The 115343-nt window shown below is 66.7% G+C and carries 99 protein-coding genes, 1 tRNA gene, 1 other RNA gene and 2 pseudogenes (1 of these 103 running past the window's edge); 37 read left to right on the top strand and 66 right to left on the bottom strand.

The genetic code is table 11. The annotated features are described in order from the left end of the window. From uvrA to WEG36_04430, 42 genes and pseudogenes are all read right to left on the bottom strand, one after another. The coding region (gene uvrA, locus WEG36_04225) for an excinuclease ABC subunit UvrA (protein MEX1256807.1) at window positions 1–2845 on the bottom strand (2845 nt) is incomplete at its 3' end. 54 nt (window positions 2846–2899) lie between these two features. Next, window positions 2900–3751 carry a zinc metalloprotease HtpX gene (locus WEG36_04230; GenBank protein MEX1256808.1) on the bottom strand — a complete coding sequence of 284 codons (852 nt, stop codon included), beginning with the start codon at window positions 3749–3751 and terminating at the stop codon, window positions 2900–2902. Window positions 3752–3876: 125 nt separating this feature from the next. Then, complete coding sequence (locus tag WEG36_04235; GenBank protein MEX1256809.1) at window positions 3877–8388, bottom strand: translocation/assembly module TamB; 4512 nt, start codon at window positions 8386–8388, stop codon at window positions 3877–3879. 8 nt (window positions 8389–8396) lie between these two features. Beyond that, entirely contained in the window at window positions 8397–10712 is a 2316-nt protein-coding gene (locus WEG36_04240) for a BamA/TamA family outer membrane protein (GenBank protein MEX1256810.1), read from the bottom strand. Beyond that, window positions 10709–11620 carry a metallophosphoesterase family protein gene (locus WEG36_04245; protein MEX1256811.1) on the bottom strand — a complete coding sequence of 304 codons (912 nt, stop codon included), beginning with the start codon at window positions 11618–11620 and terminating at the stop codon, window positions 10709–10711. Before WEG36_04245 ends, WEG36_04240 begins: the two co-directional genes overlap by 4 nt. Window positions 11621–11626: 6 nt before the next feature. Continuing rightward, the gene (gene tsaD, locus WEG36_04250; protein ID MEX1256812.1) at window positions 11627–12667 is read right to left on the bottom strand and encodes a tRNA (adenosine(37)-N6)-threonylcarbamoyltransferase complex transferase subunit TsaD; all 1041 of its coding nucleotides are present in this window, start codon (window positions 12665–12667) and stop codon (window positions 11627–11629) included. Further along, on the bottom strand, window positions 12664–13626 hold the full coding sequence (locus WEG36_04255) for a hypothetical protein (GenBank protein ID MEX1256813.1): 963 nt from the start codon (window positions 13624–13626) through the stop codon (window positions 12664–12666). The genes tsaD and WEG36_04255 overlap by 4 nt, the downstream gene beginning before the upstream one ends. 4 nt (window positions 13627–13630) lie before the next feature. Next, window positions 13631–14200 (bottom strand): TlpA disulfide reductase family protein, encoded by a 570-nt coding sequence (locus tag WEG36_04260; protein ID MEX1256814.1) that lies wholly within the window; start codon window positions 14198–14200, stop codon window positions 13631–13633. Between the two features lie 92 nt (window positions 14201–14292). After that, window positions 14293–15108, bottom strand: coding sequence for a PASTA domain-containing protein (locus tag WEG36_04265; protein MEX1256815.1), 816 nt, complete (start codon window positions 15106–15108; stop codon window positions 14293–14295). Beyond that, on the bottom strand, window positions 15105–16361 hold the full coding sequence (locus WEG36_04270; GenBank protein ID MEX1256816.1) for a transcription antitermination factor NusB: 1257 nt from the start codon (window positions 16359–16361) through the stop codon (window positions 15105–15107). The genes WEG36_04265 and WEG36_04270 overlap by 4 nt, the downstream gene beginning before the upstream one ends. Next, on the bottom strand, window positions 16358–17164 hold the full coding sequence (locus tag WEG36_04275) for a thiazole synthase (protein ID MEX1256817.1): 807 nt from the start codon (window positions 17162–17164) through the stop codon (window positions 16358–16360). The genes WEG36_04270 and WEG36_04275 overlap by 4 nt, the downstream gene beginning before the upstream one ends. Further along, window positions 17161–17403, bottom strand: coding sequence for a sulfur carrier protein ThiS (gene thiS / locus WEG36_04280; GenBank protein ID MEX1256818.1), 243 nt, complete (start codon window positions 17401–17403; stop codon window positions 17161–17163). Before thiS ends, WEG36_04275 begins: the two co-directional genes overlap by 4 nt. Then, complete coding sequence (locus WEG36_04285) at window positions 17400–18032, bottom strand: thiamine phosphate synthase (GenBank protein MEX1256819.1); 633 nt, start codon at window positions 18030–18032, stop codon at window positions 17400–17402. The genes thiS and WEG36_04285 overlap by 4 nt, the downstream gene beginning before the upstream one ends. A 17-nt stretch (window positions 18033–18049) precedes the next feature. Beyond that, the gene (gene fmt, locus WEG36_04290) at window positions 18050–18982 is read right to left on the bottom strand and encodes a methionyl-tRNA formyltransferase (GenBank protein ID MEX1256820.1); all 933 of its coding nucleotides are present in this window, start codon (window positions 18980–18982) and stop codon (window positions 18050–18052) included. Next, window positions 18979–19497, bottom strand: coding sequence for a peptide deformylase (def, locus tag WEG36_04295; protein ID MEX1256821.1), 519 nt, complete (start codon window positions 19495–19497; stop codon window positions 18979–18981). The genes fmt and def overlap by 4 nt, the downstream gene beginning before the upstream one ends. 49 nt (window positions 19498–19546) lie before the next feature. Beyond that, complete coding sequence (yajC, locus tag WEG36_04300) at window positions 19547–19813, bottom strand: preprotein translocase subunit YajC (protein MEX1256822.1); 267 nt, start codon at window positions 19811–19813, stop codon at window positions 19547–19549. Window positions 19814–19913: 100 nt separating this feature from the next. Continuing rightward, window positions 19914–21065 carry a tRNA guanosine(34) transglycosylase Tgt gene (gene tgt, locus WEG36_04305; protein MEX1256823.1) on the bottom strand — a complete coding sequence of 384 codons (1152 nt, stop codon included), beginning with the start codon at window positions 21063–21065 and terminating at the stop codon, window positions 19914–19916. Further along, entirely contained in the window at window positions 21062–22213 is a 1152-nt protein-coding gene (queA, locus tag WEG36_04310; protein ID MEX1256824.1) for a tRNA preQ1(34) S-adenosylmethionine ribosyltransferase-isomerase QueA, read from the bottom strand. The genes tgt and queA overlap by 4 nt, the downstream gene beginning before the upstream one ends. Then, complete coding sequence (gene ruvB / locus WEG36_04315; protein ID MEX1256825.1) at window positions 22210–23247, bottom strand: Holliday junction branch migration DNA helicase RuvB; 1038 nt, start codon at window positions 23245–23247, stop codon at window positions 22210–22212. Before ruvB ends, queA begins: the two co-directional genes overlap by 4 nt. Beyond that, window positions 23244–23828, bottom strand: coding sequence for a Holliday junction branch migration protein RuvA (gene ruvA / locus WEG36_04320; protein ID MEX1256826.1), 585 nt, complete (start codon window positions 23826–23828; stop codon window positions 23244–23246). The genes ruvB and ruvA overlap by 4 nt, the downstream gene beginning before the upstream one ends. Beyond that, window positions 23825–24403, bottom strand: coding sequence for a crossover junction endodeoxyribonuclease RuvC (ruvC, locus tag WEG36_04325; protein MEX1256827.1), 579 nt, complete (start codon window positions 24401–24403; stop codon window positions 23825–23827). The genes ruvA and ruvC overlap by 4 nt, the downstream gene beginning before the upstream one ends. Window positions 24404–24413: 10 nt before the next feature. After that, complete coding sequence (locus tag WEG36_04330) at window positions 24414–25163, bottom strand: YebC/PmpR family DNA-binding transcriptional regulator (protein MEX1256828.1); 750 nt, start codon at window positions 25161–25163, stop codon at window positions 24414–24416. A gap of 188 nt (window positions 25164–25351) precedes the next feature. Continuing rightward, entirely contained in the window at window positions 25352–26197 is an 846-nt protein-coding gene (locus WEG36_04335) for a rhomboid family intramembrane serine protease (GenBank protein MEX1256829.1), read from the bottom strand. Window positions 26198–26273: 76 nt separating this feature from the next. Next, on the bottom strand, window positions 26274–27356 hold the full coding sequence (locus WEG36_04340) for a D-alanine--D-alanine ligase (protein ID MEX1256830.1): 1083 nt from the start codon (window positions 27354–27356) through the stop codon (window positions 26274–26276). 13 nt (window positions 27357–27369) lie between these two features. After that, the gene (locus WEG36_04345) at window positions 27370–27753 is read right to left on the bottom strand and encodes an energy transducer TonB (protein ID MEX1256831.1); all 384 of its coding nucleotides are present in this window, start codon (window positions 27751–27753) and stop codon (window positions 27370–27372) included. Then, complete coding sequence (gene mutS, locus WEG36_04350; protein MEX1256832.1) at window positions 27750–30413, bottom strand: DNA mismatch repair protein MutS; 2664 nt, start codon at window positions 30411–30413, stop codon at window positions 27750–27752. The genes WEG36_04345 and mutS overlap by 4 nt, the downstream gene beginning before the upstream one ends. Window positions 30414–30460: 47 nt before the next feature. Further along, complete coding sequence (locus WEG36_04355) at window positions 30461–31768, bottom strand: dipeptidase (GenBank protein ID MEX1256833.1); 1308 nt, start codon at window positions 31766–31768, stop codon at window positions 30461–30463. Continuing rightward, window positions 31768–31941 (bottom strand): annotated as a pseudogene (locus WEG36_04360) (heavy metal translocating P-type ATPase). The gene WEG36_04355 and the pseudogene WEG36_04360 overlap by 1 nt, the downstream one beginning before the upstream one ends. 182 nt (window positions 31942–32123) lie before the next feature. Next, window positions 32124–32960 (bottom strand): SPOR domain-containing protein, encoded by an 837-nt coding sequence (locus tag WEG36_04365; protein MEX1256834.1) that lies wholly within the window; start codon window positions 32958–32960, stop codon window positions 32124–32126. Next, complete coding sequence (holA, locus tag WEG36_04370) at window positions 32957–33958, bottom strand: DNA polymerase III subunit delta (GenBank protein ID MEX1256835.1); 1002 nt, start codon at window positions 33956–33958, stop codon at window positions 32957–32959. The genes WEG36_04365 and holA overlap by 4 nt, the downstream gene beginning before the upstream one ends. Window positions 33959–33970: 12 nt before the next feature. After that, a complete protein-coding gene (locus tag WEG36_04375; GenBank protein ID MEX1256836.1) occupies window positions 33971–34519 on the bottom strand; it encodes a zf-HC2 domain-containing protein in 549 nt (182 codons plus the stop codon). A 229-nt stretch (window positions 34520–34748) separates the two neighbouring features. Further along, window positions 34749–35399 (bottom strand): sigma-70 family RNA polymerase sigma factor, encoded by a 651-nt coding sequence (locus tag WEG36_04380; protein MEX1256837.1) that lies wholly within the window; start codon window positions 35397–35399, stop codon window positions 34749–34751. Window positions 35400–35708: 309 nt separating this feature from the next. Continuing rightward, entirely contained in the window at window positions 35709–36311 is a 603-nt protein-coding gene (locus WEG36_04385; GenBank protein MEX1256838.1) for an NUDIX hydrolase, read from the bottom strand. Further along, the gene (locus WEG36_04390; GenBank protein ID MEX1256839.1) at window positions 36308–37663 is read right to left on the bottom strand and encodes a pitrilysin family protein; all 1356 of its coding nucleotides are present in this window, start codon (window positions 37661–37663) and stop codon (window positions 36308–36310) included. The genes WEG36_04385 and WEG36_04390 overlap by 4 nt, the downstream gene beginning before the upstream one ends. Further along, window positions 37660–38931 carry a pitrilysin family protein gene (locus tag WEG36_04395; GenBank protein MEX1256840.1) on the bottom strand — a complete coding sequence of 424 codons (1272 nt, stop codon included), beginning with the start codon at window positions 38929–38931 and terminating at the stop codon, window positions 37660–37662. Before WEG36_04395 ends, WEG36_04390 begins: the two co-directional genes overlap by 4 nt. A gap of 36 nt (window positions 38932–38967) precedes the next feature. Further along, entirely contained in the window at window positions 38968–39831 is an 864-nt protein-coding gene (locus WEG36_04400) for a tetratricopeptide repeat protein (GenBank protein MEX1256841.1), read from the bottom strand. A gap of 4 nt (window positions 39832–39835) precedes the next feature. Beyond that, the gene (locus WEG36_04405) at window positions 39836–41044 is read right to left on the bottom strand and encodes a 2,3-bisphosphoglycerate-independent phosphoglycerate mutase (protein ID MEX1256842.1); all 1209 of its coding nucleotides are present in this window, start codon (window positions 41042–41044) and stop codon (window positions 39836–39838) included. A gap of 148 nt (window positions 41045–41192) precedes the next feature. Next, the gene (locus WEG36_04410) at window positions 41193–42281 is read right to left on the bottom strand and encodes an HD domain-containing phosphohydrolase (protein ID MEX1256843.1); all 1089 of its coding nucleotides are present in this window, start codon (window positions 42279–42281) and stop codon (window positions 41193–41195) included. A 16-nt stretch (window positions 42282–42297) separates the two neighbouring features. After that, window positions 42298–42852, bottom strand: a complete 555-nt coding sequence (locus tag WEG36_04415) for a hypothetical protein (protein ID MEX1256844.1) — start codon at window positions 42850–42852, stop codon at window positions 42298–42300. A 47-nt stretch (window positions 42853–42899) separates the two neighbouring features. Continuing rightward, a complete protein-coding gene (gene argJ, locus WEG36_04420; protein ID MEX1256845.1) occupies window positions 42900–44072 on the bottom strand; it encodes a bifunctional glutamate N-acetyltransferase/amino-acid acetyltransferase ArgJ in 1173 nt (390 codons plus the stop codon). Between the two features lie 108 nt (window positions 44073–44180). After that, window positions 44181–44333 carry a hypothetical protein gene (locus WEG36_04425; protein ID MEX1256846.1) on the bottom strand — a complete coding sequence of 51 codons (153 nt, stop codon included), beginning with the start codon at window positions 44331–44333 and terminating at the stop codon, window positions 44181–44183. Between the two features lie 122 nt (window positions 44334–44455). Further along, window positions 44456–45118, bottom strand: coding sequence for a hypothetical protein (locus WEG36_04430; protein ID MEX1256847.1), 663 nt, complete (start codon window positions 45116–45118; stop codon window positions 44456–44458). A 174-nt stretch (window positions 45119–45292) separates the two neighbouring features. Between WEG36_04430 and WEG36_04435 the strand changes: the two genes are divergently transcribed. Beyond that, window positions 45293–47254 (top strand): pyrroloquinoline quinone-dependent dehydrogenase, encoded by a 1962-nt coding sequence (locus WEG36_04435; GenBank protein MEX1256848.1) that lies wholly within the window; start codon window positions 45293–45295, stop codon window positions 47252–47254. Window positions 47255–47319: 65 nt separating this feature from the next. On the opposite strand, the gene WEG36_04440 is transcribed toward WEG36_04435, so the two are convergent. Both WEG36_04440 and WEG36_04445 read right to left on the bottom strand, forming a co-directional pair. Further along, on the bottom strand, window positions 47320–48984 hold the full coding sequence (locus WEG36_04440; GenBank protein ID MEX1256849.1) for an FAD-dependent oxidoreductase: 1665 nt from the start codon (window positions 48982–48984) through the stop codon (window positions 47320–47322). Next, window positions 48981–50546, bottom strand: coding sequence for an ATP-binding protein (locus WEG36_04445; GenBank protein ID MEX1256850.1), 1566 nt, complete (start codon window positions 50544–50546; stop codon window positions 48981–48983). The genes WEG36_04440 and WEG36_04445 overlap by 4 nt, the downstream gene beginning before the upstream one ends. 148 nt (window positions 50547–50694) lie before the next feature. On the opposite strand from WEG36_04445, the gene WEG36_04450 reads away from it, so the two are divergent. From WEG36_04450 to WEG36_04460, 3 genes are read left to right on the top strand one after another with little or no spacing between them, the layout of a single operon-like run. Continuing rightward, the gene (locus WEG36_04450) at window positions 50695–51198 is read left to right on the top strand and encodes a hypothetical protein (GenBank protein ID MEX1256851.1); all 504 of its coding nucleotides are present in this window, start codon (window positions 50695–50697) and stop codon (window positions 51196–51198) included. Between the two features lie 8 nt (window positions 51199–51206). Then, entirely contained in the window at window positions 51207–51761 is a 555-nt protein-coding gene (locus WEG36_04455; protein MEX1256852.1) for a DUF6644 family protein, read from the top strand. A 3-nt stretch (window positions 51762–51764) separates the two neighbouring features. After that, window positions 51765–52247 carry a DUF6644 family protein gene (locus tag WEG36_04460; GenBank protein MEX1256853.1) on the top strand — a complete coding sequence of 161 codons (483 nt, stop codon included), beginning with the start codon at window positions 51765–51767 and terminating at the stop codon, window positions 52245–52247. Here WEG36_04460 and WEG36_04465 read toward each other — a convergent pair. The 8 genes from WEG36_04465 to WEG36_04500 form a co-directional block, all read right to left on the bottom strand. Continuing rightward, on the bottom strand, window positions 52244–53587 hold the full coding sequence (locus WEG36_04465) for an HD domain-containing phosphohydrolase (GenBank protein ID MEX1256854.1): 1344 nt from the start codon (window positions 53585–53587) through the stop codon (window positions 52244–52246). The two genes, WEG36_04460 and WEG36_04465, sit on opposite strands and share 4 nt — an antisense overlap. Before the next feature lie 32 nt (window positions 53588–53619). Beyond that, window positions 53620–55968: a HEAT repeat domain-containing protein gene (locus tag WEG36_04470; GenBank protein ID MEX1256855.1), complete on the bottom strand. Its 2349-nt coding sequence runs from the start codon at window positions 55966–55968 to the stop codon at window positions 53620–53622. Window positions 55969–55975: 7 nt separating this feature from the next. Continuing rightward, on the bottom strand, window positions 55976–56746 hold the full coding sequence (locus WEG36_04475; protein MEX1256856.1) for a J domain-containing protein: 771 nt from the start codon (window positions 56744–56746) through the stop codon (window positions 55976–55978). Further along, the gene (locus WEG36_04480) at window positions 56743–58638 is read right to left on the bottom strand and encodes a GspE/PulE family protein (protein MEX1256857.1); all 1896 of its coding nucleotides are present in this window, start codon (window positions 58636–58638) and stop codon (window positions 56743–56745) included. The genes WEG36_04475 and WEG36_04480 overlap by 4 nt, the downstream gene beginning before the upstream one ends. Before the next feature lie 152 nt (window positions 58639–58790). Beyond that, on the bottom strand, window positions 58791–59243 hold the full coding sequence (locus WEG36_04485) for a DUF6152 family protein (GenBank protein MEX1256858.1): 453 nt from the start codon (window positions 59241–59243) through the stop codon (window positions 58791–58793). A 5-nt stretch (window positions 59244–59248) separates the two neighbouring features. Then, the gene (locus WEG36_04490) at window positions 59249–60310 is read right to left on the bottom strand and encodes a hypothetical protein (protein ID MEX1256859.1); all 1062 of its coding nucleotides are present in this window, start codon (window positions 60308–60310) and stop codon (window positions 59249–59251) included. Continuing rightward, window positions 60307–61191 (bottom strand): hypothetical protein, encoded by an 885-nt coding sequence (locus WEG36_04495; protein MEX1256860.1) that lies wholly within the window; start codon window positions 61189–61191, stop codon window positions 60307–60309. The genes WEG36_04490 and WEG36_04495 overlap by 4 nt, the downstream gene beginning before the upstream one ends. A gap of 190 nt (window positions 61192–61381) precedes the next feature. Continuing rightward, window positions 61382–61834, bottom strand: coding sequence for a hypothetical protein (locus WEG36_04500; GenBank protein MEX1256861.1), 453 nt, complete (start codon window positions 61832–61834; stop codon window positions 61382–61384). Window positions 61835–61990: 156 nt separating this feature from the next. Between WEG36_04500 and WEG36_04505 the strand changes: the two genes are divergently transcribed. Beyond that, entirely contained in the window at window positions 61991–62185 is a 195-nt protein-coding gene (locus WEG36_04505) for an Rdx family protein (protein MEX1256862.1), read from the top strand. A gap of 106 nt (window positions 62186–62291) precedes the next feature. After that, complete coding sequence (locus tag WEG36_04510) at window positions 62292–63518, top strand: cytochrome c peroxidase (GenBank protein ID MEX1256863.1); 1227 nt, start codon at window positions 62292–62294, stop codon at window positions 63516–63518. A gap of 73 nt (window positions 63519–63591) precedes the next feature. Here WEG36_04510 and WEG36_04515 read toward each other — a convergent pair whose 3' ends face one another. Continuing rightward, window positions 63592–65565 carry a von Willebrand factor type A domain-containing protein gene (locus tag WEG36_04515; protein MEX1256864.1) on the bottom strand — a complete coding sequence of 658 codons (1974 nt, stop codon included), beginning with the start codon at window positions 65563–65565 and terminating at the stop codon, window positions 63592–63594. 197 nt (window positions 65566–65762) lie between these two features. Here WEG36_04515 and WEG36_04520 point away from each other — a divergent pair, with 197 nt between their 5' ends. Both WEG36_04520 and WEG36_04525 read left to right on the top strand, forming a co-directional pair. Beyond that, window positions 65763–66272 (top strand): sigma-70 family RNA polymerase sigma factor, encoded by a 510-nt coding sequence (locus tag WEG36_04520; GenBank protein MEX1256865.1) that lies wholly within the window; start codon window positions 65763–65765, stop codon window positions 66270–66272. Further along, entirely contained in the window at window positions 66256–67686 is a 1431-nt protein-coding gene (locus WEG36_04525) for a carboxypeptidase-like regulatory domain-containing protein (protein ID MEX1256866.1), read from the top strand. The genes WEG36_04520 and WEG36_04525 overlap by 17 nt, the downstream gene beginning before the upstream one ends. 22 nt (window positions 67687–67708) lie before the next feature. On the opposite strand, the gene WEG36_04530 is transcribed toward WEG36_04525, so the two are convergent. Together WEG36_04530 and WEG36_04535 are read right to left on the bottom strand one after the other, a co-directional pair. Continuing rightward, window positions 67709–68383, bottom strand: coding sequence for a hypothetical protein (locus WEG36_04530; protein MEX1256867.1), 675 nt, complete (start codon window positions 68381–68383; stop codon window positions 67709–67711). 7 nt (window positions 68384–68390) lie between these two features. After that, complete coding sequence (locus tag WEG36_04535) at window positions 68391–69101, bottom strand: HupE/UreJ family protein (protein ID MEX1256868.1); 711 nt, start codon at window positions 69099–69101, stop codon at window positions 68391–68393. 248 nt (window positions 69102–69349) lie between these two features. On the opposite strand from WEG36_04535, the gene WEG36_04540 reads away from it, so the two are divergent. The 12 genes from WEG36_04540 (at window position 69350) to WEG36_04595 (ending at window position 79898) form a co-directional block, all read left to right on the top strand. Then, on the top strand, window positions 69350–70741 hold the full coding sequence (locus WEG36_04540; GenBank protein MEX1256869.1) for a hypothetical protein: 1392 nt from the start codon (window positions 69350–69352) through the stop codon (window positions 70739–70741). Between the two features lie 224 nt (window positions 70742–70965). Continuing rightward, window positions 70966–71109, top strand: coding sequence for a hypothetical protein (locus tag WEG36_04545; protein MEX1256870.1), 144 nt, complete (start codon window positions 70966–70968; stop codon window positions 71107–71109). A 62-nt stretch (window positions 71110–71171) separates the two neighbouring features. Continuing rightward, entirely contained in the window at window positions 71172–71594 is a 423-nt protein-coding gene (locus WEG36_04550; protein ID MEX1256871.1) for a PGPGW domain-containing protein, read from the top strand. Window positions 71595–71787: 193 nt separating this feature from the next. Continuing rightward, window positions 71788–72969 carry a serine hydrolase domain-containing protein gene (locus WEG36_04555; GenBank protein MEX1256872.1) on the top strand — a complete coding sequence of 394 codons (1182 nt, stop codon included), beginning with the start codon at window positions 71788–71790 and terminating at the stop codon, window positions 72967–72969. A gap of 297 nt (window positions 72970–73266) precedes the next feature. Beyond that, window positions 73267–73440 carry a hypothetical protein gene (locus WEG36_04560; GenBank protein MEX1256873.1) on the top strand — a complete coding sequence of 58 codons (174 nt, stop codon included), beginning with the start codon at window positions 73267–73269 and terminating at the stop codon, window positions 73438–73440. Further along, window positions 73433–74515 (top strand): HTTM domain-containing protein, encoded by a 1083-nt coding sequence (locus tag WEG36_04565; GenBank protein MEX1256874.1) that lies wholly within the window; start codon window positions 73433–73435, stop codon window positions 74513–74515. Before WEG36_04560 ends, WEG36_04565 begins: the two co-directional genes overlap by 8 nt. Window positions 74516–74679: 164 nt before the next feature. Then, window positions 74680–75345 carry a hypothetical protein gene (locus WEG36_04570; protein MEX1256875.1) on the top strand — a complete coding sequence of 222 codons (666 nt, stop codon included), beginning with the start codon at window positions 74680–74682 and terminating at the stop codon, window positions 75343–75345. Between the two features lie 115 nt (window positions 75346–75460). After that, window positions 75461–75904, top strand: a complete 444-nt coding sequence (locus WEG36_04575) for a hypothetical protein (protein ID MEX1256876.1) — start codon at window positions 75461–75463, stop codon at window positions 75902–75904. Window positions 75905–75938: 34 nt separating this feature from the next. Beyond that, window positions 75939–76157 (top strand): hypothetical protein, encoded by a 219-nt coding sequence (locus WEG36_04580; protein ID MEX1256877.1) that lies wholly within the window; start codon window positions 75939–75941, stop codon window positions 76155–76157. A gap of 172 nt (window positions 76158–76329) precedes the next feature. Continuing rightward, complete coding sequence (locus WEG36_04585) at window positions 76330–77334, top strand: hypothetical protein (protein MEX1256878.1); 1005 nt, start codon at window positions 76330–76332, stop codon at window positions 77332–77334. Window positions 77335–77338: 4 nt separating this feature from the next. Continuing rightward, entirely contained in the window at window positions 77339–78415 is a 1077-nt protein-coding gene (locus WEG36_04590; GenBank protein MEX1256879.1) for an alpha/beta hydrolase-fold protein, read from the top strand. A 43-nt stretch (window positions 78416–78458) separates the two neighbouring features. Continuing rightward, on the top strand, window positions 78459–79898 hold the full coding sequence (locus tag WEG36_04595) for an MATE family efflux transporter (GenBank protein ID MEX1256880.1): 1440 nt from the start codon (window positions 78459–78461) through the stop codon (window positions 79896–79898). 60 nt (window positions 79899–79958) lie between these two features. Here WEG36_04595 and WEG36_04600 read toward each other — a convergent pair whose 3' ends face one another. From WEG36_04600 to WEG36_04610, 3 genes are all read right to left on the bottom strand, one after another. Continuing rightward, window positions 79959–80981, bottom strand: a complete 1023-nt coding sequence (locus WEG36_04600) for an MBL fold metallo-hydrolase (GenBank protein ID MEX1256881.1) — start codon at window positions 80979–80981, stop codon at window positions 79959–79961. Between the two features lie 302 nt (window positions 80982–81283). Continuing rightward, window positions 81284–82411 (bottom strand): DNA alkylation repair protein, encoded by a 1128-nt coding sequence (locus tag WEG36_04605; GenBank protein MEX1256882.1) that lies wholly within the window; start codon window positions 82409–82411, stop codon window positions 81284–81286. A gap of 2 nt (window positions 82412–82413) precedes the next feature. Beyond that, entirely contained in the window at window positions 82414–83679 is a 1266-nt protein-coding gene (locus WEG36_04610) for an aminoacetone oxidase family FAD-binding enzyme (GenBank protein MEX1256883.1), read from the bottom strand. Window positions 83680–83874: 195 nt separating this feature from the next. Here WEG36_04610 and WEG36_04615 point away from each other — a divergent pair, with 195 nt between their 5' ends. Both WEG36_04615 and WEG36_04620 read left to right on the top strand, forming a co-directional pair. Next, the gene (locus tag WEG36_04615) at window positions 83875–84156 is read left to right on the top strand and encodes a hypothetical protein (protein MEX1256884.1); all 282 of its coding nucleotides are present in this window, start codon (window positions 83875–83877) and stop codon (window positions 84154–84156) included. Window positions 84157–84198: 42 nt separating this feature from the next. Then, window positions 84199–85494, top strand: coding sequence for an FAD-dependent oxidoreductase (locus WEG36_04620; protein MEX1256885.1), 1296 nt, complete (start codon window positions 84199–84201; stop codon window positions 85492–85494). Here the strand turns inward: WEG36_04620 and WEG36_04625 are convergent. Then, the gene (locus tag WEG36_04625; GenBank protein MEX1256886.1) at window positions 85488–86327 is read right to left on the bottom strand and encodes a DUF5715 family protein; all 840 of its coding nucleotides are present in this window, start codon (window positions 86325–86327) and stop codon (window positions 85488–85490) included. The genes WEG36_04620 and WEG36_04625 overlap by 7 nt on opposite strands. 374 nt (window positions 86328–86701) lie before the next feature. Here WEG36_04625 and WEG36_04630 point away from each other — a divergent pair, with 374 nt between their 5' ends. Both WEG36_04630 and WEG36_04635 read left to right on the top strand, forming a co-directional pair. Then, entirely contained in the window at window positions 86702–89254 is a 2553-nt protein-coding gene (locus WEG36_04630; protein MEX1256887.1) for a DUF5916 domain-containing protein, read from the top strand. Window positions 89255–89277: 23 nt separating this feature from the next. Then, window positions 89278–90588 (top strand): amino acid permease, encoded by a 1311-nt coding sequence (locus tag WEG36_04635; protein MEX1256888.1) that lies wholly within the window; start codon window positions 89278–89280, stop codon window positions 90586–90588. Window positions 90589–90604: 16 nt separating this feature from the next. Here WEG36_04635 and WEG36_04640 read toward each other — a convergent pair whose 3' ends face one another. Next, window positions 90605–93352, bottom strand: coding sequence for an ABC transporter permease (locus tag WEG36_04640; GenBank protein ID MEX1256889.1), 2748 nt, complete (start codon window positions 93350–93352; stop codon window positions 90605–90607). Then, complete coding sequence (locus WEG36_04645; protein MEX1256890.1) at window positions 93349–93687, bottom strand: PadR family transcriptional regulator; 339 nt, start codon at window positions 93685–93687, stop codon at window positions 93349–93351. The genes WEG36_04640 and WEG36_04645 overlap by 4 nt, the downstream gene beginning before the upstream one ends. Before the next feature lie 333 nt (window positions 93688–94020). On the opposite strand from WEG36_04645, the gene WEG36_04650 reads away from it, so the two are divergent. The 7 genes from WEG36_04650 to WEG36_04680 all read left to right on the top strand — a co-directional run bounded on the left by WEG36_04650 (window position 94021) and on the right by WEG36_04680 (window position 103840). Next, the gene (locus tag WEG36_04650) at window positions 94021–95274 is read left to right on the top strand and encodes a dienelactone hydrolase (GenBank protein MEX1256891.1); all 1254 of its coding nucleotides are present in this window, start codon (window positions 94021–94023) and stop codon (window positions 95272–95274) included. Window positions 95275–95303: 29 nt separating this feature from the next. Continuing rightward, window positions 95304–97565: a penicillin acylase family protein gene (locus tag WEG36_04655; GenBank protein MEX1256892.1), complete on the top strand. Its 2262-nt coding sequence runs from the start codon at window positions 95304–95306 to the stop codon at window positions 97563–97565. Further along, window positions 97565–99142 carry a D-aminoacylase gene (locus tag WEG36_04660; protein ID MEX1256893.1) on the top strand — a complete coding sequence of 526 codons (1578 nt, stop codon included), beginning with the start codon at window positions 97565–97567 and terminating at the stop codon, window positions 99140–99142. The genes WEG36_04655 and WEG36_04660 overlap by 1 nt, the downstream gene beginning before the upstream one ends. A gap of 165 nt (window positions 99143–99307) precedes the next feature. Further along, a complete protein-coding gene (locus tag WEG36_04665) occupies window positions 99308–99640 on the top strand; it encodes a PadR family transcriptional regulator (protein ID MEX1256894.1) in 333 nt (110 codons plus the stop codon). A gap of 7 nt (window positions 99641–99647) precedes the next feature. After that, complete coding sequence (locus WEG36_04670; protein ID MEX1256895.1) at window positions 99648–102377, top strand: ABC transporter permease; 2730 nt, start codon at window positions 99648–99650, stop codon at window positions 102375–102377. A 154-nt stretch (window positions 102378–102531) separates the two neighbouring features. After that, on the top strand, window positions 102532–103128 hold the full coding sequence (locus WEG36_04675) for a signal peptidase II (GenBank protein MEX1256896.1): 597 nt from the start codon (window positions 102532–102534) through the stop codon (window positions 103126–103128). A 151-nt stretch (window positions 103129–103279) separates the two neighbouring features. Continuing rightward, window positions 103280–103840 carry an SRPBCC family protein gene (locus WEG36_04680; protein MEX1256897.1) on the top strand — a complete coding sequence of 187 codons (561 nt, stop codon included), beginning with the start codon at window positions 103280–103282 and terminating at the stop codon, window positions 103838–103840. Between the two features lie 486 nt (window positions 103841–104326). On the opposite strand, the gene WEG36_04685 is transcribed toward WEG36_04680, so the two are convergent. From WEG36_04685 to rnpB, 5 genes are all read right to left on the bottom strand, one after another. After that, window positions 104327–106777, bottom strand: coding sequence for a DEAD/DEAH box helicase family protein (locus WEG36_04685; GenBank protein ID MEX1256898.1), 2451 nt, complete (start codon window positions 106775–106777; stop codon window positions 104327–104329). Window positions 106778–106796: 19 nt separating this feature from the next. Next, complete coding sequence (locus WEG36_04690) at window positions 106797–107423, bottom strand: PIN domain-containing protein (GenBank protein MEX1256899.1); 627 nt, start codon at window positions 107421–107423, stop codon at window positions 106797–106799. Then, complete coding sequence (locus tag WEG36_04695; protein ID MEX1256900.1) at window positions 107380–107841, bottom strand: excisionase family DNA-binding protein; 462 nt, start codon at window positions 107839–107841, stop codon at window positions 107380–107382. Before WEG36_04695 ends, WEG36_04690 begins: the two co-directional genes overlap by 44 nt. Before the next feature lie 264 nt (window positions 107842–108105). Further along, window positions 108106–108179, bottom strand: a tRNA-Arg gene (locus WEG36_04700). Window positions 108180–108212: 33 nt separating this feature from the next. Next, window positions 108213–108586: RNase P RNA component class A (rnpB, locus tag WEG36_04705), an RNA gene on the bottom strand. Between the two features lie 204 nt (window positions 108587–108790). On the opposite strand from rnpB, the pseudogene WEG36_04710 reads away from it, so the two are divergent. The 6 genes and pseudogenes from WEG36_04710 to WEG36_04735 all read left to right on the top strand — a co-directional run. After that, window positions 108791–109033, top strand: a pseudogene (locus WEG36_04710) (radical SAM protein). 273 nt (window positions 109034–109306) lie between these two features. Continuing rightward, window positions 109307–110317: a PA0069 family radical SAM protein gene (locus tag WEG36_04715; protein ID MEX1256901.1), complete on the top strand. Its 1011-nt coding sequence runs from the start codon at window positions 109307–109309 to the stop codon at window positions 110315–110317. A gap of 133 nt (window positions 110318–110450) precedes the next feature. Then, window positions 110451–112328 carry a cation-translocating P-type ATPase gene (locus WEG36_04720; GenBank protein MEX1256902.1) on the top strand — a complete coding sequence of 626 codons (1878 nt, stop codon included), beginning with the start codon at window positions 110451–110453 and terminating at the stop codon, window positions 112326–112328. A 62-nt stretch (window positions 112329–112390) separates the two neighbouring features. Beyond that, window positions 112391–113458 carry an integron integrase gene (locus WEG36_04725; GenBank protein MEX1256903.1) on the top strand — a complete coding sequence of 356 codons (1068 nt, stop codon included), beginning with the start codon at window positions 112391–112393 and terminating at the stop codon, window positions 113456–113458. 254 nt (window positions 113459–113712) lie between these two features. Beyond that, the gene (locus WEG36_04730) at window positions 113713–114732 is read left to right on the top strand and encodes a HEAT repeat domain-containing protein (GenBank protein MEX1256904.1); all 1020 of its coding nucleotides are present in this window, start codon (window positions 113713–113715) and stop codon (window positions 114730–114732) included. 392 nt (window positions 114733–115124) lie between these two features. After that, window positions 115125–115343, top strand: partial view of a hypothetical protein gene (locus tag WEG36_04735; protein MEX1256905.1) — the 5' portion only. Its footprint extends 15 nt past the window's final position; the window shows 219 of its 234 coding nt (coding positions 1–219); it begins with the start codon at window positions 115125–115127; its stop codon lies off the right edge, out of view.

Here is a 115343-nt window from a genome sequence, read left to right on the forward strand (position 1 = left end):
CCACTCCACCGAGCACCTTCGCCAGATAATGTCCGGTCAGCGACTCCGCCGTGACGGCCACTTCCTCGGGCGTCCCCGCCGCGACGATCCGCCCGCCCCCTCCCCCTCCCTCCGGCCCCAGGTCCAGGATCCAGTCCGCCGTCTTCACGACTTCGAGGTTGTGCTCGATCACGACGACGGTATTCCCCAGGTCCACGAGCTTGTGCAGGACTTCGAGGAGGACTTTCACGTCCTGGAAGTGCAGCCCGGTCGTCGGCTCGTCGAGGATGTAGACCGTTTTCCCGGTGGCCCGCTTGGAGAGCTCGGCCGAAAGCTTGACCCGCTGGGCCTCTCCTCCGGAAAGCGTCGTCGCCGACTGCCCCAGGTGTACGTACCCGAGCCCGACGTCCGACAGCGTCTGAAGCTTCTCCCGGATCTTCGGAACCGGCCCGAAGAGCTCGAGCGCTTCGTCCACGGTCATCGCAAGGACATCGGCGATGCTCCGGCCACGATAAAGCACGTCGAGCGTCTCGCGGTTGTACCGCTTCCCGCGGCAAACGTCGCACGGAACGTAGACGTCGGGGAGAAAGTGCATCTCGATCTTCACGACTCCGTCCCCCGCGCACGCCTCGCAGCGCCCCCCTTTCACATTAAAGGAGAACCGCCCCTGGTCGTATCCGCGCATCTGGGACTCCGGCAACTCGGCGAAAAGCTGGCGGATGGGTGTGAAGACTCCGGTATAGGTCGCCGGATTCGAGCGCGGGGTTCGGCCAATCGGGGACTGATCCACCTCGATGACTTTGTCCACCTGGTCGAGCCCCTCGATCGTCGCGTGCGCCAGCGGGAGGAGTCGCGCACCGTGCAGGTGCCGTGCGAGAGCCGGATACAGCGTCTCGTTGACGAGGGTGGACTTTCCCGACCCCGACACACCAGTCACACAGATAAAACATCCCAGCGGAAGCTCGGCATCCACCGACCGGAGATTGTGTCCCGCCGCCCCTTTGAGTCGAAGGCTCCGCCCGGGGTCCGGCGGTCGCCGCGATTCCGGGAACGGGATCTTCCGGTCCCCTCGCAGATAGGCGCCGGTGAGGGACTCCTCGACGGCCAGGACCTCGGCGACCGTGCCGGCTGCGACGACGTGCCCCCCGTGCCGTCCCGCGCCCGGACCCAGGTCCACGACGTAGTCGGCGCTCCGGATGGTCTCCTCGTCGTGCTCCACGACAAGGACGGTATTGCCGAGATCGCGTAGCGCTTCGAGGGTGGCAAGGAGCCGCGCGTTGTCGCGTTGGTGCAGGCCGATGGAAGGTTCGTCGAGGACGTAGAGAACGCCTACCAGGCGGCTTCCGATTTGCGTGGCGAGCCGGATCCGCTGGCCCTCTCCGCCCGAAAGAGTCTCCGCGGATCTCCCCAGGGTGAGGTACCGGAGCCCCACGTCCTCGAGGAAGCGAAGCCGCTCTCGGACCTCCTTGAGGATCGGGCCCGCGATGGGAGCCGGAAGACCGGATCCGCCGACGGGGAGCCCGGAGAAAAAACTCCCCGCCTCGCCAATGGACATGAAGCCGATCTCCCCGAGCGACTTCCCTCCAACCGTCACCGCGAGGGACTCGGGGCGGAGGCGCGATCCGCCGCAGGCCGCGCATAGCTGGGCGGTCATGTACTCGGCAAGCTGGAGGCGCACCGCATCCGACGAGGTCTCGCGGTAGCGCCGCGTGACGTTTCCCACCACGCCCTCCCAGACTTCGGTGTAACTCCGGCTCTTGCCGCCGCGCCTGTAAGGGAAGCGGATCTTCATCGTCCCGGAGCCGAACAGGACCGCGTGACGCGCCTCCTCGGTGAGCTTCTCCCAGGGAGCCTTGGGATCGAACTCGTAGGCTACGGCGAGTCCGGGGACGACTGACTGGCGCAGCTGTCCCCCCGGCTCGCCCCAGGGGAGGATGACGCCTTCCAGAATGGAGAGGGAGGAGTCCCCGATCATCAGCTCCGCGCTCACCTCCCTCCTGGTCCCAAGCCCGTCGCACTCCGGGCAGGCTCCGTAGGGGGAGTTGAAGGAAAATTGGCGGGGCTCGATCTCGGGGAGGCTCGTCCCGCAGTGCATGCAGGCATAACGTTCGCTGAAGAGGTGGGGGCGAAGCTCCTTCCCCCCCGGTAGATGCTCGAGCACCTCGACCATGCCGCCCGCGGTGCGGAGCGCCATCTCGACCGAGTCGGCAAGTCTCGCGCGATCCTTCGCGTTCACGAGGAGGCGGTCCACGACCACCGCGACGTCGTGGTTTTCGTACCGGTTGAGCTTGGGCGGACGCGAGAGCTCGTGGGTCTCGCCGTCCACCCGGACCCGGACGAAGCCCTCCTTGCGCGCCTTTTCGAAGACGTCGCGGAATTCCCCCTTCCGCCCGCGAACGAGGGGCGCCAGGACCTGGATTCTCGCCCCTTCTCCCAGCTCCATGACCCGGTCCACGATCTGCGAGGAGGACTGCCGGAGGATGGGGCGCCCGCAGGTCGGGCAGTGGGGCGTCCCGACGCGGGCCCAGAGGAGGCGGAGGTAGTCGTAGATCTCGGTGACGGTGCCGACCGTGGAGCGCGGGTTACGAGAGATCGTCTTTTGTTCGATCGAAATCGAGGGGGAGAGACCCTCGATCGCGTCCACGTCCGGTTTTTCCATCAGCCCGACGAATTGGCGGGCATAGGCGGAGAGCGACTCCACGTAACGCCGCTGCCCCTCGGCGTAGATCGTGTCGAAGGCGAGCGAGCTCTTCCCCGACCCGGAGATCCCGGTGATGACGACGAGGCGCTCGCGCGGAATCTCCAGGGAGACGTTCTGGAGGTTGTGCTCCCGGGCACCCCTGATCACAAGCGCGTCACGCGCCATGGCCGGTGCCCGGTCGGGGGAAGAGGTGCGGGGGAAAGGGCGCCGGAGCGCGGGTCAGAGCGCCGAGCCCTTGAGCTCCCGGAGGCGGGCGACTCGTTGCTCCGTCGGAGGGTGCGTGCGGAAGAGGGTCAGGAAGGCCTGACCACGCACCCCCGCGAGCGGATTCACGATTGCGAGGTGGGCCGCTGCGGGGTTCACCTGCATGGGAATCCGGCGGGAGGCCTCCTCCAGGCGCACCAAAGCGCTCGCCAGGCCGTCCGGATTTCCCGCGATGGCAGCGCCTGTCCGGTCCGCCTGGAACTCGTTCGCGCGGCTGATCCCCATCTGCACGACCATCGCCGCGATGGGCGCGACGATCGTCATGACGAGGAGGGCGATCGGATTCCGGTCGCCGCCCCTCCCTCCACCGAAGATCGCTCCCCAGCGAGCAACGGAGGCAAGGAGCGCGATCGCCCCGGCCATCGTGGCCGCCACGGTCGAGACAAGCATGTGGTAGTGCTTGATGTGAGCCAATTCATGGGCGATCACGCCTTCCAGCTCACGCCGGTCGACCAGGCCGAGCAGCCCTCGCGTGACGCAGACGACCGCCTTTTGGGGACTCCTTCCAGTGGCGAAGGCGTTCGGCTGATCGGAGGGCGCGATCGCGAGAGTGGGCATGGGCAGATCGGCCCGGCGGCGGAGGGCATCCACCATCTGGTAGAGCTCCGGAGCATCGTTTGGCTCGATGATGGTCGCCCGATACATCCGGAGGACGGCCCGGTCGCTGAACCAATACATCCCGAAGTTCATCACGGCGGCGAGGACGAAGAAGAGAATCGCGCCCTGCTGGCCGCCGAAATAGCCACCCAGAACTACGAGAAGGGCCGTGAGCCCCGCCATCAGCATAAAAACTTTGAGCCGCTGCATCGTCGTCGTTCACTCCCTGAAAGACCGGTGCGTGCCCTCCCGGACGGATCTCGTCCACCCGTTCGCCGCGGGCCGCCTGCCGAACCCTTGGTAATACCCCCGAGGGCGCGGACGGTTGCCCCCGGTCAGTAACCCCACTCGCGGAAGATCGAGAGCCCCAGAACCTTCGAAAGGCGGAGCCCCAACTCCCCGAATCCGGAGCTACCCTCTCGGGCGAAGCGGTCCTCGACGAACCCTTCCATGGACCAGGTGTCGGTGAACTTCCACTCCATGCGGGCGCCGGGAATCTGCGCCTGACTCCCCGCCTGGAGTCCCCCGAGGGGCCGGAGAAGCACGGCCAGGAAGAGGTTCGGCCCGAGGTACTGGCCGAGCTCGATCTGGGTGTGGGCAAAGGTCCCCGTCAGTCCGGCGGCGGAGCCGATTCCGACCGGGTCGTCCGCCTGGGTCACGTTCACGTAGTCCAGACCGAACCCGCGCCCCACCAGGGATCCGATTCCCGACGCGATGGAGGAGGCGAAGATCTGGCTCGCCTGTGATGCCACCGCGGCGCGCAGGTTCAGCGACTCGCCGGTTGAGAGCGCATACGAGGGACGGCCGAAGAGGAGATAGCTGATCAGGTCCGACTCCGCGATCGGCGGCTGGGAGTCCGACGAGAGCGAGACACGCGGATCCACGAGCGTTCCGCGGACCTGCGCGAGGACGTTTAAGGGCTCTCCTCCCTCTCTTCGCAGTCGGGCGACCGCGTTGATGCTGAGCGTCGGGTTGATCCCCGGCGTACCGACGAACCCGATGGACCCCCCTTGGACCTGGAATTGCCGGCCGTACGCATCGTAAGTGCCCCGCACCGGCTCGAGCGTCCCCACGAGGAGGAGTTCCCGAGTTCTTCGGTCGAAGACTGCGCTCAAGTCCCCCGCGATTTCGACGTTTATTTCCTGGCTCCGGAGCCAGAAATCCCGCTCGAGATCGACGTCCACTTCTACCCTAAGATTCTGGAGGAAGGCATTTTGTCCTCCCTCCTCGGTCGGCCGAACCGCGATCATCGTCGTGTCCACCACGTCGAAGAAGTTCGGGTCGGACAGATCGATCACCTGCGCGGAACGTGCGAACTCTTCGAGAGAAATCTCCCCCTCCTCGATGGCCAGGATGCCGTCCACCCGTGCTCCGCGGTACGATCCCGTCAGAAGGAGATCCGCACCGACCCGCGCCGCGAGATCGCGGCGATTCGCGGCCTGGAATCCGGAAGCTCTGACCGAGATGGCATCGAAGCCCGGATCGGTGAGGTCCGAAAGGGAGAGCCCGCCCGAAATGGTGGCGATCCCATCGGAGCGCACGGTGGCCTCGATCCCGACGGAGCCGTCCTCGCGGAGGTGGAAGTCCGCGTCGATTTCCGACGGGCGAATGCCGAGCTCCGCGAGAAACACCGACCCCCCCCGCAAGCGAATCTCTCCGCTCGGGCTAAAGTCACGCGTGGTGCCGCCGAGTTCGATCTGCCCTTCGATCGTGCCCTGCACCTCCTCGAGGACGCTGAGAAACGCGAGCGCCGTGGCGGCGGGAAAGTCCGTGAGGGTGAGCGTCGCGTCGATCTCCTCGTCGGGGATCCGGGTTTCGAGCTCCTGGAAGGCGAGATCCACGGGGAAGGTGCCGTTCGCCGTGAGAAGCTCCCGACCATCCAGCTCGCCCACGACTTCGGCCCGGAGGCCCCTGTCTTCGTAGTGGAGGGTGCCTTCCACCAGAGTCAGGGTGGTCCCGTTCAGGGAAAAGTCGCGGATCTGGAAGTCCCCCTGGATCGTGGGCGAGCTCGCGGGGCCCACGATCAAAATCTCCATGCCGGTCAGACCACTGGGGAATGTCTCCATCTGGGCAATAGTCCCGACCCGCGCGAGCTCCACCCCCTCGAACCGGGCACGCAGGTCCGAGACGCCTTCCAGATCCAGGAGCCCATCCACGGCAATGGTGACCGGTTCCCCGGTCCCTTCGGCGGGCCGGCCGATCTGGAAGCTGTCGATCTGAAAGGCCAAGCCCTCCACACGCACCATGGCCGGGTGCGCGAGGGTCCACGAAAGGTCTTCGATCTCCAGGACGAGGCGGTCCGCGACGACCTCGAAGCCGAGGGAATCGGTCGCAAACGTTCCGGCCGACTCGTATTGCTCTCCGCTCACCCCCTCCACTTCGAGGATGTACGACCCCTCTCCTTGGCCGTATTGGACCTCCGCCAACCCAGTCTGAAATGCGAAGCTCCCGACCGCGAGCGAATCGAAGCCGGCGCTTGCCTCGAACTCGATTCCTTCCTCCCCCATCCAGTGACCGGTCAGCGTGGCCTCCGCACGCGCGATCGTGCTCACCCCGTATGCGGCTTCTTCGATATGAAGCGAAGCCTCGGCCGTCACGTCCCCGAGCCGGCCGCGGGCGCGCCCCTCCCCGGACATGCGGCCGTTGAGGACGTTCTCTCCGCTCACCCCCAGCGTGTCCAGGTCCACTCCTTCGATCAGGAGCACCTGGCGCTCGAGAGCGGTCAGCGTGTCTACTGCGATGGGGTCTTCCCCGAAGATGAGGGGGTGAAGGGCCTCGAGGGATTCGACTTCGAAGGTCATCACGATCTCTCCCTCGGGCTCGTCTTCCCTGAGAGGGAAGTCCCCGGTTCCGGAGAGGACCAGAATGGGCGAGGAGAGGTGGAGAGAGTCCACATGGAGCCGGCCGCCCTCTGCCCGGAGCCGCGCGTCGAGCCAGTCCAGCGCGACCCCGGCGACACGCGACTCCTCGAGCATCACCTCGGCCTGTCCCGAGACCGTCTCCAACGTGCCCCCGGAGCCTTCGATCGAGAAGCTCCCGGTGACCTCGGTCCGGTCCGGGACCCCCGAAACGAGCACGGGCACGCGGAAACCCGAGACGGAGCCCTCGGCACTGTAACGAAGGAGGGGGTCTCGCGCATCGAAGCGCGCCGTCCCGGAGATCGCGCCCGCCACGGTCGTCAGCCTCCCGCCGAGACTCAGGTCGCCGAGCGGCCCATCCGCGCGGAGCTCGCCCCGGACATCTCCGGAAACGGGAAGGTCCCGCTGGAGCCCCGCCGCCATACCCTCCATGGAAAGCGGGGCCAGGATCACATCCAGGCCAACTTCGATCTCGCCGTTCGTGCGAGCCACGGTGCCTGCGAGCGAAACTTGGGACCGCGTCGCCCCGGAGACCGAGTGCTCGAGCTCCGCCTCGATCGCGATCCCTTCGTCCAGGCGGCCGGTGGCGACCAGTTGGAGAGTCCCGTCTCCCGTGAAGTCGAGTTCGGGTGCGAAGGCGGAAAGCGACTCGTAGCGGAAGGTGTCCGAGACCACCGAAAACCCTGTGACGCCAAGGCGATCGCCTGCGTGAAGCGTGCCTGTGAAGGTCGCCGAGAGGGGCGGGACGTCGAGAGCTGGGTCCACGTATTCGACACGTCCGTTCAGGACGAGGGCGCCGAAGGGGCCCCGCACCGACACGTTGCCGGTCGCGAGCCCGGTGATCGCGAGAGGCTCTTCGAGCCAAACATCCACCGCGGCGAGCTCGAAAGGATCGAACTCGAGTTGGGTGTCCGCCACGCGAATCGGGTCCCCGAGGTCGAGGCCGAAGGCGCCTTCTATCCGGCTCCGTCCGGAGCGGATCACAGCGTCCGTGACGCGAAGCGAGCCACTGCCGAAGGTGCCGGTGAAGGTGAGGTCCCCGCTCCCTTCCCCGTCGGGAAGTCGAGGCTCGAGCCAATGGAAGTCCGAAAGGGTCAGCTCAGTCGCCCCGAGCTCGGCATCGAAGGAGACACCGCCGTCGGCGGAGGACCCCGACCAGTCCACGGCGACGGTGCCCTGGACCGCCGATCCGGGGAATCGGAGGACCGCCACGTCGAGCGAAAGTCCGTCGCCTGCCCGCGCGACGGTCCCCTCGAACTCCTCGATTCGAATCGGATTCTGGAAGACGTAACCCGTGAACGAGAGCTCTTCGATCTCGAACACCTCTCCACTCCGATCCGGATCGAGGATGTTTCCCTCGACGAGGCGGGCGAAGATGTCGTCGAACCGGATCACCTGAAGAGGGCCGCCCCCTTGCGGGGAGGCCTCGACGATCCCGTCGGGGATCCCTTCGCCATCCTGAATGGGGCGGCGCAAGACGAAGCCCGCGTCGTGGATCTCCACGTCGCGGAGCGCGATCGAGAAGCCCCGGAGGCCGCCGTCCTCGGAAGGCTCCGAGAGCGCCTCGTCCCCGACAGTGGCGGAGTCGGAACGCAAGAAGATCCTTTCGACATTCGAGCGCGCCCCGTGAGAAAGCGTCTCGATCGTGATGTCGGCACCCCAGAGCCCAACCGGAACGAGGACGATGCGGCGGGCGAGGAGTTCCCGGTACGAATACCGCACCCGGACCGAGTCGGCCTCCAAGAAGGGGCGGCCCTCAGCGTCGCGAATGGCCAGGCCTCGCAGGGTGAACCCCTGGAGAAGCCCGCTGGAATGGATTCCGGCGACGGCGACCTGGCCATTGACCAGGCCGGAGAGTTGGCGCAATCCCAGTCGAAGGGCGAAGTCGTGCCCCGGCTGGCTTCGGATCAGGAGATAAGCGAGCGCGAGGACGACGACGGTCAGGAGGACGAGCCCCACGCCGATCCATCTCGCCACGCGGACGGCCATGGCCATGCTCAGAACGCCTGGCCGATGGAGATGTGAATCTGGAACCGATCGAGATCCCAGAAGCTGTCGCTTACGTCCCTCAACGTCACTTGAGGTCCCAGGAGGGCCAGGTCTTCGAGCCGAACCCACTCGAGAGTGTGGTCTCCGGAACGGAGGCGGTCCGCTGGTGCGTCCGTTTCCGTGTCGAAGGGGCGGATCTGGGAGGTCACGACCTGCAGCGCCGCGGACTCAGGCTTGTGGTATGCGATGTCCACGCGGATCGGGCCGATGGGGGTCGCGTAGCGGAGTCCAACGCCGGGCGTGAACTCCATGTCCGAGAAGCTGAAATTCGCCGTCCCATCGTGGACCCGCCCGAAATCTACGAAGGCCGCTCCTCCCAAGGTGGCGCCGAGGATCGGGAACCGAAGCTCGACGCTCCCTTCGACGAGCCGGCTCCCCCCCGTTGGACGCGCGAAAAATCGGCCTGTAGGGAGGTTCGACGCGTCGCAGGTGAGGGCGACGATCTCCGCGGGCGCACATACCGGCTCCGCGTCGTCCGCGACCGGGAAAACGAGGTTCTCGACCTGTGTCGAGATGACCTCGGGCCCGAGCCGGTTTTCCGAGAATCCGCGCACCGAAGTCGAACCGCCCGCGTAGAACCGCTTCTGCGGATGCGCGACTCGACGCTCCGACCCCGGAGAGTCGCCTTCGAGCCCCCGGAACGCATCTGCCCCGAGCCAACCGCCCCGCAAACGGCCGGCGAGGACGAGAGTCTCTCCGAGGCCAATCCTTTCCCCCAACTCGAAGAAGACGGTGGCTTCCGCGAGAACGCGGTCGTACCGAAAGTCCGAGCCCGTCAAATCGGAGGCGTGTTCGAAATCCGCAAGGAGTGTATAGCCGCCGGTCGGAGAAACAACCCGGTTTGTCCGGTCTCGCGTGAGCGAGAGGCCTACGGGTGAGAGGAGGTTCGCCGACTGAAGGAGGTCTATGTCGCCCGGGTTGCAGATCAGGAAGGAAGTGCAGAAGAAGATTTCCGCCGCATCGAGGCGCGCCAGCTGCGGACGATACGAGAGAGTCAGGAAGGAGGCACGGCCGATGCTCCGGGCGATGCTCAGGTTGAGCCCGACGGCGCGGCGCACGAAGACGTTCTGAAGGCTCTGGCGCTCCGCGTAGAGGGAGGCCGCGAAGGAGTTTCTCGGCGAAAAGATGAAAGGCTGAGTGAAGTCCGCCGAAACCACCCAGTTGAGCTCGCCGAAGACCCCGGTGCCCGCTCCCGAACAAATCGAACTGTCCAGACCCCGGGTGAAGAGGTTCGAGGCACGCCCCCGAACGACGAGGCGCCGCAGCCCCCCGAAGAAGTTGAGACTCGACCAGCGCGACTCCGCGTGGAAACACTCGGCCGTGTCCCATCCCCCGCCGGCGCGCACCCGGTGCCCGTCGCCCTCGTTCACCGTGACGCGGACGGGGACGACGGCTTCCGAAGGAGACTCGGCGACCTCGTCGATCGCCGCGTGGGTGAAGATTTCTTGGCTGTAGAGATTCCGCTGGGCCTCGAAGCGCAACGACTCGCTGTAGACGGTTCCTTCCTGGAAGGGGAGTGTTCGCCGGATAACGGCGTCCGCGACATCGGCATTCCCCTCGATGGAGATTTCTCCGAAACGCGCGAGGGGGCCCGCGTAGATGTCGAACTCCACCTCCGCTTCCCGGGTCCCCGCCGGAATGAAGAGGTTCCGGAAGACCTCCACTCGGGCATAGCCGGTGTTCTTGAGGCGGTTGAGGAGAGTATCGCGGGTCGCCTCGAGGAGCTCGAAGTCGAATCGGTCTCCGACCGAGATGGGAAGGTTCGCGGTCACCGAGCTGCTCGGAACCTCCTCGAGCCCGAGAAGGGTGAGCGAGACGATGTGGTGGGGCTCTCCCTCCACGATCCGGAAAACGATCTCCGCCTTGTTGTCCGGATGGCGCGTGACCGTCGTGTCCACCTGGACCTCGCGGAACCCCGCCCCCCAATAGAGGCGATAGACACGGACGAAGTCGTCGGCGAAGGTCCCCGGGCTCAGGTAGGAGCGATCGAGCGCGAAGTTCAGGCCCATCCAACAGAGGGGGAGAATCGCGTTGCTGCGGCAGGCCGTTTCCCTGGTGACGATTCGGCTCGCGATCTGGCGGTCCCCGAAGGCCTCGTTCCCTTCGAACGCGAGGGAGACGACTTCGGGGCGCAAGGGAGTCTGGGCGGAAAGCGACCCGGAAGACGCCGCGGTTGCCACGGAAGTCGCCGGGGCGATCAGAAGGGCGAAAAGCGCGGCCCCTACACCAGGCCACCCGAACCGCCGCGCTGAAGGCACCCTCATGGGCCCACCTCGGCGCGGACCGGCCGGTTCGCACCGGAGCCGGAGGCGGCGCCTCGCTCGGGAGCCGCGGACGTCTCGAACCAGCGGCGAGGGGAGCGCGGAAAGGTGTGGACGCTTTGGGGCGCGAAGCCGGACACCTCCTCGAAGTACATGTAGTGCGTGACCTCGAGGCGCCGAGCGCCGACGGACAGGAGATTGAAGGTGTTTTTGGCCCGTTCCCGCGCCCTTCCCCGCCGAGAAGTCGTCGTTCCACTTTGCACGATGACGATCCCACGGTCCCGGTCCACCCCCGGATACACGTCGAGGGAGTTTCCGATATAGGCCCGGTGGAGATGCCCACCCAGGACGAGCTCCACCCCCATCGCTTCAAGGGCATCGAGAATCTCCCGTCCGCCGGGAAGGGGGCGGTCCCCTTCGTAATCAGGCGCCGGCGCGAGATGGTGATGGGTCACCAGAACCTTCAGATCATCCGGCGTGGCTCTTTCGAAGGCCTTGCGGGCAAATTCGAGCTGCGCGAGGCGGATTCTCCCGTTCACGATCGCACGGTGGGGTGCCGCCGAATTGAGGCTCACGACCGTCGCCCCCGGAATCCGGGTCACCGCATCCAACTCGTCCGCGATATGCTCGCGATAGTTGCGGTAGGGCGCCAAAAGCCGCTCGAAGACGCGATAAAGGGGGACATCGTGATTTCCCGGAGTCACCACGACGGGGACCCGGGGAAGCCGATCGAGATAGGCGCGCGCCTCCTCGTATTCCCGGACCTTCGCGCGCTGGGTGAAGTCGCCCGAAAGCACGATGAGGTCGGGCGCGAGCGCCTGGGCGGAGGCGAGGAAGGCTTCGGCTGCCACGGGGTCGTGGGGCTTCCCGAAGTGGAGGTCCGAGCCGTGTACGACGGTCACCTCGCTCATCCGGGCTTACTCCATCCCAGGGAAGGGGAGAGACGCGTCGGCACAGAGGTCCCACCCGGCGGTGTTCCCGGCCGCGAGGTGAAAGGCGGCGGCCCGCGCGACCATCGCACCGTTGTCCAGCGAGAGGCGTGGCGTGGCGTGGAAAACCCGCCCGGACTCTCCGAGCCTCGCCACCATCTGTTCGCGGAGCCTCCGGTTCGCGGAGACCCCGCCGCCGAGGAGGACGCGACGGCATCCGGTCGCCTCGACGGCTCGCAAGGTCTTCGACACGAGAGTGTCCACGACCGCCTCCTGGAATCCGGCGGCGAGGTCCGCGCGCGCTCCCCCGAACGCCGCCTCTTCCCGCGTCGCCTGTACCTGGATCGCGACCGCCGTCTTGAGCCCCGAGAAGGAGACGTCGAAGAAGGCGGGATCCTCGGGCGACTGGTCGCTTCGAAGCATGGGACGGGGGAAGTCGTAGCGTTCCCCGTCCCCCTCGAGCGCGAGGGCTTCGACCCGCGGCCCGCCAGGGTATGGGAGCTCGAGGAGCTTGGCCACCTTGTCGAAGGCCTCGCCGGCCGCGTCGTCCCTCGTCTCGCCGAGAAGTCGGTACCGGCCCCACCCCTCCGCGTGGATCAGAAGCGTGTGGCCGCCGGACACTAGGAGGGCAACGAAAGGGGGCTGGGCCTCGGGGTCTTCCAGCGAGGGCGCGAAGAGGTGCGCCTCCATGTGGTGGACGGCGACAAGCGGCTTCCCGAGGGCGAATGCGGCGGCCTTCGCCCAGCAAACCCCAACGAGAAGCGCCCCGATGAGGCCGGGACCGGCGGTGACCCCGATGGCGTCCACGTCGGAAAGGGCGATTCCCCCCTCACGCAGAGCTCCTTCGACGACGTCGTCGAGGACCGCGAGATGCGCGCGCGCGGCGAGCTCGGGGACGACGCCGCCATAAAGCGCGTGGACATCCTGGGAGAGGATCAGGTGAGCGAGGAGGTCGGAATCGCCGCAAAGGAGAGCCGCGGATGTCTCGTCACACGAAGTCTCGATCCCGAGGACCACCGGGTCGGTCACGGGGCGTCTTGACTCCTGTTCCGGACCACGGCGGTCGTCACTCGGAGCTCACCCTCGAGGAGCGAGGGAAGCCCGGTGAGGACGAGGGGAAACTCTCCTTCCTGTCCGGCTCCGGGAAGAGATCCCGCCTCGACCTGAACGACAAAACGAAGGGTGGTCGGATCGGCCCGCTCGACGACCGACCGCGCCCCGCGCAGGACCACGGCACCAGTTGCGGGACGGAGCGTAAGCGCCGGGTTGCCGGCGAGAGATTCCGGAAGAACGATCGGAATGCCGCTCACCATCCGCTCGGTGCGGTCTTCGACCCGGAACTCCGCTTGAAGCTTCATCGGCTGGACCTGGAGCCCCTCGAGCCCCGCCGGATTCACCTCCACGGGGAAACTTCCGGAAGCCGTGACGGACCCGAGATTCATGGGGAGGAGAGAGATCGAATCCACCAGCGCTAGACGGCTCCGCGGACCCGAGACCCGGACCGATCCGGGCTCGAGCCGCGGGAGCGCCGCGAGGGCGAGGTGATCCGGGAGCTCTCCTTCCCAGCGTGGGACCGCGGGACGTTCGGCCCTCTCCACAGGTTCGAGCGAGATCCGCACCGAAGAGGGTTGGATGTCCTCGGCGATGACATCCGGCCGGTCCTGGATGCGCACCCACGAGGTCCGGAGGACGACGACGGTGTCTCCGGACGTGACATCCTCTAGCGGAATCACGATGGCGGGACGCTCCAGGGCCATGCTGATCAGCTCTCGGGAGGGACCTCCGAAACGCACGGTGACGGTCGTGGGCGTGGGATCGCCCATGAGCGCCCACTGCGGATCCAGGAGGTCCACGCGGACGGGGACGCCCGGAAGCTCCTGGCGGTTCGGGGCTTCAGCCCGGACCGCGACCCAGAGGAGGAGCGCGATCCCGAAAGCCGAGACCTTGAGCGACCAGTTTCTTGAGAAGAAGCCCGAGAACGAAGGCATCCGTCTAGTCCCCTTCGTCCATGAGACGCCGGATCTCCTCGATCCAGGCGGGAGTGTCCCACTCCGTCCCCCCGGAGACCTTGCGGTGCACGATTCCGTCCCTACGAATCAGAAACGATTCGGGGAGTGCCGTCGTCTTATAGGTGTACCGGATCTCTCCCCCGGGATCGTGAAGGATCGGAAAGGTCAACCCGAAGGATCGGACGAACTCTCCGACGTTCCCTCCGATCTTTCCATCGGGGTCTGCCTGCCCCAGCGTGGCGTCCACGCTCACCGCCACGATTTCGAAGGGCTCCCCCTGGAGCGCCTCGTAGAGGCGCTGCATCGAGGGAAGTTCTTCGATGCACGGGGGGCACCAAGTCGCCCAGATGTTCAGGAGGACGACCTTGTCGCCGAAGTCCTCGAGCGAGCGGGGCTGCCCGTCGAGGGTGTTCGCGGTGAAGGCCGGTGCTTCAGACCCGCCGACGATCGGGCGAAACGCGGGATTGTCGCGCAGAAGCCACGCCGCGATCACGACCGCGAGCCCACCGGCGGCGGCGATGAGGTAGGCAAGATTGGATGACTTCTTCCGCATGACGCCTCGTCATCTGCGAGTCGGGCGCGACCCGCCCCCGTACGTGGGCGCGTTTCTCGATGGAGCCGCCGTGCCGCCCGTCCTCACGGTCCTTAGAAAAAGCCCCGGCCAATCACGAGCCGCACCTCGGTTCCCACAGGAATCAGGGAATCCGCCGGGGGAAAGTGTTCGAGCACTTCGCCCTGGTTGAATCCGAACCGAAACCGCGTTTCGACCTCGCCTAGGACCAAACCGAGCGAATCGAGCACGACGCGGGCCCGCTCATCCTGCACTCCGGCCAGGTTCGGCATCGCGATAAGCGGCGGGCCCAGGCTCACCGTAAGCCGCACTTCGGAAGGGAGCGCCAACTCCGTTCCAGCGGCAGGAACGGTCGCGACGATTCGTCCCCCGGGAAGCTCCGCCTCGACCGAGTCCACGGCCACCATGAAGCCGGTGGTCCGGAGCACGGTCAGCGCCCGGTCCGCTCTCAGGCGGGTGACATCCGGAATGACCCTGCGCTCCGGTCCCAGGCTCACCGTCAACTCGATCGTTCCGCCAGGGAGGGCGAGCTGTCCCGGAAGTGGGCTCTGCCCGAGGATCGTGCCACCCGGGACCTCCGGGTGTTGGATCGAGTCTACGGCGCCCACCTGCAACCCCCGCTCCCGCACGATTGTTTCCGCTTCCGCGATCGGAAGATCCAGCAAGTCAGGCACTTCGCGGAAGTCGAGGACCTCCTCCGCGCCTCCGGGGAACATGACCTGGGTCGCGTAAAGATACCCCGATCCCGACCCTGCGAGGAGCACGCCCAGGGCCAGGAGCCCGAGACGCACACGACGCTCCTCGAGGAGCGCGCGAATGTCGGGAGTACCGTGGCCCTCTCCTCCGCTTCGAGAAGGCCGGCGACGTCGCAACGATCCTCCGAGCTTCATGACTCCTTCCTCAGCCGGGCCGCGAAGGCCCCGTCGGTGCGGTCCCCTCCCGGGAGAACCCGGAGGATTCCAGGGTTGCCGTCGAGCCGAAAGTCCGGGTGCCCCGACAGGAACGACCGGACGGTTCCCTCGTTTTCCTCTTCCTCGAGCGTGCATGTCGCGTAAACGAGGACGCCGCCCGTGCGCACCGCGGACGCCGCCCCCTCAAGGATTCGTGCCTGGACTCGTGCCATCTCTTCGGGTGCGTCCGCACCCAGCCGCCACCGCGCGTCCGGGTGGCGGGCGAGCGTCCCCGTCCCCGTGCAGGGGGCATCCACGAGCGCCATGTCCAACTCTCTAAATGGCGGCGCTTCGGCTCGCGCCACGGCCAGCCGCTCGGGAAGCCCGAGCCTCCGGAGCGCGTCGCGCATCCTCAGGAGGCGTGCCGGCGACGGATCGGCGCCCACGACGAGGGCGCCCAAATCCATCATCCCAATTCCTTTACCGCCCGGGGCGGCGCAGAGGTCCGCAACCCGCCATCCCCGCTGGGGAGACGCGAAGCCGACGACGCTGGACGCGGAAGGATCCTGGATGATTCCAGGCGAGGCCGCGAGGGCGGCCCGGGGATCGGTGCCGCGGGGGAGCCGAAGGGTCCGCGAGCCCTCCGGTCCGGGCTCCGGAGCGATCCCGGCGGCCTCGAGGCGATCTGCGGCCTCCCGCGGTCCGAGCCCCACGGGCCGAAAAAAGAGCTCCGGAATTCGGTTCCCCGCCTCGACGATCGGGCGCGCCCCCTCGGCCCCGAAACGGGCGACCCATCGTTCGACGAGCCACCGAGGGTGCGACCCCCAGGTCGAGAGGTTCGCCACCGGGTCCACCGCGAAATCGGGAAATCGCTCGGGTCCGGTTCCCGCCAGCGCCAGCGCGCGGAGGACGGCGTTTACCAGCCCGGCCCCTTTCGCGCCTCCCACGCTCTTGGCCAACTTCACCGATTCGGAGACCGCCGCGTATGCCGGGACGGACCCCATTTGAAAAAGCTGGTAAGCGCCGAGGCGAAGGATGCGGAGAAGGGGGGGTGGGACCGAGTCGAGGCCGCGCGTTAGGTGGAGACCCAGGATGAAGTCGAGGCGGCCGCGCAGGCGAAGCGTCCCGTACACCGCCTCCTGCACCCACCCGCGCTCGGCTGGGGAGAGCGTCGGGGCCGCGCCTTCCCAGGCCACGTCGAGCCTCCGCCCCCGCTCGACCTCTTCGAGGAGCGCGAGCGCCCGGGCTCTCAGTCGAGCATCCCGCGCGTCGGAGAGCTCGGCACCGCGACCTCGCGCTTCGGCATCCGGCCCGCGAGGTAGGCCAACCGTCCGGCCTCGATCCCGAGGCGCATGGCGCGCGCCATGGCGACGGGGTCGTCGGCCGCCGCGATCGCGGTGTTCATGAGCACGCCGTCCACCCCCTGCTCCATCGTCGCGCAGGCGTCCGACGCCGTCCCCACCCCCGCATCCACGATGACGGTCACCCGGAGGCGCGCCTTGATCTCGCGGATGTAATAAGGGTTGATCAGCCCGAGTCCGCTCCCGATCGGAGAAGCCAGGGGCATCACGGCGACGCATCCAGCATCCTCGAGCCTCAAGGCGGTGATCAGGTCGTCGTTCGTATATGCGAGGACTCTGAAACCCTCCTCGGCGAGAGTGCGCGCGGCATCGAGGGTCGCGTGGACGTCCGGGAGGAGCGTCTTTTCGTCTCCTATGACCTCCAGCTTCACCCAGTCATTCAGCCCAGCCGCCCGGCCGAGCCGAGCGTAGCGGACGGCGTCCGCGGCCGTATAACACCCGGCCGTGTTCGGAAGGATGAAAAACTCGTCGGGCGAGAGGTGGTGAAGGATGGAGGTATCCTGCGAACGATCGAGCTCGACCCGCCGCACCGCGACGGTGACCATCTCCGCCCCGCTCGCGCGGATCGCCCGCACCATGATGTCGTTGTCACGGTACTTCCCGGTCCCCACGATCAGGCGCGACGTGAAGTCCCGATCCGCGATACGGAGGGGTCCGTCCGCCCGGAGCTGCGCTGCCGTCGTCCCTCCGGTCATCCGCCCCCCACAAAATGCACGAGCTCGAGCCGGTCCCCTTCCCGAAGGAGAATATGATCGTAAGTAGCGCGGTCCAGGATCTCCAGGTTGTGCTCCACGACGATCGTCGCGGGAACGAGATCGAGGCTTTCGAGAAGCCCGCGCACCGTCTCGCCAGCGGGAACGGTCCTGTCGGTCCCGTTCACCCGGAGGCGGATCGTGGCCGGGGCCACCCTCGTTTCCATTCCTTTTGCGCTCATGAACCCTCCTCGGTTCCACCGAGCTCCCGCATGAGCTTCAAAACCGCATTCCGTACTGCGACCGACTCCCAGGCGCTTCGGACCACGGCCACGCCGTGGGCGCCGGCGCCCAGCACGGCGGGGATCGTTTTCGCGGTGATCCCGCCGATCGCGACGACCGGAATTCCTCGACCTGCCGTCACGATCCGGCCGAGCCCTTCCGGCCCGATCCCCGACCGCCCCGGGTGCGATGGGGTCGCGAAGACCGGTCCGGCCACAAGGAAGTCGGCGCCGGCACCGGAGACGGCCCCTTCGCCCGCGCTCCCCGCACCGGGGGCGTCGTGAACCGAGCACCCCAGGAGAGCGCCTGGCCCGAGAATCGCCCGTGCATCCGCGGTCCGAAGGCTGCGTTCGCCGAGGTGCGCACCATCCGCTTCGAGAACGAGCGCCAGATCTACCCGGTCGTTCACGAGAAAGGTAACTCCCTCTCTTCGTGCCCCGGGCCGTAGTGCACTTCCGATCTCCCAGAGGCGACGCCCACTCGTCCGTGGTCCCCTCAGGTGGAACGCGGCCCCCCCGCCCGTTGCCGCCATCACTTCCCGGGCCGCGGCGAGGAACCCCGGGGAGGCGAGGACCCGGTCGTCCGTCACCAGGTGGAGGCGAGGAATCAGAGGAAAGTGTCCCCGACGAGAGCGCCTCCCCCGCGGAGCCAGTCCACCGCCTTCATCTGGCGCTTCCCGGACGGCTGCACCTCACCGATCCGAACCGCTCCTTGCCCCGCCCGGACCAGGAGCCCCTCGGCGGGATCCGCGACGAGGATCTCTCCTTCGGCGGCCTCCCTCCCGGCCTCCACTACCGCCGGCCGGAAGAGCTTGATCGCCTCGCCGTCGAGGGTGGTCCAGGCTCCCGGAATCCTGTCCATTCCCCGAACATGCCGCGCAATTTCCACTGCGGTGCGGCGCCAATCTACCCGCGCCCCGTCGCGGTCGAGCTTCGGCGCGTAGGTCGCACGCGCATGGTCCTGCTCCCGAGGCTTCACCATTCCCGCCTCGAGGAGTCCGAGCGCTTCAACCAGTGCCTCGGCGCCAAGCTCGGAAAGGCGCGCATAAAGGACGGAAGCGGTGTCGTCGGGGGCGATCGGAACCTCTCGCTGGAGGAGGATCGGTCCCTCGTCCATCCCCGCCGTCATCCGCATGATCGTGATTCCGGTGGTCTCGTAACCCCGAGCGATCGCCCAGTTCACCGGCGCCGCTCCCCGCAGTTCGGGAAGGAGCGAAGCGTGGACATTCCAGGACGCGAGCTCTGGGAGTTCGAGCACTTCCGGGACGAGGATGTGGCCGTAAGCCACGACGATCGAGATCTGTGGATCGAGGAGCCTGAGGGCGTTCAGGAAAGCCTCTCCCCGCGGGTGCTCGGGAGTGAGGACCGGGAGCCCTTCCTCGAGGGCGGCCTTCTTCACGGGCGAAGCCCGCAGCCGGCGCCCCCGACCCGCCGGACGGTCGGGCCGGGTCACCACGCCGACGACGTCGTGTCCCTCCCCGATCAGGGCTCCGAGAGAGGGGATGGCGAAGTCCGGAGTGCCCCAGAAGAGCACCCTCACGCACTCTCCTCCAATAGGAGCTTTTTGTACTTGCTCAGGAGGAGCCGCCGCTTCAGCGGGGAGATCCGATCGAAGAAGAGAATCCCCTCCAGGTGGTCCACTTCATGTTGCAGAACTCGGCTGAGCAGCCCTTCTGCCTCGATCCTGATAGGACTCCCCATGGGGTCGAATCCTTCGAGAACCACCCGTCCCGGCCGGCTCACGATGTCGCTTACCCCGGGGACACTCAGGCACCCCTCGGATTCCCGCTCCTCCTCGACACCCAGCTCGACGATCGTCGGATTCACGACGGCGTGGCGCTCACCCTTTCCTTCTTCCCCGCGGCTGGTGTCGGCCACGAGCACGCGGAACGGAATCCCGATTTGCGGGGCCGCGAGTCCAGCCCCTTCGGCGAAAACCATTGTGTGGAACATGTCCCTGACGAGCTCCCGAAGAGCTTCGTCGAAGGTCTCCACCGCATTCGCCTTTTCCCGAAGGATCGGGTCGCCCAGTATAACGATCTCTCGCACCGCCATCTCGCTCACTCCACTCCTTTGTTCACCTCAGGGCCGCGGGCACGATCGCTCAGGTCGAAGTGCCAGGCGCGGCCGTCCGGCTGATCTTCTGCCGCTCGACGACGAGCCGGGTGTTTTCGCCGGTCTTGAGCGTCACCCGATCCTCTTCGACGTGGACGATCGTGCCGATGATCCCACCCACGGTGGCGACCTCGTCGCCCTTCTTCAGCGCCGCCACCATCGCCTGATGGCGTTTCCTCTCGTCCCGCTGAGGCTTGATGAGGAGCCAATAGAAGATCGCCCCGATCAGGAGGACCTGGATCGCGATCGAAAGCATCGGGCTCAATTAGGCCTCCACGTCCATCGGACAGGCACCGGTTGATGGGTTCACCTTTTCGTTCACTCCACACCGAGATTTTTCTCGTGCCGCGGGGACTCTACCCCGCCTTGCCCCGGTACCGTTCCAGCCAATCGGCGCTCCAAGTCGCGAAGCGCCCCTCGCGGACACGCCGTCTCGCCACCTCGGCAAGCCGAATGAGGAAGCGGAGATTGTGCAGGGAGAGGAGCCGGTGGGCGAAGGCCTCGCCGGCCACGGTCAGGTGCCGAAGGTAGGCGCGGTCGTAACGCCGGCAACACTCCGCGTCGCATTCGGGGTCGAGGGGCCCGGTATCCCGCTGGAATCGCGCGGCCTTGAGGTTCACCTGTCCTTCCGCCGAGGTCCAGGCGGTGCCGTGGCGCGCGTTCCGGGTGGGGGCCACACAGTCGAAGAGGTCGCACCCGCGGGCGATCGCTTCGAGAAGGTCGTCCGGATATCCGACGCCCATCAGGTACCGCGGCCGGTCGGCCGGGAGATCGGACTCGAGGGCCTCGAGCGTCGCCCACATCTTTTCCTTCGGCTCTCCGACGGAGAGGCCGCCGATCCCGAAACCGTCCCAATCCCCCATGGCCCGGACCTCCCGAAGGTGACCGAGCCGCAGCTCCGGATACACGTTTCCCTGGAGGACGGGAAAGAGGCTCTGCGCAGGGCCTTCCCGTTCAGCCACGAGTTCGTCGAAGCGGCTTCTGCACCGTGCCAGCCAGCGCAGCGTCCGCTCGTTCGCCGCGTGGGCGACTTCCGCCGGGCACCCGCCGGGAGGGCATTCGTCGAAGGCCATGATGACGTCCGCACCGAGAAAGCGCTGGATCTCCATGACGCCCTCTGGAGTGAAGAGATGCCGCGACCCGTCGATATGGCTCTGAAACTCGACCCCTTCGTCACGAATCGAGCGGATCGAGGCGAGGGAAAACACCTGGTACCCCCCCGAGTCGGTGAGGAGGGGCCCGTCCCAGCGCATGAAGTCGTGGAGTCCGCCGAGCTCGTGGACCAGCCGGTGCCCCGGCCGCAGGTAGAGGTGGTAGGTGTTCGCGAGGATCATCGAGGCGCCCACCCCCGCAACCTCGGCCGGCGACAAGGTCTTCACCGCGCCGAGCGTTCCCACGGGCATGAACTGGGGAGTCTCGACCACTCCGTGCGGCGTATGGAAGCGCCCCGTGCGGGCCGCTCCCTCGACGGCGTCGAGAGTGAAGGCGAAGGACTCCGCGGTGTTCACTCCCCCTCCTCCCTATGCGCCGGCGTCACGACCATCGCATCCCCGTACGAATAGAAGCGGTACCCGGTGCCAATCGCGGCTTCATACGCCAACATCGTCGTCCGGTAACCCGCGAAGGCGGCGACGAGCATGAGGAGGGTGGACCGGGGAAGGTGGAAGTTGGTGATCAGAGCATCCACGATGCGGAACCGGTGGCCGGGACGGATGAAAAGCTCCGTCTCGCCGGATCCCGCCCGGATCGTGCCGTCTGGATCGGCCGCTCCTTCGAGGGTCCGGACGACCGTGGTTCCGACCGCCCAGATCCGTCCGCCCCTCGCCCGCGTTTCGGTGATCGCGCGGGCGGTTTCGGGAGGAAGTCTCCACGATTCACGGTGGAGGCGATGCTCGCCGGAGTTCTCGGACTCTACGGGGCGAAAGGTGCCGGGGCCGACGTGGAGCGTCACCCGAGCGATGCCGACACCCCCCGCCTCGATTGCCTCGAGGAGCTCCGGCGTGAAGTGGAGTCCCGCGGTCGGCGCGGCAACCGATCCCGGCTCGCGGGCGTAGACGGTCTGGTAGCGCTCACGGTCGAGCGGCTCGTCCTCCCGCTCGAGGTAGGGGGGAAGGGGAATCCGGCCCAATTTTTCCAGAACTTCGTCGGGGCGGCCCGCGGTCTCGAGGCGCACGATGCGCCCTCCGTCGGGAAGCCCCTCCTCGATGACCACGGTCAGCTCCCCGGAGACCACGAGCCTCCGCCCCGGCTTGAGCTTCGCCCCGGGACGCACGAGCGCCTCCCAGCGCAGGGCGTTCTCCACTTTTCCCGGAGCCACGGGCCGCAGGAGCAGGACCTCGCAGCGTGCGCCGGTCGGCTTGATCCCGATCAGGCGAACGGGGAGGACGCGGCTCTCGTTTAGGACTAGGAGGTCGCCCCTCGCGAGAAGGGAGGGAAGATCGAAGAAGTGGAGGTGCGCGAGCTCCGGCGGGGCCGGCGGGACCTCGAGCCGTCCCTCACCGTCCCCGGTAGGGCCCCGCGGCACGACGAGGAGCCGGCTCGCGTCCCGGCGCTCGGCCGGATAACGCGCGATGCGCCCCTCCGGAAGTGCGTAGTTGAACGCGTCGGTCCTGGACAGGTCCGGACGCGTGCCACGGGGATGTGCGAAAGCGCTCACTCCCTGAAGAGCGACCCCTGGTCCGGGACCCCTTCCGGCGGGGTGTAGCCGAACCGGCGATAGGCGCGGGCGGTCGCGATGCGCCCCCGGGGGCTCCGCATCAGAAAGCCCTCCTGGATCAGGAAGGGCTCGTAGACCTCCTCCAGCGTTTCGGTGTCCTCGCTCAGAGCGACCGCGAGGGAGGCGAGCCCGACCGGCCCGCCGCCGAATTTCTCCAAAATCGTCTGGAGGATCCGCCCGTCCATCTCGTCGAGCCCGTATTCGTCCACGTCGAGGAGCTCCAGGGCAGAGCGGGCGACGTCTCCGCTGACCACGCCGGCGGCGCGCACCTGGGCATAGTCGCGGATGCGGCGGAGAAGCCGGTTGGCGACCCGGGGGGTTCCGCGCGCCCTCCGCGCCAACTCCCGTCCTCCCTCTTCGGTCATTTCGATGTCGAGGAGCTCGGCGCTCCGCTGAACGATTCGCTCGAGATCCTCGGGTGGATAAAAACCCAACCGATGCACGATTCCGAAACGCGCCCGCATCGGAGCTGTGAGAAGCCCGAAGCGCGTCGTGGCGCCGACGAGGGTGAAGCGCGGGATCTCCATCGTCATCGTCTGTGCATGTGGCCCCTCGGAGATCCTGACCTCCACGCGGTAATCCTCCATCGCTGGGTAGAGGAACTCCTCGATGACCGGCCGCAGGCGATGGATTTCGTCGATGAAAAGAACGTCCCCCACGCTCTGGTTCGTGAGGAACCCCACCAGGTCGGCCGGCTTCTCGAGGACGGGTCCGGAGGTCGTGCGGATGGCCACGCCCATCTCTTCCGAGATGAGGGCGGCGAGCGTCGTCTTCCCGAGACCCGGCGGGCCGTGGAAGAGGATGTGATCGAGCGCCTCCCGGCGCCCGCGCGCCGCCTCGATCGCGATCCTCAGCCCTTCCTTGACCTTCTCCTGGCCGACGAATTCGTCGAGACGCCTCGGGCGAAGGGTCGGTTCGATCCCGCGATCCTCCTCCAGGACCTCGGGCGTCGTCACCTCACGCCGGGCCTTCATCGGCGGGCCAGCACCTTGCGCACGATCTCCTCGGCCTTCCCGCCCGCGGCCTCCCCCAGGACCGCCCGCACGGCGCCGTCCGCTTCCTGGAAGGGCATCCCGAGCGCCACGAGTACCTGCACGGCGGCCTGCGGCCCTTCCCCTCCACCCGCCCCGGCCGCGAGGTCCGTCTCGATGCCTGCCATCCGGTCCGAGAGCTCGAGGACGAGACGCTCGGCCGTCTTCCGTCCCACTCCCGACACCTGTACGAGCGCGGCGATGTCCTTTTCGGCGAGAGCCCGGGCCAGCCGCGGCGCCGGATATGTCGAGAGCATGGCGAGCGCGAGCTTGGCCCCCACCCCCGTCACCGCCACGAGCCGGAGGAACAACGCGCGCTCCCCCTCGGTCAGGAAGCCGAAGAGGGCGACCTGGTCCTCCCGCACGCGGTACACGGTACGGAGCTCGACTTCCTGGCCCGTGGGAGGAAGCCGCATGGCGACGGAGAAGGGGATCTCGATCTCGTAAACGACGCCGCCCGAGGTGGCGATCTCCACGCCATGCTCGGTCCGGGAGACGAGGGTGCCGATGAGGCGGGAGATCACGGGCGGCCCCGCGCTGCAAAGCGGTGTGGGAGCGTCCCCCCACTGCCGAGGGCGCCGTCGACCCCCATGACGAAGTGGCAAAGCGCGGCCGCCACCCCGTCCGCGGCGTCCGACGGCGCCGGGGGAGTCTTCAAGCGAAGGCGTTCCTGCACCATGAAACCGACCTGATCCTTGGTGGCGTTTCCGTGTCCCACCACGGCCTTCTTGATCTCGCGGGGGGAATATTCGTGGATCGCGACGCCGCGGAGCGAGGCCGCGAGGAGGATCGCGCCCCTCGCGTGCCCGAGAACGAGGGCGCTCCGAACGTTTTTTCCCTGAAAGACGGCCTCGACGGAGACGGCGTCCGGCTGGAATCGCGCGAGCACCGCCTCGATTTCTTCGAAGATCTCCCGGATTCGGTCTGCCAGGGGCGCCTTCGAGGTCGTCCGGACGACCCCACATTCCAGAAGGGAAAGCCGGCCCTCCCCCGTCCGGGAAACGACCCCGTACCCGGTCGCCGTCGTCCCCGGGTCGATCCCCACCACCGTCAGCTCCCGGCCCTCCCGTTCCCGGCCCACCCCCCCGCTCACCCTCACGAAGGGTTCGTCACGACATCGCCTCTTCCATCACCCGCTCGTCAATGTTCGCGTTGGACGAGACCTTCTGGACGTCGTCGTGCCCCTCCAGCACCTCGAAGAGTCTCAGGAGCCGCTCCGCGTCCCCCCGGGTGACCTCGATCTCGCTCTGCGGAATCATGGCCAACTCGGCCTGGGTGACGGCGATCCCGGCCTTCCGGAGGCCGCTCTGGACCCCGTGGAAGTTGGCGACTTCGGTCGTGATCACGAATTCGTCCCCCTCCGCGGCCACGTCTTCCGCGCCCGCCTCGAGAGCCGCTTCCAGGACCGCTTCCTCCTGGTACCGCTTGGCGTCCACGTAGATCTGGCCCATTCTCTGGAATTGCCAGGCCACCGAACCCGAGGTCCCCAGGTTGCCCCCGTTCCGCTCCAGAATGTGCCGGATTTCTGCCACGGTCCGATTCTGGTTGTCCGTCGTCGTTTCGATGAAGAGGGCCACGCCGCCTGGACCGTACCCTTCGTACGCGATTTCCTCGTAGGAGACCCCCTCGAGCTCGCCGGTGCCGCGTTTGATCGCCCGATCGATGTTCTCCGCGGGCATGTTCCCGTTTTTTGCGGTATCCACCGCGAGCCGAAGCCGGGCATTGGACTCCGGATCGCCGCCACCGGCCCGGGCCGCCACCGTGATCTCGCGGATCAACCGCGTGAAGAGCTGCCCGCGCTTCTGGTCGTTGATCGCCTTCTGCCGTTTGATTTGCTTCCACTTACTGTGACCTGCCACACACGCCTCCTGAAGTACGCGACGTCTCCCGTCGGAGAGGGGTCGGAACCGAGTGCTTGAGGGGGAGAATATACGAGCGGCGCCGGAGGGCGGACCACCCCGGGGCCGGGTCCAGGGCGCCTCTCGGAGGGATTCGCGGGAGCGCGAGGGGCACGCGCCGGGCTCCCGCGCCGTTCAGAGGCGGGCGGTCAGTTGGACCGGCGCTTCTTGGAGACCTCGTCCAGGACCTTCCGCTCCTCGTCCGTGAGGGCCTCGATTCCGCGGGCTGAGATCTTGTCGAGAATCCGATCCACCTCGTCGAGGAGCTCCTCTTCCCGCTTGCGGGAGCGCAGTAGATTCCGCCCCGTGGAAGCACGGGAATCCGCCTCCTCCCGCGATGGTTCACGTGGCACGATCGCAAAACGCTCCGAAGGCCGGGACCTTCGGGCTTCCCCGAATCGGGCCGTGAGCCGGTCACCCAGCTTGATGTACGCCAGCCCCGCCAGAACCCCGCCCATGTGCGCGAAGTGGGCGACCCCTCCCCCTTCCCCCCCAAAACCGCTGATGAAGGAAAGCGCGAAGAAGATCATCACGAGGAGGATCGCTTTGACCGGAAAGATCCCCCAGACGTAGATCGGCGTGTCGGGCCAATAAAGCGCGAAAGCGAGCATCAGCCCGTAGGTCGCCGCGGACGCCCCGATGATGCTCGAGCTGGAGGCGAAGACGAAGCTCAGAGCCACGCCTCCGAGACCGCAGATCAGAAAGTATTTGATGAACTCGTTCGATCCCCAGCGGCTTTCCAGGGGTGGTCCGAAGAAAAAGAGCACCAGCATGTTCATCAGCAGGTGCCAGCCGTCCGCGTGCAGGAACATGTACGTGACGGCACCCCACGGACGCGTGAACGCGTTTTGCGGGGAAAACCCGAACCATTCGAAGAAAAACCCCTGTCCGACGAGGACCGACAGGAAAAAGATCGCCGTATTCGCGACGAGGAGCCGCTTGACCCAAGGGGTCAGGGAGTCAGCGAAGCCGAGCCGCTGCGATCCATATGACATGGGGTACCCGGAGTAAAAGCCGGTTCGCGCCGGGGAAGCGAATGGGGGTTCATACTACCTCCCCGCGGCAGAGGATTCAACCCGCCCCGCCAGGAGTTGTTCCGGCGCCGCCCGGAGGGCCCGCGAGGCGCCTCAGGGCGACTCTCACGATTCGGTCGCAGAGCTCCGCGAATGGGATCCCCGCCGCTTCCCCGGCCTTGGGGAGGAGCGAATAACGCGTCAGTCCCGGGAGGGCATTCGCCTCCAGGCACCAGGGAACGCCCGCCTCGTCCACGATGAAATCCACCCGGGAGAAGTCACGAAGGAAGAGGATCCGGTGGACCTCGAGGGCGAGCGACTGCACCCGCCCGGCGAGCTCCCGAGAGATCTGCGCTGGAAAAATTTCCTCGGCGAGTCCCGGCTGATACTTGCAGGCGTAATCGAAAAGCTCGTGGGCCGGCACGATCTCCCCGACCGGAAGGGCCTCCTCGCCCACGATTCCGACGGTGAGCTCGCGTCCCCGCACGTAGCGCTCGAAGAGGATGCGGTCCTCGTAACGAAGCGACTCTTGCACGGCCGCCCTGAGCTCGGTCCGGTCGTGCGCGAGGGTGAGCCCGAGAGTGGAGCCTCCGGAAGGTGGCTTCACAATGACGGGAAATCCGAGCTCGGCCTCGACCCGCTCGAGAGCAACGGGTCCGGCAATCCAATCCGGTGTCGGGATCCCGGCGGCCCGCATCAGACGCTTGCTCACTTCCTTGTCCATCGCGAGGGTGCATCCCAGCCGTCCACTTCCGGCGTACGGGAGTCCCGTCAGGTCGAGGAGGGCCTGGAGCGTCCCGTCTTCCCCCGAGCCGCCGTGGAGCGCGGGAAAGACGAGGTCGGTCCCCAAGACTTCCGGCGCTCGGGTGAGCGCGGTCGTGTCGCCGGTCGCCAGAAGGTCCGGGACGCCCGCCGGGGGGGGGGCTTCCGCGACGCCAGAGGCGAGGTGGCGGTCCACTTCGGCCGAAGAGAGGACGCCGCGCGCGGTGTCCACGCAGACAACCTCGTGGCCGAGCGACTCGAGCGCGCGCGCGACCTGGGTGCCCGACGCGAGCGAGACTTCGCGTTCCGACGAGGCGCCTCCCATGAGGACAGTGATCCTCAGGGGTGCCCCGGCCGGCTTGGAATCCGGGCCGGTCACTCGGGGAGGCCGCTCAATCGAAGCCGGTTCCCTCAGGGCGCCGGGAGAAGACGACGGGAAGGTTGGCCCACATCCGCACCCGGTCGCCGTTTCTCCGCCCTGGCTGGAAGCGGAGCTCGCGCGCGCCCTCGACCGCGGCCGAATCGAGCCCCTGGTGCCCTGAGGACTCCATCACTTCGACAGAGTCCACCACTCCGGTATCGGTGACCCGGACGCGGAGGAGGGTCTCCCCCTCGATGCCCCGGTCCCAGAGTGAGAGGGGGTATCGAACCTCCTCGCCGTACAGGGGGATGGGCTGCTGAAGATCATCGGGGCCCCCACACGCCGCGAGGGCCCCGAACAGGCCGACGACAACGACGGGCCCCGCGAACGGACGAAGGAAGCCGCCGACCGTCATCTCGGCTCGCTCTCCTCGTTGCGGATGGAGTGCGAAGGGTCGCGCCGCCGCAGCTCCCCGACGATCCGGCTCAGGACATTCAGGGCTTCGAGTGGAGTCATGTTCTCGGGCTCGAGTTCCCGCAGCTTGCGAATGGTCGCGTCCTCAGCGGTGAAGAGAGAAAGCTGGCCGGGGGGGACCGTGGATCCGGGGCGATGGGCGCCTCCCCTCCCCAAGCCTTCGCCCCCCGCCGAATGCGTCCCCTCGAGCTCCGCGAGGATCTCCTTCGCCCTCGCGATGATGGGGGCGGGAAGCCCCGCGAGCCTCGCCACCTGAATTCCGTAGGAGCGATCGGCCCCGCCCTCCTCGAGGCGACGCAGGAAAACGACCTCATCCCCGGCCTCCCTCACCGCCACGTTCATATTCTTTACACCCTCGAGAAGATCCCCGAGCTGCGTCAGTTCGTGGTAGTGCGTCGCGAAGATCGTCTTGGCCCGCACCCACTCGTGGAGGTGCTCGGTGACCGCCCAAGCGATGGATACCCCGTCGTAGGTGGAGGTCCCGCGCCCGATTTCGTCGAGGAGGATGAGGCTCCGGGAGGTCGCGCCGTGCAGGATCGCGGCGGACTCGTGCATCTCGACCATGAAAGTGGAGTGGCCCCGCGCGAGGTTGTCGGAGGCGCCGACGCGCGTGAAGATCCGGTCCACGAGCGGAAGGCGCGCCCGGTCGGCCGGGACGAAGGATCCGATCTGCCCCAGGAGCTGGATCAGTCCCACCTGGCGAAGGATCGTGCTTTTCCCCGCCATGTTCGGGCCCGTCAGGATCACGATCGAACCCGATTCGTCCAGGATCAGGTCGTTCGGGATGAAGTCCCCCTTCGGCATCATCGTTTCGACGACCGGGTGGCGGCTCCCCGCCAGCTCCAGCTCGAATCCGGTGTGCAGCTCGGGACGCACGTACCGCCGCGCCTGGGCCACCTGGGCGAAAGTCGTCATCAGGTCGAGGCGCGCGAGCCGGCCCGCCCCCTCCTGTAGGCGCGAGACTTCGTGCGCGAGCTCTCCGCGCAGCTCCTGGAAGAGGCGCGTCTCCAGCTCGAGGATGCGCTCCTCCGCGCCCGAGACCTTCTCTTCCCATTCCTTCAGCTCCGGGGTGAAGTACCGCTCCGCGTTCGCGAGCGTCTGCTTCCTTACGTAGTCGCCGGGAACGCGGTCCAGATTCGCCTTCGTGATCTCGAGGTAGTAGCCGAAGACCCGGTTGAAGCCGATGCGGAGGGAGCCGATCCCCGTTCGTTCCCGCTCCCTCGCCTGGAGCGAGGCGATGAAGTCTCGTGCTCCGTCGCGGACCCCGCGGAGCTCGTCGAGTTCGGCGGAAAACCCGGTTCGGATCACTCCTCCCTCCCGAATGGAGTGCGGGGGGTCATCCGCCAGCGCGTGGCCGAGCCGGGCGACCAGGTCGTCCATCGGATCGAGCCCCGTCGTGACTTCGCCCAGGAGAGACGACTCGACGCCGGACGCGGCGGCGCGCAGTTCGGGAAGGAGCGCGAGCGAGCGCCCGAGCGCCCGGAGCTCCCGCGGGGTGACCCGTCCCGAGCCGACCTTGCCGGCGAGCCGTTCCAGGTCCTGGACCTTTGCGAGCGCCCGCCGCATCTCGTCCCGAAGCTCCCGCCCCCGCACCAGCTCCTCCACCGCGTCCTGCCTCGCCCAGATCGCCTCGGCGCTCACGAGCGGACGGAGAATCCACTGCCGGAGTAAGCGCGCCCCCATGGGGGTGACGGTGTCGTCGAGCACGGCGAGGAGGGTGCCTCCCTCTTCCCCCCCGCGGAGCGGCTCAACGAGCTCGAGATTCCGCCTCGTCATCTCGTCGAGCGCCATTTCGCTCCCGGGACGCCGAATCCGCGGGCGCTGGAGCTGGCCGGTGCCCCCGGGTTGGATTTCGCGGGCGTATTGGACCACCGCCCCCGCCGCGCCGATCAGGAGCCCGTCGGAAGGCTCGAAGCCGAGCCCGTCGAGAGAAATCGTTCCGAAGCGGCGGAGGAGCTCGTCCTCGCCAAGCCCTTCGTCGAAGATCCAGTCGTCGCGAAATGTCCGGACGAGCCCGCCCCCCTCTTCACCCCCACCGAGGCCCCGGAGAGGCGCCTCCTCGAAAGCGCGCGGAAGGAGGAGCTCCGCCGGCCCGATTCGCCCGAGCTCGGCGGCGAGCCCCTCGACCTCGACTTCCTCCAGGGTGAGCTCGCCGGTGGAGAGGTCGGCGGCCGCGATCCCGACCCGTCCGGCTCGCGGCGGGGTGACGGCGACGAGGTAGTTGTTGCGACCGGCGCGAAGGAGGGCATCGAGGAGCACGGTGCCCGGGGTGACCGTCTCCGTCACCTCACGGCGGACGATCCCCTTCGCTTCGGTGGGATCCTCGACCTGATCGCAGATCGCCGCACGACGGCCCAGACGCACGAGCCGAGCGAGGTAGTCGTCGAGCGCCTTCGCGGGCACACCGGCCATCGGCACCGCTGCCGCCGCGCCGTTGTTCCGGGCGGTGAGGGTGAGATTCAGGAGGCGGGAACCCTCTTCCGCATCCTTGTAAAAAAGCTCGAAGAAGTCCCCGACCCGGAAAAAGAGGAGGGAGTCGGGATGGCGAGCCTTCACTTCCCGCCACTGCCGCATGAGAGGCGTTTCTTCGCGTGTCGCCATGACGTCGGGGAGGAGCTCCGAGGAGGAGTCGCGCTTCGCGCCGCGAATTATGGGGCCACGCGCATCCCGCGGGCCACCTCCTCCACCTCCTGCATCACCCGGAGGAGGTTTCCGCCCCAGAGTTTTTGGACCTCGACTTCGGTGTACCCTCGGCGGACTAGCTCGAGGGTGACATTGAAGGTCTCCGAGGCGTCCTGCCATCCCTCTACGCCGCCTCCGCCGTCGAAGTCCGACGAGATCCCGACGTGGTCCACCCCGATCAGACGGACCGCGTAGTCAATGTGATCCACGTAGTCCCGAACGGTGGCCGCCGGGTACTGGAGCTCGATCGCGGCGATCCCCTCGTTGAATTGGTCCTGGTAGGAGCTGGACAGGTTCAGGTTGTCCATGTCCGCGCCGGGTGGAATCTCGAAGCGGGCGAAAAGCGAGTCGTAGGCGGCCGCCTTTGCCGGGGGCTGGATCTTCACGAAGGCGTCGAGCGCGGTCGTCTGTATGACTCCTCCGTTGTCGCGGATCGCGAGGAGCTGCTCGTCGTCGAGGTTTCGCGGGTGATCGGCGACCGCGCGAATCGAGGAGTGCGACGCGATGATCGGGGCGCGGGACCGCGCGGCGATGTCGAGCATCGTCAGCTTGTGTGCATGGGAGACGTCCACCACGATTCCGAGCCGGTTCAGCTCGTCCACGGCGGCTTCCCCGAGTGGGGAGAGTCCCCCCCACTCGGGCCCGTCGTCCCCGAGTGCGGGAAGCTCGACCGCGGCATCGCCGAACTGGCTGTGCCCGTTATGGGTCAGCGAGGCGTATCGCGCACCGAGTGCGTGCCACTCCTCGAGAGTCGAGAGATCCGTCCCGATCGGATAGATGTTTTCGACGCCGATGAGGGCCACGAGTTTCCCCGCAGCGCTGATCCTCTCCACGTCGGCCGCGGTGAGGGCGAGCTCGATTTCATTGGGGTAGAGCTCCTCCACCATCCGTCGGATCCCCGCGAATTTCTGCATGGCTCGTGCGTGGGCCGCCGCATATACCGCGGGCGTCCGCGCCTCCTGGGCGTGGTAGACGACGAAAAAGGCGGCGTCGAGCCCTCCCTCCCTCATCTTGGGAAGATCCACCTGGAAGGTCCCGCGCACCCCGGGGTCAACGGAGTCCGAAGCGAAGTCGAAGGGGATGTCCACGTGGGTATCCAGCGCGATCACGCGCTGGTGGATCCCCTGGGCCAGTGCCACGATCTCTTCTTCGGTCGGCGCCGCCGCATCCAAGGCCTCCTCGGGGGCCGGCTCCGCGGCCGGACCTCCACACCCCACCAAAACGAGCACGCCGGCGGTGAGTCCCCTCCTCCAAGACCAGCTCTTCGGTCCCATCACCTCTCCTCCTCGATCTTGGCGTTCGAGCGCCCTTGAGGCGCCACATTGTGCTGGCGGTTCGCGTTCGTCACGACGGTGACCGAACTGAACGCCATCGCGCCGTCGGCGACCCCCTCGATCGAGGTCAACGCGCGCTCCACGGAGGCCACGCACCCGGCGCAGTCGAGACCCGAGACGGGGAGGACGAATCGATCCTTGGTCCCCCCCTTCGGGGGACGGGGCTCGCGGCGCGGTGGTGTGGGAGGAGGAGCTCACAGCCGGCATGCCTCGAGGGAGCGAGGATCGCGAACCTCGGGGGCGAGTTGAACAATCCCGGAAGGGGCCCGGAGGTTCCCGGTGGAGCTCGCCCCAATCAGCGGACCGGCGACTCGAGATCGCGGTCCGACGACAAGATCGCCGGGATGCCGCGCCCCTGGATGGCTTGCAGGAGACCCGTCGCCTCTTCGGGGGTCGCGAAGGCGCCGATTCGGACCCTGAAAAGCGCGCTTCCGGGGACGCGAACCAGGCGCACCCCGAATCCCTCGAGGCGCGGATCCGACAGAAGCGCGCGGGCCGCGGCCTCTGAGGAGAACGCGCCGAGCTGCACCGTGGTGGGAAGGGAGGGAGTTGAAGTCGAACGGGTGGAGCTGGGCGGAGCGGTCGGAACGGCGGCGGTCGGAACGGCGGTGGTCGGAACGGCGGTGGTCGGGGCAGACACGGCCGGAGGGGGCACGGTCCGAGCGAGAAGCGGGTCCTGCGCCACTGAGGCCATGAGCGTGCGGGCCTCCACCCGATACGGACTCTCAGGATAGTCGCGGATGAGGATCTCGAGGTATCGCAGCGCAGCCTCCCGGTCGCCGAGCGCTCGAGCGCCCTGGGCGAGGCGCAGGAGCGCCTGATCCGAAAATCTCCCGCCCGGATATTCGACGACGAGGCGGCGGTAGTCGAGCTCCGCGATCGCGGGATCAATCGTGAGAAGTGCCCTCAGCCAAAGGCCGTGCTCCCGCTCGGCTCGCGACGCCCCGTCCCACCCGCGGCCGAGCCAATTCTCGAGGACCGTGCGACCGTCGCTGAATTGCCCTTCCGCAATGAGGCGGTCCACCTCGGTGAGCTCCTGGCCCTGCGCGAGGAGGGTCGAGGGGACGGCGGCCCAGAGCCCGGTCGCGGCGAGTGCAACGCGACTCCAGCGCAGGCGACCGACGATCCTCATGCCGCCGGCTCCAGCGCGACCATTCGCTCGAGAAGCCAACGCTCCAGAAAGTGGGCTTCGGACATGGATTGAGACTTGAGGAGGCGATCCATCTCGAGGAGCCCGTCGAGTGCCTCACGAATCCCTTCCGGGCTCCAGCGCCGGGCCTGCGCCTGGCACCGGGCCACGATGAAGTGCTGATTGCGCGGAAGGAGCGCGGCGAGGGCCTCCCCACCCCCCTCCAGGACGAGGCCGATTCGCAGGAAATGGGTGCCCAATGCGGCGGTCAGTCCCACACCACTTTCGCCCTGCTGAAGGAGGACCGGAAGGCCGTTCAGAGCCTCCCGAATGCGCCCCTCTCCGACGAGGTCGAGCCACTGCCACCGGTCCTGGCGCGGAAGGCGCGTGCCCGCCGCCGCGACCACTTCCTTCGTGATGACCTCTCCCTCTCCCACGAGGGTGGCCAACTTCTCGAGTTCCTGAGTAAGGATCGCGAGCTCGCCGCCGACGGACTGCGCGAGCGCGCGGGCCGCGTCTTCGGCGAGCTCGCGTCCGAACATGTCCTGACTCCAGGACATGAGCCAGCCGGGAAGATCGTTGGGACCCGGAGGCCGGAATTCGGCGGCTCGCGCCGCCTTCTTGAGGTCCTTGTAGAAGCGGGCGGTCGAATCCGGCTCCGAGCTGAGGAGGATGAGCGCCAGGCCGGGGGGAGGCGATTCGGCCGTCGCGGCGATCAATGCGCGTGCGCGCGGCGAGCTCGCCAACGCCTGCGTTTCGCGAAGGAGGACGACCCGCCATTCGGCCATCATCGCGGGCGTCCCGAGCACGGTCGCGAGAGTCTCCACAGTGACCTCGGAACCGCGCAGGAGGTCATAGTTGAAATCCCTTGTCGCGGGATCGAGGTGGAGCTCAACCAAGGCGCGCGCGGCCGCTTCTTTACGAAGCTCGTCCGTGCCGTGGAGATAATAGACGCCGCCCCGCGCACCACCGAGTGAGCGGGGAAGCGGAGATGATCGCATCGGTGGCCCGTGTTACCGGAGGCCGATTCGGAACAGCCCCGGTTCGCGGTACCTGCGACCCAGGCTCGAATGCAGATAGAGGAGGGAGTTCGACCGGGACCAGAGGTCCGACTCCGCGAAAAGCCCGCCGGGCGGAAGAGAAACCATGGGCCGGGTTGTGGCGAGCGGCACGAACGGGAGGGGCGCCGGTCGGCGGGCGACGATCGGCGTCAGCTCGATGTTCGGTTCGACGCTGCGCACGAGGGGTGTCCAAATGAACACGGCCAGCACGGCCGCGACCGCGACGATGGCCATGACTCCCGAGGCTCCCAATGAAGCCTTCCCCCTTCGGCGCTCCTCCTCCAAGGAATAAACCGCGTGGCGCAGACGGTCGTGAAGATCCTCGCGGGGCTCGACCGGAGGAATCTCCCGCAGGAGGGCCACACCGCGGCGGACCACTTCCAGGTACCGCCGGCAGGAGGGGCATCCCTCCAGGTGGCCCGAAAAGGCCGTCCTGTCGGAGGAAGACGCTCCCCCGTCGTAGAAGTCGGAGAAGCGCGCGAGAAACTCCGAACACTTCATCGTCGTGCGACCCTCCGGTGAAGGACCCTCGGTACAGTAAGGAGTTCGTGACCACCGCAGTCGGAGGTTGATACAGGATCCGCGCCCGGCGGGTTCCACACCGAGCGGCTTACGACGAGAGGGTGGGGAAAACGAACCGCCCCCGCCGGACTCCGGCGGGGGCGAGGTTTCGCAGAGGCTTCGAGCGCGAGCGCGGCGACCGTTGCGCCCGCCCTCGCGCGCCCGGGGGTCAGTCCACCATGGGAGCCACGATTCGCGCGAAGTTGTTGCGCGCGCGATTCAGGCGGCTCTTCACCGTCCCGAGGTTCGTCTCCGTGATCTCCGCGATATCCTCGTAGGTGCGCCCTTCCAGCTCGCGCAGGACGAAGACGATTCGGTGATGCTCCGGGAGCTCCTGGACGGCTTTCTCGACGACTTCGCGGAGATGACGCTTCCGGTAGAGATCGTCCGGCCGGAGCGATTCATCCTCCCACTCGAGTGGCCGGTGGTCCGCGTCCCAGTTCTTCTTGATCGTCTGGAAGAGGACGAGCGGATTCCGAGAGCGGTTCCGGAGCTCGTTCTTCGCGAGGTTGCTCGCGATGGTGTAGATCCAGGTCGAAAACTTCTTCGACTGGTCGAAGCGGTGCAGGTGGCGGTAGACCCTCACAAAGGTCTCCTGCACGAGATCCTGGGCCCGCTCCCGGTCTCCGACGGTCCTGTAGACGAAGTTGACGAGGCGGGAGTCATACCGATTTACGAGCTCCCCGAAGGCCCGCTGTTCGCCGTCGAGGAAGCGCTGGACGACCTCGCTGTCCGTCAGGGAGGCGAGCTCCTCTCTCGTTTTCCGGGCGGGACCCGCGTCGGGAGGAAGTGCGCCCTTCTTCGTCTTCGTGGCGAGCATGGTCGGCCACCTCGTCTTGCGAGGGATGCGCCCCCTGGAGAGGGGGAGGGCTCTTCGCCCTGCACCCGACTCATTAAGCAGGAAGCGTACCGAGTCGGGACTGGCCCGGGGACAAGGCTTTCGGCCCCGCAGCTTCGCGCCGTGTCCTCCTCAGGGGACACCAACGGCTGGGAAGGGGACAGGTCCGGCGGGGCCTTCCGTCCCTCCTGACCCGGGTGTCAGGGGAAGACTTTTCCCGGGAGAAGCTCCGCTCGGACTCCGGGGTGCGGCGCCCACCACGACGGCCGCCCTCCTGGCAGGCGGGATGCCTCAGCGAGGGGGAGGCGACCGCCGCTCAGGCCAGACGGTCTCGAGGAAGGAAGCGGCGAACAAGATGGCGCAGAGGCTCTTCGCGTCCACGATCTCTCCCGTGCGAATCTTCGCGAGAACCCGAGAGAGGGGGAGCGTCACGACCTCCATGAACTCGTCCGCGTCCCGGCTCGTTCTCCCGGGCGCGAGGTCGGTCGCCGCGAAGAGGTGAATGACTTCGTCCGTGAACCCCGGGGTCGTGTAGATCCGGCTCAGGTATCGTAAATCCCCGGCCTCGAACCCGGTCTCCTCCGAAAGCTCCCGGCGCGCGCACGCCTCCCAGCTCTCGCTCGGCGAGTGCGGGATCCCCGCCGGAATTTCGTAGATCTCGCCCCCAGCCGCGTACCGGTACTGATGGATCAGGACGAGCCGCGGATCCGTAGAGTTGGGGGGATCCAGGAAGGGAACGACGGCCGACGCCCCCGGGTGCGTGATCAGCTCCAGCTCACCGCTGTCGCCGCCCGGAAATCGCACCGTGTCGAGGCTCAGGTGGACGATTCGCCCATCATAGATCTTCCGCCGCGCCATGCGTCCCGGCGTCGTCTCGTCGTCGTGTCGGCTCAACCGTCGAGCACCTCCACGGACCCGAGCTCCAACGCCTCCACCTCCGGGAGAATCCGTTCGGCGTCCCCCACCACCACGACACCGGCGCGCTCCGGGTGAAGGTGAGCGCGCACCGCCGCCCGAGCGGACTCGAGCGTGACCGCCCGAATCCTCTCCCGGAAGAGATGATGGTAGTCGTCCGGAAGGCGAAAGAGGACGAGCTCGGCGAGCCGCCCCGCGAGCTGGGCCGTGGTTTCCATGCGCAGGGGGAACACTCCCGCGAGGTAGTCTCGCGCGCGATCGAGCTCATCCGCGGTCGGCCCCTCGTCGGCGAAGCGGCGGACGACCGCCATCGCCTCCGCGAGCGCCGGCGCCGTCACCTCGGTCTGGACCGCCGTTCCGATCGTAAACGCTCCCCCCGAGCGTCGGAAGGAGAAGTGGGAATGGACCCCATATGTGAAGCCGTGTCGTTCGCGCAGGCTCAAGTTCAACCGGCTGGTGAAGGCGCCACCGAGGACGAGGTTTGCCACGCGAAGCGGAATTTCGTCCGACACGCCTCGCTGGGGACCCACGTGCCCGATACGGATCTCGGACTGGACCGCTCCGGGCCTCCGGACGATAACCACCCGGCGCTCGACGGACCCCGGGGGCAAAGGGGAGGAGGGACCCGCGTCGGTCGGAGCGGTCCATTCGCCGAGGTGCCGCCGGGCGATCTCCGTCACGTGATCCGGGAGGAGGTCGCCGACCACGACGAGGCCGCCCCCCGCCGGAGAATACCGCGAGGTCGCGAAGGCGCGCACCGCCTCCGGCCCAAGCGCCCCGATGGACGCTTCCGTCCCCGCGAGCGGGCGGTGATACGGATGCCGGACGTCGAAAGCCGTCCGGTCCATCGCGTCGTCGGCCAGGTCTCCTGGATCCATCCGCCGCTGTGCGATCGCGGCGAGCCTCTGGTTGCGCACACGCTCGACCTCGTCGGATGGGAAGCTGGGACCCTGCACCATCTCCGACAGGAGGGCGAACATCTCGTCGAACCGCTCGGCGAGACAGGTGAACCCGATGGTCGTCCCGTCCCACCCGGTCGCGACGCGGAAGGCGGAACCCAGCCCCTCGAGTGCTTCGGCGAGCTCGGTCCCCGTGCGCCGGGCCGTTCCGCCCTGGAGCGTCTCTCCCGCGAGGACTGCGAGCCCGGCCCGCTCCTCTGCGAGCCCCATCTCTCCGGCGTCGAGCACCAGGGTAGCGCTGGCCAGGGGGACGCTCGCGCGTCGCATCGAGCGGAGCTGGAGCCCATTGGCGAGGGCGTCTGCAACAACCGGCGGGAGGTGGAAGGGACGGATGGCGGCGGACTCGGGCGGCTCCGATCTGGATCGGCTCACACCGCCCCCCGGGGGACATAGGTGAGAACGGCCCGGTTGTCGGGCCCGAGCGTGTCCCGGGCGAAATCCCTTATGCCCTCGGCCGTCACGGCACGAACCCGTTCCACCTCCGAGTTCAGGCGCGCCGCATCCCCGAAAACCGTCTGATTCATCGAGAGGAGGTCGGCCCGCGAGGCGAGCTCTTCGACTTCCCGGACGAGACCGGTCTCCGCCAGCGCGACGGCCCGGTCCACTTCGGGCGGCGCCACGTCCGCCAGCGCGTCCACCTCGCCGAAGAGCGCTTCCTCTAGGACTTCGGGATCGGCCCCGGCATATCCGGTGAGCCGGCACACCATCATGGTCCGGCCGGTCGCGAGCGGGTAAGCGAAAGCGGCCACATCCTTCGCGACGCGCCTCTCCCGCACCAGCCGGCGGTACAGTCGCGATGCGCGTCCCGCCCCGAGCACGGCGCTCGCGACCTCGGCGGCATAAAACTCCTCGTCGGTGACTGGAGGGATCCGGAATGCCAGGTGGACCCTCGGCAGGGGAACGTCCGCCTCGACGCGCTCCACGGACGTCCCCCCGATCGCGGGCTCGATCTCCGTCCGTCCCGGGATCGGGGGGAGATCCAATCCCCGCGGAATCTCGCCGAAGTAACGCGACACCAACTCCATGGCGCCCGCCGGGTCGAAATCCCCGGCGAGGGTCAGAACGGCGTTGTTCGGACGGTAGAAGGTGTTGAAAAAAGCGGTGACGTCCTCGAGATCCGCGCGCCCCAGATCCTCCATGGAGCCGATCACGGAGTGGTGGTAGGGGTGATCCGGCGGAAATACGGTCGCAAGCATCCGTTCGTCCCAGTCCCCGTACGGCTGGTTGTCGTACCGTTGGCGCCGCTCGTTGCGGACCACGTCCCGCTGGTTGTCCAACTTCTCCTGATCCATGGCGGGAAGGAACCAACCCATGCGATCCGACTCGAGCCACAACACGAGCTCCAGTTGGTGCGAGGGGACCGTCTCGAAGTAGTTCGTCCGGTCGAACCAGGTGGAGGCATTCAGGGAGCCCCCTGCGCGCTCCACGAGCTCGAAGTGGCGGCCCTTTTCGACGTGGGCCGACCCCTGGAACATGAGATGCTCGAAGAGGTGCGCGAATCCGGTCCGCCCCTCGCGCTCGTTCCGCGAGCCGACCCCATACCAGAGGTTGACCGCGACGACGGGAACGGAGGGGTCAGGCGCGAGGATGACGGTGAGGCCATTGTCCAGGGCGTGCCGGCGGATGTCGAAGGAAAACAAAGTCGCGCGTCTCCCGGGAGAAATTCCGGCCGTCGGTCAGGGTCTCTGGAGGAGACGTTCGCGGAAGGACGACGGCCCCAGAGACTCGGCGAGGCAGGCCAGCGCGGCCTCCGGGCCGTCCTCGATCCGTTCGTCCACTTCGGCCAGGCGGTCCTCGTCCCCCGGCTCCGTGCCCACGCGCGCGCGCTCGAGCATCTCCATCGCTCGCTCCTCCCACCCCGCCGCCGCGAGCGCGAGCGCCGCGAGAAGCTGGGCCTCGAGATCTTCCGGACGGAGTCTCGCCCCCTCGTCGAGCGGTCCAAGAGCCTCCTCCAGGTCACCCAGCTCCACGCGGGCGAGCCCGAGCAAGAGAAGAGGCCAACCATCTTCCGGATCGAGCTCAATTGCGCGGCCGAACGCGTTCGCCGCCAACTCCATCTCACCCGCGAGCGCGCGCGCGACGCCGATCTCCAAGTAGATCACGGGGTCGTCCGGCTCGAGCCGCGCCGCCGCTTCGAGCTCTTCCAGCGCGTCGGAGACCATCCCCTCGCGTGCGAGGAAGGCACCGTACATCCAGCGCGCCTGTGCGAGCTCCGGCGCCAGGAGGGCGGCAGTGCGGAGGGCCAGGCCCGCCGCGGGATCGTCCGTAGCGGCGAGGGCGTTCCCCGTGGTGGCCAGGAGGACCGGATCCTGCGGGCTTGTGTCGAGAACCATCCGAAAGTGCTCGGTCGCGGCCGCCTCCAAACCGAGCTCGCGCTCCGCGAGTCCGAGCCAGCAGAGGAGATAGGGATCGCCGGGTTCGGACTCGAGCCCCTCCTCCAACACGCGAACGGCTTCCTCCCACTCCTCCCCCTGTACCGCGGCGAGGACCGTCCGGAGCAGCGCATCCACCGCCGGCGAAGGACCCAATGCGTCCGTCACCGGCTCAGGCTCCGAACTTCGCCATCCGTCCCGCGTGCGCGAGGGCGAGGCTCATGAGGTGCCGCGCCTCGACGGTGCCGAGGTCTCCGCCTCGGCACGCCGACTCGGAAAAGGCGCGCCCGGTCGGGCGGGCCCAGGAGGAGGCAAGCAGGAAAGGGACCGGGTGCCAGGAATGTTTGCGCATCGCCGCCGGCGTGGAATGGTCTCCGGTGACGAGGACCACGTCCGCGCCCAGGGCCAGGAGGCGGGGGAAAACGGCGTCCACCCGCTCGATCGCCGCAGCCTTACCGGCAAAGTCGCCGTCCTCCCCTCGCGCGTCGGGCGCCTTGAAGTGGATGAAGTGGAAGGCGTGGGTCCCGAAGTGTTCCTCGAGAAGGGACACCGCCTCGTCGTCGTTTTTCGGCGCCCCGGGGATGTCCATCCCGACGAGGCGCGCGACCCCCCGGTACATCGGATAGGCCGCCACCGCCGTGCCCCCCATTCCGAAGCGCTCCTGGATCGAGGGAATGCCGTCGTGGAGCGCAAAGCCACGCGCGAGGACTCCGTTGATTCGAGACTCGCCTGCCAGCGCCGTGCGCGCCCCGGTCAGAAAGACCCGCAAGAGCTCGGCCGTGCGCGCGGACCCCGCGGCCAGGGCTACCGCATCGAGGGGCGGGACGCCGGTTTCCTGGGGATCCGTCTCCGCGATGTCGGCCGCCAGCCCCTCCCCCCTCAGGACGAGCACCGCTCGGTGTTCTTTTTCGTGGAGGACGAAAAACTCGACGTCGTCCGGAAGCCGCACCTCGCTCCGCATGATCTCTACGGCCCTACGCCCCTCGTCGTCGGAAGGACGCCCCGCCCGACGATCCACGACGCGTCCCTCGGAGTCGAATGTGGCGAGGTTCAGCCGGGCGGCGACATCGCCGCGCTTCAATTCAAAGCCGACGCCGAGCGCGCTCAGCGCGCCTCTCCCAATCAGGAACTCGGTCGGATCGTAGCCGAAGAGGGCGAGGTGGGCTGGACCGCTTCCGGGAGTGACGCCGGGAGCGACGGGAATGTGCATTCCCAGAGAACTCCGCGCCGCGAGCGCGTCGAGGTTCGGTGCCGCGGCCGTTTCGAGCTCGGTCTTCCCGCTCTCCGGATCGGGAAGTCCGCCCAGGCCGTCGAGAACGACGAGAAGGATCGTACCGCCGCCTGTCTCCACGAGAGCGTCTGGGATCCGGATGCGGCTCATCGGTCGTTGGTCCGGGGGATGGGAAGGACGGTCGAATATACCGACCCGCGTAGGGAGCGTGAACCGTCAGGTCCCCGCCGCGAGATGGCGGGATCCAGGCGCCTCCGCGGGCCGCGAGTGTGGCCCCTTCCTGGAAGGGTTCAGGTGGTCACGCCCCCGCATCGGTTGAGAAGGTCGCCCTGAGCTTCTCGTCCAGCCCCGTCACCTCGTCCCTGTTCACGAGCTCGATGAAGGCGTCCACGATCAAGGGATCGAAGTGATTCCCCTTCCCTTCGAGGATGAGAGAGACGGCGTCGGAGAACGAGAGGGCTCCCTTGTAGGGCCGAGAGTGGGTGAGCGAATCGAAGACGTCCGCGACCGCGACGACTCGTCCGACGAGCGGAATCTCGTCCCGCGAGCACCCCAACGAATACCCGGACCCGTCCCACTTTTCGTGGTGGGAGAGCGCGACCTCACGTGCCATCCGGAGGAGGGGATAACGGCTCCCGGAGAGAATCCGGGAACCGATCTCCGTGTGACCCTTCATGAGCTCGAACTCCTCGCGGGAGAGCTTGGCCGGCTTCATCAAGATCGAGTCGGGAACCCCGATTTTTCCGACGTCGTGGAGGGTGGCCGCTCTGCGGAGGAGCTGCACCTCCTCCGGAGGAAGTCCCAACTCGTGCGCGAGGAGCGCTGAGAGAAGCCCTACCCGCTCCGCGTGGCGCCCCGTGATGTCGTCCCGGTACTCGGCCGCGAGCGCCAGCCGGTGCAGGATCTCGACCTGCGCGTCGGCGAGCTCGCGCGTCCTTTCGCGCACCCGGTCTTCGAGCGTTTCGTTGTGCTCCTTCAGGGCGAGGTGAAGGGCCCGCGTCTCGAGGAGGTTTCGAATCCGGAGAAGGACCTCGGTCAGGTCGAAGGGCTTTGTGAGAAAGTCGCGCGCCCCCGTGAGAAGGGCTCGCTCACGCACGTCGGTGGCGAGGTCCCCCGTGAGGACGAGCACCGGGAAGTATTCACCCGCCGGGATTTCATTGGTCAGGAGCTCCAGGATCTGGAAGCCGTCGAGGTACGGCATTCGGAGGTCGAGGAGGAGGAGGTCCGGATCGAAGCTACGGAAAAGCGTCAATACCTCTCGGGGATCCGAGGTCGTGGCGACTTCCGTGTACCCCGCGCTCGCGAGCATCCGAGTGAGCACGCGGACGTTCATCGGCTCGTCGTCTACGATGAGGATCCGGTGCCTATTCAGGTCCGGTCCGGTCATCACATCCCTCCGCGCTTCAGCGCGGGACCGACACCCTGGAGAGCGCGCCGACGAAGGAGCCGGCGGCCGCCCGCGCCTCCAAGATCTGTCCGTGCGATACACCGGTCTCGGAGCTCAGGACGAGGAGATTGGCCAACGCGATGAACTCGGCGTCGGTCAGGTTGATCGCGTCCCACTGGGAAGGGGGCGAGTCGCGGAAAAGGCCATGCACCCTTGCCACCGAGGGGTCCACCTGCCCGTCCGGGATCGCCACGTGGAAGGAAGCCGCTCCCAGGTTGTAGCGGCGCGCGATCACGAGCCAGCTGTCGCCCGATCGTCGCTGGGCGAGGAGAGAAACCGGAGGGATCCCCGAAAACCGGGCCAGACGGAGCGCCACGGGCAGTTCGTCCGCTGGGACCCGTCCCTCGGTCAGGATCCGCACTTCCGTCTGGGGAAGGCGAAAGTGCGTAGAAAGGACACGGATGTATGTGTCCAGAGAGGCTTGCCGGTCCGCCGGCATCTCTTGCGCCACGACCGGGATGCCCGGGCCCGTGAGGGCCGATACCGCCAACACCATCAGAAGGCTTCGCATACCTTTCCCTTTCCCGGCATCACCCGGGCCGGATCCAGCTTCATCGCTCAGGACGAGGCATAGGCCGCGTTCTCCTCGATGTATCCCTCCGTAAGATCGCATCCCAGCCCGATCCCCGCCCCCTCCCCTACCCCGAGTGAGATGGCAATCTCCACGGGGTCACTTTGGAGCAAGGATCGTACCTCGGTGTCGTCAAATGGGGCGCTTACACCATTGCGGATGACCTGAACGCCCTGGATGCTCGCCTGCGTCCGCTCCGGAAGAATCGTGCAATCGACACACTTGCCGACCGCCATAAGAATTCGGCCGACGTTCGGGTCCGCGCCGTAGGCCATGGTTTTGACGAGCGGAGAATCCACGACGGACTTCGCCACCCGCCTCGCTTCCGCGTCCGTAGCCGCCCCGTCCACCCTCACTCTGAGGAGCTTGGTTGCCCCCTCCCCGTCACGCGCAACCAGTTCCGCCATGCGGAGGGAGATGTGGAAAAGCGCCCGAACGAACTCGCTTTCCGGCACCCCTCCCGCCACTCCGTTGGCCAGGAGTGCGACCGTGTCGGATGTGCTCGTGTCCGTGTCCACCGAAAGGCAGTGAAAGGTGTCGTCCGCGGCGCTCATCAGAAGCGCGTGAAGATCCAGCCCGGAGAGGTCTGCATCCGTGAAGAGGAAAACGAGCATCGTCGCGAGGTTCGGGGAGATCATCCCCGCCCCCTTCCCTACCGCGGTCAGCGTCGCGTCGCCCACGGCCAGCGAAAGAACCTTGGGGGCGCTGTCCGTCGTCATGATCCCGCGGGCACCCGGGAACGGATCGTCGCCGAGCTCCCCCGACATCCCCGTCAGGCCACGCGCGATCTTCTCGAGGGGAAGCCGCCGGCCAATCACTCCGGTGGAGCTCATCAGGACGAGTTTCTCGGGGATCCCGAGCTCTTCTGCGGCGAGGCGCCCCATTTCCCGCGCGTCGGCGATCCCGGCCGCACCAGTCGCGACGTTGCTCACCCGCGAGTTGACGACGACGGCCTGCAACCATCCGCCGCGCAACCTCTCCCGCCCGACGACCACGGGGGCCCCCGGAAAATGATTTCGCGTGAAGAGGGCGGCGGCGCGCGCCGGGACTTCGGACACGAAGAGAGAGAGGTCGAGCTCCCCTGCCTTTTCCTTGATCCCGCAGTGGCGGCCCGCGCTGCGGAATCCGCGTGGGAGCCGGGGACGATCGTGAAAGGTCATACGGAGGCGGTGCGCGAGTGAGGGAGGCGGGCGGAAGAAAAAAGGCGCCGACCCACGGGGATCAGCGCCGAAATCTGGCCTCGGGACCAGGGTCCCGGCAACGGGCCCTTACCGCGAGAGCCGCGGGGCCGGTGCGGGACGGAGGTCGCGCGCCATCTCGCTGAAGACGCGGGCGAGCGCGGCCTCCCCTCGAGCCTCGGCCTCGCGGGCCTGGCCGAGAAGCCGGCGGATGCGCTCTTCGACGGTGAACTCGACTCTCAAGGTTGTCCTCGCGCCGAGGTGGAACCGAACCCCTCTGCGCTTTCTTACGTGGGAGGGCGAGAAAAAGGTTCATGAACAAGGTTGCACTGGCTTAGGGAGGGACTCCAGTCTCCCCTCGCCGGTCATGGCTCCGGCCAGGGGACGCCCTGGTCCCGAACCGTGACCGGTCCTTCCCCCATATTCACGAATCGCTGGATGCGCTTTCCCTCGTAGGTCTCGGTGGTGTAGATGGTGCCCTGCGAGTCGGTCGCGATGCTGTGCACGCCGAAGAACTGCCCCGGCTGCCGGCCCCCCGCACCGAAGTTCGTCAGCTCCTCGAGTGTCTCACGGAGCACGACCCGCACTTTTTCGTTCACGCCGTCCACGAGATAGAGGTACCGCTGCGCGGGGTCCTGGGAGAAGGCGATGTCCCAGGTGGAGCCGGAGCGGAGCGATCGAGGGGCGAAAAAGGCTTCCTGGACGAAGGTGCCGTCTGCCTCGAACACCTGGATCCGATTGGCCTGCCGGTCGCAGACGTAAACGAGCCCGTCGCGCGCGCGGTCGGCGCAGTGGACCGGATTCCGGAACTGCCGGGGTGGGTCCTGGTCGTCCACCCAGACGCCGATCGCCGAGCCGAGCCGCCAGTTGTTCGGAAGCGGCTTCGGCCAGAATGGGTCCACCGTGAAGCGGGGCGCCTGCGCGGCCTGCACGTTGGTCCGGCGCTGGAGCACACCCTGCCCGAGCCAGAGCGCACTCACGAGCAAGACCAGCGCGACCGCAAGCGCAATCGGGCTCCTGGGACGCATATTCCTCCTCCGGGGAACGGAGCGTGCGACGAGGCCGAGATTTTCCAGCGCCCCGCGCCGGATATCCGACCCATTGCAGGATACGGCGTCCCTGTTTTCTCGATCAGCGCGGCTTCTTCGTCGCCCCCGGTACGCTTGCTCGGGCCGCGGCCGCACCCTAGCGTAGGGGAGCATATGTCCCGTCTCAGATCCAACCGACTCCCAGCATCCCTCTGCGCCCCAAAGGCGCGTCGAACGACGTGCCTCCTTCTCCTGGCAGTCGGGCTTTTTTCCGCACTCGAAGGAACCGGGGCGCAGCAGGGAGCGCCGGCGGGCACCTGGCCGGCTTACGGCGGGGACGCGGGGAGCACCCAGTTCGCCCCCCTCGCGGAGATCCACGCGGACAACGTCCGAGACGTGTCCGTCGCCTGGGTCTGGTCTTCCCCTGATGACGCGCTCGCCTCGGCGAACGCCTCGCTCTCCGCCGGGGCCTTCAAAGCCACCCCCCTCATGGTGGACGGCGTCCTCTACGTCCGGACCTCCCTCAGCCTCGTCTCCGCCATAGACGCCGCGACCGGTGAAGAGCTCTGGACCTTCGACCCGATGAGCTACGAGGCGGGACGCCCGACGAACCTCGGCTACAACACGCGGGGGGTCGCGGTCTGGTCGGAGGGGAACGAGCGCCGGGTCTTTGTCGCGACGGGGGACGCCCACCTCTGGTCGCTCGACGCTTCGACCGGAGAGCCGGTGGCGGACTTCGGCGACGCTGGGCGGATCGACCTGACCCAGGGACTCCGCCGCCCGGTCCCCCGGAACGCCTACACGGTCATGTCACCCCCGCTCGTGATTCGCGACTTGGTCGTGGTCGGCTCCTCTATCTCGGACGGACCCCAGCGGATGGAGGCGCCCCCCGGTGACGTGCGCGCCTTCGACGCGCGGACGGGGGAGGTGCGCTGGACCTTCCACACCATCCCGCAGGCTGGGGAGTTCGGAAACGAGACCTGGGAAGAGGGTTCGTGGGAATACACGGGCAACACGAACGTCTGGACGGTCATGAGCGCGGACGAGGAGCTCGGAATCGTGTACCTCCCGGTCGGCACCCCGACCAACGACTGGTACGGTGGGCACCGCCCGGGCGACACCCTCTTCGCAGAGAGCCTGGTCGCCCTGGACGCCGAGACGGGAGAGAGGATCTGGCACTTCCAGGTCGTGCACCACGGCGTCTGGGATTACGACCTCCCCGCCGCGCCGACCCTCGCGGACCTGACGGTGGACGGACGCCCCGTGCGCGCGGTCGCGCAGATCACGAAACACGGGTTCGTCTTCGTTTTCGACCGAGCGACGGGAGAGCCGGTCTGGCCCATCGAAGAGCGCCCGGTTCCTCCGTCCACCGTCCCCGGCGAGGAACTCTCCCCCACGCAGCCTTTTCCCACCCGCCCGGCCCCCTTCGAGCGGCAGGGCCTTACCCTGGACGACCTGATTGACTTCACCCCGGAGCTCCGTGCCGAGGCCGGGCGGATCGTGGCCCCCTTCGACTATGGGCCGCTTTTTACGCCGCCCTCGGAGCGGGGAACGATCAACTTTCCCGGGTGGTTCGGCGGCGCGAATTGGCCCGGGGCGGGACTCGATCCTTCGACGGGGATCCTCTACGTCCCCTCGCGGACCGGCCCCATCGTCGTACAGCTTGTCGAAGCGAACCCCGAGCGCTCCGACTTCCGGTACGTGCGCGGCGGGACGACCGCCATCGGAGGGCCCCAGGGACTCCCCCTCGTGAAGGGGCCGCACGTCCGGCTCACCGCCATCGACCTGGACACCGGTGAGCAGGTCTGGCAGATCCCGCTCGGGGACGGGGCGCGCCAGCGCGTCATCGGGATGGGCCTTCCCGACCCGGGTCCTCAGGGGGGCGGCTCGATGACGGGGCCGCTCGTCACGGAGACCCTCCTATTCATCGGACACCAGGGCGCTCGGAACGGCGGAGAGGGCGGACCCGCCCTCCTCGTCCTCGACAAGGCGACCGGCCGACAGCTGCACGAGATCGCGCTCCCCGGAACCCCGAACGGGACGCCGATGACTTACGAGGTTGGCGGGCGGCAGTACATCGCGGTGGCGGTGGGCGCCGGGAACGAGGCGGGGATCGTCGGTCTCGCGCTGGACTGAGCGCGACGCCGGGAGACCGGTGGACAGCGGGGGGCCCTGTGCGCGGCGAGTCCGGCGCGCGCCTCTCAGGTCCTCGCCAGGTAGTCGTGCACCTGCTTGATGGCCATCGCACCCTCGCCGACCGCCGAGGCAATCCGCGCCATGGACCCCGAGCGCACATCTCCCGCCGCGAAGACTCCGGGAGCACTCGTCTCCTGGAGTGAGGGATCGCGGTCCAGCTTCCAGCGCGAGCGGAAGGGTTTTGCGTTCATCAGCTCTCGCCCGGTCAGGACGAATCCCTTGTCGTCCAGCAGAACCGAGTCCCCGAGCCAATCGGTCGTTGGACGGGCGCCGATGTAGATGAAGAGGGCGCGGGCATCCACGACCTCCTCTGCGCCGGTCGTAGTGTTGCGGAGGGTGAGTTTTTCGAGCGTTCTGTCTCCGGCGGCTCCCGCGACCTCCGTGAAGGGGCGCACCCGGATGTTCTCCGCCTCCGCGATCTGGTCTATGAGGTACGACGACGCGGTGCGCGCGAGGCTTTCACCGCGGGTCAGGATGTTCACTTCGTGTGCGAAGGCGCTCAGTGCCATGGCCGCCTGGCCGGCCGAGTTTCCGCCCCCGACGACAAACACCACCTCCCCCTTGCAGGCGCGGGCTTCGACGGCGGCGGCCCCGTAGTACACGCCGGCGCCCGTGAAGCGGTCGATTCCCTCCACCGCCAGCGTTCGGTAGGCGACCCCCGTCGTGATCACAAGCGCGCGGCTGTGGATCTCCGTGCCGTCCGAGAGGCAGATGGCCTTGTAGCGATCCTTGATGGCGACGCCGCGGGCCCCTTGGGTCGTGAGGATCTCCGTCCCGAAACGGGTGGCTTGCGCCAGTGCTCTCCGCGTCAACTCGGCTCCGGAAAGCCCTTTCGGAAAGCCGAGATAGTTTTCGATGCGGGTGCTCGTCCCCGCCTGGCCGCCGGGAGCCTGCTGCTCGACCAGAAGCGTCCGGAGCCCCTCGCTCGCGCCGTACACGGCAGCGGCCAGCCCGGACGGTCCCGCGCCGATGATCGCGACGTCGTAAACCTCCCCCGTCGCCTTCATCTGTAGTCCGATCCTCGACGCGAGATCCACGAGCGTCGGGTCGGTAGCTGTCGTGCCATCGGGAAAGACGACCAGCGGAAGATCTTCCCGTGAGACCCCCGCCCCCTGGAGCAGGCCCTCCGCCTTTTCTTCCTCGAGCTCGACATCGGTCCAGGTGTACGGAACCAGGTTTCCCGTGAAGAACTCCTTGATATGATGGCTTTTCGGCGACCACTGGTACCCGACGACGCGAATCCCTTCCTCCTCCGGATGGTACTCCGAGCTCCAATCCGCCAGAAGCTCGTCGACGATGGGATAGAGCTTCTCTTCCGGGGGGTGCCAGGGCTTTTGGAGGTAGTAGTCGAGCTTGACGTCGTTGATCGCCCGGATCGCGGCCTCGATGTCCGAATAAGCCGTGAGGAGGACCCGTCCCGCCTCCGGATGCAGCGAGCGCACTTTCTGAAGAAGAGCGACTCCCTCCATTTCCGGCATGCGCTGATCCGAAATGACGAGGGCCACCGACTCGCCCTTCAGCTTCAGCTCCTGGAGAAGCTCGAGGGCCTCTTTCGCGGACTCCGTCCCGACGACGCGGTAATCGTCGCGATACCGGCTCCGCACATCTCGCAGAATAGCCCGGATCACCTGGCGATCGTCGTCCACGAGGACGATGAAGGGGTGGTTCAAACCGTTTCCTCCTCGTCCGGGTGGAAGTCGGGTGTCGGGGGAGGGCTCAGGGGAAGAATCACGTGGAACTCAGTCTTTCCGGGGACGGAATTGACCCGAATCTCACCGTGATGGTGATCCACGACCTGCCGCACGATGTCGAGACCGATCCCGGTTCCCTCACCCTGTTGCTTCGTCGTGAAGAAGGGATCGAAAATCTGGCTCAGGTGCTCGGAGGGAATCCCCTTCCCATCGTCGGCGATCGTCACGCGAACGGCCCCGCCCTCCCGGCATGTCGTGACGCGGAGCCGGCCTTCCTGGCCCATCGCGTCGATCGCGTTGTCAATGAGATTCGTCCAGACCTGGTTCAGCTCGCCCCCGTAGCCCAGCAGATCGGGGAGCGACGGCTCGAAGTTTCGTTCGACTTGAATGTTTTTCCTCCGGAGCTTGTGGTTCAGGATCGTGAGCGTATCGTCCAGTCCCCGGTGGACGGTCACCGGCTGTCTCGTGTGCGACCGGTCCATGTAGACATGGGACTTGATCGCGTTGACGAGCGCTGAAATGCGGGTGGACGCCTCCCCCACCTCATGAATCACTCGGGAAGAAAGGAGGATGTTACAGAGCCATCGCATCAGCGCGGGAAACCGCTCGGGTTCGACGGCCCGATAGATCTCTTCCAGCCCTTCCTCGTTCACTCCAGTCTCGACCAGCGTCTCGGCAAGGGCTTCCGGGTCGGCCACACCGCGCGAAGCAAGGCGTTCCTTCAGCGCATCTTCGAGATCCATCCGTGCCGTGAGTCCGCTCTGGAGCCCCCCCGCCTGCTCCGCCGCGCGCGCCACCAGCTCGTTGACCCTGCGCACATCGTCGGCCGCCATGCCGCTTTCGATGAGCCGAGCCGTCAGCTCGTAATTCCGTTCGAGTCTGTTGGACAACTCCGTGACCGTGCGCTGGATCGCCGCGGCGGGATTGTTCAGCTCATGAGCGAGTCCGGCGGCGAGCTTTCCGAGCGCGCTGATCTTCTCTTCCTGGATCTTTCGGGTCGCGAAGTAGCGCGCCCGCTCCGTCATCGTCGCGATCAGGCGCTGCACGAGCTCGGGGCTCACCTGCTCCAACTCGCGAAAATGCACCTTGTGAAGCCGGACGACGCGAAGCAGGCCCCGCGCGTACATCCAGCCGGGCGAGTTCACGAGCCTGGAATAGGGGATGACCCCCCCGACGCCAAAGGTGGGCGGATCCTGACTGAAGGTGAACCAGTGGACCAGCCTTCCCTTCACATCCATGTGGAAGTCGCCGGAACCCGCCAGGATGAACAAGAGATGGTCGATCGGATCGCCGGTCCGCATGGTGACCGCGCCGTCCGCATACTCGACGACGTCCGACCGAGCCAGAAACCACTCGAGGACCTCATCGGGGATTCCTTCCATGACCGGGACCCGCCGGAGCTCCTCGAGGGTCGCGGGAGAGGGTTCGGCAGGCGAAGTCATGCTGGGCGAATGGAAGGCCGGAAGAAATCGAGTGGTGCAGACGCGGATTGAGAGGCCAACCTGTGCGCGCTCCGAGGCGGTGTCAATGCGTGGGTTCAACCCTCCCGGCGCCCACGCCCCATGCCCTGGACAGGAATGAGGCGCCGGGTCATACTCCTCCTTCGTTGTCCCCTCCCACCCCGGAACTCCGGCCGCGGCGGGGGGAAGACGAAGGCATCCGGCGCTCCTCGGAGAGGACTCGGGCCCCATGACCATCGATCGCGTTCGTTCGACGACCTGCGCGGCGCTCCTCGCGCTTGCGGCGGGGTGCGCGCCCGAAGATGGAGGCTCCGGGTCGGCCTCGGACGCCCCTTTCACGCCCGTGGCGGACGTCCCCACGATCATGAGCGCGATCCTCGACCCCGCGGCGGACGTTTATTGGGACGCCGTAGGGTGGATTGTGGACGCCGCCGGCACGCTGGAGATCCGGCCCCAGACGCTCGAGGAGTGGGACGCGGTCCGGAACGCGGCGTACGTCATCGCGGAATCCGGGAACCTCCTCATGATGGAGGGACGTGCGGTGGATGACGGGGACTGGATGGGAATGTCGCGGGCGCTCACCGAAGTGGCCCAACGCGCGATCGCGGCCGCAGCGGCGAGAGACGAAGCCGCCGTCTTCGAGGTCGGGGGCGAAATCTACAACGCCTGCACGGTTTGCCACGCGACGTACGCCGTGGAAACCCTTCGGCCCGGCACGGTCGCCACGCCCTGAGCTCCTGAATGCTCGAATTCTTTCAGTGGCTCGGGAACACGGGTTGGAGCGTTGCGCTCATCGAGTCGCTCTACGTGTGGTCGTTCCTCGAGTCCGCGCACGTCCTCTTTCTCGGGCTCTTCGTGGGAACGGTCCTCATGATGGACTTGCGCCTTCTGGGCCTGGCCTTCAAGGGAATTCCGGCCTCCCATTTCACCCGGAATCTCCTGCCCTGGTCGCGAATTGGTTTTGCCCTCATGGTGACCACTGGAATCCCTCTCTTTTATTCAAATCCGGCCGGATATTACCAGAACTTCTTTTTTCGGATGAAGATGGTCGCACTCGTCCTGGCGGGGGTGAACGTCTGGCTCTTCCACTCGCAGATCCACCGGAAGGTGTCGGAGTGGGACGAAGACCCCAGGCCCCCGCGCGCCGCGCGCGTGGCGGCAGCGGTCTCGATCTTCACCTGGATCATCGTGGTCGTGGCAGGTCGCTTCACCGCATACAACTGGTTCGACTGCGATCTCCAGCCTCATTCCGACTTCGTGAATTGGGCGGCGGGGTGTGTCGTGGAGGGGGAATAACAGGTGAGGGACGCCCTATTCCCCTTTTTCCAGTGGTCTGAAGCGACGGGCGCGGCCGGCTTTCTTCGGACGTCCGTCTGGGCCTTTCCTTTCGTGCAGGCGGTCCATCTTCTGAGCCTCTGCGTCCTGGCCGGGGCGATCCTGATCGTGGATCTCCGCCTCCTCGGAGCCGGAATCAAACACCAACCGATTCCGAATGTGATCCGGCATGCGCGCCCATGGCTGGTGACCGGACTCCTTCTCATGATCATCACGGGCTATCTGATGTTTTCCGCGAACGCGGCCGCCCGTTACTTCATCAACGACTCCTTCTGGGTGAAGATGACGACGCTTCCCTTGGCGATCGTCTTCACCTTCGGGACACGGGAGACGCTCGTCCGAAGGGACCGGATCGAGACCTCCCTTCGGACCCGCCTCGCGGGAGCCGTGTCCATCGTGCTCTGGTTCACCGTGGCCGCCGCGGGACGCTGGATCGGATTTTCCTAGAGGTAGTCGAAGGGGTCGATCCCGACCGACTCCCCGTCCACCACCTCCTGCGCGTCGCCGAATATTTCCCGGCTCCCATTTTGGCGCGAAAGGTCCAACTCGTCCGGCTCAGACAGGCTCGCCCCATCGGGGCCTAGAACCACGAGGATGCGCGGACGGCGAGGATCGTGCGGATTCGAACGACGAACCACGCCCACCGCCCCGCTTGTGAGGCGGATACAGGTCCCCGGGGGGTAAAAGCCGACGAGTCGGGCGAAGCCCTCGAAGAGATCGGCGTCGAACTTCGCCGCCACTTCGTCGTGCATGATCTGCATGGCGACGTCCGGAGGAAGCTCCCCGCGGTACGGCCGCACCGATCGAAGGGCGTCGTAGACATCGGCGATGCAGATCATCTGCGATGCTACATGGAGTGGCCACTTCCCCGAGTCGGGATGGTCCGCTTCGTAGGCGAGCTGGTGCTCGTATGCAACGATCGGCGCGAGGTCGCCGACACCCGCCGCGCTCGCCAGCATCTTCGTGCCGTCGGGCCCATGGCGTTCCATGACCTCCCGCTCCTCGGCGGTCAGCTTTCCGGGCTTGTTCAGAATTTCCAGCGGCACCCGCTCCTTTCCGATGTCATGCAGGAGGGCCGCGAGCGTGATCTCGTGGAGAGCGCGCGCGTCGAACTCGAGAGCCTTGGCCAACACAAGGGTCAGGAGTGCCACGTTCACGGAGTGCGTGAAGGAATAGGCATCATGCACCTTGAGCGCGTGGAGGGTGAGGAGAGGATGCGCCTCCTCCGCCGCCACGCCCACCAGCCGGTGCGCGAGGTCCTTCGCCTCATCGAGGTGCTCGAGCCTCCCGCGCGCGCGCGCCGCGTGCCGAATTTTCTTGACCGTCTTGATCCCCGAGCTGTAGATCTCCCACGCGCGGACGAGACTGTCCCCCTCGGCCTCGCTCGTTTCCTGAACGGAAAGCGGTCCCGCCTTCAGGTGTTGCACCCCTTCGCGATCGAGAATCGCCTGGACCCCGCCTTCCTCCTCGAGCGCGGCGCTCTCGGTGGCGAGGATGCGGAGGAATTGCTCGAGTTCCCACTGGAGGAGCCCCTCGTGGAACGCCACCCGACCGATTCCGGCTCGGCGAAGGCTCTCCGCGAAGCCCTGGAGGGCGGGGCTCCGGACGGGGACTTGTACGCTTCCCACGATGAACTCTTCATCCACCAGGGCGATGCGGAAACGCCGTTGGTCCTGGAGGAGAGTGCGCAGCCGAACGTAGCAGTCGCGGATCGCCTCCTGCGCCCGATGGTGGCCCGGCGGATAGAGGGCCTGGGTTCGGGCCGCGGAAAGGAGAAGCGCGGACACCTCAGCGAACTCCTCGCGGAGGCTCTTCGCGCTCAAAGTCCTGCCCCCGCTTCGGTACCAGGCTCCGCTCTGCCCGACGAGTCCGGCGTGTCCCGCACTCCGGGGCGATCCTTTTCCTCCGATCTCGACCAGGGGAGCCACCGCGCGAGCGTTCTCGCCACTCCCCGCCGCGGCCGAACTCCGAGCGACTGGAGGGCCCACCGGGCCGCGAGCGCGACGGAGCGGCGCCGCTCAGCATAAAGCCAGGGAGTACGGGAAAGTTCCTGGAGCCTCCCAACCGACTCCGTGTCCCCAAGCCTTCCCAGCGCGACGGCGGCGGCCTCGATGAGGTCGCTGTTATTCCCCCGGCGGTTAGAAAGACGAAGGATCGGCCTGAGGCGAGGCACTCCCCGAATAAGCCCACTCTTTCCTACCCCTTGGATCGAAGCCACCTGGGTCTCGCGATCCTCGTCGTCCACCGCGGCGATGAGAAGCTCACCGGCGGCCGCTCCTCCGATGTTCGCCAGTGCCTGCGCACTCTCTCGCCGCACCCGCGCGTCGGGGTGGCGGATCGTGATTCGAAGGTGCTCAACGAATTGGGGATCTCCGATCTCGCGCACGATCGAGACGAGATTCCGGACCACGTACCATCGCTCGTCATACAGGTGTGCCTCGATCGCGGGACCCACTCCCGGGCCCATGCGGGAAAGGATCTGGAGCAGGAGGAGCCGCCCCGGCCTCGACTTCTCTTGCGAGAGCGCGGTGAAGAGCGGTGGAATCGCGAGTGACCCGAGGTGCGGAAAGATGCGAGCGCCGGCCTCTACCGTTCGCGCGGGTTTTCCGAGGAAGCTTCGCACCAGCTGGAGAAGGGTGTGGCGATTGCAGAAGCGGTCGAGCACCTGCTCGGCTACGTCGCGCTGCCGGACCGGCCTACCATCCTCGACCTTCCGGTGCCGAGCGAACGTGGCGATCAGTCGCTCCACCAGGTCGTACTCCTGATGCACGACGAACTCCGGAAGCGCCTTCTCCAGCTCGTTGGCGAGGAGCAGGTATTCCTCGACTTCGGATTCCCGCTCGAGGAGAGAGAGGAAGATCTCGCTCTTCCGGCGCAGGAGGAAGGTGGGATCCATCTCCCTCATGCGCGGCCGAATCCGCTCCATCGGCCAAAACTCTTCGGACCCAGCGCCTTCCGTATCGAGCAGCTCGAGGGTGGCCTGGTACCGCCGGCTCACGAAGGGTCCGGGATCCTCCCCGAGCAGGACGTCCTGGAGGTCCGGCCAGTGTTGCAGGAGGCCGGCGGAGTCGTCGGGCCCGCCTTTTTTTCCGGCCAGGGCGGCCATGGCCGCCTCAGCGATCTCCTTGCGGTCCTCCCGCCCCTCCAGGATCCGCGAGAAGAGTTGCATGACTCGAGACGATGCGCGGCCCCGGTTCTCGACGGAATAGACGATGAGCTCCTCCAACTGACTGCGCTCCAGGCCGCGTGCGATCGCCTTGGTGAGGTCCACCGGCCCCGCCCGCTCTTCCCGACCCTCCGTACCCGGTGAGGGCACCCGACTCCCCGCGTCGCCATCCCCTTCCGTGAAGCCCCCCATCCCCTCCTCGAGGGTCATCGGCTCCGCGAGAAGCTCCATCCACACCTCAGGGTGGATGCCCGCGTACACGTCGCGGATCTCGCGGAGGATCAACTCCAATTGGGCAGCGCCCATCCCGATCGCCGCCTGGCCCGCGTTCTGGCACGCGAGCCGCAGGAGGTCCACCCGTGAGTGCGCCGACAGCTCCTCCGGCATGTCGGCTCCCTTGACCAGCCACTCGAGGAGCGCCCTGAATTTCTCGGGACTGGCCGCGAGAGTCTGCCAGCTGATGTCAGGTCGCTCCTGTGCCACCTGAAAGCCCAGAAGCAGGGTGTCCCACGCCTGATCCCCCTCGACGGCGCGCCCATCCTCCTGGAAGGCTTGTTCCAACTGCAGGAGGGTCGCGGAGAGCCCTGGGAGGTGGCGGGACTGGAGGTAGTGATCCAACCCTCCCCGCGCCTCCAACTCCGCGCGGTCCTGCCCGAGGGCCTCGGCGAGCCCCGAGAGGGTTTCGGGAACGAGGAGGGCATCCAGGTCGAGTCGGGCCACGCGCCGGTGATGGAGCTTCCCCGCGAGTCTCCCGACGACGGCGTTCCCCTCTCCAATCTCCCGGCCGTCCGCTCGAAAACTAGAAGGGAGGACGTCGAGTTGGACCGGTCCGTGCCGGAGGAGCGGAAAGAGGCCCGCGTGCGCGCGTTGGATCGCCTCCGTCACCACCGGGGATCCCGCCGGATACAGTTCCATCGCCTGCACGGCGAAACCGAGCTCCCGAATCGCACCGTCGAGGAGGGTCTGGCGGGTGCGGTCGGGTACCACCTCGGGGGACGCCATTGCTCGCTTAGGGCCCCTCGAACCGCAGGTGATCGTCCAACTCCGGGCTCCCTGGCGCCGTTCTCCAGCTCAGGAGGTCCACCATGACCGCGGAAAGGGGCCGTTTGGCGCTCGCCTGTTCGGCGTTGAAGGCCTCGACCGTGCGAAGGAGCTTTTCCGGGTCGGTGAAGCGGAGAGCACCTGCGATTCCCAGGACGCGGTCGTCGCGCCACCAGTTCGCTTCGAGGGTGCGGGCGAGGGTCTCGAACCGGGTCAGGATTCCGCGCAGAGCACCCTCGTCCAAACGGTCCGCCACAACGACGAGAAGCCGGCGGCGGCGGCGGCCCCGCGTGGCCTCCAGGGCGATCGAGGTCCCCGCGGCCTGGAACTCCGACCAGCGGTAGTCGGGTGCCGCGTTCCGAACACGCCCGCGGAGCTGCTCCACGGCCGCGCGTGTCACGAGCGCCGCATCCTCCATCCGTCCGCGAGGTGTCTTCGAGGTCCGGTCTCGGCCACTTCTCGGAGGCGCTCCGTTCTGGACGGACGGAGCGGAGCCGGCTAGAACACTCGTCCGTTCGGCATCGTATTTGGCCCGGAGCGCCGGCGCACGGAGGATCGCATAGGCCTGGTTCAACTCCACCATCTTGTTCTCGGCCAGATGCCTCAACTCCGCGTCCATTCCGGCGACCCGATCCGGGTGGCAGGCGCGGGCCCGCTGGCGATACGCTTCCCGAATCTGCTCGGCGTCGGCTCCGGGATCCACGCCGAGGACGGCGTACAGGTCCGATGGCGCGTTCATCCGGTCTCGGCCACGCCGTTGGGGGGAACGATTCCGGGCGCTGGCCCGGCGCCGAGCGCCGGGGTAGCCGGCGATGCAATCCGGGAACTCTCCGCATCAGCGGACCTGGCGTCCCGGGACACCTCCGGCGCACCCGTCTCCCGGACCGCTCGCGCGATCTCGTCGAGGCTCGTGAGGCCTTGGCGAACCTTCGCCATCCCCGCTTCCCAGAGCGTCTGCATTCCCCCCTCTTCCGCGAGCCGCGTGAGCTCACCCTGGCTCGCTCCTCGCACGACCCCTTCGCGGAAACGATCCGTCACACTCAGGATCTCGAAGATCGGAACGCGCCCGTGGTATCCCCGCCCCTGGCACTCGGCACAACCACTCGGGGCCAGGTAACGCTGTCCATCCACGGGGAGATGGAGGGAACGAAGGACGGCCGGATCGGGACGGGCAAGCGCCGCGCAGTGATGGCAGAGCCGCCGAACCAGCCGCTGGGAGATGATCGCCAAGAGCGAGGAGCTCAACATGAACGGGGTCACGCCGAGATCGAGGAGCCGCACCACGGTGCTGACCGCACTGTTCGTGTGGAGCGTCGAAAAAAGGAGGTGGCCCGTGACCGACGCGCGGGCTGCGATCTCCGCCGTCTCCTCGTCACGGATCTCCCCGACGAGGATCACGTCCGGGTCCTGGCGGAGGACGGAACGGAGGACCTTAGCGAAGGTGAGCTCGATTTTGTCCCGGATGGGGACCTGCGTGATTCCCGGGAGCTGGTATTCGATGGGGTCCTCGATTGTCACGACATTCAGGCTGTCGGTGTCGATCCGCTGGAGAAGTGAGTAGAGAGTCGTCGTCTTCCCCGAGCCGGTCGGACCGACGACCAAAATCATCCCCTGGGGATGCGTCAGGAGTCCCTTCACGAGCTCCAACTGACGAGGCTCGAGCGCCAACTCCTCGAGCTCCATCAGCTGCGTGTGCCTGTCGAGGATGCGAAGGACCATCTTTTCTCCCGCGAGCGTCGGGAGCGTCGAAACCCTCAAGTCGATCTCTCTCCCGTCCACGTTCACCCGGCATCGTCCGTCCTGGGGGAGACGGCGTTCGCTCACGTCCATTTCAGCCAGGACCTTGAACCGGGACACGAGCCCGGCGTGCATCCACTTGGGCATCACCTGGCTTTCGACCAAGCGCCCATCCACCCGGTTGCGAATCACGAGGTGGTCCGCCTGGGGCTCGATATGGATGTCGGAGGCACGCTCCCGCAGTGCTTCGTGGAGAATCAGATTCTGGAGATGAACCGCGCTGGGGAGTCCTTCACCGGACTCGCCAGAGACGCCCGCAAGGAGCTCGGCCGGGAGGAGCGCCTCCTCATCCGGGGAGAGCACGAGGGCGCCCAGTTCACCCTTTTCCGCCATCGAATCCGCCGTCCGGGAGCGCCCAGGCGAAAGGAGCGTGGGCATTTCCCGTTCCGAGGGCACTACAGCGGTCGAAGCGGACTCGTGGGAATGGTGGAAGCGAATAGCGGTGAAAAGATCGGCTCGGTCGGCGAGCACCGGGACGATCCGAGCGCCGGTGAGGGCCTGGAGTCGGCCCGTGGCCCCGAAGTCGAGGGGATCGTCCATCGCCACGGTGAGCTCCTCCCCCACTCGGGCGACGACGAGGGCCGGAATCCGCTCGGCGACTCGCTGGGGAAGAACACGGGCGACCTCGGGGTCCACCTGCAGAAGGGTGGTGAGATCGTAGACGAACTCAGGTTGGGTCTGGAGGGCGTCGAGGATGTCCCGCTTCGAGACCAGGCCCATTCGGACCAACGTTTCACCCAGCCAGCACTTCTCGCTCTCCGACTTTGCTAGGACGGCGCGAAGCGCCTCTGAGTCCAGCTTGCCTTTCCGGACGAGAAGTTGGCCGAGCTTCACGCCATCGTCCTTCCCCCGAAGAGCGGGTGTCCACGTCGGCCGTCCCGTTGAGAGCGGCCGGCGGCAAAAACGAACCCTGAGCGCACGCTAGCTCCAACTCGGCGACGACGCGAGAATCGCGGCCCGCCCGACCTCGTCACACCCTCCCGCGATCAGCAGGCTCCGCTGCTCGCCGCCGGCTGAGCCCCCTCGTACGGGGCACCGGTGCCGAGTGATCCGACGAAGAAGGTCCGACCGTCCGTGAAGGTCACGTCGCGCGCGTTGGCCCGGCGGAGGGAGTGGTCGCGCGCCTGGTAGCCGTCCACGATGAGGACTGTCCCGATCGGGAGGCAGTCCCTCCGGAGCCCGCGCCGCTGGAGGACGTTCGGCGTCCCGCCCTCGACCATCCAGACTTCCTTCGTTCCGTCCTCGGTGGTCACCTCGAGGTGAATCCAGGAATGGGGATTCACCCACTCGAGCCGGACCACCGGCCCTTCGAGCCGGATCGGCGCATCGGGATCGAACTCGGCCCCGAAGGCGTGGTGCGCCGCCGAGGGTGTCGAACTGATCAGGAGGAGGCCGGCAGCCAACGCCACCAGGGCCATGCTCGCGAAGACCCATCTCATGGTGCTCACCTCGGTTCAGATTGGTTTTGCGCCGCCTGCCGTTCTTGGTACCGTGCGCCGCTCAGAATGTTCGAGAGCGCGTAGTTCCCCTCGTGGCAAGCATACTCGTAGATCAGTTCGTTCCCCATGGACTCGAGGGGGACTTCCCCACCCCAGGGCTCCGCATAAACCGAGGGGTCGTCAATCGTGAAGTGGTAGACGATCGTGTCCTCATCCTCACGGGTGAACCGCTCGATGACCTTGAGATTGTCCGACGAGTTCGACCGGAAGCGCTGCATGGGATGGAGGTTCGTTGTCTCGACGACGAGAGTATCCCCCTCCCAACGCCCCCAGGAGTCACCCATCCAGGGCCGCACATCCGGGGGAAGCCTCGGTCCGTCCCCGATTCGGATGATGCGCGTGTCGTGGATCATCTCCGTCATGATCACGACGTGGTCGGCGGTCTGCACGATGGTGTAGTTGTTGTTGTAGAACCCGTTCGGGAGCATCGGCGGGCCCGCGTTCGACCCGAAGGACATGATGCATCGCTCTCCGAGCGGCCGGTTTTCCGGGTGGTCGTACGCGCCGCCAGCCCGTGAGGACCGGCCGTATTCGAGGCGCTCGGCTCGGGATGCTTCCGTCGTGGCCGGGACTCGGCCGTCGGCGGGAAAGGTCACAAGCGAAGTGCGCGCCTCCCCCCGCACCACCGCGACCGCATCGCCGCGGTCGATGTAGATCCCGTCGTATCCGCCCACGCCGCCGGCGGCGCCTGTCGATCCGTCGCCGCCGACCGGGGGCGCGGGCCGATTCGGGTCGCTCGGACGGGTCAGCGACTGGGCCCGCGTCTCCGCGGCTTCCCGGATGGCCGCGACCTCTTCGGCGCTCATGACGGGACCCACGCCGCTGGGCCGTTCGAAGGGGGTCACGGTGGCGTTTGTCCAATTTCCCTGAAGGTCGGGTTGGCCTTCCGGAGTCCGTGGCGCCACCCAGTTCGAGTTTCCAGACTGCGCCTGCGCCGCCGCGGGAGTGGCAACGCACGCGGCCGCGATAGACAGGGCCAGCAACGGAATCGTGGTTCGCGCCTTCATCGTGGCTCCTCGGATCCGATCGGGACCCTCCGAAGGTGTCCATACATCAACTCTTCCACGAACTCCACACACTTGAATTGTCCCAGCCGGGCGTTCGGGTCCACATGGCGGTAGAGCGGGAGGCGAATCGTCCAGGGTCTCGAGAAGGTCTGCGGGTCCTCGATCCTCGCCTCGTATTGGAGGTGGTTCGGGCCCATCAGCGTATACCGCTCTTCCACCGTCATCTGGTAGCTGTGGTGGTTCCCGGCCCGGTCGAACCAAGCCTGACCGTTGAAGCCCGAGACGCGTACCACGAAAGTGTCGCCTTCCCAACTGCCGACCGACTGTCCCATCCAGCTGTCCACCTCGGGCGGACCAGGGTCCGTGAGGTAAACGTCCCGCACCGCACCCGCATATTCGTAAGTGATGAAGAACTTGCTCTCACTCTGGAAGATTTGGAACGGAAAGGGCATGTAGGTCGCCCGGGGCACCCCCGGCAGGTAACACCTGATCTCCGGGTCGCGATCCAGGTAGTTCACGCGGTTTTCGTCGCGAATGGCCAGCGCTTCGGGGAGATAGGGGATCTCTCCCCCTTCCACGATTCCCCAATACCAGGGAACCGAGCCGACCGCGCCGAGCGCGAGCACCTCCGCTGCGGGGACCGGGACGACCGGGCCTTCCCGCATCTGGAGAGCGGCGCGAGCCGCGTGGGGCTCGATGTCCCAGTGGGCGTTCCCCAGTGCCTGCCAGAGCCCGTTCAGGTCGGGACGCCCGGAAGCGTTCCGGGGAATCTCCCCCGCCTGAGCCGACGCCCCCACCGGGGCGAGCAGGCCCGCCACCAAGGCCCCCATGGCCACCCGGCGTGCGGCGCGGCCTGAGGGAGTCAGAAGTTTCTGCCGCATGTCCTCGTCCCTGAATGCTGGAGGTGACAGTCTCACCCTAACCCCTCCTCGACGCTACGGGGAGAGGAGCCATGGGGCAAGATTGAGGCGAGCCTCCGATCCCCTCCCCGGGGAAGGGGAGGTGTCCAAGTGTGCGCCGAGTGTGCGCCGATCTATTTACCCCAATCGTTCTACCCCGTCGGATCGGCCGTCAGCGCACCCCGCGATACTCCGGCCGATAGTGCTGGTGACAGGTTGTGCACGACTCATAAAGTGGATCGCTCAGGGCGACAAGCGCCGCCAGGTCGCGGTTCCGCGCCGCTTCGTACGCAGCCGCGCCGGCGGCCCGCATGAGGGCGGCGTCCCGCATCCACTGGTCCTGATCGTACGCCCGGCCCGGAGCCATCAGGAGATTCGCCGACTCCGCGAGCATCAGCGTCCACCCCACCAGCTCGTTCCACTCTTCGCCCGACTGGGGAGTGCGGGATTCGATGTAGAAGACGGCGTCCGAGGCGGGATAGATGAAGTCTACCATGAGTCGGCTCATGGAGGCGACCGGGGCGGGACCCGGGGCCGGCTCCTGCGCACGCACCGACGCGGCGGCCCCGACGAGTCCGAGGCTCGCGGCGATTACGGTCCTTCCGATCCCAACCTTCGCAGCCATGCGCATCTCTCCTCTCTACCTTCGGGACATGGTGGACCCGAGCCCGAGGGCAGATCCATCATAACGGATGACCCCTGCAGTCCTGATATTCATGCTCGACGCGTCCCCGGATTGTCAACGCACCGATCGGTGCCGCGGAACTCGGGATCTCTGTTCGTGCGTCCATCCCCCACTCCCGGAGCTTCGACAGTTTCGATCGAAAGCTGCACTCGGTGCCGCCGGGTCCGTCGCGCTTCCTGGTATGCCCAGGGGCTCCTCACGTTCTTTCAGGGCGAGCTTTGCGAAATTGCGGGGGATTCCCCGGGCTCTCTCCCGGGGGTCTTCGAAGTGAGGAACGTTAGGGTCCTGTAAAGCACCTTGCCGGAGCTTTTAGGTGAGGCCTATGCTGGTTAAACCAGCGGTCGTGGTGGTCCACGTTCGCGGTTTGCACCAGGGGCTCCTCCCCTCAGGAGGTCCGATGAGACGGTCACCCTCCCTCACGCTCCCGCTCGCGATTGCCTTGCTCGCGGTGGCCCTCTCCGCGGCTCCCGCCGCGGATGCCTTCCCCGACGACTCCGCGCCCGCCATCACTCCCGAAGAGCTCGGCCGCCTCCTTTTCTGGGATCCGATCCTCTCGGGTCCGATGGACGTAGCCTGCGCCACCTGCCACCACCCCGATCTCGCTTACACGGACGGGAGGGACCTCTCCCTCGGCACCGAGTCCGTTGGCTTGGGTCCGACCCGGACCCGTGCGCCGGGAAGCGCGATTCCTGTGGTCCCGCGAAACGCGCCCACTCTCCTCAACGCGGCGATGAACGGGCTCGACGATCGCGTGGGCCGAGGCCCGCAGGGGCAACGGGACGAGTTCGGCCAGATCGCAGCCGCCATGGTCGAGCTGAGGCCCGAGCGAGCGCCGATGTTCTGGGACAGTCGCGTACGGAGCCTCGAGGCCCAAGCCCTGGAACCGCTCAAGGTCCGGGAAGAGATGCGGGGTGACGCCTTTTCCGAGGACGTCGCCGTGGATTCGGTCGTCGCACGGCTGCGGGCCATCCCCGAGTACGTCGCCCTTTTCCAGGAGGCGTTTCCCTCGGAGATCGTGGTCACCGCCGACCAGGTCGCACGGGCCATCGCCGCCTTCGAGCGCACCCTGGTAGCCGTAGACTCTCCGTTCGACCGCTACCAGGCCGGTGAACTCGGCGCCCTGACCGAACAGGAGCGCCGCGGACTCGGGGCCTTCGACGACGCGCGGTGCACCCAGTGCCACGACGGTCCGATGCTCTCCGACTTCGATCTGCATGCCGAGGGTGTGGCGGAAAATCCGCTGCTGGCCGCTCCCGACGAAGGCGGCCGTCGTTTCCGCTTTCGAACGCCGTCGCTCAGAAACGTCGCCCTGACCGCGCCTTACATGCACAACGGGATGCTCGCCACGCTCGAGGACGTGCTCGCCTTTTACGACCGGGGACAGTCGGAAAATCCGAACGTCGGGAACCGACGGAACCGCGGCGACGACGATGCAGGCAACTCCGGCGTGCGGCTCGCCACGCTGGATGGTGATTTCCGCCGCGTGCGCAACATGAACGACCGCGAGATGGCGGACATCATCGCCTTCCTGGGCGCCCTCACCGATCCCGGATTCGACCGCACGATCCCCGGGCGGGTCCCGAGTGGGCTTCCGCCGGGCGGAGCCATCGCGTCGCGGGACTGACGAAAAGAATAGCCGGGGCGGCCCGTCGCGGGCCGCCCCGGTTTTCGTCCCGCCCCTCTTGGGGGTACCCCGATTAGAAGCGCCCCGACGGCTCGTCCGGCCCCGCTTCCCGCTCCCCGGCGATGACCTGGTAGCGCTCCATCACCCGAACGAACTCCACGCGATACCCGTCGCGGTCCTCTCCCAAGCCATTCCGCGCCAGGGTGAGGAGCTGATCGGAAGTCGCCGATCCGCGGTGCTCGGAATCCCTGAGGATCATCCCGAATCCGGCGACGGCCGCCGCGAAGTTGAAGTCGGCGGACGGCCGGCTCACCCGGGGACCCACCGGATGCTCGAGGAGAGAGCTCTCGTCTTCGCCCGGCAACTTGTAACGGACCCGGACAAAGGCGACTTCCGCGCCTTCCGACGTTCGCGCGACGCTCGCCGGATCGCGGTAACGCAAGGGATCGGTTCCCCCAATCTCGACCTCGCTTTCCACACCCACCGGAACGATCTCGTAGAGCGCGGTCACGGTGTGCCCCGCACCGAGCTCGCCCGCGTCACGCGCGTCGTCGTTGAAGTCTTCCGCGGCGAGAAGGCGGTTTTCATACCCGATGAGGCGATACCCCTGGACTCGCTCCGGATTGAACTCGATCTGGAGCTTCACGTCCTGTGCGACGGTGAGGAGCGTTCCGCCCATCTCACTGACAAGCACCTTCCGCGCCTCAAGCAGTGAGTCGATGTAGGCGTAATTTCCGTTCCCGTGCTGCGCGAGCTTCTGCATCTTCTCGCTCTGCAGGTTTCCCGTCCCGAAGCCGAGGACGGTCAGGTAGGTCCCCTGGCTCCGCCGCTCCTCGACGAGGCGGATCATTTCGGAGTCGCTCGACTCGCCGACGTTGAAGTCGCCATCGGTGGCGAGGATGATCCGGTTGTTGCCGCTCTCCATGTGGTATTCTCGCGCCACCTCGTAGGCGAGCCTGAGCCCCGCGCCGCCAGCCGTGGAGCCGCCCGCCTCCATCCGCTCGATCGCTTCGAGAATCTCGCTCTTCCTGGCCCCGGGCGTCGAAGGGAGGACGAGTCCGGCCGCTCCCGCGTACACGACGATCGCGACACGGTCGTCGGGGCGAAGCTCGTTCACCAGAAGTCGGAGGGACCGTTTCACCAACGGAAGCTTGTCCGGCGAGTTCATCGAACCCGAGACGTCGAGGAGGAAGACGAGGTTGTTCGGGGGAAGGGACTCCGTTTCGATCGCCGGGCTAGCGATGCCGATCCGAAGCAGGAGGTGTCCGTCGCGCCAGGGCGCCCGGCCCAGCTCCGTCGTCACCGCGAAGGGTTCGTCACCCTCCGGACGCTCGTATTCGTAGGGGAAGTAGTTGACGAGCTCCTCGAGCCGGACCGCGTCTACCGGCGGGAGCCGCCCCTCGTGCAGGAAGCGCCGCACATTGCTGTAAGACGCCCGATCCACGTCGATGGAGAAGGTCGAAAGGGGATTTCCAATGGGATCGAGGAAGACGTTCTCCACGATGTGGTCGTACTGCTCGCGATTCCAATCGCGGTCGGGCGGAGGCGGCAGGGCGCCGATCCGATCACGGAAGTCCGTCGAACCGACCGCCGCGCCCGACCCCACGGCGGCGACGGAGGCGCGCACCTCCATCGGCGACCGGACGCCCGTGACCGGATCCACCTGTCCGGTCGCCACGATTTCCTGGAGCGCGAGGACGGTGGGCTTGATCCTCAGGTCGGTGGAGACGAATGCGTCGTCCGCCACGACGACGAACTCGGCCACCTGGAATCCGAGCCGCATCACCCGAAGGGTCACGCCGGTGGCAGGGACGACATCGCGAGGCACCGTGAGTGCGTATTCGCCGGCGGAGCCGGTGACCGTCCCAAGCCGAGTGCCTGGGATCGACACCTGAGCGCCGGTGACCGGGTCCCCGGAAGCGTCGTTCAGGACGCGGCCGGCGAAGGTCACCTCTTCGCCGAGGGCGGATGGATGGGTCGCGCCCCGCGTAACGAAGGCGAGGAGGAGAAGGAGAAGCATGGTACCGGCTCGGATCACGGGTTTCATCGGAGATCTCCTGGGTTCCTGGTTGCCGCCGGCCCTCTGCCCACCGTCCCCCATGACGCCGGACCCTCCCTCCCTTGCACATGCCCTCTCGGTCTGGCCCCCGATGTGCAGGAATTCGTCCCTCGTTCGTCCTATCTTGCGAAGGGTAGAAAATCCCCGAGGTCGGAACGGGTCTCCATGAACCGTCGGAACCGCTTGTGAAGACCGACTGGGAAACGGTGTACCGGGCTTCGTACCAGGACGTCGTGCGTTTTCTCGCGCGGAAGATCTGGGACGAGGACCGGGCCGAAGAGCTCGCCCAGGAAGCGTTCCTGAGGGCGCTCGGCCAGGAGCCCGAAAACCCCCGGGCGTGGATCTTCCACGTCGCGGGGAATCTCGCGCGCGACGAGGCCCGCGCGGTGGTCCGGCGGAAGAAGCATCTCGCCCTCCTCCGGACCGAGACCGAAGGAGCGAGTGAGGCTTCGCCCACGCCGGTGGCCGAGCTCGAAGCCCGCGAAGAATCCGAGCGGGTGCGGCAGGCCCTCGAGGGACTCGCCGAGAGGGACCGCGACATTTTGCTCCTCTGGGACGCCGGGCTCAGTTACGCGGAGATCGCCGAGCAGACGGGACTCGCCGCGGGCGCGGTGGGCACGACGTTGGCACGAGCGCGGAAACGGCTCGTCGAATCGCACGATTCCATCGGGGGAACCCATGCAGCACTTGGATGAAGGGACGCTTCACGCCTGGCTCGACCGGGACCGGTCGGGACTTACATCGGCCGAATTCGCCGAGATCGCGGCGCACCTCGGTGCCTGCCCGGCCTGTGCCCGCCGTCTGGACGAGGCGCGTAGCCTCGCAGGGCGCTCGGCGGCCATCCTTGCCGGAGCGGCGCCCTCCGTGGTGCCGCCCGCCTTTTCGGAGATTCAGGCGCGGGCGGCCGGCGTTGGGGGCGCGGCGTCAGCTCCGCGCCGGCGCCCCTGGATCCCCCTTGGGTGGGCGGCGAGCATCGCGCTCGCACTGGGGCTCGGGTGGTTTGGCCGGGGGTTGGTTCCAGGGGGAGAAGCGGCCGGCGGGTCCGGAGCCCCGGGGGCCGAGGGAGCGCGTCTGGCCGCAGCCCCCGCCGAGTCGGCCCCCCCCGGCGTCGAAATCGCCCTGCCGGCGCCCACCGAGCCCCGAGTGGAAGCCGCCGCGCCCGCACTACTTCCCTCTCAGGCGCGGGTGGCCCTTGCTGAAGAGGCGGCGGCCTGGACCGAGGATCGGGTGGCGGACGCCGCTCCCACCGACCTCACCATCGCGCCGACGGTCTTCGATGGCGACGCCGCGCGCGCCGACCAGGGGGCGATCTCCGACCTCCCGCCTCCTCGGGCTACGTCGGGTTCGCTCGCCCTCCGCGGGCGGGTGACGAATCCGGACGGCGAACCCCTCGCCGCCGTTCAGGTCTACGTCCCGGGCACGGGAACCGGGGCGGTGACCGATTCGGACGGCTCCTTCGCTCTGGACCTCCCCGCTTCGCTACGGGACACCGCGGAACCGATCCGACTCACCGCCCAGCGCCTGGGCTACCGCGTCGCCCAGCTCGACTTGGCGGCCGCGAACGACTCGGTCTGGGCCGACGTCGAGCTAGAGCCGGCGTTGCTCGCCCTCCAGGAGATCGTGGCCACCGGGCTCGTGGACCCCGTTGAAGGCGCCCGATCGCCGATTTCCATCGCCCCCGTGACGCGGGAGACGATGCCGGTGGCGGTGGCGGGGAACCCGGTAGAGAACCTCCAGGGGGGGATCGCCGACGTACAAATCAACCTCAACAACGGGGAGCGGATCCCGGTGGCCGTGTCATCCTGGATTCCCGCGGACCTCGACGAGGCGGCCCGGACCTTTGGCGCCCCCATCGTCTTCGTCCCGGACCTTCCGGTGGTCGAGGTGGAGATCGGCCGGCTGGACGGCGCTCGAGCGGTCCGCGTGGTCCAGGAGCATCCCTACGGCTTGTTGACTCTCGTCCAGGTGCGAGCGGCCGAGTCGACCGAGCCGGGTTCGGCCGCTCTCGCGACCGGGACGGTCACGCTGATCGTCGGAGAAATGCGGATTACGGGCGCCGGGTCCCTCCCCGCGGACACCGTACGAGCGCTCCTCGAGCACATCCGTTAGCCGCGGGCTCCGGGGGGGCCACTCAGATCGGGGGCGGGGCGGCCTCGGGCGCGGGCTCCGTCGCTCTTCCCGCCTCGGGATAGAGCTCCGCCGGGGTCTCCTCCATTCGCCGCAGAAGGGGGTTCGCTTGTGGCCGGTATTCGATGGAGTCGTCGAAGAATCCCGCCGCGTACAAGGTCACGGTGACCGCGGCGTCACCCTCGTTCAGCCAATACCAGCCATGGTCGCCCGGGAATGGCGCCAGGTAGCTCCCGTGTGCCTCCGACGCCGACTCGAGCACCTCGAAGAACTCCGCGGTCCCCGCCGGTGCCCCATCCGCCTCGCTGTGCATCTCCGAACGGACCGGGCCGGTGGCGACCCACGAATAAACCATCGCCTCCCCCGCTCCAAGCCGATACTTGTATTCCATGAAGGAATCCGGTCCGATTTCGAAGACCCTTCGATCCACCCCGTACCCGACCGGTTGCGCCGTCAGCCCGTCCGAGCGCAAGGGAATGTCCACGGCCGTCGGGTCCGAGAGCACGATGAGTCCGAGCGCGTCCCCCGTCCCCAGCGGGTCCACTCCGTATTCCGCGGGGAGGACGATCGCCACGAGCACGACCCCGGCCAGAACGAACGCGAAGATGACCGCAAAGAGGATCTTCGCGCGGGAAGGAGGCTTTCGTGCCCCGGAGGGTGCGTCCATTGCGCTTGTCATGGATGCCTCATGACGCGGCCAGGAAAATTCCCGCGATCTGATACCCCATCAGAAGGAATCCCCCCGCCATGAGAAGAGTGTTCGTGACAAAGGCGTGCCTCAAGAAACCCTCGCGTGTCCTCCAGTAGCTCAACACGATCAATACACCCAGAAGCGCGAAGATCTGCCCGAGCTCCACACCCACGTTGAAGCTCAGCATGTTCGTGATCAGCCCGTCTTCGGAAAGTGTGTAGTCCTGAAGTGTCGTCGCGAGTCCGAAGCCGTGGAAAAGCCCGAACACGAGCACCGCGGCCTTCGTGTTGGGTTGGCGGCCGAAGAATCTTCCGAATCCATCCATGTTGTCGAAGGCCTTGTACGCCACGGAAAGCCCGATAATGGCGTCCACGACGTGGGGATCGGCGCGAATCCCCCCGAGCACTCCGGCCAGGAGGGTCACGCTGTGACCGATCGTGAAGAGGCTCACGTATCCGACCACGTCCCTCAGTCGGTAAAGGAAAAAGAGGACGCCGACTAGGAAGAGGAGATGGTCGTATCCGGTGAACATGTGCTTGGCACCGAGATACATGAACGGCCCGATCGCGGGACCGTCGTTTGAAAGGAAGAAAGCTGCGTCGTCCTGCGCGACGCCGTGCGCCGCCGCTCCTTCGGGGAACAGGGCCAAAGCGACCAGCGTGAGTGCGCACGCCGCGACCCTGGCTCGACCATCCTCTCCCGCCATTCGCCCTCCGCCACGGTGAAGCCTGCCCGCTTCCGCGGTGCCCGGCCGCCTCCAGTGTCTCAACGAGACGCCCGCGATGCAAGAACGGTCCAAGCTCCCGTTCGCGCTCCTGCCCGCACCTGGCGCGGACCGGCAGTTCACAAGATCCGCAATTAGTCCGCACACGGCGTCGGTCCGCACGACCACTCGGTCGCCTACCTTTCAGATCCGAGGAGGCTCCCCGAAGAGGCCGCACACGAGGCGATCACATGCGAAAGGGGACGTCCAGCCGCACGAGCACTCCTCCATCCATTTGCGGAGACGGATCGTGCCCCGTCCCGTGCGGCCTGGCCCCGGCCCGCCGAGTTCTTCTCCTCGGCTTCCTGCTGCTCCTTCCATGCACAGCCTTGGCGCAGGACCCGGGGAACGAAGTCCGCGCGGACGCTCTCCGTGTCTTCCTCGACTGCAACACCTTTCCCTGCGACTCAGACTTCTTCCGCACAGAGATTGGATTCGTGAACTGGGTGCGGGATCGCACCCTGGCGCAGGTCCACCTGATCATCACCAGCAATCAGACCGGCGGCGGTGGAAACGTGTATGCGCTCGAATTCATCGGACTCCAGGAGCTGGATGGGGACAACGACACGCTCCCCCTCACGAGTCTCTCCACCGACACCGAGGAGGAGATCCTTTCGGCGCTCACGTCCGTCATCGCCGCCGGTCTCGCCCGGTACTCGGCGGCGATCGGACAGCCGGCGGCGTATACGATCGAACCCGCCGATGACTTCGACCTCGGAATCGACGAGCTCGTGAGCGGGAACCAGGTCAACGACCCCTGGAACTTCTGGGTCTTCGAGATCGGTGCCGATGGCGAGCTGCAGGGGGAGGACACGGAGCGGGAGCACGAGCTCAGCGGTTCCTTCGAAGCGACCCGCACGACCGCGGTCTGGAGATTCGAGTTCGAGGCGGAAGGGAGCATGAGCCGGGACGAGCGCGAACTCCAGAATGGGAATCTCATCGTGGACGAGCGGACCAACTGGAGCACGGACTTCCTCCTCGTGCGTGCCCTGGCGGACCACTGGTCGTTGGGCCTGATTGGCGGGGCGGGTGCCTCCACGCGCCTGAACCAGGACTTCGGCGCCGACGTCGCAGCCGCAGTCGAATACAGCTTCTTTCCTTACGTGGACGCTCCGCGCCAGTCCCTCACCGCGCGGTACGATCTCCGCCTCCAGCACTATCTCTGGGAGGAAGAGACTGTCTTTTTCGAGACGGAGGAGACGCGTCCCCAGCATCAGCTCACGCTCCAGCTCTTCCAGCGGCAGCCTTGGGGCTCGTCCCGCGTCTCCGTGGACGGGAGCCAGTTCCTCCACGACCTGGGACTCTGGAGCGTGTCGCTCTCCGGCGACCTCGAGTTCCGAATCTTTCGGGGGCTGAACTTGGAAGTCGGAGGGAACGTCAACTTCATTGAGGACCAGATCTTCCTTTCGCGAGAAGGGCTTTCCGACGAGGATATCCTGCTCGGCCGCTTCGAGCGGCCGACCGGCAAGAGCTATGAGCTCTTCGTCGGAATCAGCTACGAATTCGGCTCGATCTTCAACAACGTCGTGAACAACCGCTTCGACAGCCGGAACTTCGGCGGCGGGGGCGGGGACTTCGACTGAGGAAGGGGTCCCCGGGCACGGAATCGCCCCCGCTCCCCTCGTCGCGCTCGACTCTGCGGGGCAGCCTCACGCCCAACGGGCCGCTTTGGCCGGGAGGCGGGGCGATTCTCCCTGCCCCTGACGTCGGGAATGGCTCCATTCCGCGGAATTCTCCCCGGAACGCATTGTGCAAGGACTCGTGATCGCAGTCCGGTTGAACTGTGATTCGATTCGGAGGTGGCTCCATGTGGAAGAGACTTCTTCAAGTCCTCGTTCTCGCGACGTTCCCCATGATTCTGGCGGGGTGCCCCGGGGACGACGACACCATCGGCGAGGAGATCGAAGAGGGCCTCGAAGAGATCGAAGACGAGATCGACGACGCTCTTTGACCGGAGCGGGCCAAATCCGGCGTCCGGCCCGCTAGAGGGTACCGGCGAAGGGGCTGGAATCAATGAAGACTCAGAGAGGCGGCGTCTCGGGCACGATTCGCGCAAGTTGTCGTGCGCTGAAGGAAGGCGAACCCGGAAGGCGGTTCCGAGACGCTCACAAACAGCGCAGGGAACGCCGGACGTCGGGCGAAGGGGAATGGCCCTGGGCCATCGCCGCCGTGGGGGCGTTGCTCGTTGTCGGCGGCCTGGCTATCGGATGGCTTCCCGGCCCCGGCGGCTTCATCTCCATCGTGGGGGTCGGGCTCCTCGCCACGGAGTTCCGCACCTTCGCCGCCCTTCTGGACCGGACGGAGGTCGCACTCCGAAGGCTTTGGTGCCGAATGTGGGACGAGGGATCCGCCACCGGGCGGGCACTCGTCGTCCTGGGGGCCGTCACCTTCATGGCCGGGGCGGCCGTCGTGGCCGGGCGCCTGTTCACGCGGTAGTCACTCGCGACATGGACACGGGAAGTCCCGCACGGCCCGCGGGGGTGGCGAAGTGCGCCCTCCGCTCCGAGAATGTGCCGGGAGTCCCCCGATCGGACGCGGCCCGAGGCGCCTCTGGACAGGCGTCCACCGCGACACCGAGCCGGCTCGTCCCGCGGGTCCCTTGCGAGCACCCCCATGCGGAGGAGTTGCCATGCGCAACCGGATGATCCGACTGCTTACCGTCGGTCTCGTCACTTTTGCCTCGGCCTGCCTGGGATCGGCGGGGGAGGCACCCTCGCCCCCGGTGACTCGCGGCGAGGCGGCATTCGGGCCACCCGACAGTCTCATCCTGTGGCGGGGAGACCGTCAGGTCGCGGCCTACCGCAACCTTCCCGAAATCTTTCCTACGCGGACTATCGAGGCCGGAAGCGACCCGCTCCCCCTCCCCTCCCGTTCGGCCGACTTCTCCTCTTTCTCCTTCGAAGCGGGCGGAGAGACTTACGACCTCGACCGCTTCATCGAGGACACGAGGATCGCCGGCCTGCTCGTGCTGAAGAACGGGGAAATCGCCCTCGAGCGTTACGCCCTGGGCAATACCGCCGCGAGCCTCTGGGTCTCGTATTCGATTTCCAAGTCCGTCGTTTCCCTCCTCATGGGGGCGGCCCTCCGCGACGGTTACATCCGGGACCTCGAAGATTCCGTCGCCGATTACCTCCCGGTGCTGGAGGGAACGGTTTACGAGGCGGTCACCCTCCGGGACGCGCTCCAGATGGCCTCCGGGGTCGAGTGGACGGACGGCTACAATGCGCTCGACACGAATTTCAACCGCTCCCTTACGATGCCGACGCTGGAACAGCTGCATGGGCTAGGCGCGCGGGAGCGGGTCGCCGCGCCCGGAGCGCGCTTCAATTACAACAGCGCCGAGACGCACCTCCTCGGAACGGTGCTCAGAGCCGCGATCGGAAACAACCTCGCCACCTATCTCTCGCAGAAGATCTGGCGTCCATTGGGAATGGAGGCAGACGGCAACTGGATGCTGGTCGAGCCGGACGGGGGCGAACACGGAGGTTGTTGTTTCAGCGCGACCCTGAGGGACTACGGGCGCCTGGGACTCTTCGCCATGCGCGGCGGCGTCCTCCCGACCGGCGAGCAGGTGCTCGCGGATGGATGGATGGAGGCATCGCTGACGCCGTCACAGGCGAACCCCGGGTACGGCTACCTCTGGTGGCTCCGCGGAGAGGGCGCCTTCGCCGCGATCGGGATCTTCGGACAGGTGATCTGGGTGGATCCCGCCGAGGACCTCGTGATCGTGACCCACGGAGCCTGGCCGCAGGCATCCGCCCTCTATGGTCGCGTTTACGCCTTCGCCGAGGCCGTGAGAGAGGCGCTATGACTCTGGCCAGGGGGATGCATCCCAAAAGTCCATGATGCCCCTCGCCGGGGTCGGTTGAGCATCCTTTGCCGGCCCGCTGGAGGGCGCCCCCCCCAGCTCACGGCCCAAACCGTGAGGTGATGGCCGCGCCCCACACGGGACAAGGACGGTAGGACAAGGAATTCCCTCCTTCGCGTCCGGCTCGCCGGTGCCACTTCGGCCGCGCGGGCACGCCCCCTGCATCTTTCCCAGCCCGCAGAGGGGAAATCCGCACCTTTTTCCGGTGCGCCCGGGCACTTACACGAGCGATTCCCAGGGATGACGGCTCCGCGAAGGTGGCTCAGAGGCGTGTTCATCGCCTTTTTCCTCCTGGCACAAACCGTTGTGCCACTGTCCGGACTCTACGCCAGCCACCTCCTCGGACATCCCTTCCGGTTCAGCTGGCAGATGTTCTCCCGGATTCCGGCCGAAAGCGCCGAAAGCGATGAATAACTCCGCGCTGTGGGGCGATCTCGTGGACTTCGACGCCAACCCGAGGCTGATCGCAACGATTCGGGTGGCGGTCGGCCTTCTGGCGTTGCTCAAGGGATTGACGCTCGTCGCATTCGCGGCGCCTCCCGCCGCGGTCATGCTCCCGTGGATGGCGCTTTCCTTCGCCGTGGCCATCGGGTGGCATGCCCGGCGCGCCGCAGGCGGGCTCGTCGCGCTTGCCGCTTATCTGCTCTTTCAGGGATTTTATGCGAACCATCTCTATCTGCTCGCCCTTGTACTCCTCCTGGTGGCACTGAGCGACTGCGAACGCCAATACGCGATCCGTCCGCAGGGGAGCGGACCGGTTCCCGGGTGGCCGCTTTTTCTCATGCGGGCCCAACTCTCGATCGTCTACCTCTTCGCCGGAATCGCGAAAATCAACGGGGAGTTCCTGAGCGGCTCTACGCTGGGCTACCACTTCGAGAACTCGGTTCTCCCCGTTCCCGACTTCTCCTCTCTCCTCCTCTTCCTCTCTCTCGCCACGGTCGCGGCCGAGATCTTCATCGGGCTCGCCGTATGGTCCGAGCGCTTGCGATCCTTGGCGTTCGCGCTGGTACTCCCGCTGCACGCCGTGATGCCCTTCGTGTCGCAGGACCCGGCGCAGGTCGTGGGAATCCTCATTTTCACGGCGATCATGCTCGTGCTCTTCGCGAGTTTCCTCAACGTTCCGGAAGGCGGACGGCTCGTGATCTGGGACGACCGGTCCGAGGTCTGGCGGCGCCGGATATCCCTCCTCCGAAAAGTGGACCTGTTCGGCGCCCTCCGCTTCGCTCGCAGAAGCGAGGAGCGGAGATACGAGGTGATCGGCAAACAACCCGGTGAAGCCGAGGCGGCGCTGCACCTCTTCCTCCCCGGCTGGCGCATCCGCGCGGGGATGGATGCGATCCTAGAAATCATCGCCGTCCTCCCAGGGGGATGTTTCATCGCCCCGTACCTCGCCCTTCCAGGCGTCCGCACCTTTGGCAGCGGCCTCGCACGAGAAAAGAGCGTTCCGTTCTCCCGAGTCCGCCCCGAACCCACCGCACGGCTGGTCTGACCCCGGGAAAGGATTCCCCGCCGGGGGGGGAAGTTGGTGCCGATGGCCGAACCGAGGAGCCGCGAAAACCGTTGCGGAAGAACGAAGGCACGGTTGCTGCATGGTTTCGGGCACGGCGGATTCGGGATCTCGAACTCCCAACGAAATCGAACAGGAGACCCAACATGGCTCGCATGAAGACACTTCTCTCGCCTTTTTTCCTGGGGAGTCTTCTGGCCCTCGCCGTCGTGACGGGGTGCGGACCTGCCGAGTCCGCCGATAATCCCGAAGGCGAAGCGCTGTCCGAGGAGATGGCGCGGGAGGCCGTACCGATGGTGCCGGCGGGCACTCAGATGACGTTTCGCCTGACGCAGGCACTCTCGACGGAGTCCAATGCCACGGGAGACCGCTTCTCCGCGACTCTCGTCGGAGACGTGCGGTCCCCCTCCGGGGAAATCCTCGTCCCGGCGGGCGCGCGAGCGAATGGCGTAGTCGCCTTTGCCCGCGAGAGCCCGAGCTCTGAAGAACCGGCAGTGCTCGAGCTTCGGCTCGAATCGCTCGAGGTGGGCGGTGAAACGAGGCCATTTGCGGCGACGGTCGTCGAGGCGTCCATGAGTCAGGAGGCTCGCGACTCCGGCGGGGAGACTGCGGCGAAGATCGCGGTCGGGGCAGCCGCCGGCGCCCTGCTCGGGCGTGTGCTCGGGCGGGACCGCGAAGCCGCGGTGATCGGGGCCGGCGCAGGTGCCGTGGCCGGTACCGTCTTCGCCGTCACGACCGACTCGGGACACGCCCGAATCGGCGAGGGCGCGACCGTAACGATCGCTCTCGACGAACCCATCGAGCTCGACTGACAGCCCACGCCTGGCGGGGCGCCCGCGAGGCCGAGGGCGCCCTACGCGGCCGGCGCGTGCGCATCGGGCGGTGTCCACTCACACTTTTCTACGTCCCTTCCACGGAGGAACGGTCATGGATAGGAGTGCGCGAATTTTTCTGAGCCTGGGGTTGGCGCTTGCCGCGTTGACCTCGGTGAATCACCAACCGCTCGTGGCTCAATCGGGGCCGGTGACGCTCGCGCTTGCGACCGCCACGGAGGGAGAGCCGATGACCGAGGCTTCCCGGACTCCGAGGTGGAGTCCCGCCGCGACCTTTCCCTCAACCGGGCCCGTCACGGCCCGCTGGACGGAGGAGGGAGACTTCCTCTCCAACACGCTCCGCGAAATCGAGCGTGGCGAGCGCTTCTCTTCGGCCACCGTGGCCGTCGCCCAGGCCCGGAATCGCTCGGGGCTCCCCTGGATCATCGCGGGATCCGCGCTGGTCGTGGGGGGCGCCATCGTCGGTGACGACGTGGGGACGCTGCTGATGGCGGGAGGCGTCGTCGGAGTGGCGTACGGGATGTACATCTACTTCTAGCCTCTCTCGCGCGGCTTAATTCGGCGTCGTACGCGTGTCGGACTCGGTCGAGGGCCCCGGCGTGGACGATGACGATTCGAACACGAACCTCTGGGTGGCCGGCGTGGTGGGCGGTGAGTTTTTCCTGAAGCCTCGATTCAGCCCGGGAGGGGAGGTCGGACACGAGTGGCTGGATGTCGGGGACGACTCCGACTCGGATGAAAGCGTCCTCGCGACGACGGCGGAATCCCGCGTGCGGTGGAACTTCCCTTAGAAGACACGGCCCGTATGGCGCCAGGGAGACCGCTAAATCGCCGGGCGAGCGGAGACTTCTTGCCCCGGGATAAGTCGCGGCCTAGCTTGAATATCTGGACTCAGAGTACGCAGATTATCCCCTCCACACCTCGCCCCCGGGGCCACGCCCTGGAGCATCCAGGAGGAAGCCCATGAAGCTCGGTCGTTTCGCCAGGTGGCATCGAGCGGGCGCACGGACGGTTTTCGTCCTGGCGCTTCTCGCGTCCGGCTTTTTTTCGGCCGGAAGCGCTCCGGCAGCAGCGCAGGAGTCGACCGCTGCGATCACAACGGGCCAGCAGTACTTCATGGCCACTCACAGCTTCAACGTCTTCATCGGGCCCAACCGGAGAACCAGTGAACCGGGCCCCCTCGATCTTCTGGCGGCCGAAGCCGGCCTCGAGGGACACGCAAGCCTCGGAATTCAGATGATCGGCGGTTCCACACCAATGCAGCACTGGAACCAGGGGAACGGCGACGACGGCCAGAATCTGGCGAAGGTCGCGCTCCGGGCCGGAGGAGTGGACGTCTTCACCATGTCTCCCAATGCTCTTATGCCCGAAGAAGGAATCGACCTCTTCGGTGACCTCATGATCGAGACCAATCCACAGGGTCGGATCCTCGTGCAGAACTCTTGGTCCGCGTGGGACGGAAACGGAACGACGGGAAGCGTGGGCGGAACGGGTGCCGCCGGATTCACCAACGAAGATCACAACAGCGCCACCGTCGAGACGATCCAGGGATGGATGGACCGCCTCGACGCCCCGGGCGGTTATCTCGAGCGGATGCGCACCCAGCTCGCCGGCATCAACGAGCGGGCGGGGCGCCAGATGACCTACGTAGTTCCCTCATCATTCGCCGTTTACCGTCTCCGCCAGGAAGTCGTGCGGGGAAACGTCCCTGGGATCGAGCTTCAGTCGGAGATCTTCGTGGACGGAATGGGACACCCGAATGTCCCGATTCGAAACCTCGTCTCGTACGTCTGGTTCGCCTCGATGTACCGGCAATCCCCGGTGGGGATGACGGCGCTCGTGGATCCGTCCGATCCCACGTCCGCGGCGCGCGAGCGGCTCCTCCAGGGAATCGCGTGGAACGCCGTGGTGAGCGAGGCGATGAGCGGCGTGGAGGGAGAGCCCGTGATGCTGTCCGCGGGACGGTGAGGGGTTGAAGAGGGGGTCAGGACTCCGGCGGGCGCACTTCGCGTTCGCAGTCGCGATCGCTTCCTGCGCGGCCGGAGCGCCGGCTCTCACGGCTCAGTCGGCGCCCGACGGAGCGCCGGTCCGGGCCGGGACTCTCGAGCGGATCCGGGTCTACGGCACGTCGCTCGAAGGGAATCTCGCCGGGGACGATCCCACGCGGGATGTCGTCGTATATCTCCCTTCGAGTTACGCGGCTGAGCCCACCCGCCACTTTCCGGTCGTCTATTTCTTGCATGGATATACGGTCGGGGTCGAGACCTACGTAGGCCTCACCGGCCTTCCGGGGTCGGCGGACCTCGCGATCGCTGCCGGCGCGGAGGAGATGATCCTGGTCCTCCCGGACGCCTTCACGATCTACAGCGGAAGCATGTACTCGAACTCGCCCACCACGGGGAATTGGGAGGGCTACGTGGCCCACGACCTCGTCGCTTACATTGACAGCCACTACCGGACCATCCCGGAACGGGAGAGCCGCGGCCTGTCGGGACACTCCATGGGCGGATACGGAACCATGCGGATCGGGATGAAGCATCCCGAGGTGTTTTCCGTGCTCTACGCGATGAGCTCGTGTTGTCTCATGAACAACCCGTCGCCTGCTCAGGGGCGGGGCGCGGCGGCGCCCGATGCCGGTGCGCCGGCCCCGGCCGGGCGTGGCGGCGGCTTCTCGAACGCCCTCTTCGCTCAGGCCGCGGCCTGGGCACCTAACCCGCAAAATCCGCCGCGGTATTTCGACCTCTACAACGAGGACGGCGTCTTTCGACCCGAGATCGCGGCGAAGTGGGTGGCCCACTCACCGCTCGTCATGGTGGATCAGTACGTGCCCAACCTGAAGCGTTACTCCGCGATCGCGATGGACGTGGGCGACGCGGATCCGCTCGGTGCGGCCAACCACGACCTGGACGCGGCCCTCACCCGGCTCGAAATCGGGCACTCGTTCGAGGAGTACGAGGGGACACACACGAACCGAGTGCGCGCCCGATTCCAGTCGAACGTGCTTCCGTTCTTCTCGGAGCAACTCGCAGCGACGACTACAGGACGCTGACCGACATCTCCCCACCGGCAGGTTCTTTCATCGGAATCGGCGCGTGACTCGCGCTCAAGGGATTCGCCCGGTCGGAGACACCACCCAGGGTCCCATCCTGGGAGCGCTCGTTCGCCTCGCCGTCCCGACGGTCGCGACGAATGTCTTCCAGACCCTGTACCAGCTGATTGACACCTTCTGGGTCGGTCGGCTCGGCGCCGAGGCGGTGGCTGCCGTTTCCCTCTCTTTCCCGATCCTCTTTTTTCTGACCTCCGCGGGTGGAGGATTGGCGATCGCCGGGGCCGTCCTCGTTGCACAGACATTCGGGGCGGGGAACCAGGAAGCCGTGGACCACTCCGCCGGGCAGACACTGGTCGTCGTGGGCGTGGTCTCCGCCGCGCTCTCCCTCGCGGGCTTCCTTACGGCCGGTCCCGTCATCGCCCTCTTCGGCCCCGAGCCGGGGGTCTCTCAGATGGCGGTGGATTACCTGAAGATCTCCTTCGCCGGCCTGGTCGCGGTTTTCATCTACTTCGTCTTCCAGGCGTTGCTGCGCGGCGTTGGAGACGTGAAGACGCCGATGATCGTGGTCGCCTCGACGGTCGTGCTCAACTTCTTCCTCGACCCGATCCTGATTTTGGGGCTGGGCCCCTTTCCCGAGATGGGCGTGGTGGGTGCCGCCTGGGCGACGATCGTGGCACAAGGGCTCGCGGGTGCCACGGGGATCGCGATCCTCTTCAGCGGCCGGTACGGCGTGCACCTTCGGCTTCGTCACCTCATCCCGGACGGCGGCGTCGTGCGGACGATTTTTCGCCTCGGCATCCCCTCTTCAGTGGAGCAGTCCACGCGGGCACTCGGGATCGCCGTCATGATGCTCCTGGTCGCCTCCTTCGGAACGATCGCGATCGCTTCCTACGGGATCGGCTCCCGCATTCTTTCTTTCGTGATCATCCCTGCGATGGGCCTTTCGATGGCGACTTCGACCGTCGTGGGCCAAAACGTCGGGGCGAGGCAAAACGACCGGGCGGAATCGGCGGCTCGAAGCGGGATGCTCGCCGGCTTCCTCGGCCTCAGCGCGGCGGGCCTCCTCCTCTTCATTTTCGCCGGTCCGGTGGTGCGCGCGTTCGTGCCGGGCGAGCCCGAGGTGATCGCGGTTGGCGAACGCTTCATGCACATCATGGCGCTCTCCTTCGGATTTTTCGGCGTGCAAATGGTGATGAGCGGGGCGCTCGCGGGCGCCGGCAACACCATGGCCGCCATGGCTCTTTCTCTGATCTCATTTTGGATCCTGCGATTCCCGGTCGCCTGGGTCCTCTCGATCCCCGCAGGCCTCGGACCCGAAGGGGTCTTCTGGTCCTTTCCGATTTCGAATGTGATCGCGGCGCTCATCGCCGTCGGTTGGTTCCTGCGAGGGACCTGGATTCGGCGGGTTCTGAATGACGAGGCGACCCTCGTGAGAATCGTTCGGGATGAGGCCCGGATCGAAGAGGTCACGGAGGAAGGTTAGGAAACCGCGGCGGGGAGGCGCCTCCGCGCCGCCCGAACCCTTTACCCCCCCCCAGCCGCGTCAGTTGGGTGCCGCTTGCTCCGAGAGGCGGGTCGCTATCGCGCACTCGTGCGCGACGGTCAGGAACCGGCTCACGCCGACCGCCCCGATGACGTACGGGTGCGGATCCCCGGACCGCCTCTGCGCCAGGATCGGCATCTTCACCGTCGAAGCGTCGTATCGCGTGTGGTTCGAGAGGATCACATCCACCCCGGCGCCGCGCGCGATCTCCCGAAACCGGGCAGCGGATTCTTCATACATCTGGAGACGCCGGTCGCGGGGATCCGCGGGCGTGTCGCGAAAGTTGAAGAGGGTCCCGCCCCAGACCGCGGCCATATGAGGCTCGTCTCCGTCTCGCACCGGAAAAACCGTGGATATCGTGCCGAGCGTGTGGCCGGGCGTCAGGTAAAGGCGGAGCGTCGTGTCCCCCACCGTGAGCTCCATCCCATCCGTGGCCACGATGTCGCGCGTTGCCGTCACGGAGTCCGAGCTCGTGCGCTCATAGAGCTCCCAGTCGGCTTCGGACATGACGACCCGCGCCCCGTGCCGCTGGAGGATCCCCGCCCCGCCCGAATGGTCTCCGTGCGCATGGCTGACGATCACGGTTCGGATCTCGGCCGGGTCGATCCCCAGCTTTCGGAGCCCGTCGATGACCTCCGCCTCCACCGAATAGTCGAAGATCGCATCAATCAGGACGATCCCCTCCGAGGTCCGGACGCCCCAGACTGAATACGCGGTCTGTCCTAAGAAGTAGAGATTGTCGAAGACCCGCACGGGCTCGGTATACCAGGAGCGATCCGGGTCGAGCGAGGGGAGAGCGGGCGGCACCTCGTCCACGGCCGGCGCGGCGCCCACCGTCCGGATCGGCACGGCGCAAGTCCCCGCGAAGAGCGGAGCATGTTCCTGCCCAGCCGCCGTCCGTGCAGCCTCCAAGCGGGCGAGGATCGTTTCATTCGGGGCCTGCGCGGCCGCCCCGGTCGAGAAGGTGGCCACTGCCAGAAGGAGGGCGGTGAGGGTCACCATCGGAAGCGTCCTCATCGGCATGAACTTTTCCAAGGGAGAAGAGGATTCGGCCGCGGTCGGATGAAGTCGGATTCGGACCAATGTGAGGCGCTCACCTCGGAATGACCAGTCGCCGCGTGTTCCGCGGTCGAGGCGTCTCCCGGCGGATGGGGTAAGTCCGTATTGGGTCGCGCTTCACGGTTCCACATGTTGCAGCGAGTCGGGAACCGCCCGCTCGCGGCCTCGAGACCGGCGACGCGCAGGGGTGCGACACCTTTGCCTCGGTGGGGCTCCAAGCACCCGGGTTTTGAGTAGCTCCTCGCCCGGCGAAGGGGCCTCTGCCCTCAGGTCGGGGGCGTTCCTTTCACGAGTCCAAAGGCCCCGAGCCCGTAACTCCTGCCATTGATCCGCAGCTCGACGGGATGTTTTCCCGGATAGTGTTTGCGAGTCGTCAGGTCTCCCAGCTTGATCGTGATCCGAATCGGGACCGCCTCCGCGCGCCCCAGATTGACGCGCTTCCACTTGAAGAGCTTCGGATGCGTGCGGCCATCCGCCTTCACGTAGTGGACGGCGTAGTCTATCAGGAGGTCCTGTGCGGCCCCGGCCATGCTGGCGAGCTCGCAGGTGATTTCCACGCGCCCCCCCTTCCTCACGCGCTTGGGTGAGATTCGGAGCCGTTCGATCCGCACTCTCGGGGCCGTGCCCACGCCGAGGAGATCGAGGGCTCCCGCGTGGCCCGCCTTCACGAGCGAGCGCAGGGCATGGCGGACGATCCAGGCGCGACCTTCTGATGCGCCATCGAGCCAACGCCGGCACAGGGTGACCACCAGCTCGGGGTGATCCTTCGAGATGTCGTTCAAGTTGTTCGCCACCGACCTCTGCACGTAGCGCTCGGGGTCGTCCTTCAGGCGTTCGAGGAGCGCGAGCACCGGCTTGGGATCCTTCTGGAAGTGCCGCAGCCGAGGTGCCCACGGAAGTCTCGGTCGCGTCCCCTCCGAGACCAATCGCCGAACGTGAGGGCTGCCGTCCGAGCTCCATTCGACGAGCCGTTCGTAAGTCGCTTCAGGATGTGCGTTGAGAAATGCGCGTATGCTGAATTCCGCGGAAAAGCGCTGCGTGAGCTCGTACTGGAGCCGCATCGCGGCTTCAAAGTGACCGAGCCCGTCCGAAGCCGCGATCATGGTGTGCGGCAAGTATTTGAAGGGTCCCATCCCGAAGGAATCGGTTCCGGAGTGGCGCGGTCCCAGCGAACGCTCGAGGATGGTCGCGAGGTCGGCGAAATCCGAAGGTAAGTGCCGCCGCATCGCCGCGGCGATGTGCGCGGCGCGGCCGGTCAGCGAGAGAGGCGCCAATCCTTCGAGGGCATCCTCTACGAAACGTTCGGCGGGGAATGCACGATGCGCGCGTTTCAGATCGCGCGCGATCTCGCGGACCACCTTTCCGTCGTAGAAGTCGCGCAGCTCGTGTGACATTCTCAAGCCTTCCCGCGAGCGCGGAGCGATTCCAGCGACCCGGACGCGCCCAGTCCGGCGGCGCGCCCCGTCGCCCAGGCCCAGAGGAAGTTGTAGCCCCCGATGGGCCCGAAGCAGTCCAGAATCTCGCCGCAGAGGAAGAGTCCGGGCGCGATCCTGCTTTCCATGGTCCCGGGATGGATCTCCTCGAGTGGGACACCTCCGCCCGTGACCTCGGCCTTCTTGTATCCCTCGTGGCCCGTCCAGGGGAGTGGGTACCGGGAAAGGGTCGTGACCAGACTTGCACGATCCTCGCGACGGAGCTGTGCGAGTGACTCCCCGGGATCGAGCCCCCCCTCGGCGAGGAGGGCGTTCGCAAGTCGCGCCGGCAGGGCCCGCCGCACGATCGAGCCTACGGTGCCTTGTTTGGACGCGCGCAGGCGCTCGTCCCACGTGTCGGTGTCCGCGTCCGTCCACTGAACGAGGATCTGTTGGCGCGGGTCGCCGTGCGATCGGACGGCCAGGTGTGAGATGTCCAGGACCGCGGGCCCGCTGTAGCCGCGGTGGGTGAAGAGGAAGCCGCCTCGCGTCTCCAGCGGGCCGCCAGGCGGGGGCGCCCGGAGCGTCACGTCGAGGGAAACCCCGGAAAGCGAATGGTGGACCCCTGATTTGCCGGTGAGAGGAGTCAGGGCCGGATAGGTCTCGTGCAGCGTGTGGCCGAGCCGAGCCACGATGCGCATCCCCGTACCGTCACTGCCCGTCTGAGGTACGGAAAGGCCCCCCGTTGCAATGACGACTGCGCCGGCCTCGATCGTACCGTCGTCCTCCAGAAGCACCTGCCAACCGCGGCCACCTTCCGGCGAACGCATCCCCACGACCGCGGATCCGAATCGAAGTCTCGCGCCCCGCCGGCGAGCGAGCTCCAGGAGGCCGTCTCGCACATCCCGCGCGCGGTTCGAGGCCGGAAAGAGCTTGCCCGAGTCCGGCTCGAGCACGAGGGGTAGCTGGAGTTCTTCCTCGAAGAACCGTCTCTGCCCCTCCAGGGGCCACGAGCGAAGCATCTTTCGCATCGTATTGGGAGAGGAAGCCGTGATGAACCGGGATGGCTCCATTCGGGAGGGAAGAACGTTGCAGCGCCCGCCCCCGCTGATGAGGATCTTCCGCCCGCCATCCCGCGTACGCTCGCAAAGAAGGACGGGCGCACCGGCCCCCGCTGCGAAGATGGCCGCCATCGTCCCCGCCGCCCCTGCCCCGATGACGACGACCGGCCCGCCCTCTCGCTCCTCCAAACGCATACTCCCGCCGGGGTGAGCGGCGAGAATACCGTACCTCCGGCGCCTGGGCCATGGGTCGCGGAGGCCTTTCGGTGTGGACGCCGCGAACTCGCTCGACCGGTGCCTACGGAACCCAGGTGGGGCCGAGTTGATCTCGGTGGGGTAGAGGAAGGTTCATGGGACGGGGCCCCTCTCCGCGGAGACACCCACTTGAAGAAGTCATTTACGATCTCGCATGAGGACGAAGTGCTCCACAATCCGTCGGACCTGATGGCGGAGGTTCTCAAGGAAACAGGATCCCAGGCTCAGGCCGAGAGCATCGTTCGCAGCCTGCAGCGGATTGGATCGGACCCATCCATCCTCTTCTACGAAATGACCCTCGAGACGCGGGTCGGAAGACTCGGAGGAGCCGGATCGAGCGCGTGGCGGGTGCGTGCCGACCGGGGAAGGCCTGCCGTGGTAGACTCGCCGGAGCAGCCACCGGCACGCTGAGGCCACCCCTGGCCGGGGGCCGCCCCTCGCGGAATGCACGACGTGCCCGTGGAAGAGGACCCTCGATCCGTGTCGGTCGGCCAGCGGAAGGCACAGTGTTGCATCGCGGGCGGCGGCCCCGCCGGGATGATGCTCGGGCTTCTTCTCGCGCGTGCGGGGGTCGAGGTCGTCGTCCTGGAAAAACATGCGGATTTCCTGCGCGATTTTCGCGGGGACACAATTCATCCGTCCACCCTCGAGGTGATTCACGAGCTCGGCCTTCTCGAGGAGTTTCTGAAGCTCCCACATCAGGAGATCGAGGAGCTTCGCGTGGTCGTCGGGGGGTTCGAGGTCACGCTGGCAGATTTTCGGCATCTTCCCACGCGCTGCCGATTCACCGCGCTTCTTCCGCAATGGGATTTTCTCGACTTCCTCGAGAATCAGGCACGCCTGTACCCGACCTTCCGCATGCGAATGGACGCGGAAGTGACCGGGCTCCTCCACGACGGGGACGAGGTGGCGGGGGTGCGGGTGAGGACGCCGGAGGGGCCGCTCGAGGTGAGGGCGCCACTCGTCGTCGGCGCCGATGGCCGAGATTCGACCATGCGGGCCCTGTCGGGGCTCCCGGTCCGTGACCTCGGCGCGCCGATGGACGTCTTCTGGATGCGGATCTCTCGGAAGGAGTCAGATCCGAGCGTCCCGCTCGGGCGCATCGAAGGCGGCCACATCCTGGTGATGATCCACCGCGGGGATTATTGGCAGTGCGGCTACGTGATTCCCAAGGGCGTTAGCGATGTGATCCGCGCCCGTGGCATCGAGGCGTTTCGGAACGAGATCGCGCTCGTCGCCCCCTTCCTGGATGATCGCATTCTCGAGTTGCGCTCCTGGGATGACGTGAAGCTTCTCTCCGTACGGGTGGACCGACTCGACTGTTGGCACCGGCCGGGTCTCATCTGCATCGGGGACGCCGCGCACGCCATGTCCCCCGTGGGCGGCGTCGGGATCAATCTCGCAATCCAGGACGCCGTTGCGCTGGCGAATGTCGTGGCGGGCCCGCTTCGGGAAGGAACGCTCTCGTCCGAACACCTGCGTCGTGTGCAGAGCCGCCGGTCCGTCCCCACCCGTCTGACCCAGTGGATGCAGCTCTTCCTTCAGAACAACATCATTGGACCTACCCTCGGCTCGCCCGAGCCGGTGACGCCCCCCCTCCCCGTTCGCCTCTTAGCGCGGTGGCCCTGGCTTCGCCGGATCCCTGCGCGCCTCGCAGGCATGGGAATTCGGCCCGAGCACGTGCGGAGCCGTCCATCGCTCCCGATTTCCGAGGGCTCACCCCGGCCCGCGCCGCCGCCAGGTCATTGAACTGCGACGGCCCGGCCGACCGTGAGGTGATAGACGGTCTGCTGGTTCTCGTAGATCACGAGAGCGAGTCCCTCGGACTGCGCATCTCGGAGCACCTGGCTGAAGATGGCTCCCAGCTCGCGCGACTTCCGGGCCGAGACCGATTCGAGCGCGAGATCCACGATCCGCTCGGCAAAGGCGGCGAACTCGGCGGGCACGGTCGCCAGAATCTCGGGAGGACGAACCACGGGTGGTGCGAATGCCGCGTAGGAGAGGTCCACGGTCGTGCCGAACTCGTGCGAGCTGACCCCGGCCGCCGCATTCGCGTTGGCCTCTCGGAGCCGCTCCTGGCGTTCCGTAGTACGCAGGGCGCTGGTGACCTCGATCCGGTACGCCGGGAGCCCCATCTGGGCGAGTCGAGCCTGAAAGCGGCGGCCGAGCGTTTCGAGCAGCACCCGCATCTCGGGGACGACATGTGCGGGTGCCGTGCCGGGGCGAACGATCCAATATTGGGTGCTGTCCTCGAGAGCCACGAGTCGCCCCGCGGCCACCAGGGAGTCCAACTCCACACGGGTGCCCACCCGCACGCCAAGCTCACGAGCACGCGCGACGTGCGTGGTGTTCAGGAACTGGCGAAGGGTTCCAATTTCCCCCGGGGTCATGACGGGCATGGGCGAGAGGATGCGGTCCGCGGTCCGCGCAAACCGATCGGCTGCCGCGATGGCTTGTGAGATCGCCCGCTGAATCTCGATCACCGTCGCCTCCCTCGCGGCCTGCGCGGCGACTTCCCGTTCCCGTTCTACCCATCCGCAGGAAGAGAGCAAGAGGATCAGGTAGAAGGGCGAGGTGCGCATGGCGGGCTCCGGGTCGAACCTGACTGGATTCTCCCATTATGGACGGAAGGGATCCAACGGGCCAGGCGACTTGCCTCGTGGATGCGGAACTAGTGTCCACTTTCAGCCGGGGCAGGCCACCGGCGCCGAGGGACACCTTGCCGAATGGTCACTGTGAGACCTACGTACAGCCCACGAACTGGGCACCAGCCATGCCACTCGGGGCGCCGAATTCACGACTGCAACTGGGGTGGACACACATGCCGTGGAGCGTACGACTTGTCCTCGTGGGATGCGTCTGTATACCGCTCGTCGCGCGGGCGCAGGAACCGGGCCCCTCGCCTCTTCCGCCTGGCGCGGCGGAAGCCCCAACCGCGCCGCCCGCGGGTGGCAAGGTGGCGACCGCCCAGCGGACCGCCCAGGGGGTCATCCGGCTAGACGGGAGCCTCGACGAACAGGCCTGGACCCTCGCCATCCCCATCACAGACTTCACTCAGAAGGAACCGAACGAAGGCGCCCTGCCAACCGAGCGAATGGAGGTTCGGTTTGTCTACAACGACGATGCATTGTACGTGGGCGCTCGCATGTACAGTACGAACCCAGCCGCCATCCAGGCCCCGCTCGGGCGGCGGGACCAAGCGGGCACGACCGCGGAACAGTTCGAGGTGTCGCTCGACACCTTCCTGAACCGTAGAACGGCGTACACCTTCGGCGTCACCGCCTCCGGCGTACGCGTCGATCGCTACCACGGGTCCGACTCGGAGGGCGGCGACGAGGGTTTCGATCCGGTGTGGGAGGCGAGCACCCGCGTGGACGATCGGGGGTGGACCGCCGAGCTCTGGATCCCTTTCACGCAACTCCGCTTCAACGACCGGCCGGTCCAGGTTTGGGGGTTGAACGTTCGCCGTTTCACTCCGACGCTGTCGGAGGAGACCTACTGGGTTCTCGTGCCGAGGACCGAGGTGGGATGGGCTTCGCGCTTCGGCGATCTCGAGGGGATCGAGGGGGTGCGCCCGAGCCGACGGGTGGAGCTCCTCCCCTTCGTCGTCGGATCCACGACCAAGAATGGGGACCGGGACCTCGCGGATCCCTTCGACGACGGCAAGAACCTGGTCAGTCGGATGGGTCTCGACGTCAAGGTGGGGGTGGGTCCCAATCTCACACTGGATGCGACCTTCAACCCGGACTTCGGCCAGGTGGAGGCCGATCCCGCCGAGGTGAACCTCTCGGACTTCGCCACACGCTTTCCGGAGCGGCGGCCCTTTTTCACGGAAGGATCGAACCTGCTGAATTTGAGCCATCCGAACGTCTTTTACACCCGGCGCATCGGCGCTCCCCCCGCGGGACCGGCGTCGGGCGATTACGTGGACCGTCCCTCGGATAGCCGGATCATCGGGGCGGCGAAGCTCACTGGCCGACTCTCTTCCGGGACGTCGATCGGGATCCTGGCCGCCGTCACCGACGAGGAGTTCGCAGAGGTGGCGGACGTGGCCGAGGACGGGTCCGCGCCCGGGTTCTCCAGGGTGCGCGTCGGCGCGCGTGCCGCCTGGGGGGTCGCGAGGGTCGCGCAGGAGCTCGGATCGTCGGGCTCCAGCGTCAGCTTCCTCGTGGGCGGGGTCCTGCGAGACTTCGAGGAGGAGGATCCCCTGGCGCTCTTGAGTCCGAAATACGCCGTCGTGTTCGGGAACGATGGCCTCGTGAGGTTCAGAGGCGGCGAATACCAATTGACCTGGGCCATCGTCGGTTCCTACCTCGCGGGCGAGTCGGAAGCGGTCGCTCGGGTTCAGCGTTCGAGTTCACATTACCTACAGCGCCCCGATCGGGACCCGAAATACCTCTACGACCCGACGAGAGAGTCGCTCCAGGGGTGGTCCATGCAGGCGAACTTCAACCGCTCCAGCGGACAACACTGGCTCTTCGGCGCGTCCATCAAGATCGATCACCCGATGTACGACTCGAACGAGATCGCGAATCTGACGGGGGCCGATGGGATCATGCCCAATTGGAACGTCACCTATCGGGAGACGCAGCCCGGCTTCGTCTTCCGGAGCTATCAGATCCGCCTGAACCAGGGAAACGAGTGGAATTTCGACGGCAACCGTCAGGCGGGCTCGGCCGGACTCAACGTCAACGTGACGTGGTTGAACTTCTGGACGTCGTCCATCTCGTACAGCCGCAACTTCCGCACGGAGAGCGCCTCGCTGACGAGAGGCGGGCCCCTCATGGGCGGCCCGGCCCGATGGTCCTCGAACCTGAACGTGGGCACCCCCCTCACCGCGGAAACCGGTTGGAGTGGGGCAATGTCCTTCTCCGGAGACGAGCTGGGCGCGCACTCATTCAGCACGAACATGAGGCTCACGGTGCAACCGGGCCCCCGGTGGCAGCTTTCGGCGCGTCCGTCGCATTCACGAAGCACCAGCTCTCAACAATTCGTGACGACGCTGGACGGCGGCCGCCCCGAGACCTTCGGAAGCCGCTATATCTTCGGGTACATCGATCAAACGCAGTATGCGATGGAGTTTCGGTTGAGTTTCTCGCTGAAGCCCGAGGTCAACCTCGATATCTACGCCGAGCCGTTCACCGCTTCTGGACACTATTACGACCACGGCGAACTGAGGGCCCCCGGGAGTCTCGACCGGATCACTTACGGGGAGGATGATGGCACCGGGGTGGCGATCGACGAAGAGGGAAGGCGCACGGTTACTTTCGGGGAATCCACCTTCACTCTGGCGAACCGCGACTTCAACACCTCGTCTTTCCAGAGCAATGTCGTGCTCCGATGGGAGTGGCGGCCGGGAAGCACACTGTACCTGGTCTGGCAGCAAAGCCGCGACGACCGCGAGACAATCGGATCGCCAGTGAGCCTCGGCGATCTCTTCGGCTCGATCAGCACGCCGGGTTCGAACATCTTCCTCGTGAAGGCATCCTTCTGGCTTCCGGTGCTCTAACGAAAACGGAGGGCGGCGCTCCCATGCAGACACAGGCAAGCGAAGGACTCGTCCGTGGCATCAGGCGCTGGGACCTCGTGGCCCTGGTCCTGAATGCCGTGATCGGCGCCGGCATCTTCGGACTCCCCGCGCGCGTGTTCGCGGTCGCGGGTGTGTGGAGCCTCCTGGCTTACGTCGCCTGTGCGGTTTGCGTGGTGCTCATCATCCTCTGCTTCGCGGAGGTGAGCAGCCGATTCGGCACGACGGGAGGACCCTACCTTTACGCGAGGGAAGCGTTCGGACCGCTGGCCGGCTTCCAGATGGGCTGGCTGCTCTGGCTGGCGCGCCTCACGGCATTCGCCGCCCTTTGCAACCTCTGGCTCGACTACCTGGGCTTCTTCTTTCCGGCTGCGGCGACCGGCGCGACTCGCTCGGTGATGATCGCGCTGATCGTGTTGGCCTTCACCGCGCTCAATGTGCGCGGCGTCCGTGCCTCGACGCTCGTCAACGACACACTCACGCTGGCCAAGCTCGGCCCGCTCATCCTCTTCGTGCTGGTTGGCCTCTTCTTCATCGAACCGCAGAACCTCACGCCTGACGATTTTCCCGCCCTGGGTTCGTTTTCGAACGCCGTTCTCCTCTTGATCTTCGCCTTCAGCGGTTTTGAGATGGCGGTCATCCCGGCCGGCGAGTCGCGCGATCCCCAGAAACACGCGCCGTTCGCGCTGCTCACCGCGATCGGCATCATCCTGGCGCTCTACATCATGATCCAACTGGTCAGCATCGGTACGCTCGCCGAGCTCGCCACCTCTCAGCGCCCGCTCGCGGACGCCGCCGCCGGCTTCCTTGGCACGCCCGGTGCCGCACTGATCTCGCTGGGCGCGCTCGTTTCCATCACGGGAACGCTTAACGTGATCGTGATGGTGGGACCCCGGCTCCCCTTCGCCATGGCCGAGCAGGGCCAGCTCCCGCGTCTGTTCGCGGCTACGCACCCGCGCTTCAAAACGCCCCACGTGGCGATCGTGGTTTCCGCCGTGGTGATGCTCGTGCTTACGCTCCAGGGGAGCTTCATCTCCTCCCTCACCATCAGCACGGTCATCCGGCTGGTCACCTACGCGGCCACCTGCGCGGCGCTCCCGGTGCTCCGGAAACGCGCCGGAGCGCCGAGCGGCGGATTCCTCGCGCCTGGCGGCACGATCACGGCCGTGCTGGCGATCGCTCTCTGCGGTTGGCTGATTTCCACGAGCACCTGGGCCGACATCCGCACCACGTTGTTGGCCGTCGCCGCCGGGCTCGGGATTTACGCCGCGATGAAGGTGGCGGGGGGCGGCGCCACGAAAGGGGCGAGCGCTTAGGATCGAGCGCGTTCGCTCACTCGCTCCGAAGGGCCGTCATCGGGTCGATGGTGGATGCCCGACGCGCGGGGAGGTAGGCCGCCGCGAGCGCGGCCAGGCTCAAGAACCCAACGGCGCCGGCGAAGACGAGCGGATCGGTCCCGTCCACCTGGAAGAGCAGAGCCTCGGCGGCCCGCCCGATGAAGTAGGCGAGGAGAAGCCCGACGCCGCCCCCGAGCGCGATGGATCGCGCGGCGCGAACCACCATCATCGCGCGGACTTCCGCGAGACGGGCGCCGAGGGCCATTCGCACGCCGATCTCCCGCGTGCGCGCCGCCACCGAATACGCCATGACGCCGTAGAGGCCGAGCATGGCGAGCGCAGTGGCGAGAATCGCGAAAGCGATCGAGAGACGGCTCATCAGGAGGTCCGGGGCCATCACCTCCCCGACCTGATCTCGCATCGTCCGCAGCCGTTCGAGGGGAAGATCTGGATCGATTCCCCGCACCACCCTCCGGACGCCCGTCATGGTTTCCGCGGCCGGAAGCGACGACCGCACATAATAGGTGAGGGCCCGACCTTCCCCACCCTGAAGCCAGGGAAGGAAGAGGACGGGCGGCACCGGCCCTCTTACCTGGCTGTACGCGGCGTCTCGCAAGACGCCCACGATCCCGAGGTCCAGCGGGCCGTCGGCACCCCCCACCCCGACCCGCTTCCCGATCGGACGGGGGCCGAGATCGAATCGGGCCACGAAGGCCTCGTTCACGACCGCCACCCCTCTCGCACCCGGCCGGTCCGACGTCGCGAATTCCCTTCCCTGAGCGACCTCCATTCCGAGGGCGTCGGCGAAACCGGGTCCCACCATGTTCAGATTCACGTTGGCGATCGTCGGCTCACTCCCCGAGGACTCCGCTCGGGCGTTGTCCCCCCGGCTGCTTCCCGCGACCACGGGCACTTCGGCGGAGGTGACCGCGACGACACCGGGAAGGCTTCGGAGCTCATCTTCCAGCCGCTCGAAGAGTTGCCGCCTTTCGTCGGGGGCGTAACCGATAAGCTCCGGCGAGATCGTGAAGGTCACGACGTCCTCGATGGCGATTCCGAGATCGACGGCTCGCACGTTCGCCAGGCTCTTCAGGAAGAGCCCGGCGGCAATCAGGAGCGCCATGGAGAGGGCGACCTGGACGTTCACGAGCGAGGCGCGGAAGACGGTCGCGGCGCGCGTGAGCCCCAGAGTCGGGGCGCCCACACGGATCGCGGTCATCAGCTCGCTGCGCGTGCCCTGAAGGGCGGGGACCACCCCGAAGAGAATGCCTACGACAACCGAGAGGAGGGCGGCGAACCAGAGGACGGATGGGCGCAGCTCGAATCGTAGGAGATCCGATGCCTCAGGGGGCAACATCGCCAGGATGGCGGCGATCGACCCCTTTGCGACGATCAAACCCAGGCCGCCGCCGAGCACGGCCAGCACGATCGCCTCGACGACGAGCTGCCGCACGAGGTGCCACCGCCCCGCCCCGATCGAAAGGCGAACGGCCATCTCGGTCCCTCGGGTGACGCCCCGCGCCAGGAGAATGCTCGCGATGTTGGCGCACGCGATGAAGAGCACCACCCCCGCGGTGAGGAAGAGGAGGAGAGCCGGAATCCTTGCGACCCTGTGAACGACGCTTTGGCCGCGGCGCCCGTCCTCGACCGTCAGACCGTCCTCGACCGTCAGACCGCCCTCGGACGTGGGGGCGATCCGTGCGTCGCCACCTCCGACCGACGGCGAGGTTTCGATTTCCGACGCGATTTCTCGGTAGGCGAGACTCAGCGCATCCAAGGCCGACTCGACGCTGACGGCGTCCCAAAGGCGTCCAAAGATGTAAATCCAATGGAAAGTCCGATCCTCGGTTCCGTCGAAGTCGGGCGCGATTTGGCGGCGCATCGCCATCGGCACGAAGACGGCGGGTCGGATCCCGAAAGTCGTTCCTCGAAAGCCGTCGGCCGCGACGCCGACGACCTCGAGCCGAGTCCCGTTCACGACGAGGGTGCGACCGACCACCGCGGGGTCCGACCCCAGGCGAGATTCCCAGAAATCGTGTTCGAGGACAGCGACGGGATGGTCGCCCTCCACGCGATCGTCTCCGGGTCCCAAGAGCCGGCCCATCGTTGCGCCAACCCCCAGCGTGGGGAAGTACGACCCCGAGACCAACATGGCCGGCGCCGGGACGGCTTCCTCCCCAATCCCGACGGTGCTGTCAACCGCTCGGTGTGCGGCCAGCGTGACGAGCGATCCCTGCTCGCTCTCCAGGCCGCGAAAAGCGTCGTAGCTGAAGGCGGCCTCCGTCCCGCCCGCCATGTTGGTAGACGAACGCGTTGCCGGGACCTGGTGGCCAAGATTGACGAGTCGCGCGGGGTCGCGCACCGGAAGTGGATCCCGCAAAGCCTGATCGAAGAGTGAGAAGATCGCGGTATTGGCACCGATGCCGAGCGCGAGTGTGAGGACAGCCACGGCGGTGAAACCTGGCCGTCGAACCAAGCCTCGCCAGGCGTAACGCACGTCCCGCCGAAACCAATCGAGGCCGGGAAGGCTTCTCTGGCGGCGAACCGCCTCCTTCGCGACCTCGATGCCACCCGAGTGGATCATCGCCCGGCGCCGGGCCTCCGCCGGTGCCATCCCCCTGCGCACGAGCTCGTAGATCTCCATCTGGAGGTGACTCTCGAGCTCGTCCGCGACCTCCCGGTCCCAGCGGCTCCCGACGAAGCTCCCCGCGAGCCGCGAGACCCAACCTCTGAGCTTGTTCATGCCGGCTCCGGATTGAGGATCCAGCCGATGATTCGACTGGTCTGCTCCCACTCCCTTCTCTCCTTGGCCAGCTGACGCGCTCCGGCGGGCGTGAGCGAGTAAAACTTGGCGCGACGGTTGTTGTCCGACATTCCCCACTTCCCCGCGACGTAGCCTTCTTGTTCGAGCTTGAGCAACGCCGGGTACAAAGTCCCGTAGTGGACGACCAAGAGGTCGCGACTCGCCTGTTCGATCTGTCGCGCGATCCCGAACCCGTGGAGTGGACCCATCGTCTGGAGCGTCTTGAGCACCATGAGAGAAAGGGTGCCCTGCCACACGTCTTGTTTCTCGGCCATCGCCTCTCCTATCGGAAGCCAATAGGTAAGACGGTAATACGCGCCCTATGGGTAAGCAATGGGACTCGGAGCGGAGCTTTTCGTGAGCGAGCAGGCTGCGCGCGAGTTCCTCGAGTCGAGAGCTCTCTACCGCCGCCTCCCAGATCCGGTCACAAGGCGCCGCTTTCTTCGGCTGACCCAAGAGACCGGCTCTTGCCCTTCCTCACGATCGCTGATACAGCTGAACCAATCTGGGGGTAAAGTCCGGGACATACTGACGGTCAACCCATGAATGGAGTTGAAGGCGGGTGGGCCGCCCGGGTCGTCTCTCTCACGACCGACGCTGAAATCGCCATGAAGAGACTCTTCTTATGCCTGCTTCTGGCCTTCAATGGGAACGTTGCCTCCGCGCAGCCCAACCGCATTGATATCGTGCGGCCCGACGCGCCGGAACTGGCCGCGTTCGGGGCGTACGAGATCGGTGTGCGGACCCTTGCGCTCACGGATTCCGGACGACCGGACATCCTGAACGCGCGTGCCGGCGAGCCGGTGCCGGTCTACGACCGAGTGCTGACCGTGGAAGTCTGGTATCCGGCAGCGCTGGCGCAGGGTCAGGTGCCAGGCACGGAATACACCACCATCACTCGCAATCCCGACATCATGGCCACGTTGAGGGGACGTGCGGTGAGAGATGCGGCGACCAGCGCGGACGGCCCTTTTCCGCTCGTGATTATTTCCCATGGCTATCCGGGAAACCGCTTTCTGCTGAGTCATCTGGGCGAGAACCTGGCGAGCAAGGGGTACGTCGTGGCGTCGATCGATCATAGGGACAGCACCTACGATGACCAGCAGAGCTTCGGCAGCACCCTATACAACCGCGCACCAGATCAGCGGGCCGTGCTGAATGCCATCGCGGGCTTCACGGCCGAAGCGGGCCACTTTCTGAACGGCGTCGTGGATGCGGACCACACCGCCATCATCGGTTACTCCATGGGTGGGTACGGCGCAGTGAATAACCTCGGTGCCGGCTACAGCGAAACGGGCGTCACTTCTGGCAGCGCACCACCCAACCGTCTGCTGAACGACTTCGCGGCCAACAATCCGGAATACCGGAATACGCTGGATCCGCGCATCAAGGCGGGAATTCCGGTCGGGCCCTGGGGGATGCAGACCGGCTTCTGGGACGCCGCCGGTCTCGCGGGGTTGACGTTGCCAGCCCTGTTCGTAGCGGGCGATGCCGACGCGACCGCCGGATATGAGAACGGCGTCCGGGCCCTCTATGAAGGGGCCATCAACAGCGATCGCTACATGCTGGTGTTCAAGAACGCCGGCCATAACGCGGGAGCACCTATCCCGCTTCCGGTGGAGTTCTTGGATGCCGCAAATCCACAGGGTGCCACTCACTACACGGATTCGGTCTGGGACACGGTGCGCATGAACAATATCCTGCAACACTTCGCCACCGCGTTTCTGGACTTGCACCTGAAGGGAGACACCGACAAGCGCGGCTACCTGGATCTGCCGGAAGATGGCGCTGACGCCGGCCAGGGAGGGTGGAAGGGCTTTGCCGGGCGCGGTGCCGTGGGCCTGATGATGGTTCGCGACTGATCGCGCGCCCTGACTTAGGATAGAGCGCCATGGACGCATCACGATCCCGACGTCGGACCGGCGCCGCACTTCTTCTCTTGGTCGCCGGGTGCGCGACCGCCCTAGCCCCGGACCAAACGCGGGTGTCGACCGGCGGTGGTGCGAACCCGCCCATCCCCCTCCCCGACGTGGCCGGGCAGGTGGAGATCCGGCGGACCACGTATGGCGTCCCGCAGATCTTGGCCGAGAACCTCCGTGCGGCCGCGTTCGCTCTCGCTTACGTGCAGCTCGAGGACTACGGGCCGGGCATCATCGAGGGTCTTCAGGCCGCACGGGGGCGGATGGCGCTCGTCGAGGGGAGAGATCGGGTGGATGCGGACGCACGTTCCCGCCTGCGCCACGCACGCGCCGTGGAGACCTTTCCTCTACTGCACGAGGACACCCGCGAGATCTACCAGGGCTTCGCCGAGGGGGTGAATCACTTCATCCGGGCGAACAACGCCGACCTGCCCGAGTGGATGCGCCCGGACTTCACCGCCTACGACGTTCTCGCTCGCGACGTGGCGTGGCCGAGCGAGGGGGCGATGAACAGCTTCCGCGCGCGGATCGAAGCGAGCCCAGATACCCCGCCCTTGTTGGTCGAGAATGGGGGCGCCTGGCTCCCGCTTTCGACGGCAGGCACCCCGACCGACGCGCCCCTCGATGGTTTCGCCCTTCTTGTGGAGGAAGCACAGGACGACCAGAACGTCGGATCCAACGCCTGGGCCCTTGCGCCGAGCCGGACCACCAGCGGCAACGCGATTCTGCTCCGCAACCCCCATCTCGCATGGACGGCGGGCTATTACGAGGCCCACGTACGGGTGCCCGGGAAGCTCGACTTCTATGGCGACTACCGGATCGGCGGGCCCTTCACCGTCATCGGCGGCTTCAACCCCTTCCTCGGCTTCGCGACGACCAACAATTCGACGCGCCCGCACGAGTTCTACGCATTCCGGGCGCATCCGGAGCTGACCGACTACCTCCTGGTGGACGATGCGGCGATTCCACTGAAGCGCGAAGTAGTGACGGTGGAGGTGCGCGAGGGCGACGCGATCCTCACGGAAACGCGCGAGTTCCTGACCAGCCCATTCGGCCCGGTTGTGCATCGAGCCGGTGGCTTCGTTTACGTCTTCCGGCCGGCCGCGAACGGCGAGTACCGTGCGGGCGAGCAATGGCTCCGGATGATGCAGGCGACGAACCTGGAGGAATGGCGGAACGCCATGGACATCCAGGCCCGAACCACGTCGAACTTCACCTACGCCGACCGGGACGGAAACATCCTCTACGTCTGGGTCTCCGCGCCACCGGCGCTCCCCCACCCGGCGGGCGGGGATTCGCTCGCGATCCTGGCCACCCGCACGGACCAGGTCTGGGCCGACCTCGTGCCCTTCGATTCGCTGCCGCAGGTGCTGAATCCGCCCGGCGGATACGTGCACAACGAAAACGACTCGCCCCACTTCGCCAACCTGAACGCCGTTCTCGACCACTCCTTCTCCTTCTGGGTCCAGGACCCGGCATTCCGGTTGCGCAGCCAGCACGCGGCCGAGCTCCTTCACAACGAGCGGGTTTTCAGCCTCGAGGATGTGGTCGAGACCAAACACAGCATGCGCATGCTGCTCGCGGATCGGGTCAAGGACGACCTGATGGCTGCAGTGGCTCGCACCTCCCCCACAGGAGAGGTCGCCGCCGCCCTCGATCTCATGAGCGCGTGGGGCAACGACGTTGCTCCGGGGAGCCGCGGGGCGCTTCTCTTCGAGACCTGGTGGAGCCGCTATAACTCCCTCATGGATGACGAGGAACCCCACGCGGTCCCTTGGAACGAGGAGGAGCCGGCCACGACTCCACGCGGCCTCGCGGACCCGGTTCGCGCGGCCGAGGCCTTCGTTTGGGCGGTGCCGGAGACGGCACGTCGGTTCGGGAGCTGGGATGTGGCATGGGGTGAGGTGCACCGGGTGCGCCGAGGCGAGGTAGACGTCCCCGTCGGAGGGTGCGGCGGAGCGCTCGGTTGCTTTCGCGTGCTCAACTTCACGACCGCGGAAGACGGAAAGCGCGTCGTAAACGGTGGGGACGGCTGGGTGATCGCCGTCGAGTTCGGCGAGCAGCCGCGCGCCTATTCAGTTCTGGGTTACGGGCAGAGCCCCGATCCCGAGTCTCCCTTCCATGCCAACCAGGCCGCGATGTTCGCCGCCGGTGAAATGAAGCCGGTCCTCTGGAGCGAGGCCGAGATCGAGGGCGCGACGGTGTACCGCTACCACCCCGGGGAGGAATGGTGATGCGATGGCGTGTGGGGCTCGTCGCCGCGCTCCTCCTGGGCGGCTGTGCCGATGAGCCGTACGACCTGGTGATTTTGAACGGAACGATCGTGGATGGGAGCGGGGGCGCGCCCTTCCAGGCCGACGTTGGGATCCGGGGCGAACAGATCGCCACGATCGGGTCGCTCGCGAATGCGACCGCCACGGTCGTGCTCGACGCCACCGGGCTCCACGTCGCGCCCGGCTTCATCGACGTCCACTCCCATGCGGGGGGCGGACTCGCGACGGAAGAGCTGAGCACGGCGCACGCGCTTCTTGCCCAGGGCATCACGACGGTCGTGATCAATCCGGATGGCGGCGGCTCCATCGATCAGGCCGCGCAGCGCGGACGACTCCTCGAGCATGGGCTCGGAGTAAACGTGGCGCAGCTCGTACCGCACGGCTCGATCCGGAGCGAGGTGCTCGGTCAGTCGGACCGCGAACCGACGGCTGAGGAACTGGACCGGATGAAGGAGATGGTGCGCGCCGGGATGGAAGAGGGCGCGTTCGGCCTTTCGAGCGGCCTCTTCTACACGCCCGGGATCTGGTCTACGACCAAAGAGGTCATCGAGATGGCGAAGGTGGCGGCCCCCTATGGCGGCGTGTATTCGAGTCACATCCGCGACGAGGCGGACTATGGCATCGGGGTCGTGGCCGCGGTGGACGAGGTCATCCGGATCGCCCGGGAGGCAGGGCTCCCGGGCATCGTCGGACACATCAAGGCGCTCGGTCCCAACGTGTGGGGCGCTTCCGTGGAGATGATCGCCAACATCGAGGCGGCGCGCGCCGAAGGCGTGCAAGTCTGGGCCGATCAATATCCGTACGACGCTTCGTCCACGGGGTTCGTTGCCGCGCTCGTCCCCGACTGGGCGCGCGAGGGGGGGAGTCTGCTCGAACGCATGGCGGATCCTCCCACTGCCGCCCGCATTCGCGAAGGAGTCGCGGAAAACTTGGCCCGGCGAGGCGGGGGAGACCGCATCATGTTCCGCGGCACGGGGCCGCTGGCGGGGCGAACGTTGGCCGACGTCGCCGCCGAGCGCGGGCTGAACGACCTCGACGGAGCCATCGCCCTGATTCAGGAGGGAGCCTCGCCCGGAATCATCTCCTTCAACATGCAGGAGGAGGACATCGTCCGCTTCATGGGTCAGCCCTGGACGATGACCTCCACCGATGGAGATCTCACGGCGTTCGGCGAGGGGGTCCCGCACCCCCGCAACTACGGCACCTTCGCGCGCAAGATCCGGCTCTACGTGCGGGAGGCGGGCGTGATCGATCTTCAAACGGCGATTCGGAGCATGTCCGGGCTCGCCGCCGAAGTCTTCGGAATGGAGCATCGGGGCGCCGTCCGAGAGGGAGCGATCGCGGACCTCCTGGTATTCGACCTCGACCGCGTCAACGACCCGGCGACCTTCGACGACCCGCACCGCTATTCGGAGGGCATGGTCCACGTGCTCGTGAATGGCGCACTCGCGATCGACGGCGGCCAGTTCACCGATGCCCTCGCGGGACAGGTGCTGCACCGAGGAGGCGCGGCCCTTTCTTATCCACGGACCGAATAGCGGCACGACTCCGGGGACACCTGCACGGGGATACGCGCAAGAACATCCCGTTCCGCGGCGATCCTCACCGCCATCGATCAGCGCGCTCCACTGGACAGCCCAGTGGTGGCTCTTCACCTTGGAACTTCGCTCTACTAGATAAACTAGGCGTAGTGGAGTTACCGCATGACCCCCGACAACTCCTCGTTCCTTCCGGGCACCCTCGAGCTCATCGTCCTGAAGCTCCTGCGGAGCGAGCCGACCAACGGCTACGATCTGACCCTGCGCATCCAGGCGATCACGAAAGACGTCTTGCAGGTGAACGCCGGCTCCCTGTATCCGGCTCTCTATCGGCTCGAGGAGCGAGGTCTCCTGCGAGCCACCTGGAAGGAAACGGAGGCCGGGAGACGCGCGAAGGTATATTCGCTCACGGCCGCCGGACGCGCGCATCTGGCCGAGCAGCGCGAGAGTTGGGAACGATTCGCGGCGGCAGTCGGCTCGATTCTGCGGGCGCGGTGACCCTGCCATGAAGCGGCCGCGCCTCGGGCTCTTCTCCTTCGTCCAGCGTCGGCGCCAGGAGCGCGAGATGAAGGAGGAGATGTCCCAACATCTCGAAAGGGCGGCCGAACGACTCAGAGCACGAGGAATGTCCGCGGAGGCGGCCGACCGGGCCGCGCGACGGGCGTTCGGGAACCTCGCGTTTCTCCAGGAGGAAGCCCGTGATGCTCGCGCGGGGCGCTGGCTCGATCGCCTCGTAGCCGACTCGGCCTTTGCGCTCCGTTATTTCCGGCGCCGACCCATCCTGGCGAGCACGATCTTCGGCGTGCTGTCGCTCGGGATGGGGATCAATGTCGCCCTGTTCGTCCTGATCCACTCCATGACCACGATGCCCGCGCCCGGGATCGAGCGGGACCCCTCCCTCGTGCGAATCCGCCCGCATGAGGAACGGAGGGACCTCGGCGGAGTCTTCCGGTTTCTCTCCTATCCCGAGGTGCGGGATCACGCGGCGCTAGAGGACCTCTACGCGGACGTGGCGGCGTGGGCATCCACCCTGTTGACGGTGACCCTTGATCGCGAGGGCGCCGCGGTCGTGTCGGCCCGTGCCCAGTTCGTGACGGACAACTACTTCCCGCTCCTCGGTGTCCGGCCGATCGTTGGCTCTGTCGCCCCACTGGCCGCGCCGCCCGACGCCGCCGATCCTCCGTTGGCGGCGATCGTCGGGTATGATTTCTGGTGGGGAGAGCTCGGAGGGAGGCCGGACGTCCTGGACACGACCATTCGGGTGAACGGACACGTCTTCGACGTGGTGGGCGTCGCGCCGCCAAGGTTCGCGGGCCCGGACGCCACGGGGAGCGCCATGGACCTCTGGCTGCCGCTCAGCGCCCGTCCGGTCGTCGAGGGGACCACGGCCTTCGCGCTCGCGAGCTACGACTCTACGCTCTTCTCCGCCGTGGCCCGCGTGCGTCCCGGTGTCACCCCCGATCAGGCGACGGCCGCCGCGGAAGCTGTGGCGGCGCACGCGGGAGAGGCAGCTACGGGGCGAAGAGAGGGCTCCGTGTGGTCCGCCGATGTCGTGCCTCTCATCGGCATGAACAACCGCCGGGGGTCGAGCGAGCCCGTCGAGGCCGCTGGGATCGCCCTCGCCATCGCTTTGCTCAGCCTCGCCGTCACCTGCACGAACGTCGCGAGCCTCTTCGTGGGAGCCGCGGCGGCGCGGCGGCGAGAGATCGCCGCCCGGCTCTCCCTCGGCGCCTCGCGCGCCCGGGTGATCCGACAGCTCCTCACGGAATCCTGCCTCCTCGCTGGATCGGCCGGCCTCGCGGGTATTTTCGTCGTCTGGGCGGCCGTCCGCATCGTCGGCCCGCGCCTGCCGGAGATCAACGCGACGCTCGGCTGGCCCGCGGCCCTCTTCACCTTCGCCCTGTCGCTCGGAACGGGTGTTCTCTGCGGCCTCTCGCCGGCGCTCCACGGCACCAGAGTCGCCGTGTCCGAGATTCTGAAGGACTCGGCCGCCGCCGTATCCGGCTCGCGCATGCACCTCCAACGGGCGCTCGTGGTGGGCCAGGTGGCCGTGACGCAGCCGCTGCTCGTGGGCCTCGCGGCTGTCCTCCTGGTCGTCTTAGGGGAGGTCCGCGGACTCGCCCCCACCCCGTTGAGCCAGGAGATCCTCTGGCTCCAGTTCGGTCCGTCGGCAGAGAGCCTCTCCCGCGACGAGCGAATCGCGCGGGCCGAGCGCGTTCGGGAGCGATTGGTGGGCGCGCCAGGAATTCGAAGCGCGATTCCGCAGGCTGGGACCGGAATCCTTCGAGTCTCCGCACACCCCGCGGATGCCGTGCCGGGCGTGACTCCGGACGGGGCGTTCGGTCTCGAAGTCGCATACACCGCACCCGCATACTTCGCGACCCTCGGGCTCCCCATCGTAGCGGGGAGGGACTTCGATCCGTCCGAGCGGCCGCCCGCTCCCCGCGCGACGATCCTCCTCTCGGAGGAGCTCGCCAGGCGCCTATGGGGGAATGAGAATCCGGTCGGAAGGCGCATACTTTCCCACGCATTCTCCGCTTCACCCCGACCCACGGATGGGGGACGGTTCACCCGCTCTATCGCAGCCGATGCGCCTTCCCCCACCGAGCTGACGGTCATCGGCGTGGTGGACCGGCACGCCGGGGTCGGTACCGGGTTCGGCGCCCGGTCCGAGCTCGCGTACGTTCCGCTGGAGGGGGTGGGATTCGGGCTCCTGATCCGGACCGAGGGCCCGGCGGAACCTCACATTTCAGCCATCCTCGCGATGGTGCGCGAGGAGGCGCCCGACCTGGCCGTCTCGAGCGCGACGCTTGCGGAGATGGACGCCCGGAGCCGAAGGACCGTGGTGAGCGCGGGCGGGGCAGCGGCGGGAGGGGGTCTAATCGCCCTCCTCCTTTCTGCGATTGGACTTTACGCCGTCGTCGCATTCTCGGTGAACGATCGGACCCGGGAAGTCGGAATCCGATCGGCGATCGGCGCATCTCGCTGGAGAATCACCGCGATGTTCCTCGGCCAGGGAGCGCGGCTCGGTGGGCTGGGTCTGGCCGTCGGGCTTCCTTTGAGCCTCGTCACCTTGAGGTTCGTGGCCGCGCAGATCGGAGCGCCGTCCGTGTCCACCACGGCTCTCGCAGCCGCGGTCGCGGCGGCCGTCACGAGCGTCACATTGGCGGCGACTTGGATACCGGCCAATCGCGCGGCGTCCGTGGAGCCGATCAGAGCCTTACGGGCGGACTGATCGTGTCGCGCGAGCGGTAGCGAACCCCGGCGCGGTGTGCGCTCGCAACCGCGGCCCGCATCCTGCAGTAAAAATTGGGTTTGTCGCACTTCTTCGCGAGGACTCTCCGCCTCCGTCCGGGGGCATCTGGAGCCTCCGGGCCACCTTCGAAGACATGATTCAGCGACTCACCACTCCACTGATCGACTGCGCACGACGGCTTCGGGACCGACAGGTCGTTCGCCTGATGGGGCTCATCGCGATCGCGGCCGTCCTGGCCGACTGGGCAAGCAAATCCTGGGCTCTGGAGCGAGCGAACGACGCCCTAGTCCCGCTCGGAGCCCTGACCCTCGGAGTAGTCCACAATCAGGGGTTCGCCCTTTCGGCAGGGGACGGCGAGATCTCGACCCTCGTGGTCGCCGGCGTGCGCCTGGCCGGGCTCGCCGGCTTTCTCTTCCTGAGCCACCGCATCGCACGACTGTTGAGCCCACGCCACGCCTATGGCGTGGCTCTCATCGTGGCGGGGGGGATGGGCAACCTCGCCGACCTGTTCTTCCGGGGTGCCGTAGTGGACTTCATCGGGGCGGGCCCGCTCGTAGTGGATTGGGGGAGCGCCCCTCTCCACATGCACGTCGTGTTTAACGTGGCGGACCTATTCATCCTCATCGGGATCGGGATGATCGCGCCCTTTCTTCACGAGGCCGGTAAGGCGGGGCAGCGCCGCCTTGCAGCCTGGGAGCGGCGCATCCTGAGGCGGGGGGTTCAGTACTGAGCCTGGCCGCCCGCCCCGTTCCCCTTGACGGGCGGCCCGTCCATCCCATCAGTTGAGCAGCCGGGGCTGGATCTGTGCCACCGATTCTCGCCAGCAACTTCCTCTCGGCCATCGCTCATGCGTGATCGGGCATCCCACCTCAGGGGACCTTATGAGACTCAGCTACGCGGTAGTTTCGTCACTCTGGATTGGCCTCCTTCCCGCGGGACTGGCAGCGCAGAATCCGGCGCCGGCCCAGGCGGGCGCGGTCAGCAGCGCGGTGGCGAATCCCACCTACGTTTCCATCGTGATGGAGATCGACGTGGCGCGCCCCGCGGAGGAAGCCTGGGCACGGGTCGGGAAATACTGTGACATCGCGGAGTGGCTGCCGATCGCCAGCGGCTGCACGATGCTCTCCGGCACGGAGGGCGAAATCGGCTCGGTGCGTTCGGTCGCCAACGAGATCCTCGTCGGCAAGACGCCTCTCTCGTATACCTACACGCAGCCTGTGCGGGACGGCCGTCCTTACAATCTCTACCACGGCACCCTCGAAGCTCGCCCGGTGACCGCCACCACGTCGAAGCTTGTCTACACGCTGATGTACGACAATTCGATGCTCGCGGACGACGCCGCGCGGGAACAGGACCGCCAGAGACGGACGACCACCTTTACGAACGCTCTGCAGAACATGAAGACGCTCGCCGAAGGCGGGACCCTCACGCCCGGGGGCTGAGTCGGGTCCTCAATTTCGGATCAAACCGTTCGCTCTTCGACAACGTATGCGCCCGACAGGATTAGCTGCGGTCGCCTGCGGCGATCCTCGGTGGTCTCTCGGGTGGACATGCCGGAACACAGCCTCAGCATCTCCCTCCGCTTGGCTCGAACCTGTGACCTTCGGCTCCGGAGGCCGAGGGATCGCTGCGCACCGCTGCGAGTTCCCCTGGAAGGTGGCTCAACCGCGCCGCCTTCCTCTCGGCGGGCATTCCTCAGCAGCGGTGGACGGTGCCCAGCGGTGGTGGCTGTTGGAACGGTTCCTGGCACTGTTTCAAAGGGGTGAACGGGTTCACTTCCAGACCGTCGGCGCCGCTCTCGACGCATACGTAACGAGCAAGTGCGATCGGGTTCACCGAGCACGAGCCCGTCCGCCATCATAAGCTGCTGCCGGTCAGAAGGAATCGCCGTCGAGAGCCCGCATCACCTCGTCATCGTACTCGACTACTTACTCTCGGCGAGGTTCAGTGCCCTCTGGAGCGGTCTCGGGCCGATATCCCATAGCCCGGTAACCTTTCAGGCGCTTCGCGAACATCCGTTCCAGCATTGGCACGCCTCGATCGACGTAGTCGAAAATGCAGACGTCGGTCTTTCCCCGGTGCGTCCGATGAAGCCGTCCGGCGTACTGTACGAGTGTCCCTTTCCACGACACGGGCATCGTCAGGAACAGAGTATCGAGGCGGGCGTCGTCGAACCCTTCTCCGATGAAGCGCCCGGTGGCCAGAAGAACGCGCTCCCCCGAGTCCGGGATAGACGCGAGCGCTTGCGCGACCCCTCGGCGCTGCTTGACACCCATCCCGCCGCGGAGGACCACCACATTCCTGGCGACCCGCCCCAACCGCTCGGCGAGGTATTCGAGATGGTCGCGACGCTCGGTGAGCAGGACCGGAGAGCGACCCCCCTCCAGCGCGCGGATGACATCATCGAGGATCATCTCGTTGCGCCCCTCATCCGTGGCAAGCTGGCTGTAGATCTCCTGGATCGCTGGGGGTTTCGCGGAGGTATCGATCCGGAACTCGGTTTCCCGGACGATGAAGTGCTGCTCGAAGCCTCGGCGGGCCGCCTGTCTCCTTGGATCGACAGAGTAGCGAATGGGGCCGATCTGAAGTTCGATGATCGGGTGATGGCCGTCCCGGCGCTTTGGCGTGGCCGTGAGGCCCGTGACGTACCGAGACCGGACCTCACGCATCACGCGCTCGAAGGAAACGGCAGGCACGTGATGGCATTCATCAACGAGCACGTGACCGTAACTGGCGACGATGTCATCCACCTTCCCACGCCGCACCAGACTCTGGATCATGGCCACGTCCACGACTCCCGTGATCTTCCGCATCCCACCCCCGATCTGGCCGATCTCCCTTGGCTTCAGTTCGAGAAAGAGAGCGAGCTGCGCCCTCCACTGATCCACGAGCTGCGTGCGGTGAACGATCACGAGGGTGTTTCGGCCACGCTTCGCGATCAGGTGGGTGCCGACCACGGACTTTCCCGTCCCGGGGGGAGCCACAAACACTCCCGTCTCCTGAGACAGGAGGGCCCCAACAGCTCGCTCCTGGAGGTCGGTGAGCTGCCCGTGGAACTCCACGACAAGGTTTTCTCCGTCCGTTCGCAGGTCGTCCACCACAAGCTCGATCTCATGCCGACGAAGCAGCTCCTCCAGCGCTGAGACGCACCCTCGCGGCAAGGCGATGTGTTCCGGCAGGTCTTCGCCGCAGCTGATGACGCGAGGGATCCGCGCCGTCGAGAGACGCATGGCCTGCTTCTCATAAAACTGGGGGTTCTGAAAAGCGGCCAGCCGATTAATCTGGTTGAGAAGAGCCGGGGGAAGACCAGCCTTCTCAACGAATAGCTGCTGAGCCAGCACCGAGCGGACCTCGGACGGGAGCGGTCCCTCGATGGGCTCTTTTCGGCCCTCGTCAGAGGGCAGGGCCAACCACGGGGATTCGACCTCCCCATCCATCGCATCCGCCACCCCGCGCACGCCGAGGATCCTCCCGCTAACCGAGGCGTCCCGTGCAAGCCCAGCTGCCCGGGCTGGAAGTATGCTTGGCCGCCCCGCGAGATAGGCCCACTGATCCGGAAACGGTGTCCACGCGTCATCCACGAACACCGTGTTTCCGAGTTTTCTCGCCTCGTACTGGAGAGGCAGGGCGATGAGGTTCCCGAACCCACCGCGGGGCATCGTATCCTGATTCGGGAAGAGCCGGTCGTACGAGCTCATGGGAAGCTCCGGCCGCGACGCCATGGTCTCCGTGAGCAAGTAGGACGCCACCTTACGCGCGTTGGTCGCCGGCACGGGCGCCGAGAAGAAGAACCACACGTGCGCCCCCTTGCCCGAGCGCGAGCGCTCTACTGATGGAACGAGTCCAAAGCGGCGAGAGGTTGCCACGTAGGCGGCGACATCCTCCTGCCAATTCCCCTTATCGAAATCCACGGCGATAAATCGGCAGGTCTGATCGGCCAACAGAGGGTACACGCCTACGACGTGGCGCCCCTGAAGGTGGTCGAGGAGCACCTCATCCGTGATCCCCAGGAACGCCTGGTTCGGGCACTCCCCGCACTTGACCTGGGGCTTCCCACAGACTCCTGGCACCCACTCGTTGCCGCAGGCCGGGGCGTAGCCATGTTTGTTCGTCTTGGCGTTCTGCCACAGCTTGGGAAAGACATCGATTCGGCCCGCGAACAGGGAGCGAAAGAGCGCCACTTTCTCGCGCTTCGACCGGGGGCGCCACCCGGGCTCCAGCACGGGGAGCTGGCTGGACGACCTCTCCTCTTCCGCGAGACGGCTCCTCAGGCCCCTGAGGAGGCTCTCCGTCTCGGTCCGCTGGGCGTCCAACTCGGCAAGCCGACCTTCGACCTTCGCAATTTGGTCGCGGAGGGAACCGCCTTCGGCGCGCGGCATCGTCGAGCTCCGTGGTCGATCAGCGTCCAGGCGCGGACTCGAGGAATCCGCTGCTCTCCAGCCGCTGGGCGAAACGTCGAAGCTGCGCTCTGGTGCGGAGAGCCTCAAGATAGGCGGATGGCGTTAACGGATCGCGCAGCAGTGAGGTGCGATGGGCCTCAGCAGCCCGGAGCACGCCCTCCCGATCCACAGCCCAAAGCTGTTCGAGAAAACTCGGCGGACGTTTCCGCTCGAGACCGAACCCCATGAGAAGGCTTTCGGGGAAGTCCTTGGTGTTCCACGTCACGATCACGTCGGCCTCGTAATGGACCGCCAGCGCGAGCACGTGCCGGTCTCCCTCATCAGGCAGCTGCACTACCGGTGCGGCATCGTCAAAGTCGAACCCACGGGCATCCGGGAAGGCCTGCTGCATCTGCGTCGCGAGATGCTCGAGCTGCTCTTCGCTCAGCCTTGTGTTGGCCCGCAGGTTCCGGTCGACCTCCTCCAAGATTGACTCCGACCACAGGGGCTGGTAAAGGCCCTCCGCCGCGAGCCACAGGAGGAGATTGCGCAGCTGAAAAGGATACAGAACGTTGGCGTCCAGCACGGCGAGCAGGTTCAGCTCAGTACCCCTCGTCCATACTGGCCGTGGTCTTGGCCATCTCACCTAGCGCCGTAGTCCGTTCTCGTCCGGATACCGCTTCCCCACCGCGACTCATCGTTCGCTTGTATCTCTCCACCTCCGTTCGGAGGACACGGCGGTGCGTACCCACCATCCGATAGCTCATCTTCCCTCCTTCCAGAAGGTTGATGAGCGTGGGCCGGGACATCCCGAGTTCCGCAGCAGCTCGGGTGGTTGTGTATTCAGATCCTTCGCGAGAACCCTCGACAACCACCGCGTTTCCCTTCGCGAACTCCTCCAAGACCCTGTCCAGAGCTACGCGCGTTGCGGCGGACAGCTCCACCCCAGCCAGGCGAAGGGCTCCCCCAGGAGCCCGCTTTCTCGCGGCCTGCATGGCGTCCCGGATCTTTCGGGCAGCATCCATGTCTTCCTTCGATGGTTCGATTCTGTGCTTGACAACCACCGCGGCCTCCTTCGCGCAAAGGGAGTTGCTTCATGTGCCAAGTGAAACTAACGCAGCACTCGTACTAACTGCAATGAGCGTCCGGCTCTCCGTCGGAGTGGGTACCGTTTGTCACTGAGCGTCGGCCCTTCTTGACACTGCGAAGGCCCCGCAACGCACCCAACACGTTGCGGGGCCTTCGCTTACCTCATGCGCCCGACGGGATTAGCTGCGGCTTCGCCTTCGCAGATCCTGTGGTGCACCTCCTTCGCGTTTCATCACCTATGCGCCCGACAGGATTCGAACCTGTGACCTTCGGCTCCGGAGGCCGACGCTCTATCCATCTGAGCTACGAGCGCGTGCACTGCCCTTCCCTGCCCCCGCGAAGAGCGGGGAGACGCGCGGAATAAGCCGAGTTCTGTCCCGGCCGAAGCCGGGGAGGATCATTTCTCTGGGGCCCGCATCGCTGCGTGCCTCGTGCGGCCTACCCGGGACTCAGACGGAGCGGGCCGCTCCTCGTCCCTGCATGGCCTTGCTCCGGGTGGGGTTTGCCTTGCGACCACCGTTGCCGGCGGCCCGGTGCGCTCTTACCGCACCCTTTCACCCTTGCCTGTGCCCCGAAGGGCCATCGGCGGTCTGCTCTCTGTTGCACTTTCCGTCGGCTTTCGCCGCCCGGGCGTTACCCGGCACCCTGCCCTGTGGAGCTCGGACTTTCCTCCGGCGGTCACCGGTTGCCCGGCCCGCCCGCGATCCTCACTCGCGCGTTCCCCAGACCCTTCATCTCTATCGAGACCCCGCTGGGGGCGGGCCTGGAAGTTTACGGGAACGGTCTCAGGGGGTCCAGTGCGGAGGCCGCCTCTTGCCCTGATCCCAACGCTCCGGCACACCTTCGAATTGGGGGCTGGCGGGGCGCATTGGAATACCCGAATATACACCGAAACTACAGCGAAGAATCCGGCTATCAAAAGAAATGGACCGGTCCCTCCCCATCATCCGCGGTCGCGGCTCTGCCGACGATGTGCCGAACCGATTCGAGCGCCTCCACGTCGAATTCGAGCCGGAAGAGCAGGGAGATCCGCACCGGCGTCGCACCGAATATCTGCGGGACACCTCCCGCTCCGCCCTCAATCGAAACAGCAGCCCGGACGTCGGCTTCGACTGGAGCCTCAATCCGTATCGGGGTTGCGAGCATGGGTGTGTGTACTGCGTTTCAGCTGAAACGCCGATCCTCCATGACGACGGCTCCTGGAGACCAATTGGAGGGGTTCTTGGGGGCGATTCCCTTGTGGGCTTCGATGAGCACCCCGGCGTCTCAGGACAGCCGAGAATGTTGCGGCGAGCCCGGGTCGAAGCTGTCCGATGGTCGAAAAAGCCAACGCTAAGACTCGTCACCCGGCGTACGGAAGTTGCGACGACGCACGAGCACCGATGGTTGGAACATGGAAGTGGAGCATGGTTCCGCACCGATGATCTGGCACCCGGTCGCATGCTGCACCACCTCACCTTGGATGACGGGAGCCTTCGCTTCGGGGAGCCCCCGCCCACGACACCCGAACCCATCCTCGCCATCGAGCCCGGTCCATTGACAGATGTCGTGGACATCCAAACCTCCACAGGGACCTTTTACGCCGCCGGGCTCGCGACCCACAACTGTTATGCCCGCCCCACTCACGAATACCTCGGCTTCTCCGCCGGCCTCGACTTCGAATCCCGCATCCTCGTAAAGGAAGAGGCTCCGGCGCTCCTCGAACGTGAGCTCGCCCGGCCCAAGTGGGTGCCGGTCCCGATCGTGATGAGCGGAGTCACCGACCCGTACCAGCCGATCGAGCGAAAGCTCGAGATCACGCGGAAGTGCATCGAGATCCTCGCGCGCACGCTTCATCCCGTGGCCATCATCACGAAGAGCCGGCTCGTCGAACGCGACGCCGACCTCCTGGCCCGACTCGCAGAAGTCGGCGCCGCATGCGTGACGCTCTCCATCACGACGCTCGACCGAAGGCTTCAGCGCGCCCTGGAACCACGCGCGTCCCCGCCCGAGCACCGCCTCGAAGCGATCCGAGCCCTTTCGGCGGCGGGAATCCCGGTTGCGGTGAACGTCGCCCCCATCATTCCGGGGCTCACGGACCATGAGATCCCGGAAATCCTCGGCGCGGCAGCCGAAGCGGGCGCCGTCGGGGCCGGTTACACCGTGCTCCGCCTCCCCGGAGCCGTCCGCCCGATCTTCCTCAAATGGATGGAAGAGCACATCCCCGACCGGGCTGGAAAAGTCCGCTCGCGTCTCCTGAGTCTCCGGGGCGGTGTCCTCTACAACTCCGAATTCGGAAAGAGAATGCGGGGCGAGGGACCCTTCGCAGAGCAAATCCGGACGATGTTCGATGTGGCGCGTCGGCGAGCCGGCCTCGACCGTCCATCGGTCGAGCTCTCGACCGCGCACTTCCGTAGGCCGGAAGCCCTGAGGATTCAGGGCCAAACCGACGAGCAGCTCTCCCTTCTCTAGAAGGCTTCGAGGCCCGCCCGCCTGGTCCATCCGACGTCTTCTCCGAACGCCCGATTCCCCTATACTCCCAAGAATGTCTCCCGCCAGCGCCTCCGCGCGCCCTGCTGCCAGGCCGTCCGAAGCCGGGCAGACGATGATCTACCTCCGAGCGACGATCGTCGTCACGCTCGGCATGATCGGGGGCGCCCTCCTCGAGTGGGTACCCTCCGAGCCTTCGCCCTGGCGCTGGTTTCCCCTGGGGGTCGCCTACCTCGTGGGCGGAGCGCCCATCGTCCGCGACACGCTCCGGACGCTCCGCGAAGGAAAACTTTCGGTCGACTTCCTGATGGGAACGGCTGCGATCGGGGCGGCGGCGGTCGGACAGCCCCTCGAGGGGGCGATCCTGATCTTCCTCTTTTCTTTGTCCAATACGCTCGAAGCCTTCGCATTGGGGCGGACCCGCCGCGAGATCGAGGCGCTCATGGATCTCCATCCCGAGAACGCGACCCTCGTGGACGACGAGGGGCGGGAGATCGGCAAGGTCGCCGCGGCCGAATTGAAGCCGGGCCAGGCGATCCTCGTCCGTCCAGGGGAGCGCATCGCGTGCGATGGGAAAGTGCGCGACGGGAGGAGCGAGGTGGATCAGTCGGCGATCACGGGGGAATCCGTGCCGGTCTCCCGCTCCCAGGGAGACGAGGTCTTCGCCGGAACGATCAACGAAAGCGGGGTCCTCACCGTGGAGGTGACGCGCCTCGCGGGGCAAACGATGCTCGCGCGGATCGTGCGAATGGTGGCGGAGGCGCGGGAGGAGCGCGTGCCGGCGCAGGAGTTTATCGACCGCTTCGCGCATCCCTATACGATTTTCGTCCTCGTGGGGAGTGCGGCGACCGCCCTCGTCGCCTGGGGGATCTTCGACATGACGCCCGGCGACGCCGTTTACCGGGCGATGAGCTTCCTCGTCGTCGCGAGTCCATGCGCCCTCGTGATCTCGACACCGGCGGCCGTGCTCTCCGCGATCGCGAACGGCGCGCGCCACGGGATCCTCTTCAAGGGAGGAGGGATCCTCGACCGCGCGGGGACGCTGGATGCACTCGCATTCGACAAGACGGGGACGCTGACCGTGGGCGAGCCGCGCCTCCTTTCGATCGAAAGCGCCGATCTGGAGGACGGGAAGGTGCTTGAGCTCGCCGCGGCGATCGAAGCGGCGTCCGAACACCACCTGGCGCGAGCGGTTCTCCGCGCCGCCAGGGAAGCCGGCGTCAAGCCGGCCCGGGTCGAGGATTTTCGGGCCATTCCGGGCGAGGGAGTCGAAGGTCGGATCGGAGACCGGTGGGGATGGGTCGGGAATGACGGGATGGCCCGCCGCCGGTCGGCCGCCGTCCCGGAGCGGCTCGATCGTTGGCGCGGCGCACAGAGTGAGCTCGGTCGCTCGGTCGTCCTCCTTGGAGAGGGGAATCGCACGGTCGCCGCCATGGCATTCGGAGACGAGCTTCGCCCCGGCGCGAAGGAGACGATCCGCGTGCTGAAAGAAGAGTGCGGGATTCGTTGGATCACGATCCTCTCCGGCGACCACCCGCCCGCGGTGAAGGCGATCGCCGCGGACCTCGGCGCGGACGAGGTGCGCGCCGGGCTTCTCCCCGATCAGAAGGTCGAGGCCCTGCGCGAGCTGGCGAAGCGCTCTCGCGGGGTGGCGATGGTGGGAGACGGAGTGAACGACGCCCCGGCGATGGCGGCAGCGTCCGTTGGAATCGCGATGGGCGCCGTGGGGACGGACGTCGCGATCGAGACGGCCGACGTCGTCCTCATGAGCGATGAGCTCATGAAGGTCCCTTACCTGGTGAGGCTCGGGCAGCGGTCCCGCCGCGTCGTACGCCAGAACGTCTGGTTCAGCGTTGGATGGATGGGCTTCCTGGTGGTGACGGCCTCGACTGTGGGGATTCCCCTCCCGATCGCGGTGGTCGCGCACGAGGGGAGCACACTTCTCGTGGTGCTGAACGGGCTTCGGTTACTGCGGGGACGGTCGGGAGGCTAGCGTCGCGGGACGAGGCGGTTCGCGTCGCTCCATTCGGAGGCTTCGCTCACACCCCTTCAGATATGGTCCCGCCCTGCCGCCGAACGCATTTCTTACAGGATAAATGCGGCAAGCGCGTCACCCCCAGCTCCAAGCCTCCAGTGAGCCACGAGCCGGCCCCACCCGACTCCCCAGGCGCGCGCCTGCTCTCCCGCCTTCGATCGGAGCTCCGCGGTCGGCACTATAGTCGAAGAACGGAGCAGGCCTATGCGCTCTGGGTCCGGCGCTTCGTTCGCTTTCACAAAATGCGACACCCGTCCGAAATGGGAGAGGCCGAAGTCAACGCGTTTCTCACGCACCTCGCGGTGCGGAGGCGAGTCAGCGCCTCGACGCAGACCCAGGCGCTGAGCGCCCTTCTCTTTCTCTACAGAAGAGTTTTCGGCAGAAACCTCGGTGACCTTGGAACACTCTTGCGTGCGCGAAAGCCGAGGCGTCTGCCCTTGGTTTTGACGCGCGACGAGGTGCGCGAAGTATTGGGCAGGATGACCGGGGACACCGCGCTTGTGGGCGGCCTGCTCTATGGTTCCGGTCTCAGGCTCATGGAGTGCCTTCGGCTACGGGTACAGCACCTCGACTTCTCGCGCCGATCGATCCTGGTGCGCGACGGAAAGGGTTCCAAGGATCGCGCGACGATGCTCCCCGGCGCGTTGGTCGATTCCCTCCGAGGCCAACTGGACCGAGTCCGAAAGCTTCATGCGCAGGACCTCGCGGACGGGTTCGGTCGCGTTTCGCTACCGGATGCCCTCGCCCGAAAGTATCCGGCCGCCGCTCGCAATTTGGGGTGGCAATGGATCTTTCCCCAGAGGAACCGTTGGGTCAATCGGTCTACCGGCACGCAAGGAAGGCACCATCTCGACCCGTCTATTCCCCAGCGCGCCGTCAAGGTGGCCGTGACGCAGGCGGGAATCGTCAAGCATGTGTCCTGTCACACCTTCCGGCACTCCTTCGCCACGCACCTCTTGGAGGACGGTCAGGACATCCGCACGATTCAGAAGCTCCTCGGACACGCCGACCTCAGGACCACGATGGTTTACACACACGTATTGAATCACGGACCCGGGGGCGTCCGGAGCCCGCTCGATCGACTATGACTGCGTGCGCACCGGTCGCTTACACGGATCCGCGTAACCCTCGAAGTCCAGCCTCACCCGACATCGCAGCCTCGGGAACGGGAGTATTGGGCCAGGAGGTGCCGCCTTGCGTGTGGCCGTGTTGGCGTACATACATGGGCGAGTTCGGCTGAAACGCGCGCTTACATGGGTCGGTCGAATCCTAGTTGGGCGGGTCATGCCTTCACCATTCGGCAGCCGGCGGTATCGCGAGACGCCGCAAAGTGGGGTGCTCCATGCTCTGGTGGACTTTGCGTCAGCTCAAATCGAAGCATTCTTGGACACGAGCGGAGGCCGCGCGAACACTCGAGCATTCCAGGAGTCCACGTGCCATCAGAGCGCTCGTCGCGCTGCTCGGCGACGAAGATCAAGGCGTTCGGCGAGTCGCGGCGGAAACACTAGGGAGTACGGGCGCGCGTCGCGCAATCGAGCCGCTGACAGCGGCACTTGTTGACCCGTCCGAGGATGTGCGCCAGGAAGCGGAACCGGCACTCGATCGGATCGATCCACAGTGGGTTGTCGCCGCGCGGGATGCGATCGGCCCGCTGCTCCTCGCCCTCAGCCGCAGGGACGCGAAGGTGCAGCGCAACGCGATCTGGGCTCTCAATCGGATTGATCGGCTGTGGGCGCAATCCAAAGCCGCGAAAGGCATGGTGGGAGACCTTGTGTACGCGCTCAACGACAATGACCCTCGCGTTCAGGACATGGCTGTAACGGCACTCGACCTGATCGACGCGAACTGGCGGCAATGCGACTCTGCGCGAGGCGCGGTGCTTGCGCTGCTGAATGTTCTCGCGCGCGGGACCACGGACGAGCGTAGATCAGCCGCGCTCGGACTGGCGAAACTCCGGAAAGGGACTTTTGCCTTGATGCGGGCACTCAACGACAGCAGCGAAACGGTGCGCGAAGCTGCGGCCCGCTCGCTTGGCGAGATCGCGGATCTTGACGCGGTCGAGCCACTCGCGATGGCTTTGAGCCACGACGACAAGAATCTCCGCCGGCACGCGGCACAGGCCCTCGGACAGATCGGCGGTGCGCGAGCGATTGAGGCGCTGTCGAAGGCACTTGAGGAAAGGAATCCGAACGACGTGCGAAAGGCGATTGCTCAGGCGATCCGTGATTCTCAGCGAGAAGCGCGCGAACGAAGCGCTGCTACCCCGGTCAGAAACAAGGAGAGGAAGACTATGGCCACGTTTGAGGATGCGGTGCAGAAGATCCGGACGCTCAAGGACACTGGAGACAAGGCGGGGCTGTGACAATACCTGACATCCCAAGACGGACGGATTCAGTCCAATGCGATAAGAGCTCTCGCTACCCTAGGGGATGCGGCGAGCATCTGCGAGGCATTCCCGCGCCTCGACGAGTTCGCGAAGACGACGGCGATTGAGAGCCTTGGGACCGTCGGCGATCCGGTAGCTGGCCCGCTTCTCCGGGACCTTGCCGCCGATGCCACACTTGACAGCTACACCCGCGATGCTCTGGCAAAGGCCCTGGGAGCAATAGGCGACGAAAATGCCATCGAAGGTCTGCGGCAGCTGCTTGGCTGCGGCGACTCACCCGTGGTGAGTAAGGTAGTTACCGTGCTCTTTGGCATGAGCGAACCTGAGGCGCGAGAACTCCTGCAACAGCATGGACAGCGAGGGAGGTGATGACAATGCGCTTGGCGGTTGTTGTGAATCTGGAGTGGGAAGGTGTCCTGGGTGATTACCTATACTATGTCCTCCAGACCAACGGAGTGTCGGTTGATGGGACGGAGGTCCGCTATGTCGACAACGCGCCTGACTCCCTCAGCCAGGACATGACGGCAAAACACAAGAGTCTTGCTGATGTAGCAGCTGGAGCGGCCGCGTCCAAGTTTTCTGAAGAT

The organism is Gemmatimonadota bacterium, from assembly GCA_040882465.1.
Lineage (GTDB): Bacteria > Gemmatimonadota > Gemmatimonadetes > Longimicrobiales > Gaopeijiaceae > JBBEBG01.

Excerpts from the sequence above, each read along its gene's own strand:
- WEG36_04230 (MEX1256808.1), bottom strand. The coding sequence starts at position 3,751 with ATGCAGCGGCTCAAAGTTTTTATGCTGATGGCGGGGCTCACGGCCCTT.
- WEG36_04235 (MEX1256809.1), bottom strand. The coding sequence starts at position 8,388 with ATGGCCGTCCGCGTGGCGAGATGGATCGGCGTGGGGCTCGTCCTCCTG.
- WEG36_04240 (MEX1256810.1), bottom strand. The coding sequence starts at position 10,712 with ATGAGGGTGCCTTCAGCGCGGCGGTTCGGGTGGCCTGGTGTAGGGGCC.
- WEG36_04245 (MEX1256811.1), bottom strand. The coding sequence starts at position 11,620 with ATGAGCGAGGTGACCGTCGTACACGGCTCGGACCTCCACTTCGGGAAG.
- WEG36_04255 (MEX1256813.1), bottom strand. The coding sequence starts at position 13,626 with ATGCCTTCGTTCTCGGGCTTCTTCTCAAGAAACTGGTCGCTCAAGGTC.
- WEG36_04260 (MEX1256814.1), bottom strand. The coding sequence starts at position 14,200 with ATGCGGAAGAAGTCATCCAATCTTGCCTACCTCATCGCCGCCGCCGGT.
- WEG36_04265 (MEX1256815.1), bottom strand. The coding sequence starts at position 15,108 with ATGAAGCTCGGAGGATCGTTGCGACGTCGCCGGCCTTCTCGAAGCGGA.
- WEG36_04275 (MEX1256817.1), bottom strand. The coding sequence starts at position 17,164 with ATGACCGGAGGGACGACGGCAGCGCAGCTCCGGGCGGACGGACCCCTC.
- thiS (MEX1256818.1), bottom strand. The coding sequence starts at position 17,403 with ATGAGCGCAAAAGGAATGGAAACGAGGGTGGCCCCGGCCACGATCCGC.
- def (MEX1256821.1), bottom strand. The coding sequence starts at position 19,497 with ATGGCGGTGCGAGAGATCGTTATACTGGGCGACCCGATCCTTCGGGAA.
- yajC (MEX1256822.1), bottom strand. The coding sequence starts at position 19,813 with ATGCTTTCGATCGCGATCCAGGTCCTCCTGATCGGGGCGATCTTCTAT.
- ruvB (MEX1256825.1), bottom strand. The coding sequence starts at position 23,247 with ATGAAGGCCCGGCGTGAGGTGACGACGCCCGAGGTCCTGGAGGAGGAT.
- WEG36_04335 (MEX1256829.1), bottom strand. The coding sequence starts at position 26,197 with ATGTCATATGGATCGCAGCGGCTCGGCTTCGCTGACTCCCTGACCCCT.
- WEG36_04345 (MEX1256831.1), bottom strand. The coding sequence starts at position 27,753 with ATGACGGTCGGCGGCTTCCTTCGTCCGTTCGCGGGGCCCGTCGTTGTC.
- mutS (MEX1256832.1), bottom strand. The coding sequence starts at position 30,413 with ATGGCGACACGCGAAGAAACGCCTCTCATGCGGCAGTGGCGGGAAGTG.
- WEG36_04355 (MEX1256833.1), bottom strand. The coding sequence starts at position 31,768 with ATGGGACCGAAGAGCTGGTCTTGGAGGAGGGGACTCACCGCCGGCGTG.
- WEG36_04365 (MEX1256834.1), bottom strand. The coding sequence starts at position 32,960 with ATGAGGATCGTCGGTCGCCTGCGCTGGAGTCGCGTTGCACTCGCCGCG.
- holA (MEX1256835.1), bottom strand. The coding sequence starts at position 33,958 with ATGCGATCATCTCCGCTTCCCCGCTCACTCGGTGGTGCGCGGGGCGGC.
- WEG36_04375 (MEX1256836.1), bottom strand. The coding sequence starts at position 34,519 with ATGAAGTGTTCGGAGTTTCTCGCGCGCTTCTCCGACTTCTACGACGGG.
- WEG36_04380 (MEX1256837.1), bottom strand. The coding sequence starts at position 35,399 with ATGCTCGCCACGAAGACGAAGAAGGGCGCACTTCCTCCCGACGCGGGT.
- WEG36_04405 (MEX1256842.1), bottom strand. The coding sequence starts at position 41,044 with ATGAGCCGCATCCGGATCCCAGACGCTCTCGTGGAGACAGGCGGCGGT.
- WEG36_04410 (MEX1256843.1), bottom strand. The coding sequence starts at position 42,281 with ATGACCGGACCGGACCTGAATAGGCACCGGATCCTCATCGTAGACGAC.
- WEG36_04415 (MEX1256844.1), bottom strand. The coding sequence starts at position 42,852 with ATGCGAAGCCTTCTGATGGTGTTGGCGGTATCGGCCCTCACGGGCCCG.
- argJ (MEX1256845.1), bottom strand. The coding sequence starts at position 44,072 with ATGACCTTTCACGATCGTCCCCGGCTCCCACGCGGATTCCGCAGCGCG.
- WEG36_04430 (MEX1256847.1), bottom strand. The coding sequence starts at position 45,118 with ATGCGTCCCAGGAGCCCGATTGCGCTTGCGGTCGCGCTGGTCTTGCTC.
- WEG36_04435 (MEX1256848.1), top strand. The coding sequence starts at position 45,293 with ATGTCCCGTCTCAGATCCAACCGACTCCCAGCATCCCTCTGCGCCCCA.
- WEG36_04450 (MEX1256851.1), top strand. The coding sequence starts at position 50,695 with ATGACCATCGATCGCGTTCGTTCGACGACCTGCGCGGCGCTCCTCGCG.
- WEG36_04455 (MEX1256852.1), top strand. The coding sequence starts at position 51,207 with ATGCTCGAATTCTTTCAGTGGCTCGGGAACACGGGTTGGAGCGTTGCG.
- WEG36_04470 (MEX1256855.1), bottom strand. The coding sequence starts at position 55,968 with ATGGCGTCCCCCGAGGTGGTACCCGACCGCACCCGCCAGACCCTCCTC.
- WEG36_04475 (MEX1256856.1), bottom strand. The coding sequence starts at position 56,746 with ATGAACGCGCCATCGGACCTGTACGCCGTCCTCGGCGTGGATCCCGGA.
- WEG36_04485 (MEX1256858.1), bottom strand. The coding sequence starts at position 59,243 with ATGAGATGGGTCTTCGCGAGCATGGCCCTGGTGGCGTTGGCTGCCGGC.
- WEG36_04490 (MEX1256859.1), bottom strand. The coding sequence starts at position 60,310 with ATGAAGGCGCGAACCACGATTCCGTTGCTGGCCCTGTCTATCGCGGCC.
- WEG36_04495 (MEX1256860.1), bottom strand. The coding sequence starts at position 61,191 with ATGCGGCAGAAACTTCTGACTCCCTCAGGCCGCGCCGCACGCCGGGTG.
- WEG36_04500 (MEX1256861.1), bottom strand. The coding sequence starts at position 61,834 with ATGGCTGCGAAGGTTGGGATCGGAAGGACCGTAATCGCCGCGAGCCTC.
- WEG36_04510 (MEX1256863.1), top strand. The coding sequence starts at position 62,292 with ATGAGACGGTCACCCTCCCTCACGCTCCCGCTCGCGATTGCCTTGCTC.
- WEG36_04515 (MEX1256864.1), bottom strand. The coding sequence starts at position 65,565 with ATGAAACCCGTGATCCGAGCCGGTACCATGCTTCTCCTTCTCCTCCTC.
- WEG36_04525 (MEX1256866.1), top strand. The coding sequence starts at position 66,256 with ATGCAGCACTTGGATGAAGGGACGCTTCACGCCTGGCTCGACCGGGAC.
- WEG36_04530 (MEX1256867.1), bottom strand. The coding sequence starts at position 68,383 with ATGACAAGCGCAATGGACGCACCCTCCGGGGCACGAAAGCCTCCTTCC.
- WEG36_04535 (MEX1256868.1), bottom strand. The coding sequence starts at position 69,101 with ATGGCGGGAGAGGATGGTCGAGCCAGGGTCGCGGCGTGCGCACTCACG.
- WEG36_04540 (MEX1256869.1), top strand. The coding sequence starts at position 69,350 with ATGCGAAAGGGGACGTCCAGCCGCACGAGCACTCCTCCATCCATTTGC.
- WEG36_04545 (MEX1256870.1), top strand. The coding sequence starts at position 70,966 with ATGTGGAAGAGACTTCTTCAAGTCCTCGTTCTCGCGACGTTCCCCATG.
- WEG36_04550 (MEX1256871.1), top strand. The coding sequence starts at position 71,172 with ATGAAGACTCAGAGAGGCGGCGTCTCGGGCACGATTCGCGCAAGTTGT.
- WEG36_04555 (MEX1256872.1), top strand. The coding sequence starts at position 71,788 with ATGCGCAACCGGATGATCCGACTGCTTACCGTCGGTCTCGTCACTTTT.
- WEG36_04560 (MEX1256873.1), top strand. The coding sequence starts at position 73,267 with ATGACGGCTCCGCGAAGGTGGCTCAGAGGCGTGTTCATCGCCTTTTTC.
- WEG36_04565 (MEX1256874.1), top strand. The coding sequence starts at position 73,433 with ATGAATAACTCCGCGCTGTGGGGCGATCTCGTGGACTTCGACGCCAAC.
- WEG36_04570 (MEX1256875.1), top strand. The coding sequence starts at position 74,680 with ATGGCTCGCATGAAGACACTTCTCTCGCCTTTTTTCCTGGGGAGTCTT.
- WEG36_04575 (MEX1256876.1), top strand. The coding sequence starts at position 75,461 with ATGGATAGGAGTGCGCGAATTTTTCTGAGCCTGGGGTTGGCGCTTGCC.
- WEG36_04585 (MEX1256878.1), top strand. The coding sequence starts at position 76,330 with ATGAAGCTCGGTCGTTTCGCCAGGTGGCATCGAGCGGGCGCACGGACG.
- WEG36_04600 (MEX1256881.1), bottom strand. The coding sequence starts at position 80,981 with ATGCCGATGAGGACGCTTCCGATGGTGACCCTCACCGCCCTCCTTCTG.
- WEG36_04605 (MEX1256882.1), bottom strand. The coding sequence starts at position 82,411 with ATGTCACACGAGCTGCGCGACTTCTACGACGGAAAGGTGGTCCGCGAG.
- WEG36_04625 (MEX1256886.1), bottom strand. The coding sequence starts at position 86,327 with ATGCGCACCTCGCCCTTCTACCTGATCCTCTTGCTCTCTTCCTGCGGA.
- WEG36_04635 (MEX1256888.1), top strand. The coding sequence starts at position 89,278 with ATGCAGACACAGGCAAGCGAAGGACTCGTCCGTGGCATCAGGCGCTGG.
- WEG36_04640 (MEX1256889.1), bottom strand. The coding sequence starts at position 93,352 with ATGAACAAGCTCAGAGGTTGGGTCTCGCGGCTCGCGGGGAGCTTCGTC.
- WEG36_04645 (MEX1256890.1), bottom strand. The coding sequence starts at position 93,687 with ATGGCCGAGAAACAAGACGTGTGGCAGGGCACCCTTTCTCTCATGGTG.
- WEG36_04650 (MEX1256891.1), top strand. The coding sequence starts at position 94,021 with ATGAAGAGACTCTTCTTATGCCTGCTTCTGGCCTTCAATGGGAACGTT.
- WEG36_04655 (MEX1256892.1), top strand. The coding sequence starts at position 95,304 with ATGGACGCATCACGATCCCGACGTCGGACCGGCGCCGCACTTCTTCTC.
- WEG36_04660 (MEX1256893.1), top strand. The coding sequence starts at position 97,565 with ATGCGATGGCGTGTGGGGCTCGTCGCCGCGCTCCTCCTGGGCGGCTGT.
- WEG36_04665 (MEX1256894.1), top strand. The coding sequence starts at position 99,308 with ATGACCCCCGACAACTCCTCGTTCCTTCCGGGCACCCTCGAGCTCATC.
- WEG36_04670 (MEX1256895.1), top strand. The coding sequence starts at position 99,648 with ATGAAGCGGCCGCGCCTCGGGCTCTTCTCCTTCGTCCAGCGTCGGCGC.
- WEG36_04675 (MEX1256896.1), top strand. The coding sequence starts at position 102,532 with ATGATTCAGCGACTCACCACTCCACTGATCGACTGCGCACGACGGCTT.
- WEG36_04680 (MEX1256897.1), top strand. The coding sequence starts at position 103,280 with ATGAGACTCAGCTACGCGGTAGTTTCGTCACTCTGGATTGGCCTCCTT.
- WEG36_04685 (MEX1256898.1), bottom strand. The coding sequence starts at position 106,777 with ATGCCGCGCGCCGAAGGCGGTTCCCTCCGCGACCAAATTGCGAAGGTC.
- WEG36_04715 (MEX1256901.1), top strand. The coding sequence starts at position 109,307 with ATGCTGCACCACCTCACCTTGGATGACGGGAGCCTTCGCTTCGGGGAG.
- WEG36_04720 (MEX1256902.1), top strand. The coding sequence starts at position 110,451 with ATGATCTACCTCCGAGCGACGATCGTCGTCACGCTCGGCATGATCGGG.
- WEG36_04725 (MEX1256903.1), top strand. The coding sequence starts at position 112,391 with ATGGTCCCGCCCTGCCGCCGAACGCATTTCTTACAGGATAAATGCGGC.
- WEG36_04730 (MEX1256904.1), top strand. The coding sequence starts at position 113,713 with ATGCTCTGGTGGACTTTGCGTCAGCTCAAATCGAAGCATTCTTGGACA.